Source organism: Flammeovirga yaeyamensis, from assembly GCF_018736045.1.
Classification (GTDB): Bacteria; Bacteroidota; Bacteroidia; order Cytophagales; family Flammeovirgaceae; genus Flammeovirga; species Flammeovirga yaeyamensis.
Genome location: NZ_CP076133.1, coordinates 2,140,001 through 2,242,543, shown reverse-complemented (window position 1 = coordinate 2,242,543; position 102,543 = coordinate 2,140,001). Strand labels below are relative to the sequence as shown.

Genomic DNA, 102,543 nt, shown 5'->3' with positions numbered 1-102,543 from the left:
ATTGAAGATAGTTTTGGGTTTATCATTCAATATACTCAATCTAAAGAACGGTTAAAACTACCCTATGAGAAATATTTTTTAATGATAAAGATCAGGAGTAGTTGGAGTTTTCATAATCAGAAAATGAATGATTCTCTTTTGTTTTAGAAAAGGTTACTGTATTTGATATGTGAACTACTAAAAAGGTGTAAATATTTTGATGTCATAAAAGATTATCAATCAAGAAAAGTGTGTTTCTAGCTTTTTATTACATCCGTGAACTAATAGTCTCCTAATATTCAGAGTTGTACTTAATATTGTTTTTCAATTATTATATAGTAATAATTCGGTAATTATACTTTAATTTTTTTTCTCAAAGAACTTTTTCACCCCAAAAATGGGTTTGTTGTCCGAACCGTTATTTAGATAACTGCTAATTTTATTACACTTATACCAGCAAGACCTAAAACGCTATGAAAAGAAGTCTACTATTAATAATAACCCTACTAATTACTGTAATTATTAACGCACAGCCTGTAACTACAGGACACTCTCGAGTAAATCCCGATCCTAACAATGATCAATCTTTATATACAAATGAATATATGGACTTAACAACGGGGAGTTACGATTATAATAATAATGGCAAAACCATCACTTTAGATAATAACAGTATTCTTATTGTTAGAGCAGGTGTAACTCTTGAAGTGAAAGACCTGTATTTAAAAGAAACATCAATTTTATATATCGAAAGAGGAGCTACAATTATCATTCAGGAAACATTTGAAGCAAAATCAACTGGTATGAACGAAATCCACTCTTTGTATTTTTATGTAAATGATAAACTTCAAAGTGATGATGCTAGTTATATCTTAGGAGGTAATGGTAGAATTACCTTTTCAGGGTCAAGTTTTGAGGTGGAAAACGGATCTACAGTTTGTATTGGTACAGAAGATCCAGAGTTTTACGACCCTGACCATGCGAATTTTGGTTTATCTCCTACAGAACCATGTAACAGAAATGGTGATTCAGATCGTTTCACAACAGATTTACCTGTAGAAATGATCTCTTTTGAATCTTCAATCGAAAATCATAATGTCATTTTAAATTGGGCGACAGCATCAGAAATTAATGCTTCACATTTTGTGGTTTTTAGATCAACGGATAAGGAAAATTGGGAAGAAATAGGTGAAGTAGAAGCGGGTGGTAATACTAATTTTAGACAAGATTATTCTTTTACAGATATTCCCAATGCATCATCAAATGTTGTTTATTATAAATTAGAACAATTTGATTATGATGGGAAAAGTGAAACATTTGGTCCTTTAGCAGTTAGCTTTAGATCGATTAATCTAATGTCAGCACAAGTTTATCCTAATCCTGTAAGGGATCAATTAAATCTTTCGATTACTGGATTACAATTGGGAAATGAAATGACTATCTCATTAATGGATAAAATGGGTAAGGTTATACATCAAGAATATAAAAAATTAAACGGTAGTAGTTTGATTTACAATGTGGATGAAACAGTTGATTTAGTGCCTGGCAACTATCTTTTGATTATTACTTCAGGATCAGAAAAAATTACGAAAAGGTTTATTAAACAGTAAACAAAAATGGCTGACACATTTAATTATTTTAATGTGACAGCCATCAATATTAAAGAGCTACTTTATAGATACTAAACTCTATTTCTTCCACATCCTCACCTGCTTCATTAATTCTAGAATTGGTATAATAGAGATGCTTATTGTAGATACTAAATGTATCGGCCCATTTCACTTGATTTCCTTTTACAAATGTAGACATTGCATGATTTTTTAAATTGATTTTCATAATCTTATCATGCTCTAAATCGGCTAAATATAATTGTCCTTTTTCGTCGATAATCATACCATCAGGAGCCGGTGTTTTCATCACAAATTCAACATCTGCTTCTATTTCTTCATTCGTTTTATTTATCAAAGAATTGGTAGGTATACGATATAAGCTGTATCCCGTTAAAGAATGGAAGTAGAGCATATCATTTTTGAGATCCAAAGCGATACCATCAGAATGCACTGTATTTTTCCATTCAGTCGCCCCAAAAGTTAAATGATCTGCCTCTGCTGTTGTAGAGAAGTGATTATCTAATACTCTTTTACAATTTCCCGATGCTAAATCAAGTACGATTAACCCTGCGTGGCCAGAATCTGTAAAGTAGGCTTTATTGTTTTTCTTATCTACCCTTAAATCGTTTACATAAGATTCTGGATGATAAGTACCCACTGAAAGAGGATAAGTTCTTTTTAACTCGTTGGTCGTTAAATCGAACACAAAGATTTTAGGAGCACCAATAACTCCTTGAAACAATGGGTTTCTAGTATCCAATACATATAATTCATTATCAAAAGCAACTACCGACTGCACTGCTATAAATAAAGAATCCGTCATGGGCATTCCTATTTTCCAATTATTCCACTCTTTAGAAGGGTAAGGAATTGAAGATCCATTTTCATCTACTTCTAACACAGAGTACATGACTCCTTTTCTCCAACGGGGAAAATTAGCAAAAACTCTTCCTTCATTAGAAACAGTAACACCTGTAACTTGTTGTCCCTTAAAGTTTGCAACTAAAGTGGGTATTTTATTTTGTTCTTCAGAACAACCAAAAAACAGAAAAGAAAAAAGGAAAAGAACTATTAATCGATTCATTGGATGTATTTTATGTTTTTTATTTTCAAATTCGTTCAATTTCAATATGATAATTCAGTGATTACCTAGAATAATCATGTATTAAAATATGTATTATTCTAACAATTTTATATGAAAATATTTATTTTAATCAATAAAGTCACACTGATGAACTGTTAATATAAATCTTTAACATAAGTTTACTGTATAACTTATTAATTACTGAATACAAATAAAACCCAAAAGAGAATTCTATACCTAACTGCAGAACTAAAAGTTTTTTTGTAAACAGCCTAAAAGTAAACAAATCTATTCATTAACATACATGTTATCTAAAAACTATTTCTATGAAAATCTTCTTACCCTTCGCCCTTATACTATTTTGTATAACTGTTTCTAATGCACAGCCAATTATTGGTCCTGACCATTCTGAAATATTTCCTGATGAGGAAATTGATCAAACAATTGGTGAAAATGAATACATGGACTTAACCACGGGGTCTTATAATTATAATGAGAATGGTGAAAAAAGTATCACCTTAGAAGAAAATAGTATACTATTTATTCGATCTGGTGTAACCTTAGAAGTGAGTAAATTGTCTGTTAAAAAGACCGCTGTTCTTTATGTTGAAAGGGGAGCAACGGTGATTATTAATAAAGATTTTATTTACGAATCAACAGGTGAAAGCGAAATACATTCGCTTTATTTTTATGCTAAATATAAGATACAAATTGATAAAGATGAGTATAAACTTGGAGGTACTGGAAGGATCACATACACCGGATCAGATTACACTGTTTCATCATCGGGAACATCAATATGTATTGGCACAGAAGATCCCGAATTTTATGATCCTGATCATGATGACTTTGGAGATAGTGGCGTTGAGGCATGTAACACCAATGGTAATACAGCCCAATATATTGCTGACTTACCGGTCGAAATGATCTTCTTCGAATCAGTAATCAATAATAATATAGTTACTCTAAATTGGGCAACAGCAGCAGAACAAGATGCCTCTCATTTTACCATTTTAAGATCAACAGATAAAATGAATTGGGAAGAAATTGGAGAAGTTGAAGCAGGAGGGAATACTAATTTTAGACAAGATTATTCGTTTGTTGATGCTCCAGAAACATCCTCAAGTGTCTTGTATTACAAATTACAACAGTTTGATTATGACGGAAAAAATGAATCGTTTGGTCCATTAACTGTAAATTTGATCGCAGTAAATACAATGTCAGCACAAGTTTTTCCTAACCCTACCAAAGATAAACTCAATCTTTCTGTAGGCGGATTAATATTGGGTGATCAATTGTCAATTTCTGTGATTGACAAATTAGGAAAGGCAGTGTATCAAGAACATCAAGATGTTAGTGGGAATAGTTTAATCTATAATGTACATCAGATTACAGATTTAAACCCGGGACATTATCTTTTAATATTGACATCAGGATCACAAAAAATTACGACTAGGTTTATTAAACAATAGAAAATAAAAATATTATCAAAAGGACAATTTCATACATATGAGATTGTCCTTTTCTTTGTAACTTTAAATCATATGAAATCAGATAGATATAGATAAATGATTGATTTATAGAAATATTCTAATGATCATTTTGACATAGCGAATAAAACTTAATAAGCCTAAAAAATTTAATCATGCGGAACTAGGAGATATATGACATGGTTATACAATTAGACGATCTATTCTACTTTTAATTTACTTGTTATATTTCTTACAATTCTATGAAGTACTATCTATCTATTGCACTAACCTTTCTGTGCCTAAGTTTTACGAATGCACAACCTTTACTTGTTGGGTATACTGAAATTACTCCAGATACAAATAATGATCAAACTCTGAATACCAATGAGTACATGGAGTTTACATCTGGAAGTTTTGATTATGGAGATAAAAGTATTACCCTTGATAATAATAGTATTGTTATCATACGTTCTGGAGTTACCTTAGATCTAAAAAACTTATCTGTAAAATCAACAGCAATTTTGTATGTCGAAAGAGGGGCTACAGTAACTGTCGATGAAGATTTTATTGTGACAGATACAGGTGAAGCCGAGGTGCACTCTCTTTATTTTATACTTAAATCCAAAATAGAAGCCAAAGATGGGGGAACTGTAACTGGTACTGGTAGGTTAACCTATCAAGGCAGTAGTTACGAAGTTGATGGAGGATCTTCTGTTTGTATAGGAACCGGAGATCCAGAATTTTACGATCCAGATCATGCTAGTTATGGTACAAGTGGTACTGTACCATGTGATCAAAATGGGAATTCAGCACAATTTATAGCTGATCTACCTGTTGAGATGATCTTTTTTGAATCCAATGTAAGCAATGGGAATGTAAATCTAAATTGGGCAACAGCGACAGAAGTTAACGCTTCACATTTCGTTGTTATGAGATCTACAGATAAAACCAATTGGGAAGAAATTGGATATGTTGAAGCTGGAGGCAATACAAACTTCAGACAAGATTATTCTTATACAGATTCACCTGTTTCATCTTCTGGTATTTATTATTATAAATTGCAACAATTTGATTATGATGGTCAAAGTGAGTTCTTTGGTCCGTTAACTGTAAGTTTGAATCTTAGTAATGGTTTTTCAGCACAAGTACATCCAAATCCTACAACTTCTAGTTTAAATTTATCTATTGAGGGATTACATGAAGGAAATCAATTATCGATAGCTGTAATTGATAAATTAGGGAAAGCTGTTTATCAAGAAAATAAAGAAGTAGGGGGGAATAGTTTGATCTATAATGTACATCAGATTACAGATTTAAACCCGGGACATTATCTTTTAATATTGACATCAGGATCACAAAAAATTACGACTAGGTTTATTAAACAATAAACTGATTTTCAAAATATAATTGAAGGACTATTTCATTGCTATGGAGTAGTCCTTTTTGTATTTCAAGATTAAAAATTTATGAAAATAGGGGTACTTTTTTTAAAAAAAGAAAATAAATCTATGTGTAATAATCTATTTCTGAAATAGTCTATAATTTGCATTATTCAATCTATATTTATTGTTTATTTTACAATTCTTAATAAACCCTATTTTAAACTGATATGGGAACGAGATGAGCTAATTACTAGTTTATAGCTACGGTTGACTTTATAACACATCTATTTAATTCACTTTTTATTTTATGACTAAATCTATGAAATTCTACTTGCCTTTTGTTGTTGCTTTGTTGTGCTTTGGCTTATCTAATGCTCAGCCTATAGTTGGAGGACACAGTGAAGTAACGCCGAATACAGGAGACGATCAAACATTGAATACAAATCAGTATATGGAACTAACTTCAGGTACATTTGATTATGGTGATAAAAGTATCACTTTAGATAATAATAGTATCCTAATTGTTAGAGCCGGTGTAACATTGGAGGTTAAGAACCTTTCAGTAAAAGGAACAGCTATTTTATATGTTGAAAGAGGAGCGCATGTTACTGTGGAAGAAGATTTTATTGTAACAGATACTGGCAATGCAGAAATCCACACTCTTTATTTTATTGCTGAATCCAAAATCGAAGCAAAAGATGGTGGTACTATAACAGGTACCGGAAGAGTAACTTATAAAGGGGGAGATGATTACGAAGTTGACGGAGGTTCTTCTGTTTGTATCGGTACAGAGGATCCGGAGTATTATGATCCAGCCCATGCGAATTATAATAAGAGTTCTGAACCTGCTTGCAATAAAAATGGAAATCCAGGGTTTAACCCCGATCTTCCAGTAGAAATGATTTTCTTTAATTCACTTGTTGAAAATGGTGAAGTATATTTATCATGGGCTACAGCTACAGAACAAAATGCATCTCATTTTATGGTGTTGAGATCTTTTGATAAAAATACATGGGAAGAAGTGGGTGAAGTAGAAGCTGGTGGAAATACTAATTTCCGTCAAGATTATTCTTATACAGATAAACCTAATGTGGTTTCAAATGTAGTTTATTATCAATTACTACAATACGATTTAGATGGAAAAACAGAGACTTTTGGTCCGCTAACAGTGAGTATGAATCCTTCTAACAATTTGGAGGCAGAAGTATTCCCTAATCCAACATCAGATCATTTAAATATTGCCATTGGAGGTTTAGTTATTGGTCACTCCTTAACAATATCAGTACTTGATAAATTAGGAAAAACAGTGTACCAAGAAACCAACGAAAATAGTGGGAATAGCCTTGTGTATAACATCAATGATATCTCCGACTTAGAATCTGGACATTATTTATTAATACTAACTTCTGGTTCACAAAAAGTGGTAAGAAGATTTATTAAGCAATAGATCCTCAAAAAAATAATTAGGTTGTTTATTATATCAAAAGCCCCGGGTTTTAATCCGGGGCTTTTGGTTATAAATTTATCCATTCTCCATCTTGAGGGATAAATACTTTATCTAATAATCCTTTTGATTGTAATTCTCTTTTTAAATCTGCACGTGTTGTAGGGCAGTGGTTCACCGCTTCCATATGATTGTGAAGTACTTTATTTGGAGCGTTTTGTGTGAACCTCACAATATCATCCATATGCATCAATAAAGGTTTAAAAATATCGAATTGTGCTGATCCAGAAGCACAAACACTTAAATCTGGATTATATTCTTTCAATACTTTATCAACATGTTCAGTATAAATAGTATCAGAACTTAAATATATTGATGGTTGATCTGGAAGTTCAATATAATAGCCCATCACATTTCCAGCTGGTTTCGCCACAAAACCATAACCATGTACGGCAGGGATGCCTTCAATTTTACCACCAAGAAAATCTACCCTTTTCCAATAATCAATAGTTTGAACTACATTCAATCCTCTTTTTCTTAATTCTTTTTCATCTAACACACTGCAAATTACTGGAGTGTTATTTTCGCGTAAAAATTGCTCTCCATCTTTATCTAAATGATCTGGATGAAGATGAGTAATTAAACAATGAGTCACTTTATCAAGAATTGGCAAACAAGCTGCAGGCAATTCGACTAAAGGATTTTTCTTTGCTTTAAAACGAATGAATGAGAAAGGAGGCATGGTAGATTTAGGACCTAACATCGGATCCACTAAAATCACTTTATCGTCGGCCTCAATCACCATAGTTGCGTTTCTGAAATGCTGAATTTTCATCTTACTGATCGTTTTATTTGAGATAATAGAACAAGATATTAATGAGTGATCAACTGTATCCTCATGAATATATTACAAAAGAAAGCGATGGGTGATAGAGATGCCTTGATTCAAATCAAGAAATTAATTTCGCTTTCGAATTCGGCTAAGCGTTTCGGGGGTCATTCTTAAATAGGTGGCTATATGATATAAAGGAATCTCCTGTAACCACTCCGGTTTATTTGATAATAAATCGAGGTATAACTCATCGGGAGTTAGGCTGAAATGTTTGAATTCTTCTTCTTCTTTTTTGGCAATAATATCTTTGAAGATTTCATCAACAAAATTCTTCCCACACTGATACCTTTCTAAGAAATCATGAAAGACATCAATACTTAATTCAAGAATGGTGACTTCAGTAAGCGTTTGAATATTTTTCTTGGTAGGTGTAGCATGCATTAAAGAGTAAAAGTCGTTGATGAATTGAGGTTTCACGAAAAAGTCAGTATTCATTTCCTTATCGTCTTTAGCAAAAAATTCTCTAAGTGAACCTGTTGAGAGGAACATTAGTTTTTTGACTATGCTTTCTTGTTGAATGATTAAAGTATTTTTAGGATAAGTCTTCGTCTCAAAAGAAGCAGCAAACTCTTTTAATCCTTCTTGATTAAAAGGAAATAATGAATTAAAGAAATGAAATATTTTTTCGTTGGTCATCGTCATTTTTTATTTAACTACTACCAATTAACGAAAGAATAGTTGTTGTGACAAGAGAAGTCTGTTAAGATCTTTAATAGCAAAAACGAGACTTCTAAATTAGAAGCCTCGTTATAACATGGAAATGCTAGTTTAAGTTGTATAATTGTGGTAGGGCGAACTGTCCATCAACAACTTCTTTATTGGGTTCATAGAATCGGAACTGTAACATAAAATCTCCATTAGGTGCCGGTAGCCAATTTTTCTTTTGCTTCTTGTCTTTAGGAGCTTCATGTGAGATGTAGATGGTTAACGACCCGTCTTTATTATATTTTAAGTCTTTCATCATACTACCCACTTTATATCTTTTGATCTCGTTTTCTACCATGAAACGATCTTCAGCATCATACATTGTCATCGACCAGAAACCACCAATCTCATAGTTAACAGGCATGTTAGCAGGAAGTGTGATTTCGTATGCATTTTTACCATTTAATACCTCACCGTTATTGTCGTGGTATCTTTTAGGGTACATCGCTCTTTCTGGAGAGTTCAAACCAATACTATTTAAGTTAATGGCAGATCTCTGCAAGTAGTCAGCACCATATTTACCTGCTTTGTATTCCCAGTTCCAACCGTTTACTGGAGTACTGCTATACTTTGCAGCATTTACGATCATTGCATACGCATCTTTGAATGCAGCAACTAATGCTTCTTTTTTATGAGGTGCTAAAGTATTTACACCACCTTTACCAAAACCGATGTATTCGAACTGCTCCGTTATTGGATGATCAGATTCCAAATAGTTCTCGTTTAAAGTTTTCTCGAAACGGTTGTACCAATCCAATCCCATTGGGAAGTTTACTTTTGGTGCACCCGACACTACTTTTGGAGCAGGTTGAACACCACCATTAGGGTAATCTGCTAATGGGAATAATCTAAATTGAGTTTGAAGATCTTGAGCAATTTTTTTATCGCTTTCCGATCCGTCTGTTCCTAAACGTCCTGCTAACCAAATATATCTTGTGTTAGAGTAGTATACAGGAAGGTTGTTCGGGTTTTTGAATTCATGACCTTTTTTGGCTAAGATGAAATACCCACCTTTGTCGCCTACAGTAGCATTACAAAGGTCCACTACAGACTCAGTATACATATCTAGAATCTGTTGGATCCAATATCTATTTTCTACTTCTGGAACAAACAATACTAAAGGTTGTTCTTCTAGATCACCCCATCCTTGGATATAATAAGTATCGTTGTTTGGAGTAGTATATGAACGGTCTCTGTAATCCCAAAGTCTTGTAATTGGTCCTAATTGATTAATAGGTGCCTGACCATTATTCGAAGGGGCATCAACGTTAGTTTGTAACTCTAAAGCGACATCCATCATTACTAAAGCCCAACCATAAATAGTGGCTTGCACACCTACATTGTAAGTAAAGTTGTATTCGTTTTGCTCTTTTTCGTTTAAAGTGTTTTGTTGAGCAACAGCACTAAAGTTTCCTAAAAGGAAAATACCTAAGATAAATAAGGCAATTTTTGATTGGAGTAGGTTCTTTTTCATATCGATTATTATCATCATCAGTAGTTTGTTCTACCAACAATTATATAAACGGTTCTCAATCGCTCATTTTTTACCTTTTAAGCTCAGATAATGTACTCCAAAGATCTTACTTCTGATATTTTAATGCGATAGATTTTGGAGTGACTCCAAATTGCTTTTTAAAGGCAAATGAAAACTTAGAAACAGTGGAATAACCGAATTTTCGGGCGATGTCTGTGATTTCGTAGTTTTTGGTGGTTAATAATAATTTAGCGTTTTCCAATCTTTGTTGTTGATAAAAATTGTGGGTACTAATACCAAACACACTCATAAAGTCCCTTTTTAATTTCGAACTCGAATAACCATAAACTTCAGCTAGTTCATCTAAGGTAGGTTTTTGATTTTCCAAATGATTCATCAAATACTCTTTTACTTTAAGAATCTGATCGAAATCCTCGGGATGAAGACTATGCTGAATGCTGTTTTGGGTCACACGTTCATAAAAAATACCAATACACTCTATCAGCCTAGATAAAATGATACTATTGTTCTTAGGTGAAGGAGAGGATAAATCGAGTTTAAAGATATCAGCCAATAATAAATGAACTTCAATTGGAGCGATGGAATACTTCACCCAAAGCTTGGAGGAAGGGAATATCGCATTTAAGATATTTTTAAATTCTGGGAAAGAATCGGCTATCTGATTTTTATGAAAACGAATGGATACCCACTGGTTTTTTTGATTAGATTTTAACTTTGATTTGAATGAATAGAAGGATTTATAAGCAATCATTGCCTCAGTAGATACACTGTTTTGTTGTATTTGATCTGTTGTATTGCGACCAATTTGTGCATCATACTCAAAGCGCATGATATAGTAATCATTTTGATTTTCCTCACTTTCAATAATTAATTGAACATCCTGTTTTGGCTTACAATAATAAATAGAGATATCCGCTCCATTGATTAGTGAATATAGTTTTATATCTAATTCAAAGGATTGATTATTAAGTGTTAAGGATTCTTTTGAGAGTTCCCCTCCAAGTTGTTGATGTAATTGCTCTAATAGTGAAAAAGCAGATCCTTCTTTGATTAAAATAGTATCCAAATCGATATCAATTTTTACTAAATGGGTGATTAAATATAGAACTCATTTAAGAGAAAATCATATTTATGCGTCGTAATCTCTGTAAGAATACAAAAAAGATTACCGTATTGAGAAAAGAATTACAAAAAATATTATTAATAAAACCTGCTTATATGTGGCGAATTAACAGTATTAAGAAATAAATTATAAAATATTTAAAAATATTTAGTCAAAATGTTGCAAAATTAAAATCAAGACTACATATTTGAAGTATGAATCGTTAAGCAGTGTGCCCCCTTCGGGGGGCATCACAGTATTTAGAATTCCTTGCATTGCAGTGGAATTCTTTTGTTAAAGGGGTTTGGTGTTATGCATCAAACCTCTTTTTTTTTCAGCCAACTTTTTCAACGTTTCAAACCTCAAAAATTCCTTTTCAGTAAATAGTTTAAACGCTAACAAAAAAAGCGGGGTTGATATAAAGGTATTATTATCAATTATCATCAACTACCAAATGAAATTTGCATTAACCGTTTTTACAATCTCATTACTTTGCTTTTCGTGTGCGAAAGAGGAAGTAAATAATAAAACTAAACCTCAAAAAGTAAAAATCACTAGCATTCACCCGAGTTCAGATCAACTGATGAAGGTGGTGACTGGTACGTCACACCCTAATAAGGAGGTGAATTTATCTTTTAGAGTACAAGGTCCTTTAATCGTTTTTGATGTAGAGGATGGACAATATTTTAGAAAAGGAGAAATCATTGGTCAGATCGACCAAAGAGATTACCTGATCGCATTCAACAATGCAAAAGCAAAGTTGAAGTGGTCGAAACAAGAATTTGATAGAGCCAAGCAGCTTATCGATCATCAGAACATTTCACAACAACAGTACGATCAGCTGGAAATGAATTTCATTACTGCTGAACATGACTTTAAAAATGCAGAAAACGCATTAAGAGATACCAAATTGGTTGCCCCTTTTAATGGGTATGTGAAGAACACATATACCGAAAAAGGGGAACACTTAAGAGTTTCTCAGAAGGTTGTGACTTTCCAAGATTACTCTAAAGTAAAAGTCAACTGCGTAGTAAACGAGGATATAGCACTTCACCCTGGTAAAATATCAAACATTCAAGTAGTTTTTGATGGTAAAAAAGAAGAAGTCTTCCAAGCTAAATTGGTGGAGATTTCTAGAGATACAGAGGGGCTTACAAACGCCTATCCGTGTATTGTTGAGGTGAAAGTAAAAGATCGCAACCTTATTGGAGGTATGACATCAGAAGTATATTTTGATTTGGCAAAGGCCGATAAAAATGATGTAATCGTACCTTCTACAGCGGTAATTAACAAAGCAAATGGTGAACAATTTGTATGGGCGGTTCAGTCCAAAGATCATACATTACATAGTTTGAAAGTGAAAGTCAATACTCTATTAAACGACGGACAAATGGAAGTAGAGTTATTGGAAAAAACAGACGCTAACATCATTGTAGCAGCAGGCGGTACCTACCTTTCGGAGGGACAAGAAGTGAGATATACGATAGACGAACCAATGATGACCGCTAAGAACTAAGTATGAATATCACGAAATTTACTTTAGAAAATAAACCGTTCTCATGGTTTGTCTTGCTATTGGTAATTCTTGGAGGTGTAGTTTCTTACGAGAAAGTAGGTAAACTAGAAGATGCTCCATTTACCATCAAACAAGCCGTAGTGTTAACGACTTATCCTGGTGCATCTGCAGAAGAGGTAGAACAACAGGTAACAGATAAACTGGAAGAAGCTATCCAAGCAATGGACGGTTTGGATTTCTTGGACTCTGATAGTAGAAATGGGGTATCAAGAATTCTGGTAGTACTTAAAAAGACAATTCCTGGTGATGAAATTCCACAAATGTGGGATATCCTGAGAAGAAAAGTAGGCGACGTTCAAGGTCAGCTTCCTGCGGGAGCATCAACGTCCATAGTAAATGATGATTTTGCCGATGTATTAGGTTTGTTCTATGGCATCTATGGTGAAGGATTTACTTACAGAGAATTAAACGATATCGCAGACGATTATAAAAAAGAATTACTTAAAGTCCCGAATGTGGCTAAAGTAGTGCTTTTTGGTAAACCTCAAGAAAGTGTCGATATCAAATTGACCTTTGGAAAAATGCACCAATTGGGAGTGTCTTTGGAAGAGGTAGTCAATGCTTTAAATCAACAAAACAAGTTAGTCAACTCTGGCTTTGTCAATACAGACAAACAACGTCTTAGAGTAAAAGTGGCAGGCGACTTTTCGATGGTTGATGAAATTGGACATTTATTCATCACCAATAGAAATGGCAAGCAGATTCAACTGAAAGATGTTGCAGAAATAGAAGAAAGTTACGCTTCTCCTTATACGACAAAAATGAAAATTCAAGGCCAATCGGCAGTGGGTTTTGCGATCTCAGCATCAGCAGGTGCCAATGTAGTAGAAGTGGGGGCAGCAGTAGATAAGAGACTTCAAGAATTAAAAGAGGATTTACCCGCAGGTATTCACCTGAAGAATATCTATAACCAAGGAATCGAGTCGAAAACAGCCAACGATGGTTTTGTATTCAACTTAATTGCTTCTGTTGGTACAGTAGTAATTATCCTTCTGTTCTTTATTGGTTTAAAGAATGGATTGTTGGTAGGATCTGGTTTGGTCTTCTCCATTTTAGGTACTTTGATATTCATGTTGGCATTTGGAATCAACATGGAAAGAGTAAGTTTAGCGGCCTTAATTATTGCTATGGGTATGTTGGTAGATAACGCCATCGTGGTCATAGAATCCATCTTGATGAAAATCAAGCAAGGAATCCCTAAGAAAGAAGCCATTTATCAGTCAGCACAATCGTCGTCATGGCCTTTATTGGGAGCAACAATTATTGCCATTCTAACCTTCCTTCCTATCCGTATTTCTCCGGATGCGACAGGTGAATACTTATCTTCTTTATTCTCCGTTTTGGCCATTTCATTGTTCTTAAGCTGGATTTTTGCCTTAACGCAATCGCCTCTAGCTTGTGATACCTTCTTGGAAGACAATACAGAAAATAGCGACGAAGAAGTAGATTTATATGGTGGTAAGTTCTATCAGAAGTTTAGAGCTTTCCTAACGCTATCAATTAAACATAAGTTTATTTCCCTAGCGGTGATATTGGGTATTTTCGGTACTTCATTATTGGTGAGTAAAAACCTGAAAGTAGTATTTATGCCGGAGTTGGAAAAGAACTTATTTAAGATCAATGCTTTCACTCCAGAGGGATCATTTATCTACTACACAGAAGAACAAGGCGATAAGATCTACAATTGGTTAAGCGAACAAGAAGAGGTAAAAGATGTAACGATGACGGTCGGTATGACTCCTCCAAGATACTTCTTGGCATCATCAAGTTATGGTCCACAAACCAACGTACTTAGCTTTATAGTTGAGTGCGAAGACTATGATAATGTAGAGAAAGTTTTCTCAAGATTAGAAGATCAGAAATACGACCTTTTCCCAGAACTTTTTGTTCGACCAGAACTTTATTCGGTAATGACTCCTTTAGACGGTAAAGTCGAAGCAAGATTTATGGGTAAAGATATAGAGGTACTAGACTCATTAAATAATATCGCTTTAGATATCATGAGGGAGTCGAAATTATCTCGTCATGTCCACAGTTCTTGGTTCAACATGTCGCCAGTTTGGGAATTGGAATATGCTGATGCGAAAGCGGCAAAATCAAATATTAGCAGAAAGAACATTGCCGAATCAGTAAGAGTGATGAGCGAAGGTATCACTGTTGGTACTTACAGAGAAGAAAACGAGTTGCTTCCTATCGTTTTAAAAACGAATGAAGGGGAAGTAGCTGATTTTAATAAACTTCAGAACATCAATATTGTAACGGCCAATAATTCGGTGCCATTACAACAAGTGATTAAGAAGATTAATATTGATTACGAATATCCATACATCCAAACTTACAACAGACACCGTGCTATCTCAGCACTATGTGATCCTATTGAAGGAGTAACTACAGGAGAACTACAAAAAGATGTTCAAGCCAAGATTGAAGCTATTGAGTTACCTGAGGGTTATTCTTTCATGTGGGACGCGGAGAAGAAAAATCAAGGAGAAGCAGTCGAAGCGATTGTGACTTTCTTCCCTTTGGCTTTCCTTCTTATTATCGCTATTCTGATTGCATTGTTTGGTAATTATAAACAAACCACCATCGTCTTATTATTACTTCCACTATCGTTAATTGGAGTGATATTCGGTTTGGTTGGTTTAGGTAAAGCCTTCGACTTTATGTCGTTTATCGGTTGGATTGGTCTACTCGGTATGATCATCAAGAACATTATCGTACTACTTGATGAAGTCAACATACAATTGAAACTTGGAGAGACTCAGTTAGAAAGTATCTTGAAAGCGACGATTTCCAGAACACGACCTGTATTAATGGCGGCCATTACGACCATGTTTGGTATGTTCCCATTATTACCTGATAGTGTCTTTGGTGCCATGTCAGTGACCATTATCTTCGGATTAGGCTTTGCAACACTACTTACATTGTGGGCAGTACCAGTAATTTATTCCATTTTCTATCAAATTAAAATCAAGAAATAGCTATGAAAAACTTAGGAGTATTGATAGGAGTGATGTGCCTTAGTTTATCATCACTTTATGGACAAATTGCCACGGACCCTTTCCTTCAAGAATACAGAAAGGATGCCGTAAACCACGAACAATTAGTGAAAATGGCAGAAGGAAATGTTGAAATTTCCTATCAACAATATAAAACAACAATTGCCGATATGATGCCAAAGCTTGATGCGAGTGCGGATTATTGGTATGTTCAAAATCCTATGACTTTCAGTCTTCCAGACGATGCAAGATTGGGAGAGTTATCAGGTGCTGAATTGGGTGGTTTAGCCAATCATCAATATGGTTTGTACACGAGTGTTACTCAGCCGATTTATCAAGGTGGAGTGTTGAAAGAGCGTAAGCAAAAAGCAGCTGTAGCCAATCAAATTAAAATGGATGAGTTATCGATCACTACTCAAGATGTGATTATGGCAACGGATCTTCAGTATTGGCAGACAGTGGCTCAAAAGGAAGTGGTGAAAGCCATGAAAGACTATGAGCACGACTTGATTAGAGTACAAGATTTGGTCTCACAAAAACTATCGTTCGGACAAGCAAATAAAAGTGATGTCTTGATGACGGAAGTGAGAGTGAAACGTGCCCAATTGGCCGTGGTGCAGTCAGAAAATACATACAAGTTGTTTTTGATGTCTTTGAACAGATTGATCGGAAAAGAGTTCGAAGAAGGTACTGTGGTATCCGATTCTATCTTGATTAATCACCCAGAATATTCTGAACTGCAGCACATTACTCGACCAGAATTATTGGTGAAAGAGAAAATGTTACAGTTGGAAGAGCACGACAAGAAGATTATTAGTGGTATGTATCGCCCTCAGTTATCAGGTGTGGGTACAGCTTCTTATGCTTCTCCAGGTTACAATATGTTACCGGGTGCAGTACCAAACGTTCAGGCAGGGTTAATGTTGAATATTCCGATTTATAATGCAGGGAAAAAGACACAATTAAAGACAGCTCAGCAGATAAAAATACAAAATGCAGCATTGTCTGTAGAAAGAGAAAATGAATTGCAACAATTGGAAATCGCTCAGAAACGAGTGGCTTACGAAAACGCAATGAAAGAAACCGAAATAGCGTATTCTTCACTAACAAAAGCAAGAGAGAATGCAGCGGTTCTTGAAGATAGATTTACAAAAGGGATGATCGAAATTCTAGAAGTAATCGATGCTCAGTTATATGTTGAGCAGGCGGTGGTAGAATACATCCAAAGTAAATTAAAGGCACAAATCCAGATGACTTATTATACTAGAGCAATAGGGCATCTAACTATCAACTAAAGAACAACTATATTATTAATTGCTATAAACCACCTCTAAGTTAGAGGTGGTTTTTTTATACTTTACATTAACGGTAAAGCATGAATATTCTTCACTTTTCGTTCAATTCTTTTATACTTTTCAATAATCAAACGATCGACCCCAAGTGATTCGATTTCTTCTTTTCCGATTTGAACCAGCGTATCGCCTTCAAAATACAATCGGAAAGTAAATTTGTGTCCTTCCCAAGGGCGATAACTACAATACTCTAAATTTTCGGTATACTGATCTCCAGCAAGACGATAGGTTCCTCCACCTGAAGCATAATATTCTGAGCTATCTTTTCCATGATGTACATCGTGATTAAAAAAGGCAAAGTGTTGCTGACTAAACATTTTAATCATTCTTCGATCGCTTAGATCCATAGTTTTTGATTCTTCGTTTTCCACACTCTCCGCAGAAATTAATTCCCATGTACCTTGAATATTGGGTATATTCGATTTTTTAATACACGAGGTAAAGGCAAGAAATATTAGAATACAAATAGTACGTTGCATAAGTGTTAGTGATGATGATTTAATTCCTAATTGAAACTGATTTATTTAATGAAGCTTTAAGTCCACATTTTCTTAGTTTCCATTTCACAAGTACTAATTTGATGTTTAATTGGGGAAATTACAGTTATTTTCGACTAACAACGCACATATATATTTAAACAGTATTTATCGATTACTGAAAGAAAGTAAACGACAAAAAAAGAGAGACAAACGAATGTCTCTCCATGAGTGAGTTAAGTTTTTATGTGGTTATGTGAGTTTATCTTAAAGGTTAAAGATTTTAGTGAATTAAGACTGAGTTTCTTTCTTAGACTTTTTTGTTGCTTTGTCCTTTTCAGCCTCTTTTTTCTTTTTATCCTCATTAAAAAGAATTTTTGATCCCCACTCAAGGGTACTTTCGCTCATTGTAAAAGAAGTGCTCATGATAGTAAAATTTATATATTCAAGGTTATTAAAATTCTTATTTAATCGTTGATACAAAACTAATTGAAAGTGAATAAAATACCTAATGCAACCGATTGAAATTTGATTTAATAACAATTTTTTTGTTCGATATTAAATTATATTTAACATTATTATTTAGAAATGAGATAATGATTTTTATAAAAAATACACTTTGAACTCGCATCAAGGAGCGTTTTATACTTTGTTTTTTAGTCGAATGACATTTATCTAAAGAATAATGAAATAACATATACATGCCTGAATTAATTTTTTTTTAACATCAGTTTCTCATCTATTATTTTAGGTTAGTAAGAAAATTACGATAAATTTGTTTTCGCTTATGTTAAAGGTGAACAATTACCTTACGAATAGCCTAAGTTCGATGAAAAATATTTTATTTCGAGTTTAGGTTCTTAAATCAATTTTTTATTTCACGAGTCATTAAGACTCAATGTATATAGTTAACAGAATGAAAGATATTATTACCCAATCGGGTTCGATTTCTTTAGAATTAACGGATGAACTTACAGATGATGTAGTGGATATGCTGGAAGAAACGCTTTGGGGAACCGAAGGCGGTCTGAGATATGTACATACAGAAACAAGAGAAAACTTAGAGAGAACCCCTAAAGCTTATTTTCTGAATCTTAGAAGAAATAATTCACTTCTAAGTACAATAACTTTAATTCATAAAAGCACTAAGCTGAAGGGGAATCCACTAGAAACATACCATATTCGTTATTTTGCTTTCTTGCCTTCAATGCAAAGTAAAAAGCAGAATGCGAATAAAAAGAAAAAGAAAAATAGTTTTCTAGATCAGCAATTGATCAATTTCTTTAATGACTATAGAATGCCTGAAAGTGCAGAAAATAACACACCACAATGTTTTCATGCACAGGTAGAAAACGATAACCTTCGATCAAAGATGTTTACTGAAAAGGTGGGTTTTGAAACGGTGGGTCGTATGACGACACTGACTTTTAGCCGTATCACACCAAAGAAAAGTGAGCATTTGGTAAAACTATCAGCCAACGAAAAATCTTTGATTACACAAAGAGCAGACGACTTTTACAAAGACTATGCTTTTTATTCTAACGAAACCATTGGCTTAACCGACGATAGCTATGTGCTTAATGAAGACGGTGAGGTAATCGTTGGAGGACAGGTGTACATCGGAAACTGGAAATTTAAACATCTTCCAGGAGTAGAGGGAATGATCGCAAAATACATGTTGCCTTATATTCCCTACGCCAATAGGTTATTCAACTTCAAACACCATACTTTTGTAACGGTAGAAGGATTGTTTTGGAAAAAAGGTTACGAACATAAGGTACAAGATTTCTTATCTTCAGTTTTGAAGGAAAAAGATAAAAATGTGGCCTTTATTTGGATGGATCCAGATTCAGAAGATTACAAAACAGTAAAAGATAAAGTAGATTGGGGAGTGTTGGAACACTTAAACAGCGGTTCCAAAACATCGGTGATACTTAGAACTGAGGAGGCCTTGCCTTCTGACTATGAAGCGTATCGACCGATGGATAAATACATTTCCGGCTTTTATATTTTATAATATCATTATTCACCATTGGAAGATTGCTAAAAAGTAATCTTCCAATGTCATTTTATAGCTTCCATTGACTCAGTATGACTTTCAATTTTGATCAATTTAAATCTGTAGAAAAACAGTTTGAAGGTGTCAATCAAACTACTCTCGATATTTATACAACCGTTCTCCTCACTGTTGGTTTCAGAGGGGAAGCACGCAGTATTGTCGAAGGAATTATTACACCTTATTTTTCAGATCAGACACGATCAGCACAAAAGAGGTCGGTGCAACAAGCCTGTGAAGAAATGGAAGTTTTGGGGATGATTACCCCTTTTCAGGTACAAAACGGCAAGTATTATCACGCCAATTCTTTAGAACATTTTCTATTTGCAGTTTATCATTTTTCTAAGAGAAAAGATGCACTGGTATCAGAGTGCCTAAGCATTTTGCAATCGACTCTCCCTCCATATGTAGAATCATGGGGTAGATCTGAGTTTAAATTGGAAAATGCTTTAAGGGATTTTATCCTTTCTGATGGTCAGCTTCAATATATTTTTACTCAGTATTTGAATTTTGATGGGGTAGGTTCAAACTATAAAATGAATCTGTTCTTTGGTTATCATACGCTAGTTCAGTTTGGTTATTTCGAGACCCAAAGATTCTTTGATTTAGATGCGGACATCAAGAATCGATTGCCATTTATTCTTTTAAAAGAGATTGAAAATGGAGATGCAGATCTAAATCTTATCGAACCATTAATTCCATCTGTCATTCATGATACTGTCTTACAAACCTATATCAAGGAGTACATATCAGTTTGTCGATTGGATATTGATGCTTCCACTCTAAAATTATCTGATGATATTGAAGTTGATCTTAGCCAACATAAAAGTGAAGCGCTCTTCTTATCAAAAAAATATAAAGAAGCTTTGGCCTTATATCTTTATGAGGCAGGGATTAAAGACGCATCAAAAGAAAAAACAAAGAAGAGTTCAAAAGGGTGGTCGTTCAATAGTGTAGATAAAGAAGCAACATTAGGAGTTCTTATTTTAAAACTACAAGCCGACGATATTCAAGTCCAAAGAAATAGATACAATTCTACCGCAGCCAAAAAAGAAAACTTCAATACTAAATTAGCTCATATTGTTCTGGATCTTCAGATGATCTACAGAAACAATAGTGCAATAGATTGTGAGCACGATCGCTATTCTTTAAAGAATTTAGCCATCGAATTAATCACGAATAGATCCATCAAATTACATCCTTTTATCTTAGCCAATGTTGCTTGGTTATTGGCTAAAGTATTTGGAAAGGAATTCAATTTATCGCCTTTAGATTTTAGTATCATTCCAGAACAGGTGTTGAAATTCTCTAAATACGGTTATGAATGGTATGCTTCGATTTTAGCCGAGGCACATCAGGCATTAAAGGAGGAAGGCTACGACGATGAGTTCGAACTGGAATATTTAATTAACGATGAATTTGTAAAGATTACCGAGTTCTTATCTGTCTCTGAAGAAGAAGAGTGGGAAGTGGTATTGAAGAAAATCAATACACTAGCGGAAGACTTTAAGAAGAATAAGAAACAAGCCTCAAAAGGAAAATCAGAATCTCGATTACTTTGGGTAGTGGCCGATCATCAATTGTATGTTCAGCCTATGGAACAAACCAAATTGAAATCAGGTAAATGGTCCAAACCCAAGAAAATATCTGATCGTAAATTGATGACCAAGCAGATCAAAGGCATGTTGGACATCGATCAGGATATTCTATCAAAAGCGGTAAAAACGTATGGTAGAGGATATGTAGATTATGATGTTTTGGAAGTATGGAAACTACTTCCTGGTCATCCCAATGTGGTTTTAGAAAGTGATGATAACGTTTCTGTGATTGTCGAAAAACGACCGATGGAATTGCACATCACAGAATATAAAGACACCTATAAATTATTTTTTGATAAAGACGTCAACATTGATTTCCCAGTAAAAAGGGAAACAGCCACCAGAGTAATTTATTATGATGTAGATAAAAACGTCAAGTCATGGTCGGTCAATTTTCCTACTGATGTGATCATTCCAAAATCGGCGAAAGAACAATTAAAAACGGTCGTGGCTTCTTTGGGGCACAGTATCAATGTGCATTCTCATGTAGAGGAAATCCAAGAGGAGTTACCAGAAGTGATGGCCGATAATACCATACATGCTTTATTGTCTCCAAGAGGGAATAACATCCTTTTAGAGATCTTTATGAAGCCTTATAAAACGCATCCTCCTTATGTAACTCCAGCAAAAGGAAAGGAGGTTTTAGTAGAGGAGATTGATAGAGAACGCACAAGATGCAAGCGTAATTTAAAGCAGGAAGAAGAAATAATTTCTCAGTTCTTCTATCATCGACCTCATTTGGAAATGACACACGATGGTCATTTTGCCTGGGAGTTGAGAGATAGAGAAGAGACATTAAACACCTTACTCGAATTGCAGAAAGGTGATGTTCAACCCGTAGTAGAGTGGCCAAAAGGAGCACGATTTAAGCTATTGGGTAATGTATCGGGGAGCAACATCAATATGCAAATCCAAAACAAGAAAAGAGATTGGTTTGCCATTGGTGGAGACGTTCAGATCAACGAGGAAGTGGTGGTTTCATTAACTGACTTAATGAAACAATTCCGTAACGATCCGAACAGTAAATATGTAGAGATCAAAGAAAATGAATTCGTAGCCCTTACCGATAATTTAAGAAAACAATTACAAGCCCTAACAAGTATTGGGGTCGAAGATAAATTAGAATTTAGAGTCCACCGAATGGCTTCTTATGGGGTGCTGAATGCATTATCAAAAGAAGCTTTGGTGAGAGCCGACGACTCTTGGACTACCCTTCAATCTAAAATTGAAGAGACCAACGGGAAAGTCTATCCACTACCAACTACTTTACAAGCCGATTTAAGAGATTACCAACAAGACGGTTATCAGTGGTTATCACGTTTAGCCACTTGGGGTGGAGGTGCTTGTTTGGCTGATGACATGGGTCTGGGTAAAACATTACAAGGTCTAGCACTAATGCTCGATAAAGCATCAGATGGTCCTTCTTTAGTGATCGCTCCAACTTCTGTAACGTTCAACTGGGTGAGTGAAATCAGAAAGTTTGCACCGACAATCACGCCTAAATTATTATCAGCTTCAGCGGATAGAGATCAACTGATTAAAGACGCTAAGGAGTATGATATCATCATTTGTAGTTATGGATTGCTTCAAACCAACTACAAGAAAATGGTAGAGAAAGATTGGAACATCGTACTACTTGATGAAGCCCAAGCCATTAAAAATAAAACTACGAAGCGTTCTCAAGTAGCCATGCAATTGAATGGTAAAATGAGAGTGATTACTACAGGTACGCCTATTGAAAATAACTTGGCCGAACTGTGGAATTTATTCGAATTCATCAATCCAGGCTTACTCGGAAATTGGGAATCGTTCAACAAGAACTTTATCTTAAGAATTACCGAATCAGGTGATGAACACCATGCAAAGTCAGCCAAAAAAGTACTTAGAAAACTAATTGCACCATTCATCCTTCGTCGTAAGAAAAGCGAAGTATTGGATGAACTTCCTCCAAAAACAGAATCGGTATTGTCTGTCGATTTCAACGACGATGAACTTACTTTATACGAAGCACATCGCCGAACTGCACTTGAAGAAATCGAAGGCATTCTGCAATCCAAAGAGCAAAAAGATGCCACACTTCAAGTATTGGCAGAACTCACAAAACTACGTCAATTATGTTGTCACCCTCAACTGATAGATCATACTTGGACGTTGCAAGGAAGTAAAATCAAACTCCTTTTAGAAACCCTCCACGAACTAAAGAAAGGCGGACACAGAGCCCTCATTTTTAGTCAGTTTGTAGGCTTTTTACAACTAATCAAAAATGCCATCGAAGACGAAGGTTTCACCTATCAATATTTAGACGGATCGACACCGCTTAAGAAAAGAGAAAAAGGCATCTCCGATTTCCAAAAAGGTTTAGGCGATGTTTACCTCATTTCACTCAAAGCCGGAGGCACAGGTCTAAACCTCACCGCAGCCGATTATGTTATCCATATGGACCCATGGTGGAACCCGGCAGTAGAAGATCAAGCCACCGACAGAGCCCACCGTATTGGCCAAGACCGACCAGTGACTGTTTACCGCATGATCACCAAAAACACCATCGAAGAAAAGATGATCGCCCTCCACTCCGACAAAAGAGAACTTGCCGACGACCTACTATCGGGAACGTCTAAGGCGTCGAAGCTCAATACGCAAGAGTTATTGAAGTTGTTGCAGGCGAATGAGACGTTGTTGAAACCGTAGGGGGAACTGAGGAACTAAGGAACTAAGAAACTAAGGGGGAGAGTCTTTTTTTTAAGGATGATTTATTAATAGAAGTAAGAGGTAAAAGGTAAGAAGTAAGGGGAGGAGTATCGAAAGCCCAGGATTTTAATTCTGTGGATTTTTTGTATTGGGAGTTAGGAAGACACTGGCGCTGATGTTAAGCGCAGCGTCATCAGTGCCTATTAACGTTAGAGATCTCCCGATCTCGTGTTCAAATGAAAAGTTAAAAATGAAGAATGAAAAACGTGAAATGTTATTTTAACGCTCGTTTTTTACTTCAATGTATTGAAATTTAATTTTGCTAATCAGAGACACAAAACCGTAACCCTAATAATTTTTGAAACAGAAATTAAATCATGAACGATATATGTGAAAAATAATGATCAAACGAGCGTTAGATCTACATTTCACGTTTTTCATTTTTAACTTTTCATTTTTAATTTCTACCCAAAAACAATTGTCTTAAACAAAATAAGCCACAAATAAGTTATCTGTTTTTCAACCATTAACTTCCTTCAACTATGAAAACGCTATCGCTCATTACACTCGTTTTACTATTTTTCTCGTGTTCTACCTCCAAAACTGTAGTCGTCATTCCCGCCCAGCAAACCCTTGATTATGATATTTCGAATTATGATATGTATTCCTGTTCAGTCGACAATCTGAGTGGGGAAGAACTAGGCGTTCAGGTGTTAAACAAATTTTCTGGGGAGAACATCAGAGGATTTGGATTAAATGCTCATCGAAAAGAGATTGTTCTCGTCGAGAAAGAAGGGATTTTACATTTAAGTAATTCATCTGATAAGCCTATGAGGGTGAAGATCTCTACCCAGGAAACTACTCGAGAAGCAGTGGCTATGAAAGAGCCTTTTGTAACTTTCACTTTAAGAAACAACACGTCTAAATCAATTCCTTTGATTATTCCGGGGGTGATGAATCCCAATTTATCTCCTTTTTCGAATAGTGGTGTTGATTTAAAAATCGGACAAGAAATATTATTTAAGGAAAAAGGGAAAACCTACCAATTGTTGGTGGTGGATAATACCATAGAAAAGAATTCTAAATTGGATGTAGCCCAGTTAATCAAAACTAGAAAATCTGAATTAGGGTTATAATCAAATAGGTTATATATTGATGAAATAACCATATAAGTTATATTTTAAATTTATAACATATATGGTTATTTTTTACGATTCATAAAACCAAAATTTCGATAATAATTTACTGATATAACTTAATAGGTTATAATTTCAATTCATAACTTATTTGGTAATATATTTTGATTATAACTCCTAAGGTTATATTTTTAGTCATGATTGCAATATTAACAGCAGACATTGTTTCTTCTACAAAGACAAGAGACAACGATCTTTGGTCGTCTTGCATTGAGGAGGTTATGAACCTTCCATTTTTTGAGGATATTCGTTGGGATATATTCCGTGGCGATAGTTTTCAGATAGAACTGACAGACCCGAGTAAAAGTCTTTATTTGGCGGTACTTTTGAGGGTTTTTATTAATGCCAAGAAGGAACTCTACGATTTAAAGATTGATGTTCGTATAAGTATAGGTATAGGAAAAGAAGGTTTCGAAGGAGATAATGTGATGAGTTCCGATGGACAAGCCTATAAATTGTCAGGTAGGAATTTTGATAAATTTCATCAATCTCAAAGACGACTTTCGATAGCCACTACCTGGGATTACGACCTTATTGGTTTCCAAGAATCCGTTCAACTCATCGAACATTTGATATCCAATTGGTCATTTAGTAGTTTTACAGTAGCAAAACACTACCTTTTAGGAGTAACAAAACAAAAAGAATTGGCAGAACTAGTCGGAGTTTCTCAGCCAGCAATCCATAAAAGAATACAGAAAGATAATTTGGAAGGCTTGGTGAATTACCTCAATTGGTTCTCTCAGAAAATAATTCTTCTTATCAACTAACTTATGAATATCCTCTTTTTTAAGCTCTTATTCGCACATTTTTTAGCAGACTTCATTTTTCAAACAGAGAAGATGGCTAAAGAAAAGGCTGAAACGTATTTCTCCCAAGCGTATTGGAATCATATTCTAATACATGGGGTTTGTTATACAGCCGTTTTTGCACATCAGTTTATGGTGGTGGAAGAAAGTGGGGTAGGGAAAGTGTTTTTTTCGACAATTTTACTGACATCCCTTCATGCTATTATTGATTTAACCAAGACGTTTGCATCAAAAAGATGGGAGAAATACAATACCTTATTTTTCTTACTGGATCAAGCCCTTCATATCATTACTTTAGGTTTCATCTCCTACAAACTCAATTATACAGCCATATTAAAAGACTTGTATGCTATTGAACTCCCTTGGAATATTCTAGCGGCTTATCTTTTTGTGACCGTTCCCGTGGGAATTATCATGAAAGTGTTATTGAAAAGATGGACTCCTCAGAGCTCGCAGATCATTCAAGATGCTTACGATAATACGATGGAAGTGGAGATTGATCTCAAAGAAAATGATCCCAAAAGGTTAGAAAAGAAGTTTAAATTTCAGAAGAATACCAAGTTCCAAAACGATCGTTCGGTATATGCTTCATTGGTCGATGCGGGGCAGTGGATTGGAATTTTAGAACGTATCTTGATTCTTACTTTTGTATTGAATGGCGACCTGCGATCTATTGGCTTTTTATTGACAGCGAAGTCAGTTTTCCGTTTTGGAGATTTAAAAGGTGGAAAAGATCGTCAGATGACGGAATATATATTGATTGGGACATTAATCAGTTTCTCCTTGGCGATTTTCACAGGTCTATTATGTTTGGGAGGGGATGCCTTAAAAGTATTCCAAGACTAATTGATGGAATACTCATCATATGTTTTCCACCAATCTTTCGCCATTTTTTGCGTCCAAGGATATTGATGTTGAAGTTGCTCCAATAAATCGATGAAATCGTCAATATGTTGCACCCTTTTTTCAGGATCAAATCGGATACACTCTAAAAGCATATCTTTTAATTCTTGTGGAACATCCTCACGGTCAATTAACTTGTCTCTAAAGTTACCTTGGATGGTTTCTTCTCCTGACATCACTTTTTGAGAAACCAATTCCACTAAAAAGCGACCACTCAATAGATATAAACCTAAGGCACCAATAGAATAAATATCGACTCTATGATCGTTATTGTAAGGATCTCTCATACGTTCTGGAGCCATAAACATAGGGGTGCCTCCAATTTTATGAAGCTGAGTGTTTTCCTGGCTCTCCAAGTCTTTTACCAAACCAAAGTCCAATAATTTCACTTGGTCAAATGCCCCTCCTTGTTGAGAAAGCATAATATTTAACGGTTTAATATCTCTATGAACAAGATGATTCTGATGTGCTTCTCTCAAACTGTAACACACCATTCTCAAGACATAAACGATACGTTCAATAGGTAATTTTTTCTCGATCTCAAGGATTTTAGATAAAGTGATGCCATTAATGTATTCCATTACATAGTAGAATTGTCCTTGAGGCGATCGTCCAAAATCATATACTTTAATGGTATTCGGATGTTTTAGAGAAGAGGTGATTTTAACTTCTTTCTCAAAACGTTGAATACTGTCCTCAGTACTCCCTTGTTTTAATAATTTGATCGCCACAGGCATCTTCAATAAACTGTGTTCAGCTTTGTATACCTCACCAAATCCACCTTCACCAATTTTATCAATTAAGTGATATTGACCCATTTCACCCAATTTCTTGATGCGTTTATTATACTGCAATAACGTAATGTTGGAGTGATAAAGTAAGAAAAGAGACACACAGATAATCACATATAGAATACCTAATAGGAAATCTATTTTAGGAAGTATACTCATGGCCTCTTCCTCGTCTACTTCCGAGATAATACCAATATTTAGTAAAGGAAGATATTCGTACGCCCCAATTACTTTTACTCCTCTGTAGTCATTATAGGCTTCAGGAATTTTTCCAGAAATAGGTCCGCCCTCAAATACATGATTTCCCAATGCTTTAGCAATTTTCGTTGGCTCACGTTCCATTTTATTTTGATCAGGAATGCCGCCATCCATAAGGTTTGCACCAGGATCTTCAACGAATAGATAATATATAGCTGTTGGACGATCAAGAGTATCCAGTTGATAGGGTCCTTTTATGTCATCTAAAAAGCGACTTTCAGAAGCCATTCGACCTTCTCCATCGATAGCATATGTTTTAGATGATTTTCCATAATGACTGTACTTGAAGATATCAGTAAACCCTTCTTGTGCAACTAATGCAAAGAATAGGAAAGCAGAGATTTTACCTTCTTCATCATAAATGGGTGTCATAAAACCACAATCAGATTCTTCATAAAAGACTATACCATCATATATGAGATTGTTATGATGCATAGGAGGGAAGAAAATGGTTTCACCATCCGTCAGTCTTAAGTAATAATCATAGAAGGCTTTACTTAATCGAATATTGTTCGATTCTGCTAAAGTAGAATCAGTAGCTAAAAATGTATTTAATAATATTCTTGGCGATTGTGCATCCAATATGCCTAGATCACCAGAATTGAGAATTCTTGTAATTTCTTTTAATCGATTGGAATAAGGTTGAAGGAGTCTATTTTTCTCCTTAGTAGTGAGGTCGAGGTTATCGATACTATCTACCGTTACTGCCAAACGTTTTATTATTTTGGCTGAGGCGTAACGCTGTATGGTTTCTTTTTTATGATTCACCCAATCGTTCAATATCAGTTTATTCGATTGAATGAGCGCATATCTTTCCTCTAAAACGTCATTAAAAATACTGTTATACACTTGCTTTCTGATGAAGAACCCTAGGAAAAGAAGTCCAATCATCAGTGAGAAAATAACAATCAAGCGACTTCCTTTTTTAGATAAAAGCTTGGAACGAAGGTTAGAGAAGAAGCCCGTATTTCCTTCAACAGATAATATATTAAAGTTGGGATTAGTCTTGGGTTTACTTTTTTCTTTTTTGGCAGGCATTACCGTAAACTCACTATACAACGATAAGACTTCATTCTTTAACGAATGATCGTCCCCGCATAGTTCATCTATGTGCTTTAAAGCCTCCTCTTTAGGTAAGTCCATGATCTTACCTAAGATTTCAGTAGCCCTTTCGTGTAAATTATTCCCTTCTCCCACTCTAACGTCTGTTGTATAATAGTATTAATTAGTACCGGAAAGTTTATTGTTCGGTCTTCATAAACTTCTTCAGCCAAGCTTTGGCTACTTTCCAATCCACCTCAATGGTTTTGATGGAAACACCTAATTCATCGGCAATTTCCTGCATTTTTAACCCACCAAAAAACTTCAGTTCTACAACTTGTGCCTGTCTAGGGTGTACTTTTTCCAAATGTTCCAAACCCTCATGGATATCTAAAACCATCCCTTCTTTTTCAGGAGTGAAAGCAATACCTTCTTCTAGTTCTAAATTATGTACGCCGCCCCCTCTTTTTTGAGCATTTTTCGTTCTTGCATGATGTACCAAAATACGACGAATAGCTTGTGCACCCACAGCAAAGAAATGTGTTCTGCCTTGCCAATTGATTTGATCTTGATCAACCAGATTCATATAGGCTTCATTAACCAAAAGCGTAGGTTGTAAGGTATGATCACTTCTCTCTCTACGAAAAAGCTTCTCCGCAATTTCATGGAGGTTATCATATACTAAGGGATATAGCTTTTCCTTAGCCTGAGAAAATTCAATTTGATTCAGTAACTGAGATATTTCTTTCTTATCCATTTTGATGAAGTTTAGTTTAAATCTAAATGATTTCAAATTATTACCCAAAGAATTATACACCCTTAATAGGGGAATCGATCAATAAAAACCCTATTAAAGAAAAAAGATGATAGAAAAATTTTATAAAAGAAGTGTAAATCATGAGCATCATAACGAAGATGCGATGTTTACTACTTCATTATCACAGAACATCTCATTAATTGCCGTGATGGATGGATGTTCGACAGGAGAGGAAAGTCATTTCGCTTCTGCACTATTTTCTAAACTACTAAAGAAGATTGCTAAAAATCTTCCTGATCAGACCGATATACATGGAGAAGAATTATTGAAATCATATAGTCTGTTTAGTTTAGGAATGCATATAACTCGTTCATTTTTTGTGCAATTACAAAATGTACAACAGCATTTAGATTTGTCTTATTCAGAGTTGGCTTCTACTCTTATCGTAGCTTTAATTAATACACGTACAAAACAAATATGGTATTTAATGGCAGGGGATGGTTGTATTATCACAGATAATAAAATTGAAGAATTCGATCAGAATAATTATCCCAATTTTATATGCTATCACTTGGGAGATTCCTATAAAGATTGGGTCAAGGATCAAGTGATCATTCAGGAAACTTATTTTAAAGAGTCTTTTGGTATAGCGACTGATGGTTTATTGAAGTGTATCTCCAAAGAGGAAGAAATAACTGAAATTTTAAAAGAAGAAAATTGGCAAGACCGTTTAAATTTATTAGAATTTTCTGATGATGTCAGCTTTTTTAAATTTACTAAAAAAGAGGAGCTAATTAGTGTATAATTTACAAATTTCATAACCCAACGAAAAGATTGATGTAGCCCATTTAAAATCACTGATAAATATCATGGTAATCAAGTGATATTGATTGATATTCTATTTTTTGCTTGTTAGACATATTGCCAATGAAAACGAAAGAGTTAAACCTAATCAATGGAATAAATTTCTCTTTTATTACTAAATATCGGTCAATAATCTAACTAACAAAATGAGACAATTAAATAATGGTTTGTTCGGAACCATCATATTCAGTATTCTGGGGTTGCTATTAATTCCACTTTTATTAATGCCATTGTTGAATCAAAAAAACGAACAAGGCGAAAAGAAACAAGATTTACAAAAGGAGATTTCAATCTCTAGAAAATAAAATTAAGGCTATTTTAGATCAAATAAAATGGCCTTTTTTTGTGTCAAATAAGAGTATTTTAAAAAATCTATTTATTTCGTATTAAACTTTAAATTGATAATTTTTTTATCCACTCTTATATTGTTATCTTTCGAGAGATAAACTATTATTTTTTTAATAGGTTTCAGATTTTTTTACTGAACCAGTATTGAATAAAAGCAACAGAATGTTCTTAAAGATTAACTACATACTTCTTCTTTTATCTATTTTTTGTGGCTCTGTATCAGCCAAAAATGCGAATAGCCCAACTAATATTAGTGTTGATGTCGATTATTATGTGGATGAAAAGCATGAAGTGGATATATCAAGTATAGAATTAACCAAATTTCATAACCATACAGATGATGTTCTAAACTTCGGAAATAACAAAGCGACCATTTGGTGTAGGTTTAAACTAGAAGATTTTAGACAAAATCAAGTATTACATCTTAAAACAGCATTAATCGAAAATGCTGAATTGTATATTCCAGTAGGTAAAATCGATTTTGATACAAAAGAAGCAGGATACAAAAAGTCCTTTTCATCATTAGAGTATCAAATTCCGAATATATACTTTAATATTCCAGATAATTTTAATCCGAATAGATATTTCTATTTAAAGATTGATGCCACTTATTTACAATTTTGGACGTATGTAGGGACCTCATCAAACTACTTGGAATACATTTACAGAACATCTATTGCAGATGGTATATACTATGGTATTATCATCATTATGATGTTGTATAACCTCATTATCTATTTAACAGCAAGAGATAAAAACTACCTGTATTATGTGTTATATGTGTTAGCTACAGGTTTAATGGTAGCCCACTTCCAAGGGCATGATGCCCACCTTTGGGGAGAACTGAAATTTATAGCTGATAGAGGACCAATCTGGCCTGCAATAGGGGGCTTCTTCTCGGTACTTTTTGCCTATAACTTCTTGAAAATAAAATCGTCTTTCCCGATTTTTAATAAAGTCTTTTACTTTCTATTTGCCCTTTGGGGAGGCAGTATAATTAGTGTTCTTTTAGGCTTCAACCTGGTAAGTTCACTGATGAATCAGACATCAGGATTACTTTGTATCATTACGTTTACTTATACTAGTATTCAATTGATGAGTAAGGGAATGAAGTCAGCTAAGCTATTCTTATTGGCTTGGGGATTTTATATGACAGCATCCGTTTACTTTGTATTATGTGGTGCCAACATCTTCGAATATACTCTATTAACTGATTATGCTTGGCAAATTGGATCCACACTAGAAATGTTGACTTTATCTTTTGCTGTGGGTCAGAAAATCAATGATTTAAAGAAAGATAAAGAAAATCTTTTGTTAGATCAGAATAAGATATTAGAATTTAAAGTAAACGAAAGAACAGAGGAGCTGAAGTCTTCCAATGAAGAGTTGAACACGATGATCGAGCAAGTTTATGAACAGCACAGTATCATCAAAAAGAAAAACTCAGACCTGAATGCTTCTATTTCTTATGCCAAAAGAATTCAAAATTCGATGTTGCCAACTGCTGACGATATCAACAAACATGTAAAAGATCATTTTGTGATATACAATCCAAAGGATGTTGTTTCTGGTGATATTTATTGGTTTACTCATTTTAAAGGAATGAACTTTATTGCTGCTATAGATTGTACAGGACATGGTGTTCCAGGTGCTTTTGTTTCTATGATGGCTGTTAATATAATAAGAGAGGTAATTACTCTAAAATACCTTTCAGATCCTGCCGATATTCTTGAAGCAATGAACAAAGAAGTGGAAACTATCTTAAATCAAGAATCATCGAAAAGCCGTGAGGGGATGGACATGAGTATTTGCATGTGGGCAGATGGAGGCGTTAAACTACATTATGCTGGGGCTAAAAACCCACTATATATTGCTAGAGATAATGGAATAATTGATGTGATTCCAGGAAATAAAAGAGCGATCGGAGGTGAGTTTGGTATTCGTAAAAAAGGAGATCCATTCATCACTCACGAAGTCGAAATAACTGATGACATCAAGAGTTTCTATATCATGTCTGATGGTATTCAAGATCAATTTGGAGGACCGAACGACAAGAAATTTACAAGAAAGAGATTACAGAATGTTATAAAAATGAGTGCCCATCATCGTTTGACTAATCAAAAAACAATTTTAGAAAAAGAGCTTAAAAACTGGCAAGGAGAACAACATCAAATTGACGATCAACTTTTAATTGGTTTCTTGCCGTAACCTAATTTAAATGAGAAAATACGCTGACTTACATATACATTTAGCACTAAAACATTTAGTCGATAAGGGGTTAGAAGGTAGAATGAATATTTGGGATAGAATCGTTTATAATCCTGAAATTCATAAGCCTGAAAGAGCTGCTTCGGATCAATATGATCAATCAGATCTAACTTCTTTAGTAGAGAACAATGTCAAGATTGCCGTAGTTGCACTTCATCCTGTGGAGATTGTAGCTACCAAATCTTGGAAAAATAGATTAATCGCGAAAATATTTTTCGGATTTGAAGTGGACCGCTTAAAAAAATGGTCAAAAAACGGGGTCAATGCTTTTACTATATTGAATAGAGAATTAGCAGTGATAACTCAAGAGGAAGGAGAAATTAATACAAAAAAGACCTTACAAAATATTCAAAAGAATGGGGATTTAGAGGCTAAAATTGCAGTCGATAGGGAAGATTTTGATAATGAAGAGATCACAAAAATTGTATTAAGTATTGAAGGAGCACACGCATTAACTGATTTGCCATACAATACAGAAGGAGAGAAACTTAAGCAGGAAGTACTAAAGAATTTACGTTTCCTACAATTCGAAAGAAATCTTCCAATTTTCTCTCTAACGCTTTGTCATTTTGCAAACAACAGAATGGTAAAACAATCTTGGGCTTTGCCACTACCTGGGGTTACAAAACTTATTCCAATACCAGTAAAACGTGAATTGGATGCACCAGATTTTACTTTTAATGACATTGGATTAGCTGTTTTAGATCAATGTTTAAATCAACCAAAAGAACATAGAATCTTAATTGATTTAAAACATACGCATGTCGATGCAAGAAAAGAGTTTTATGAAAAACATATTCGTAATTCTGATGGAAGCTTTAAAGCACCCATCTTGGCATCACATTGTGGAGTAAGTGGTATGCCTGACTTTGCTGCTGCAGCAAAAGTCAAGAATGTGAAAAGAGAAGGTAAGAAAAAGAAATATCAACGATTTAATCCTTGGGCAATTAATTTCTGTGATGAAGAATTAAAGATCATCATGGAATCTGAAGGTTTGTTTGGTGTTTCTTTGGATCAAAGAATACTTGGAGCTGCCAACGATGAATATTATCGTGCAGTTAGAGATCATCTCAAAGAACAATATGGGAAGTCGAAATGGGATGATTTTTATGACAAAGATAGGTTGGGACGAATCCATGCTGCTATGTTTTTAGATAATCTATTGTACACTGTGCATAAAATGGGTGATGAAAAAGCATGGTCATGTGTTTGTATAGGTTCCGATTTTGACGGAATTATCGATCCAATTGATTGTTGTCCAACAGTAAAATACTTCCCTGAATTTGAAGAATTATTATTTAAAGAATTTAATCACTTAAGATTTAGAAATGAAGAAAATATTTTTATACCAAAAGATAAAACTTTAGAGACTGTTTTAAGAGATGTTTTTTATAACAACATCAATAATTTTATGAAGAAACATATTCATTGGTACGCAATGGATAAGGTAGAACTATCCGTATAAATGTGAATATTTATTAATTTCACGTTATTCATTTCTCTTCTAACTCTTCATGATCTATTTTTGTTACTTACCCAAGTAGAGTTGCTGTAGTACATATTATCTCAATCTTCGGTAATTAACATTTTTTCTCTTTTTGAAAATTAGTTCAATTTTTAAAATGAAATACAATGTTTAAAATTTCACTATTAAGCGAACTTTTACCCTTATTAAAATGAAAAACTTTATTCTAACCCTTGCTTTTATTTGTTTGTTTTCAACAATCTATGCTCATACAGGAGAGGGACAAAAACTGACACACGATGCTTTAAGTAAATTGAATGGATCTGTAGCAGAAGGTAAAGCTGCTATTGAACTATTGAATGAATATTTAAAGGTGAATCAGGAAAACGATGTCGATTATTTGTATAATCCAGATAATGGAGAATTGGTTTTATACCTAAACTCTGGCGTAGAAAAAGTAGAAGTTAAAAGTTTCCACATTACTTCTCATGTAACGAATCTTGACTTTATGGTTAATGATAAGATTCTATTACACGTGAGTTATTACAAGGATTCTGGTAAAATACTTCTTACAAGATCAATGCAATACAGCGAATTTTGGCAAGAATCTATTCCTGTCATTACAGAATTATAATGACTTAGAAAAAGGTTGTCCCATGAGTATGAGACAACCTTTTTGTTTATTTAGAAATTGCTTTCGTAAAAGTGGTAGTTAATCTTTTATTTATCACTTGATGAGGCATGGCAGATGTGCCATAATGTAATTTGGCAAAAGCCTCTATATCATTAAATGCAATATGTATTTTTTGATCTTCTGCTTCATAGACCAATATTTTTTGGCAAAAAGCATCCAATCCTAATTTGGGAAACTTGTTCATTGCCTTACCTCCCGGTGCGGGACCACCAAACAATAACAAACCACTTTTTGGTAGTGCTACGCCATATTCCTCTGCTTCTTTCTTGTAATCAATATCAGAAAACCAACGGGTATCACCTTGTGAAAGTATAGCCTTTTTTAATCGGGCAATGGTTTCTTCATAGTTGTAATCAGATGTAATATCTATGATACCATAATGCTTGGTCAGACCTTCTGTATTTACTTTAGAAATATCTTCTTTTGGTAAATGTTTAATGGCTTTTTTATAATCATGCTCTAAAGTATTTAATGCATGATGATCAATTGAATATCTTTTTTGTAAATAGCTTTTATCGGCATAGGCAACAGTTGGACGATTCGCCTCCGGTTCAGCGTAAACTATTACTCGATAGGGTAAATCTAAACCAATAAGTATGTCTTCAGAAAGCAATTGACTATTCACTTTTGGATTGGAAAAAATATTTACAATAGAAGGGGGCATCTTAACTCCTTGTTCTTGTGCCAATCTTGAATGGTCGATGATCACAATTTGTTTAAAGTCTTTGGTATTTTCTTTTACTGCAATAGTGAAATCGTCTACAGAATTTTGAATATCTGAGTTTATCAAAATAAAACTTGATAAGAAACCTAGTAAAAGTAGTCCGGTAAGAATATTAAATTTTTTCATTTCTTTTTGATTGTTGATTCACCCTTCTCAACGCAATCATTCCGGAATCAGTTTCGAAATCCGATTTTTCTTAACATAGATCAATTTTTTGTGCAATATCAGATAGATATTTATTATAAAAACAAGAATCAGTATATTCGATGAATAAATAATAGTTTCTCATGATATCGAATAAATACCTAATTCTAGTCAGCCTTCTGATGATGTTTTCTTGTACTTCTAAGCAAGAAGAACAATTCAAAGAAAAAGATTACACCAAATATGTTAATCCATTTATTGGTACGGACGGAACGGGACATACTTTCCCAGGTCCAACCCGACCTTTCTCTATGGTACAACCAAGCCCTGACAATACTAGCCAAGGTTGGGATTACACCAGTGGATATCAATTAAAAGACAGTACAATATTAGGCTTTTCTCAGACACACATGAGCGGAACAGGTATTAGCGAATTTGGAGATGTTTTGTTACTACCCTTTGAAAATCAACTAAAGAGGAAAGCAAAACAAGTAGAAGAAACCGCCTCAGTAGGTTATTATAAAGTAGTACTTGATGATGATATTGAGGTAGAATTAACCTCCACAGATAGAGTTGCTTTTCATCAATATAGGTACAAGACAAATCATGGGAATGTCTTTTTAAATCTCCAACATGGGCTTCGATTTATTGTAGATAGTTTGGATTTAGTGATGGATGCGGAAGTGAGTTTTGATGAAAACAAAAGAACTATTTCTGGATACGCTCATACTCACAATTGGGTAGACAAAAAATATTTTTATGTCATCGAATTTGATCAACCATATCAAACAATTGATTTTATTGATGAACAAACCAAAGAAAAAGCAAAAAAGGTAGTTCTGCATTTCGATTTAAAAGATCATTTATTAAAAGCTAAAATTGCATTATCCTCAGTAAGTGAGAAAGGTGCAAAACAAAATATGATGAAAGAATTGCCTCATTGGAACTTTGATCAAGTGGTGGCAGATAGTAAATCAGAATGGAACAAATACCTTTCTTTGATAGAAATTGAAGGTGATATCAAACAGATGGAGAATTTCTATACTGGTATGTATCATCTCTTCATTCAGCCCTCAAATATTTGTGATGTAGATGGTCAATATAGAGGAGCTGATGATAAGATTCATCAATCAGATTTTAAGGAATATTACTCTACACTTTCACTTTGGGATACTTATAGAGCAGCACATCCGTTGTACACTATTCTTACACCCGAACGTGTAGATGGCTTTGTCAATACGATGTTACTTCATCATAAAGCTGCTGGATTTTTACCAATTTGGACGGCTTGGGGACACGATAATTATTGTATGATTGGTAATCACTCTATTCCGGTAATTGTTGATGCCTATAATAAAGGTTTTACCGGTTTCGATTCTAAAGAAGCCTTAGCAGCAATGGTAGAAACCTCTACTCAAAGTCATATCAATTCCAATTGGGAGATGTACAATAAATACGGATATTACCCATATGATTTATTGGATAATGAAGCAGTATCTAGAACATTAGAATCGGGTTTTGATGATTATTGCGTGAGCTTGATGGCAGAAAGTTTAGGAGAAGATGAGATAGCAAAAACGTTTAAAAAACGAGCCTCATACTATAAAAATCTATTTGATAAAGAAACAGGTTTAATGAGAGGTAAAGACATAAAAGGGAACTTCCGAACACCTTTTGAACCCCTTAAACCTACTTCACCTATGAATAATCCTGGAGATTACACAGAAGCTAATGCTTGGCAATACACTTGGACTCCCATGCAATATGATGTAAATGGATATTTGGAACTCTTAGGAGGAAAAAATGAATTTACGAAGCTTTTGGATACCTTTTTTACTTTAGAAGGACATGGAGATAATAAACATTTGGGACAAGAAGCCTTAATTGGTCAATACGCACATGGGAATGAGCCATCTCACCATATTGCTTATTTGTATGCCTATACAGATAAGGCAGAGAGAGGAGAACAACTTGTCGATCAGATCTATAAAGAATTTTATCATAATACTCCTGATGGAATAACAGGAAATGACGATTGTGGACAAATGAGTGCATGGTATATTTTTACCACTCTAGGATTTTATCCTGTCAACTCTGCCAATGCCACTTTCACATTGATGAAACCCCAAACTAATCATGTAATTGTGAATCTTCATGATAATAAAAAGTTAGAAATCGTTTCGAATGTTAAAGAAGGGGAAAGTGTTTCTAAGATTACATTAAATGGAGAAGAAATCAAAAAACGCGAAGTAAGCTATCATGCACTTATGAAAGGAGGGGTTTTAAAATTTGATTAGAACATTATTGAAAGAAGAAACCTTATAAATATATAATTACAAAATTCTAAAATATGCTATCTTGATTTTGGTCAATTATAATCTTAAAGCAGAGGTTTTCATGTCACAATAGTTGTCGAAACGAAAATTGTAACGAATAAAGTTGAGGGTGTGGTTAATGTTATAGTATTTTGATGAATTGTATAATTTAAAGGAGCAATCCTTGTCATATAAAAAGACTAAGCAACTTTTTTCGTATCTTGTAAGTTGCCTATTCATGATTACGAAAATGACAAGATCTATATTTTTTCTATTACTATTATTTACGACATATAGTTTCTCTCAAACAATAACTCCAAAAAGGAATAGTTGTTTAACAAAAAGTATAAATTCTCCATATTATAATGATGTGACTCACCCTGGAGATGAAGCTTTTGAAGCTAAAATGCGTCTGCTTACTAGTGAATACAATAACGCTAGAATAAAAGAAGATGTTATACAAATTCCTGTGGTCGTTCATGTGATTCACAACGGAACCGATGTCGGTGTGGGTGCTAATATTGCAAATGCCCAAATTTTATCTCAAATCAGAATTTTAAACGAAGATTTTCGAAGAACCGAAAATACGCCTGGTTTTAATGATCATCAAGCGGGAGCGGACACGAAAATCGAGTTTGTAATGGCTTTAAGAGATGAAGACGAAAACATTTTAACAGAGCCTGGTGTAGACCGAGTTTTGATCGAAGAGGATTTTTTTACAGCAGATGAGTTTCAGATGTCTGTAAAACCTCATACCATCTGGGATCCGACAAAGTATCTAAACATATGGACTTGTACTTTTGGAGGGGTAAATTCAGATCTTTTAGGGTATGCACAGTTTCCAAATGTTCCTTCTGATGTAGATGGATTAGATGGTTTAACTCCTATTGGAGGTATGGCTTCAACTGATGGGGTAGTGATTGGATATCAGTTTTTTGGAGATACATTAAATGTACATGCTCCTTATGATAAAGGCCGGACAACAACCCATGAAATTGGTCATTGGTTAGGTCTAATTCATATTTGGGGAGATGGAGATTGCGATGTGGACGATCATTGTGATGATACTCCAAATCAAGATGGACCGAATCAGGTGTGTATGACAAGAAATAGTTGTATAGACCCTGTGAATGATCAAAATGATATGATCGAGAATTACATGGACTATACTCCAGATGATTGTATGAATATTTTTACTCAGGATCAGAAAACAAGAATGCGTATAGTGCTTAATAATTCAATTCGTAGAAAGGAGTTATTACTGTCAGAAAAGCATATTCCTTTAAGTGTTCCACATGCTCATTTTGTTGCCGACTCGACTTCTTTAGACGTCAACACATACATTACGTTTACAGATTCAACTAGAAATAGTCCTCGAGAATGGTCTTGGTTTTTTGAAGGTGGTGCACCGTCCACTTCATCGGCACAACATCCTAGAGTGCAGTATAGAGAATATGGTGAGTTTGATGTGACTCTAATTGCCAGTAACGATGTTGGGGCAGACACGCTTCACATAGCAAATCATATTAGTGTGGCTAGGGTAACTTCATTAGAAGACGATTTATTTGAAGTATCAACTTATCCCAACCCAACCTTCCACTCGGTTAAATTAAATTTTGCTCATCCTTTTAAAAATATAGAAGTGGATGTCTTTAATTTAAAAGGGGCACACATGGATCATATCGAAAGCGATTATCAAGAATTAATTGTTGATATGCATCAATATCCTAAAGGATTGTATTTAATTAAAGTGAATTTAGGAGGGAATCAGAAAGTTGTAAAAGTGATGAAGCAATAAAAAAAGCGATCACAAAATCGGATAAACCTTTTTTGTAACCACTTTTGAATGTACAATTGCATCACAAATTTATTGATTTGTATACAGATAACAAATAGGAATGGCCATCAAAAAGCGGTTATTTTTATGATTGTGGAAATTTTTGAATCTTTTTAAATGTAATCTCCTCATTTCTAAAGCAATTATAAGAAATGTATTTTTTTCTTAATACTTAAAAAAAATGCATCATTTCATAAAATCTCACGTATAAATAGATATAACAATAAAGAAGGAGGTGGAAGATGTCTATACAAGCAAAATCATTAAGGATAATGAAAGCTTTACCTCAGAATAAAAAAGTATTGCTTGAAGATGTTTTGAAGGAATTACAAATCGAAACAAGCCATACTGAACTGAGTTGTATCGCGAATAGTTTACAAAGAAACGGTCTAGTAAATTTAGAAACTGATGACCAAAAAATATTAGTCGGATTAACCGACGAGGGAAAAGAAATAATTCTAAATATTTAACGATTCTTAGAATACAAGGTAGCCAAAGTGCTACCTTTCTTTTTGTCCAAAATTTAACAGACATAAACATCAATACAGTATTTTTTTTTAGATATTTACTAGATGAACTTCGAAGAAATTAAGATCAGTTCGAAAGAAGAAAGAGATCAATTTATCGAGCTTGTCATAGCAGATGATCTAATTGATGACCTGTACGAAAGCATTAAGAAATTTGATAATCCTCACGGTAATCGTTTAGCTTGGGTGATGACCTCTATTTCAGATAAAAATGATCAGATTTTATCGAAATATGTGGATGATTTAATTACTTGGTTACCCGGTATAAAAACTCAAGGTATAAAAAGATCGCTTTTAAGAGGTTTGATTCACTGCCCATTATCAATTGATAAAGAAGGAGAGTGGGTAGAATTTCTTTTTGATATTTTATCATCCTCTGAAACTGATATTGCAGTTAAGGTGCACAGTATGGAGTTACTTTCGAAGTATTGTGAAAAATACCCTGAATTATCGCAAGAACTGATCATAATTTTAGAAGATGCTTTACCTTATTATTCGGCAGCTGGAAAAGTGCGAGCAAAAAGAATATTAAAAAAGTTCAGTAACTAAAAGAAACTGATAAAAAATAAGATAAGTTGGGGTGTAAAGTTAAAGTATTGTGTAATCGAAATAGTATTTAAATCTGTTTGAATCACCATGAAAAGTGTTGAAATCTAAAATTAAAATAGATTAGAAATAATCGTCTTATACAATTAGAAAAGTTTATGTATAGAGGGGGCAGAACTTCCTTAAATACTTTTTTATTATATGAGATGTTCTAGATTTAAATACTTGCTTAGAGGTGGATAATCGTGGTTTAAGTATCTGATTATCAATATTTAAGTGGTTTGTTTTATGTCTTTTGTTTGATAAAAAGTATAAACTAATCAGACATAGAAATAAACATAAATCGTGGAGAAAAACCTTTGATTTGAAAATTTATAAAAAACGATTTTGGCAAATTTGCCGATTTCGAAAAATCATTTGATCAAGTTTAACTTGATACTCAATAATTTAAAATGTGTTTCAATTTTGACCAATTAAACTAAAATATAGTTTTTAAGATATATATTGATATGAATTCTGAGCCAACAAAATATAGTAAGTCACTAATAAAGACCCTTGAAAATAAATTAAAAGTAGGAAACCTTAGATCGATTCATTTAAATGCAACCGTTGGAAGATCTAGAAATCGCCTAGATGTTAAACAATTAGATGTATTAGAAGAAGGATTATCTAATCAGTTTCTTCAACAATTAACCTCCTCACAGAAATTTAGCTTTAATTTTGGTTCTTCATTTCAGGAGATTGATCTCTATGATGATGAAGTAGCACAGCAATGTTCCACTTTATTTAAAAAGCTAAAAAATATACATATCGATATCAATAACGATATACAGAACCACGGAGTCAATAGCTTTGGATTCGGTTACCCAATGCTAGTGTTTCGTAACCCTAACAATACTAAGCAATTAGCCTATGCACCACTTTTTATTTGGCATTTAGAATTAGACAAAGAAGCTAGAGGTACATCAAATTGGCGCATATTAAAAGGAGATGATTATCCAATACTTATCAACGCTCAATTAAGATCATACATTGAGTCCGTTTTTGATGGCGTTCAGCTTCAGGCAATATCTGAGGAAATGTTGGAAGACGGTATTATTGATAACGAAGAAATTTTAGAGGTAGTCAATGGAATTCTTCAACAATTGAACAGTCCTAGTTTAAATGAGATAGGTGAATTAGAAAAATCAACAGATAAAAAAGCCTTAGACCAAAAAACGCAAAGACAAGCTTGGGTGGCTTGGAGTGGAGTTTTTGGCTTATATAAAGCACAGAGAGAGAGTATAATAGCAGATCTTCAGTATATTCATGACAATAATGAAGACTTTACAGAAACGGTAGAAGATGTTGCTTATCAGGAATATACAACTTCTTCTGTAGCCGTCGATCCAAGTCAGGAAAGGTTACTTCACTTATTAAATGATGAAAGGAAATTAATCATTCAAGGCCCTCCTGGTACTGGGAAAAGTCAATCCCTAACTGCCATTATCACGAATGCTTTAGAAAATAATGCAAGGTGTTTAGTCGTTTGTGAAAAGAAAACAGCCCTTGAAGTATTAAAGCAAAACCTGGGAAAACTAGGATTAGACCATCTTTGTGCTGTAATAGACGATGTAAATAAAGACCGAAAACAAATTGTCGATACAGTAAGAGAAATTGTTGATGGGAAAAGTACTTTGCCAAAATCGGAAATTAATGTGAGTAAGTACAGAGCATTAAGAAGTAAATACGAGAACAACAAAGTAGAAGCACAAGAGAAATATAAGAACTCGGCAAGCCATGTTTTGGGTGATTATACTTGGAGAGATTCAATTTCTGAAATGATCTCCAATCAAGAAGAAGCACATCAACAGGTAATATCGGAGATGGGAGTGATTACTTCCTTATACTTTACAGAGGAGGAATATCAACAATTAACTCAGTTGATAGAAAATGGAGAAAGAACATATAAGAAAATTCAACATCTAAAACTAGATCTTGATGCATTCTCTGAACATTTTTTCCAAGAACCATTTACGCAAGAGTCTCGATTAAAAGTATCTGATTTCTTGAAGGATGTTGAGCAAAAGTCATCAGAAATTGAATTGAAACTGGAAGAATCTATCCAAAGTTTTGGTGATGATTTTTATGAAAAGGGGTTACAAGAAAATTGGTTCTTTTGGTTAAGAAAAGTTTTTAGTGGCAAGCTTAAACGTATGTCACAGTCTGCACATCAAATAGTAAGTCTGACAGAAAAATTACATCAGGACTTGGGGTTGCTTTATCAAAGTAAAACCTTAAACCTACAGATAAGCCATGAGCTAAATTCATTTATTAATGAAACGAAGAAAGAATTAGAGCAATTGTCTTCAAATATGGTCAAGTATAGAGATATACATGATTGGAAATATTTTAAAGGATCGATTGAAGAAGGATATGCCAATAAACTCATCGATTTCTTAACAGATGCAGAAGTAAACGAATGGTCAATTACCTTTAAATATTGGTACTTCAATGCCCTACTAATGCATTATGAAGCAAAGAATGTAGGGAAATACATTACGGATAATTATTTGTTAGAACAGTTAGATGCACTCACTTTAGATATACAAAAGCACCAGGCAGGTTTTATTGTGAACCAGCAATCCAAGGAAGTGGAGCAGTTGCTGAAATCCAAAAACAAGCAAAGTTTAAAGCTGTTATTTAATTACAGAAAGAATAAAACGTATGGTTCTAAGACATCCTTAAGAAAAATTATTCATCAAGAGTTTGATTTATTCTCTACGTTTTTCCCTGTTACAATGGTCAACCCTGTGGTCTGTAGTTCCATCTTACCTATGGAAACAGGTTTATATGATTTAGTGATTTTTGATGAAGCTTCTCAAGTGAGATTAGAAGATGCTTTTGCAGCAATGTTGAGAGGAAATCATCAAATCATATCTGGAGATGTTCATCAAATGCCACCTTCTTCTTATTTTGATAAAGGAGGTGATTTGGATTTAGATGAAGAATTAGAAGAAGCAGATGTAGCTTTAGCCGAAAGCGATTCTTTATTGACTTTCGCTAAAGATAGTACGTTTAAATTCTCTTATCTCGATTTCCATTATCGTTCACAGCATCCACATTTAATCGATTTTTCTAATGCGGCCTTTTATGGTTCTCGATTAATTCCTATGCCCAATGTAAAAGATTATCAACCTATTAAGTTGCATCAAGTAGATGGTTTGTATGCAGATCGATCTAACGCTAAGGAGGCAGAAGAAATCATTAATTTTATCAAAACTCTAGATGTAGATCAACTACCTACTTTAGGAATCGCTACTTTTAATATGGATCAAAGAAACCTTATTTGGGACCATATTTATGCAGAAATAGAAGCGTCAAGTAGTTTTAATAAATTGATGCAGGAGTTAATAAAGAACGGATTTTTCATCAAAAACTTAGAAAATATTCAAGGTGATGAAAGAGACGTGATATTGTTATCTACTACTTTTGGAAAGAACGATCAAGGGAGTTTCCGACAAAATTTTGGCCAATTAAACAATCAGGAGAAAGGATATAAATTGCTCAATGTAATTGTGACAAGAGCTAAAAAGGAATTGCACGTTTTTACTTCATTCCCAACTGAAGTTTATTCAAAATATGCCTCAGAGTTAAGCAATCAAGGAAATAACGGTAAGGCCATTTTGTATGCCTATTTAGCCTATGCAAGAGCTTGTTCAAATCAAAACGAAGAGGAGAGAATACATATCTTAAATACGCTAGCGGAATATGCCGCAGAATCAAGTACTACTTCCTTGAAAAAGTCTACTTCTGCAAGCTTTGAAAGTCAGATAATTGAATTCTTATCTAAAAAAATCCCTTCTCCATTCACCTTAGTTCCATCTTATAAGTTAGGAGGTTTGTATTTAGATATTGCTATAGTTGACGAAAACAATAAAGTGGTTTTAGCTATTGAATGCGATGGAAAAGAGGAACATCTCTCTAAGGAATCGTATAGATACGATATTCATAGAAAGAATATTATGGCAAGTCACAACATAGAAGTTTATCATTTATGGGTGACAAATTGTTGGCAAGATTTAGATACTGAAATCAATAATATTGTGGCAAAAATGGATACTATTATTAGTTGTTATGCAGAATGATAAACATCATAATTGAAAACAACGATTTTATGTAGAGTTGAAATTTTATGTAAGATGTAGTACTTTTATACTATCATGTACCCTTTTGCAAGCAAATTTATACTTTCATCAATAAAATAAAATGACGATTGAATTACTAAAAGGTGAACACTTTAATCTTGAATCTGGAGCACAAAAAAGCTTGAGCCACTTTTGCGTTGGTGTAAATTGGGGTGCAATTCAAAAACCTGTATTCTTAGGTTTGTATAAAAAAGTGATCAATGTAGATTTGGATTTAAGCGTTTTAATGCTTGATGATGAAAATAACATTGTTGATTATATATTCTCACCAAAATACAAAAACGTTCAAATTCATTCTAATACTATAGATGAAGGAAAACTGATTTCTTATGATAGTGCCTTAAGACATAGTGGTGATGATATAACAGGAGATACAGATGGAGATGATGGTTTAGATAATGAGGTAATCATCATTGATTTAAATAAAGTGGATTCAAAAATTAGTAATATCTATTTCTTTTTAAATCATGTGGGTGAAGGTGGTTTTTCTGAAGTTCCATTTGCCAAAATAAGAATGTATGATGGTACCCCTTACAAGATAAATTATACTTATGCTTCCTATGATGTCACTGACGTAGAAACATATGCTGATCAAAATGCATTGTTAATGGGAAGTTTAAATAAACAAAATAACCATTGGGGTTTTGAGGCAATTGGCGAAGCGTTTAAGGTGGAGAACTTTGGTGAAATTATTGAAAAAATACTAAAGAGATAGAAGTATAGTATACTATTGCGAATTGTGTTTTATAAAGAATTTTCTATAATCATCTCAAGTTCAGTGTGTTAGAATGGTGCTATTTTGAGTAGTAAGTCGTAGGTTTGTAGTGTTAACCTAAAAGAACTTTATGAATACTCTTACTAATCAATTTGAATTACTGGAAACTCAAGACTATACGCCCCAAGAAAAATTATGCATCTTACGATTCTCTAATATGATAGCCGCAGCCGACGGCAAAGTACATCAGGGCGAAATCAAATTTATGGTAGATCTTATTGAAAAATTAAATTTACCTATCTCATCCCCACTAGATGCGAATAGCTTGTCTTTTGAAGATGTAGCACAGACCATCAAGAGGATGACCATATCAAAAAAGAATAAAGCGTTTTTACTTTTTAGAAAAATGATTGAATCCGATGGAGAAGTTCACCAGAGGGAAGTGAAAATTTTTCATCGTTTGAAAAAAGTGGTCGATCCTAATAATTTGTTATCCTATAAATAGGGTTGAAAATTATTTTGATCATACATAAAACCTTTGTTATATAACCTAGCATTTTGGCTCAAAATTTCGTGTAAATACAATTTTCACAAATTATAATATATGTTTTAAAGAAATTTTTGTCAAAACACTCAAACTTTAATGATTGATTGTAGTTATTTGCATTTAATAGAAATTAGATATAATTATTCCGCAATAGTTTTTCTGATTTTATGCTTTGCATTATTTCATCCAATCGATTGAAATCTAACTCAACTTGATCAACTTCTTAGTTTTATGACTAACAAAGGATATAAGAAACTTAGTATACTACTGTCATCTCAAATCAATCATAAGATTGATATTAATGCCGATGAACCCATAATTAATCATGAATCTGATGATAATTTTTGGGACATGTTTATACGATATGCCGATAATTTTGAATTGGCAATTGTAAAAACAGATGGTAGTATTAACGAATTATTATCACATCTTGAAAAAAGTATTACACCCTACATTGTGGAATCAATGTTAGATGGTGTTGCTACTCCAGTTGTTTTTTGTCCGGATAGTCACGGAACAATAAAAGCTTTTTCTGTTGATAAATTAGGACAGGATAAGGAAATAAATATAGACTTAGCCATCGAAAAGCTTATTAGAAATGACGATGGTGAAGTGACTTATGCTATTCCGATTTCGAATAAGCCTCTTATTTCAGATGATGAAACAAAAAAGAAGAATACTTCGGTAGCAAGACTAAGTCGCTTATTGGGTGCAGAAAAGAAAGATATTAGTTATATCTATATCTACGCACTACTTATCTCATTATTTGGATTAGTATTACCTCTAGGTGTACAAACAGTAATCGAATTGATTGCAGGTGGTGTGGTCATCGATTCTATTACGGTTATGATTGGTTTAATCATCTTATTTACCATGTTTACCGGAATGCTTCAAATAATGCAGTTAAAAGTAGTGGAGACCTTGCAAAGGAGGGTATTCGTGAAAGCAGCATTTGAATTCACCTTCCGTCTGCCAAGAATTAAATTAGAATCACTATTAAGTGCGAATACTCCAGAACTTATGAACCGCTTTTTTGATGTAATTACTATTCAAAAAAGTTTGCCGAAATTCTTAATTGATCTCTCCGGTGCCGTTCTACAGATTTTGTTCGGTATGATCCTTCTTTCATTCTATCACCCATTATTTATTGTATTTGGTGTGGTGCTTATAAGTACACTAGTTATTTTATTCTGGTTTACTGGGCCTAAGGCACTTGCTGCCAATATGGTAGAATCAAAGTACAAGTATAAAGTAGTGCATTGGTTGGAAGAAATGGCTAGAACGTTACCATCATTTAAAATTGCTGGTAGAACGTTCTTACCAATGGAAAGAACAGAAAACTTAACGAACCACTACTTGCATTACAGAGAGAAGCAATTTAATGTGGTGATCAACCAGTTTATCTTTGTATATATCTTTAAAACATTGGTAACAGGTGGTCTTTTGATTATCGGTTCGTGGTTAGTGATTAACAGAGAAATGAACCTTGGTCAGTTTGTAGCATCAGAAATCGTTATTGTATTGGTACTTTCAGCGTCAGAGAAACTAGTACTTTCTATGGAAGTAGCTTACGATATGCTTACTGCTGTTGACAAAATTGCACACGTAACCGATCTACCTTTGGAAAGAAAAGGTGGAGTTTTCGTTAAGAAAGAAAAAGGTAGACAAGGTTTTGCTGTAAAGATGAAAGATGTGAAATATGATTATCATGGTCACAGAACAGCATTGAACGGAGTAAATATTGATATTAAATCTGGCGAAAGAATGTGTATTGGAGGTCATAATAACTCTGGTAAAGATACCATGGTTTATGCCTTAGCCTCTTTCCTAGAAGATTATAAAGGAGCAATCTCATACGATGGATTTAATCTTAGAGATGTAGACCTTATCGATTTAAGAAGTTCAATTGCTAAAAACCTTTCGGAAGAAGAACTTTTTGATGGTTCTCTTTATGAGAATATTAAAATGGGTCGTGAAAGTATTACCTACGAGGATATTATTTGGGCTTTAGAAAGTGTGGATCTTTTAGAATTTGTTCAAAAACAGCCTGAAGGTTTGAATACTGTTATTACAGGTTCTTCTCATGTATTTTCAGAGAGTGTTGCTATTCGTTTTATATTGGCAAGATGTATTGCCGATCATCCTCGTTTGCTCATATTTAACAGAACATTCCAAGAATTGGACAGTCAGATGAGATTTAAGATTCTGAATTTCCTAATCGATAAAGAAAATCCATGGACATTAATTTTTGTTGGTAACGATCCTATTTTATCTACATTATGTGACAGAGTTGCCATAATGGGTGATGGTAAAGTAGAGACTATCGGAACAATTGACGAAGTAAAAGGTCATGAAAGTTTTAGAAACTGTTTCTTAACTACTAACAACTAATTGATATTAAAATGCTGAATATAACACCTCATAATTCCAACGATAAAGACCAATACGATAAACGTTTTGGGACATTAAATACACTAAATACACCAAGTGAGGCAAAAAAAGTAGCAAGAATACTCATCATTATCATGGTACTTTTTTGTGTGGTTCTATTTTTACCATGGCAACAGAACATTAGAGCTAGAGGTGAAATAACTGCCTTGACGCCAAAAGATAGACCTCAGAAAATTCAAAGTCCAATTGATGGTACAATTGCACAATGGAATGTACAGGAAGGGCAACATGTAGATTCTGGTCAAGTGCTCCTTACTATTGCCGAGGTGAAAGATAAATACATTGACCCCGACATGATTCTTCGTTTAGAAGAAGGTATTAGAGCAAAAGGCAATGCAATTAGTGCAAAAGAAGATAAAGTATTAGCGAAGCAAAGACAATTAGAAGCCCTTAAAGCTGGATTAGTCATTAAACTTCAACAGTTTGATAACAAAATTGAGCAATCAATTTTAAAGATTGAGGGTGATAGTATTGCTTGGGAGGCTTCAAAAGTGGATCTAAAGAACGCTAGTCGTCAATATAAAGCAAATGAGGAACTTCATAACAAAGGTCTCATCTCTTTAACTAAATTAGAAACCTTTAGATCGAAGTATCAACAAAGTGTAAGTAAAGAAGTTTCTGCCAGAACAAAACTAGAGATGGCAAGAAATGAATATCAAAATGCTGTACTTGGAAAAAATGCAGCACGAAATGAAGCTTTAGATAAAATTGCAAAAACAGACTCTGAACTTTCCACCACATTATCTGATATCGCAGATAGTGATGCGGCACTAGCAAAAGCAAGAAACGAGTTGTCTAGTATGGAAATCCGTGCTGGTATGAGAGTAATTAGAGCGCCACAAAAAGGGGTAGTAGTACAAGCCTTAAACAGTGGTTTAGGAGAAAACATTAAAAGTGGACAAGCATTATTGACTTTAGTTCCAGATAAACCACAATTAGCAGCGGCTATTTATGTGAAAACGATGGATGTTCCTCTTATTGAAGAAGGAAGACATGTCCGTTTACGTTTTGATGGTTGGCCTTCAATTCAATTCTCAGGTTGGCCAAGTGTAAGTGTGGGTACTTTTGGTGGTAGAGTTGAAGTAGTTGACTTTATGAATCAAGCAGATGGTACATTTAGAGTCTTAATTATTCAAGATAAGAAAGAAAAAGATGATGATTGGCCACCTGAATTAAGAATGGGTACAGGTGTTTTCGGTTGGGTAATGCTAGAAGAAGTGCCAATATGGTACGAATTATGGCGTCAGATTAATGGTTTCCCTCCAAGTTTAAACGATTATAAAGGCAGTAAAAAAGATGCTAAGAAATAAGTTTAAAAAAATATCACTCTCATTATTATTCTTTTTCTCTGTGCTTTCTACTCATGCTCAAGAAGAAGTTAAAATAATCACTCTTGCAGATCTATATGATCTTGTGATGTTGTATCACCCGGTGTATCAACAAGCAGATCTTTTGTCTGAACAAGCTAGGATGCAAGTGCGTTTAGGTCGTGGTTCTTTTGATCCGAAATTAGAATCTAAATACGATCAAAAGGTATTTAAGAATAAAGAGTACTACCAAAAATGGAATAGTTACGCTAAAGTACCATTATGGGCAGGTAACTTGAATGTGGGGTACGAACGTAATCAAGGTAGTTACCTCAATCCAGAAAACGATACTGATAGCGGAAACGGCTTAATGTATATCGGACTGGAATTACCAGTATTAAAAGGCCTTTTGATGGACGAGAGACGTGCCTCTTTGAAAAAAGGTTTTGCCATGCAACAAATGACAGAGGCGGAACAAATAAAAGTAATCAACAAGTTGGTGCTTCAAATAGCCAAAGATTATTGGAGCTGGTATTTTGCTTATCATCAATTTAGATTAGCAGAAACTGGATTTGAATTGGCTACTTTCCGAAAGGAATCAGTTGATGAAAGAATTAAGCAAGGTGATTTGGCAGCTGTCGATGGAGTAGAAGCTCAAATTACAATTCAGCAAAGAGAAATCAACTTGAAAATGGCTGAATTGGACTTGCAAAAGGCTAAATTGATTCTTTCCAATCACCTTTGGAATGAAAATAATGAGCCATTAGAAATTATGGACGATATTCAGCCTGAGGAAATGGGTGTAGAAGCTCTTCCAAATTTAGAAGACCTAACCAATCAAGCTTTGGTTGGACACCCTGATTTAATCTCTCTACAAGCAAAAACAACCATGTTGAATTTAGATCAAAGATTGGCTAGAGAATCAGTAAAGCCAGAATTGAATCTTAAATACAACTATTTGGGGACAACGGCTTCTAGTTGGGAATATGGGTTGGAAGAAAATTATAAATTCGGTGCCACCTTCTCAATGCCTTTATTTTTAAGAAAAGAAAGAGCTAAACTTCAAATGTCTAAACTTAAGGTACAAGACATTGAGTTTAAAATGACAATGAAAAGGAGAGAGCTTTCTAACGATATCCAAAAAGCTTTCTTAATGGTAGAGAACTATGTCGAATTAACCGATATGCAACAAGAAATGTCGGAGAATTACGAAATTCTTTTGCAAGGTGAAACAGATAAGTTTAATGCCGGTGAAAGTTCTGTATTTTATATGAATGTCCGAGAAGGTAAGTTAATTGAAGCTCAGACAAAATTGTATAAAATGAAGTCAGAATATGCTAAATCTATGGCGGAATTAAATTGGACTGCAGGAGTTTCTCCAAACTTTATAATTAAATAATTTTTTTGGTGATATTACATAAGGTTTGATATAAGTAGATGTCAAACAAAAAATAATATCATAATGAAAAAATATTTCCCATTAATTTCTTTCGTATTCTTATTTCTTTTTTCCTGTTCTTCAAGCGAAGATGATGACTTCTTAGACTTTAAAGAAGCAGAAGGTGATTTATTAACTGTTACCCAAGATCAAACATGGTCAAACGACAGATATAAAGATTTAAGCAATGTAGAAATACATGTTTTAAATAATGCTGTTTTAAAAGTAGCTGTAAATGGTTTACAGTGGAAAGGTGTGAAAGTGACTGTAGAAGATCACTCTCAATTACTTTTCCTTAATACTGAAAGAGGAACTTTTGATAAAGATGAAGAAGATAATTACTTCTATATAAAAGATAATTCCTTATTGTCTTTTTATGAAAGTGAAATCAAACATACACACATTTATTTATCGGGCTGTTCTTATTTAGAGTTCGCTAATGGTAGTGAAATTCTTAAAGAGGACGAAATTGTCATGGATGATTGCTCTCAAATGATCATCAATACAGACATTTCGGAATGGGATCAAATAGATGATGATCAAATATCATGTTCAGGTACTTGTATTGGACCAAATGCATCCTTTTCAGATGCAGCAGAAGAAGATTTCCCTTGCGACGTTAATAACTCCACGGAAGAGTGTAATATAGATTTACCTGTTGAAATGATCTATTTTAACGCTGAAATTAATGGCGATAAAGTAGACTTAGCTTGGTCCACAGCCACCGAGCTAAATAACAAAGAATTTATCGTACAAAGATCATTTGATAATAGCAGCTGGGATGATTTAGGTAAGGTTGCTGGAGCGGGTAATAGTAATGTTCCTCTAAAATATAGTTATCAAGATGACCTTCCAGATTTTAATGGTGTAATTTATTACCGTCTACAACAAGTGGATTTTGATGGAAAATATGCTTTTCACGGTCCTATAACAATCCATAACGGGGAAAGTACAACCGCTTTAACTGTTTATCCAAACCCAGTAAATTCGGGTGAGTATCTAAATATTTCCAATAATGGGAATGAGATCATGAATATTAAGTTGTATACCTCTGCAGGTCAGACCTTATTAGATATACAGACAGAGGGGTATACCAAAATACCAATGATATACGGAACAGGGCTCATTCTCACCGAAATAAAGATAGGGAGCCAGACATTCACAGAAAAAGTAATAGTAAAATAATATTTCAGCCATAACATTAAGTTGTTATGGCTTTATTTTTGTTTTGATTTTTTAAGATACTGTAATAGTTTGAAAATTAGTCCAATAGACGTTTGGATTATATTTACCCCAAATACAAATCGCATCAATTCAACTAATTAAAGACCAATACAATTAACTTGAGCATTCAATTTGTGTTTATGTGTAATTAATTTTTTTTTAGACTTCTAGGGGATTTTATATAATAATTTTCACTATTAATCAGTTATTCTATTGTGTACTGATAAATAACTACTTTTAATCGACTGATCTTGATAATGAACAAGTCAACACTATTAACTATAATACTTTTTTTAACTTTTAATTGTTACGCTCAAATAAGAGAAGTGAGGGAAGAGGCAAAGTATGCTCCAAAATATGCTACGACTTCCGTTACTAAACTATCTTCTTATTTAACTGACAATGCACGTTCTGATCGTCAAAAAGCTTTAAATATTTATACTTGGATTACTCATAATATCGAATTGGATATTAAAGCATACAACGATAAAAAACAGATGTTTGAGTCTGCTGAAGATATCTTAAGAAAGAGAAAAGGAGTAAGTCACGATTTCGCTAATTTGTTTTTAAAATTATGCGAGAAAGCAAACATAGAAGCACATTTAATTACGGGGCATATTTTTACTGATAATAAAAGTATCACCACCAACTTTTACAAAGCAAACCATTCTTGGAACTCCGCTTATTTAGATGGAGAGTGGCATTTAATTGATGTAACATGGGGTAGTGGGATTATCTCTAAACAACAAGAGAAAAAGTCTTTCTTTAAAAAGAAGACTGATTTCTTTAAACCTCAGTTTATTAACAAGGTGGACTACAGTTATTTTTGTCCATCACCAAGAATTTTTATTGAAACACATTTGCCATCCAATCCAATTTGGCAATTATTGGAGTATGAAGTAACCGTACAAGATTTTATAGCGGGTAATTTCCCTATTGTAAATGAACCCATAAGAAACTCTCCGTTTTTGGATGAATATATCTTATTAGAGGATGCGGAGTCATTTTATATCGATGCAAAGAATGCCATTACTTATAATAAAAGAAACTTCTCTACTATGGGAGTTGCCTCTCTAAAAATGGCAGAGTCGATATTGAATAAAAAAGATTCAACCATTACAAAAGCAGAACTAGAAAAGGAACTGACGAAGTATTATGAGGAAGCGACAAGTTCTGCCTATTCTTATTTAAGATATATCGATATTTATTCATCTATTGAGATTGATGCCTTAAAACTCTGGGCAAGACATTACTTGCAACAACCCATTGAAAAAAGACAAAAGTTTATTGACAGAAATTGGATCAATAAGGAGGAGATAAAGACAAAAAATGAAGAAGTCAATAATGCGTATTCTTATTATCAAGAACTGAAGTATAAATTAGGCCAAAAGAATTACCCTGAATTAAGAAAGTCAAGAAGACAGGTAGATTACGATGAATATTATATCGGGGTTCAAGAAGCACGTTTAGTAGGTATAGATTCAGCCATTGCGATATCCGTTCAACACCTTGCAACACTTGAGGTAGAGAAAGACTCTATTGTCTCTAAATTGGACAAAGCAAGCCGAGATTTGAGAAATCTATCTGCCAGACAAATCAAGTTCTTGGGGAGATTGGAATATTTATTAACCGCGAATGTAAGTCTTAACATATTGGAACATCAGGCACATCAAGTGATGCATGTTGAAAACAATATCAAGATTCTATCTCAAAAAGTAAAAACATTAGAGAAGCTTAGAATTGATAATCATATGGTATTATCAAAAAGAACTTCTGTTTTAAAACGTCTATATAAAGACAAGCAAGAACTTCTTAAAGGTTTATATATAAAGAGCCAAAGTAACGATTCTTATAAGAAGGAATACGATATGATAACAATCAATACTAAGGCGATTTTTAATAAGCAGTTGGATGATAAATACCATCAATATGAGAAACTAAAAGAGCATGTTCAGACGCTTGAAGTGGTGATGGAAAATCTATCTAGACAAAAGGAACTAATTAAACGCCTAGATGATATTGTAGTTGCCTTTGTCGACCTTAAAACGGGTGATATCAAACGAGACGCTTTAGAAGCTAAGAATATATGTGATAATATCATTCAGACCAGTATGCAGCAAAAAAACAGCATCAAGAAAAACAAAATACTCTAATTCTAAGTTCATATTTCAAGTTGATGAATTTAAAATGCTATGTTTAGTTACATCTAATCATAGCATTTTTTATTGTTACTTCTTAATTCTTATTTATTACTCATAACATTGACTTTTATTAAGTTAAATGTCTAATGTCACCTTAAAATAATTTGAAAAATGTTTAATAATTATTAACTTTGAAGTGTAATATGACGATTACAAGAAATTATATAACTAATCTTATTTTTTATAAATAGACAAGTCTGATAAATCAACTCTATTTTATCAACGTTACTAACGCTAATATTTTTATCGAAAAAAAAAATGAAAAAATTACTATCAGCTTTATTCTTTGTACTTTTTGTCCAGCTTGTTAACGCAGAGAATGATAACCAGAGTAGAATGGCAGTAGATGAATATATCGATTGGCTTACAAGTGTTATTACTCTTTCTGATCAACAGGTAGCTGAGATTAGAGAATTAAGAAGAGACTACGTAAATGCAGTTTCTGGTATCGCAGAAAATAACTTTCAATTAAGAAACGAAAAACAAATTCAATTCTGGGAGAAAAGAAATAAGCAATTAGACAGAGAAAGTCTTATTACTTTAGGAATTATTCAGATCACGGAATACGAATTGGGTAAAGTAAAAGAAATGCTTGGCTTTGATGATGCTCAAGTAGCGGACTTAAAAGAAAAGCTTAATTCATATAATAAAGTATTAATGGGAGCGAAGTACATTTATGATACCAACTCTCAAGACTTTAAAGATGTGGAGCAAATGGTTTATCAAAGAACCTATGATGCCATCGAAGAAATTTGTTCAGAAAGCCAAAAGCAAAGATGTGGAGACATGAAAGGGGCTATTTTGACAAAAATCAATAACTATATTGATGGTTATATACATTATAACACCAACTCAACAATCAACTAATTTGTAGAATTATTAACTACTTAAATATGACTGAAATATTTTTTGGACTTATTAAGTTATTCGGACTCGGAATCATATTGTCAGGAATGATATATTCAAATCGAATTCTGAATAAATTGACTACAAAATTTAAAAAGTAATACTGTACGACGAAAAGAAAGGTGATTTCAAATAAAATTGGAATCACCTTTTTTTTGTGCACATTGGTTGCGCACTACTATAGTTATTTTGAATCAATAGCAGAAAGAGATTATTCTTTACACTTTTACCCATCATCAGATAATTAACATGTAGAACAGATCATTTGATATATATTAAATGGTCTGTTTTTTCTAATCATTAAAGATAAAAAAGCCAATTCCAGCGGGGTCTTTAATAATGATGTTATCAACTTCGTTTACTTTACTAAAGAATGTAATTTCCTCTGCTATATCAATATTTAATTTTCTGATTTTATCAATCACTACCGGGTTTCCCTCTTTTCCATTAAAGAAAGTAAGTGACGGATTAAAGAATTGATGAGGACACATCCCTGCTTTCATCAAGCTGATCATACTTCCTGAGGTGTGTGACATAGCCACCCATCCTTGGTTGATCTCACCCATAGCAATACTGAACCCTAAAGCCTCCCAAAATGCCACAGAATCTTCCATAGAAGGAGTTTCTAAAGAAATACCCATACAGTTACCTGCAACGAGAGAATTGTTGTTCTCTAAAGAAGGAACAGGAGTAGAGTGAATATATATTTTGACACCTGAAGGGGACAATACAAAATCATTGACGGAGTTGTTATACACTTTATATCCTTTATCAGATAGAAGTGATGAGGCTTGAGCATCAAATAATATTAGACCTAAACGATCTTGCTGATGTTCTCCGATTTTAATGATAGAAGAGATAGATACTGCCCATTTAGTGTTTTCGACTTCTTTAATATCATAACCTAGTGTTTGATAAAATTGAGGTGTTTGAAGAGCAGATGTAGTAATAGTTTGAATATATAAATGACTCATAGTAGGAAATAAAAAAAGCTGTCTTAAACAAGACAGCTTTGTGATTAATATTGTACTAAAGAATTAACTTGATATCCTTTTAGTTTATCAATTCCATTCAAGAAAGTTAGGTCAATGATAAAATCTAATTGAACCACTTCTCCACCTGCTGCTTCTACTAATTTTACCACAGCTTCTGCAGTACCGCCAGTAGCTAATACATCGTCGTGGATAAGTACTTTGTCGCCTTTCTGAATAGCATCTTTGTGTATTTCTAAGGTATCTGTACCATATTCCAAAGCATATTCTTGAGCAATCGTCTCAGCTGGTAATTTACCCGGCTTTCTTACCGGAATAAAACCTGCATTAATTTCTAGTGCGATCATAGGACCGAAAAAGAAACCTCTTGATTCCATTGAGACCACTTTTGTAATTCCCTTGCCTTTTGCTAAATCAACAAATTGATTTAAGGCTTCTTTCATCGCTTCAGGGTTGATTAATAAAGTAGTAATATCTTTAAAACCAATACCTGGCTTTGGGAAATCTTGAATATCTCTGATATGTTTTTTTAAATCCATTTATAATTGGTAATTAATGATGATTTAATGTTGAGCTTAAAATTACTAATTTTTTGATTCAAATGATTTTAAATATTCACTTGGACTCATACCAAACTGCTTTTTAAACACAGTCGAGAAATATTTAGGATCAGAATATCCGCTTTCGTAAGCAACATTACTGATACTTTCGTCTGATTCGAGTAGCAACTTTTTAGCGTGATTTAATCTCTTTGTTTGTATATATTCTTTAGGTGATAAGTCGGTTAATGCCTTGAGTTTCCTATACAAAACCGGACGACTCATTCCCACATCTTTACAGATCTCCATTACGTTGTAATTCGGGTCAGTTAGGTGATTATCAATAAGTTCGTCAATCTTTGTTAAGAACTGATCATCCAAACTATCCACCTTCTCGTTGATCTTTGGAATGACAACACCCTCTTGTATTTTACTTTGATACAAGCTTCTTAACGTCTTACGATTTTCTACCAAATTGATAATTCTGAACTTCAACATTCGAATATCAAAAGGCTTGATAACATAATGATCTGCACCATGCATATACCCTTCAGCTTTGTACATAGATGCATTTAGCGCTGTTAACAAGATAATTGGAAGATGGGAAGTTTCTATATTGCCTTTGATCTTGTCACAAAGTTCATATCCATTCATTTCTGGCATCATCACATCTGAAATAACGATGTCATAATCGTTTTCTAACAATGCATCGTAACAGACTTTGCCGTTTTCGAAAACATCTACCTCGAATGAATCAGTTAATGCGGATTGAATAAATGTTCTTAACTCTTTATTATCTTCTGCAACAGCAATTTTGAAATCATATTTTTCCTTATCTTTTTCAGAAAACTCTTCACCATAGTGTGAAATATCATTAGGAACAGTGTCGTTCTCTAAACCTTCCACTCTTAATGGTAGCTCTAAAAAGAAAGTGGTTTGTACATTTTCCTCACTCTTGAAATAGATTTTACCATTCATTAATGAAGCATATTTATACGAAAGCACAAGACCAATACCACTACCAATCTTTTGGTTTTTCATCACATTTTCAGCTCTGTAGAAGCGTTTGAAAATGTGTTTTTGATTTTCCTTCGGAATACCCATTCCATGATCTTCTACACTAAGTGAAAAATGTTCATCTTTTTGATCAATTTGAATGTTGATGACATCATTTTCTTTCGTGTATTTGATAGAATTGGAAATGAGATTATATATGATCTTTTCTACTTTATCAAAGTCTAATTTTACAGAAATAGTATCTGATGTTGATTGCACATTAATCTTCACCCCTTTCTTCTCTAGCATTGGTTCAAAATCTCGAGATAAAGTTTTCGTAAGATCAATAACATCAAATTCTTTTACTATTAACTCTTCATTTACCTGATTAATACGCTCATAATCCAATAGTTGAGAGATGCGTTTATTCAGTCTTACTAAATTACTTCGAATCATGCCCAATAGTCTAGAGGCAGTTTCATCTAAGTTGGTATCAGCTTCTAACTTTTGGAGTGGACCTTGCATTAAAGTTAATGGCGTTCTTAGTTCGTGTGCAATTTCAGCAAAAACAGCATTTCTTGCCTTTAGATTTTTTTGCTGTAGGTAATCATAGTAATTCTTATAAATCAACCATAAAATCACTATAAATAGGAAGAAATATATAGCCTTGGCCCAAGTGGTTTTCCAGAAAGGAGGAGCCACGATAATCGTTAAATTTCTATGATCCAATTCCTTTAATTTTCTCCCTGAGAACATACTTACCTTTAATTCATAAGTACCATAAGGAAGGTTCTGATATTTTACTTGTGACAAGATGGATCTCTTAGAATAATCTTCGTCAAACCCTTCTAATTTCCAATTGTATAGGATGGCATCATTTCTATAATCTGGACTGATTAAATCCAAAGCAAAGCCTCTATCTGGGTGATTTAAATAGATAGTGTCGCTTGCATTTACACTTTTAGTAAGGTTATTTTTATCATCAGGAACTATTAATTTACCATCGATATATAACTTATCAAAAGTGAGTTTATTGACATTATTATCCGTTGATTTAAAGTTGATAGGGAAGGAGTAAAAACCATCATATGTTCCAATAATCAATGAATTATTATTGATACATCCCGATCCTTGGTGCGTTTCTATTTTCTTAAGTAAGCGATGAACATTATTAATTTTACCCTCTTGGTAAGAGAAGCTATAAATACTATTGTCGCCTAACACATAATAATCTTGAAAACCAGATTTTATAATCTGATTGACATGATTTGGTAAACTGATACGCCCTTCTGTTACGACAGGAGTAATACTCGCGTTTTGAATATCAAATAGGAAAATTCCACTGGATTCTGTACCAATTAGAATCTTGGTATCATTGATAGCTTCAAAGCAAGTCACCGTATTTTTATCAAGCAAAGCAATTAGTTTTGTAGACTTTTTCGTTACCTCATGTATACCTTCATGATTGGCTAAAAATAGTTTACCTTGATGTGGACTATAAAATAGCTGAGATACACTGGAAATTGGGTGATACTTGAAATTATAAGTGTTGATATCCATCTCAAAAATAAACCCATTGACCAATTTGAAATAGATATTATCGCCATAAAGTAAAAGCTGAACAATAAACTTACTGCTATACTCTTTGTCGTTTGCGTTGAATGTTTTTATGGATTTGATGACTTTGAATGTCTTCCCATCTAAATAGAATAGACCAAATCCATAAGAAGAAACCCAAAAGTTTTGATGTCTATCTTCTACTATATTATTGATAACAAAGCTGTCGCTCTTCTTAAAGTTTTTGACAAAGTGATTCGGTCTCAAGAATCGTTTTTTAGCGTTTTTATCACGAATTACCAAACCTTTGTCAGTACCCAACAAGAGTCTTTTTTTAGAATCTCTAAACGAACAATACCCATGATTCGAATTCATATGGGCATCAGGATCTGTATTTATTTTTTTAAGATAAGGTTTATGAGGGTTGTGTAAATAAAAACCTTTACCATATGTAGAAACCCAAAGACGATTGTGTTCATCGACATTTAAATCATTTATGGCTAACCCGCTAAGGGATTTAATATTTGATTTATCAGATTCATGTCCATCCAAGTCAAATACCATTACACCATAGCCGTCTGTTGCAGCAATAACTTTATTATTAAAAGCAGAAAAGGCACTGATTTTATAATCAATGTTCTTTTTGATATGATGGATCTGATTATTTCTAATCAAGTAGATGCCTTTATTGTAGGTGCCTATCCAGACTGTATTGTCAGCACTTTTAAATAGGCTAGTAATGCCAGCCCCTTTTAAGTTGATGCCGTATAGTTGGAAGGGTTGAATTTCATCATTTTTTATAATCTGTAAACCGTTAGGACTAGCAATAAGCATCCCTTGTGTTCCATAGTCACAACTTGATGTAATTCGCTTGTTTAGATTAATTTTTTTGAAAGTATTCTTTTTAGGATTCCACTTTAAAATCATTTGCCATGATAAAAAGTAGTAGTTGCCTTGGTTTTCTGTAATACCATTGTATCCTCTATGCTGAGGCTGTCCTTTTAATTTAAAAACCTCGAAACGATCGGTATTTTCATCATAAAGGAACAAACCCTTACGACAATAAAACCATAACTGTTCTTTGGAGTCTAAATATAATCCTGAGTGGTTTTTAAAGAAGTGAATTTCTTGTTGGTCAGTACCAATGATTTTATAATTTCTAAACGATTTACCATCAAATCTTTGTACTGCATAAGGAGTGACAATCCATGTGAAATCGTTCTTATCGTTTACTGAAGTGTAAACAATATGACTAGATAATCCATTTTCTACACTGAAATGATCGAATTGTAAGTTTTCTTCAAACTGAGCGAAGATAGGTGAACCTCCTAAAAGGAATAAGAATGTAAGTAATAAATATTTCAAATATTATATGTTTAGAATGATCATCTTTCTAAGATAAGATTTTCTGAGTTTAAAAAAAGGGAAGAATAACTATTGTTTGCAATATTATTCTTCCCTCATTACATCACTTCTTCAAAAAAGAATGATTTACTCTACTTCCTCCACAAATTTTGTGTTTGCTTTAATTGTGATGTTCTTCACATGGAAGTTATGTGCTTTAGGTCCATTTGGATCAATTCCTGATGCATGAATTTCATCGTAATCTTTTTCGGCTTTCCAAACCATTGTAAGATGTTGATTATTGTCATTTAACCTCTCATTTGGAATCTGAATAGCATTTCCATCAGCATTTGATTTAGTCCAAACTTGTTTATCTCTTGCTATTATCGCTGAATTTTCTCGTGATAAAGTAGCATCATTTAGACCTTGATCATTATCTCTACCTCCAATATCAGGAACTATATTTTGAGTATAATTTGATAAATAACCAAATAGGAAGAAGTCTTCTCTATAAATTAAGTTATTTTGATCGTCTCTATATTCTTGTTGCTCATTATTCAAGTAGGTGAAGAACTCAATTTCAGCATTAATGATTTCAGAAGCATCAATAGACAAACCAAGGTAAGCTACTCTCCAATAATCTTTATTCCATCTTTGCATTTGGTTTCTATAACCATCATTTAAAAGGAAACCAGCTGATGCTCTATCATTTTCTACACCACCTGTTGTTTCATTTCTTTGTGCTTGGAAAATGGTATAAACGTCACCGATTAAGTCAGTTGACATATCATCTGTGAAAATAACTTCTTTCTCTCTTCTTTCAATAACGATTGTAGAAAGTGTACCAAGGTCAATTTCAGCACCGTCCGAAGTAATTACTGTTAAGTCAACAGGGTAGTTACCATTTTCTAAATTCAAATCTCCTTCAACTGCAATAGAACCATTTGAAGCATCAAATGACATACCAGTAGGAAGTGCTGTATTTAGACGAACTGTTGCTAAATATGGTAATGTAAATTCTGTTGGAATTAGATTGTATGCAGACCAAGGAGATAAAGTCACTTTAGAGAATTGATAAACAATACTTGGGTCAATACTTTCAACAACATTGATTGTCAAAGCATTCTCAAATTCAATAATGTTTTCTCCATCAGTTGCAATAACTGTTACATTATATGAGTCTTTATCACTATTGTGATTTACAGGAACTTCAATCTGACCATTTTCATCAATCGTTATACCATTTAAGCCCTCAATTCCTTCAAGTGTGAAAGTACATCCTTCTAAGTTTTGAAGAGTAATTGGAGTAACTGATAAATCTTGAACAGCTTCGATAGTAAACGTATTCGGTTGGTAAACAATGTTAGGCTCTCCAACAGTCAATTTGATATTTGCCATGTAAATATCCTCACCAGAGATACCTTCCACATCGAAAGTATATTCTCCTGCATCTAGGAAGTTTACTTTTTGAATGTTACCAGTTTCAGCGTCAACAGTAATCGCATTTAAGATAGTATCGTTATCAGAAACAATTTTAAATTCATCGAATGAGATTTCAGTATTGCTGCTGTTTCCATCTAAATTGAAGATGGTGGCATTCAAGAATGGTCCTACTTCAGGTTGTGCTTCAGAATAGTATAAAAGGTCTGTAATTCTGAATGCCCAAGCATCTGGATGAGGAGTAACACCACTTACAGTGTAAGCAATTACCGATACCTTGTAATCTTCATTTTTATCAAATAAAGCAGTTGATTTTACAGAAATAGCACCTGTATTTTTATCTACTGAAATATTTTCTTCTTGATCTTCAACTTCTTCACCATTCACGAATAATCCACCAAAATTAAAAGCAACACCATAAGTCACCTCAAATTCCGGAATGCTTGATTCTACCGATTGGTTAGGAGTAAAAATACTATCGTTATAATAAAGATCTTCTAAGTATTCCGAACCTACAGATCTGTCAATGTCATCTTTCTGACAACCAACTACAGTTAGTAAAGCTGTAGCGAATAGTATGTAAAGTAATTTTTTCATCTCTAAATCATTTAGTTGTTTAGTTCCGTAAGCTTAACTTTAATATTGTTTTTTGCATCTTTCACATCAATCAAACGAGAATACGTTTTCCCCTTGTGAGTGTAAGAAATTTTATATTGTCCTTTAAATCCTCTGAAGTTCACTTTCCCTGCTTCAGCATTGGCCGTCAGGGTAGTTGTCCACTTTTGAAGTTGCTCTTTCCAAACCTTTGCTTCCGGTCTTGGATTTAATTCCAGATCGTAAAAAGCTTTCTTCACATTACCGAAAGGAGTCCAAACATATAAACCTTCCACCTTAGGGTGAGAGAAGTAAATAGTCATCACTTCTTTAGTAATTTCTGCTCTATCTTTATCTGTAAATTTTTGATAACCAGAATCTACGATTTCAAATTCAGTACCCAACATAGGTAAGTTAAACTGAGCGAAAGTTTCTAAGCGATCATAAATATCTTGAGGAGCAATGTGCTGTTTCATTCTTGATTGAAAACCTAATGCTTCTATTGGAGCTCCTTCTGCAAGAATACCATTGATGACATCTAAGTGGAATTGTATGTTCTTTTGTGCAGTTTTGTAAGGTGATGATATCACTTTATTCTCATTTAAGAATAACCTAACATTATCATTTTTTCTTACTTTACCTCCATAGTGGAACCAATGTGCCCAGCTATTTTGTTTTGTCATGTCTTGAACTTCATGACATTCACGAGGCTCATTCAACAAATCCCATTCTGTTACATCATAGTTTTCAAGACCGTAATCCACATAACTTTCAAGACCTTTCATTAAAGCAGCTGTATCTTCTTTTGCTGCTAATTCTTGTAGATCTTTCGGCATGTTTTTGGTCTTTTCCCAAACTAAAGCATGACCACGAAGCGAAATATTATTTTCCTTTAGGAAAGGAATAATGGCTTCTTCATACTTGTCATACAGTTTTTTGTGCTTAATTTTTAAAGCATTTTCAAAACCAGCATGCTCAAACATATTGGCAAATTCATTTTGGTATTTTTCTTTATTGGCACCTCCTAAAAGACGAGAATCGATAATACCTCCCCAACGAAACTGATGGTTTACTTGTTCAATGAAAATCTCCCCATTAATTTCGTTTCCTTTTTTATCAAATACCGTTAGAGTAACATCTCCTTTACGGTACTTTTCTATTCTCTTGTTCGCTTCCGCTTCCCAGTTTCCTGCTGGAGTTTCTACCTTACCTACTTCAAAATCTTTATACTCTCTTTCATTATTAAAAAAGTCAAGGAATAAAGCTCTCATTGCTTCCAATGTTGCCTTATATTCTTTTTCATTGGCATGATTGACAGTTTCTAAAGGATCTTTTTCGTAATCGTAAAGCTCTTCAGCTACTCTTTTACATCCGTCTAAAGAATTTTTAAATCTTGGATTGTTGTTGTACCAAACAGTGTATCTGATATGACCACTTTTTAAAGAATAGCCATTCACAGGGCCTCTAGCTATTTGAGTAACTGCATAGTCTTTTACTCTATCTTTAGAGCCATCTAATACAGGTTGTAAAGATTTACCTGATAAATGAGTAGGTACTGGAAGTCCAGCCATATCTGCTAAAGTAGGGTAGATGTCAACAAACTCTGTTACGGAACTAACTTGTTTTACTGTTTTTTGAGTAGGATCTACAATAATCATAGGCGATTTTGCAGCTTGCTCAAAGTTGGAGTGTTTGTTCCAAAGTCTATGGTCTCCCAAGTGCCATCCGTGATCGCCCCAAAGGATAATAATTGTATTTTTTTCTAAACCACTTTCATGAAGTTGATCGATCAATTGTCCAATCAATTTGTCTACATAAGAAGTAGCCGCATAATAACCGTGGATTAATTGACGTTGACCTTTTTCTGATACAACTGCTAAACCATCTTCTTCACCAATCTCAAGGCCTTCTGTTTTGTAACCTCTCAATTCGCTTGATGTATGATACGCTTTGTCGTATCCACCTTTTACTTTGTGTTGGAATTTTGCTAATGGCACCTCGTCTTCGTTATACAAATCCCAATATTTAGTTGGGGCAGCAAACGGAAGGTGAGGACGTTTATAACCAACAGCCAAAAAGAAAGGTTGATCTTGTTGTGCCAATTCTTTGATGTATTCTACACCTTGATTAGTAATGGCTCCATCAATGTAGGCATCGTCTGGAACATCCGCTTTTTCAAATGCTGGTTTGAATTGCTTTTGCACCCATTTATTGATTTTCTTTTTCTCGATACCTTTTTCCATCGCCTCTTTTCTCAACTCTCTTACTCTTTTTACATTGTAAGGATCCTGATAATAGGAGAAAGCAGGTTCTGCATAACCCTCAGCATATTTTAAATCTTTAGGGTAAGTATATTCTGACCAAGATGGAGCATCTAGTTCAGCATCTACAGATCTTGGATCATAGATTTTACCTACACCATACGTTAAATAACCACTTTCTTTAAAGTATTGTGGTAAAGTAACAACGTCTGGACGTTTGTTACGAATCTTTGTTTTCAAATCCCAAACTTGAACTAAGTCAGGACGTAAGCCAGTTAATAAACTTGCTCTAGAAGGACCACAAACAGCCTGTTGGCAGTGGTTATTTAGAAAAACAGTCCCTTGATCCGCTAATTTATCCATATTTGGAGTGATAGCGTAATCATCACCATAGGCACCAATCGTAGGTTTAAGATCGTCTATAGCGATAAATAGAATGTTTTTCTTTTCTTGTGCATGGCTTGAAAACCATGCACAAGTGATAAATAATATGCTAAGAATATATTTCTTCATGATCAATGGATATATCTATTAGTAACCAGGGTTTTGGTGTTCACTACCAATAAGCTGGTTAGTATTGATTTCTGTTGCAGGAATAGGTAAAAGCATAGCTCTTTCAGCATTTTCATAGAAAATGTCAATACCTTTAACTTCTCCTTCTCCATCTGTTAGAACAAAGTCATTGTGGAAGTTGATGATGTTGTTTTGGAAAAACTCTAAACCTCTACGTCTGTTTCTAAACCAATCTCCTCCTTCACCAAGTAGTTCGTATCTGTACTCGTTCATGATTTTCGTTCTGAATTCATCTTGAGTAAGACCTGACCAATCGATAGGGTGAATACCGTCACCACCAGCGGAGTTTCTTGCTCTGTTTAAAACTTCGTTTACATAAGTTTCCCCTTCGCCCGTTTTACCTAACTCATTGCTGATTTCACCTAACATCAACAATAATTCAGCATAACGCATTACTGTGAAGTTGGCATCAGAATAAGGAGTAGTTTTTGTATGGTCGTTAATCCAATACTTAGCTACAAATGGGAAACCAGAGTTTTTATTATTTCTATTAGTAATAGGGTAGATCTTTTGTTCACCATTCTCTGTACCATCATTGTTGTATTTCATGTAGTTATACATGATCGTCGCTTCGAATCGAGGATCTTGTTGATCGAATGCCCCTAATGCAATTTTGTCTGTATCAGGATCAACATATTCAGGGTTGATTAAGATTCTACCCCAAGAGTTACCAGAGAATGCATTGGATGGCGTGTGTAAACGAATAACATTACCACTATTTGCCATACTGTATTGCATCTCAAAGATCGACTCCATGTTGTTGTTACGAGTACCTTCTATCCATAACTGATGGTAATCAGGCATCAACATGTATTGACCATATACTTTTAAGGCTTCCGTTTCAGCCATTTTCCAGTATTCTGAGTTGCTATCATTTCCTGCAAGTGTCATATAGATTTTTGCAAGTAGCATATTTGCGGCTGCTTTAGCTGGGCGACCTAATGTCTGTGCTTCTTTCTCATATAAAAGAGAATCAGCCATTTTCAAATCACTAATTGCTTGATTATATACTTCAGTCTCTGTAGATCTAGCTATGTGCAATTCGTTGATATCTAATTTACCAGTACGAATCGGTACACCACCATATAATCTCACCAAGTTATAGTACATTAAACCTCTTAAGAAGTAGGTTTGTCCCAACTCATTTAAAACAACATCAGAGGGATCTTCTTGGAATTTTTCAACACCTATAATTGTTTCATTAGCTCTATTGATAGATTGGTAAGAAGCATTCCAAACATTTTCCACAAAAGTTAGGTTAGGAAGTGGGTTTAGGGCAGCAATACCATTAAAGTCAACACTTCTACCAGACATAAATGATCCTGAGTGGTAAGCGGTAAGTTGAAAATAATCAGAACTATAGTAGTTAAATCCGGCTACTGAAGCATATATACCATTTACTGCAGTTTGTACACCCGCATCCGTTTCGAATAAGTTTTCATCACTTAAAAATGGAGGATCTTCTTTTAAACAACTCGTGGTTGCAAAAAGGACAAATGATAGAAATATGATTAATTTATTTTTCATGACGTTGAATTAGAAGGTAATGTTGGCACCAAGTGTAAATGATCTAGCATTAGGGAATGAGTTCCAATCAACATTCATGATTGTACCATCACCCATGAAAGTAGTCAACTCAGGATCGTAACCAGAGTAGTTTGTGATCGTAAATAAGTTTCTTGCAGCGAAGAAAATATTTAGACGTTCAACGCTTCTAGAACTAATCGGTACATCATATCCTACTGTTAAGTTAGATAACCTCAAATAATCACCTCTTTCAATAATTCTATCCGTAAAAAGAGATGCATCAGGATGTGCTAAACGAGGAGCTGTAGCATTTGTGCTACCTTCTCTCCAAGCATTATAATAAGCATCAGGTCTAATGTTTTTATTATTTTGATCTGCATCACTTTCGATCAATAAGTTTCCGTTAGCAATCTCTTGTCCAATAGCACCAGTAAATAAAGCACTTACTGTAAGATTTTTATAAGATACTTTCGCGTTGAAACCAAATGTAAACCAAGGGTTAGGGTTACCGATAATAGTTAAGTCATCATTATCGATGTTACCATCACCATTTTGATCTACGAAGCGAATATCACCTGCAGAAGGTGTTTGGCCATTTACTTTAGTACCATTAGCGGCCTCTTCAGCTGTTTGATAAACACCGTCCGTTTTATATCCCCAGAACATACCTACTTGTTGTCCCACCATAAAAATGTTTGAAGGTTGTTTGAAATAAGTACCAGACGAAACGTTATTTCCTAGGTAATAAGAAGCCATTTGTTGTTCTCCATTGATATATACTGGAGCTTCAGGAATACCTAAGTCCAACACGTTTGTTCTTACCACTGAGATATTACCTCCTAGAGTAATGTTCCAATCTTTCTTCGCATAAGCCACTGTTTCTAACATAAAGTCGATACCTTTATTTTCGATAGAACCTCTGTTAGTTAGGTAACTTTGGAAACCTGTAGAAGGAGGTAATTGAATGGCTTGAAGAAGGTCGTCTGTTCTTTTGTGGAATACGTCTACTGAACCGTAGATTTTACCTTGAAGGAAACCGAAGTCAAGACCTACGTTAGCTTGAGTAGTTGTTTCCCATCTTAAAAATTCATTACCTAAGTTATTAGGGCCAGCACCAATAATTTGATTATTGTTTGCATCAGTATAATAAACAACACCGAAATTGGTCATCGTTTGGTAAGGGTTAATGGCTTGATTACCCGTTAAACCCCAAGAAGCTCTTAGTTTCAGGTTGGATACTGCTTCAGATGTATTCAAGAAGCTTTCTTCTGAGATGTGCCATGCAGCTGCTGCAGAAGGGAAGTAACCAAATTGATTTTCGGCTCTAAATTTAGAAGAACCATCTGCTCTCATTGTAGCTGTTACTGTATATCTATTATCATATGTATAAGTGAAACGACCTAAACCTGATAATAAAAACTCTTCACTTTGTATTGAAGTATAAGGACGAACGATTGTCTGACCTAATTGTGGAGCTCTTGATTTTAAATTATGTACTGGGAAGTTTTCAGATTCCGAATTCGATTGAGTAGTCACCACACCATCAACAATAAAACCAACCACGGCGTCTATTCTATGTTTCTTATTGATCTTTTTATTGAACATCAATAAGTTATCGATCACATAACCTGTTCTATCCATACCTGCAATACCCAAAGCTCCATTAACTTGAGAACCTTTTTGCGTTTCTCTACCATACCAAATTGATCTTTCCTTTGTACGGTAGTTCGTATTAGCTCTTAATTGATATTTAAAACTCTTACTGATAGAGTAAGTAGCGTTAAATGCAGCAAATAATTTTAATTCATTTGATAAATCTTCATAGTCTTGCAAGAAAGCTACCGGAGATCCTAAACCAATATCAGATACATCGTCCTCTTGACCATAGATCGGTTGGAAGTTTACGACTGACTTAGTGAATGAACGGCTACTACCACCTTTCGAGCCACCTTGAGCAAACTGACCTTGAGAATAAAACATCGACATACGTGTATCGATCTTTAATTTATCTGTAACGTTAGTTTGGAAGTTCAAACGTAAATCACCAGTCTTCATATTTGAGTTTTGAACAATACCGTTTAGATCGTTAAAACTACCAGAGATATAGAATTTAGATTTATCCGTACCACCCGATGCTGAAAGTTGTGCTGTAGTACTCACACCTGGCTGATAAATTTCATCTTGCCAGTTGACTTGTACTAATGCTTCAGAGTCTACTATTCCATCTTTGATTTGATAAATTTGCCCATTGTCAATATGATACTGAGGAAAGAAACCTTTTCTCAATCTAACTTCGTTAGACATTTGAGCAAATTCCACAGAGTTTAAGACATCAACTTTATTTGATATCATAGCCATTTCTGTAGACAAATAAGCATTGATTTTAGTTTTACCTTTTGCACCTTGCTTTGTTGTAATCAAAACTACACCATTTGCACCTCTTGAACCATAAATGGCAGTTGCAGATGCATCTTTAAGCACTTCGATAGAGGCAATGTCTCTTGGGTTAATACCCGCAAGACCATTTTGTACACCTTGGTCTTCGTTACCATCAGAGAAAGCGTTGTTGGTATCCTCACCTGCTGAACTAATCACCATACCATCGACAATGTAAAGTGGTTCGTTGTTACCTCTTAAAGAGTTTACACCACGAATCTTCACACTCACACCACCACCAGGCTGACCACTGTTTGTAGTTACTTGTACACCAGCCATACGACCTTGAAGTACTTCATCTACATTAGTGTATTGTCTTGTGATATCTTCATTCTCTTTTAACTGACTTACAGAACCCGTCATGTCTGAAGCATTTTGGCTACCATAACCTACCACAACGATTTCGTCTAGCATTTCCAAATCTTCCTTTAAAGTGATTTGAAGATCGTTGTTTGTAATATCAGTTGGATGTACTTCAACTCTTTTTGTTTTCATACCAATGTATGAAAAGACCAAAGTGACATCACCTTGTAATTTCAATTTGAATTTACCCATGAAGTCGGTTTTTGCACCAACTTTTGTATCTCGATTGTAAACGTTTACACCGGGAAGCGTAATGCCGGACTCGTCGACAACTACACCTTCTACGGTATATTCTTCACCACTTTGAGCATAAAGAGAACTGCTAAAAAAAAGTAGTGATAATAATAAGAGTATTCTACACTTCATCATACTATTGTTGTTGATTCAGTTTTGTGGTTTTACCCACGTTGTTGGTTTAAATTTTCATTTAGTCCTAGCTGTAATTAAATTTAGCGCGTCAGTAGTCCAGCTAGTGAAATGTGTCGAACAATTATAATTATTTACAATCATTCATCAAGGTAGTGTTTTTTCATATTTTTTTTGTTTAACGTCTTTAAAAAATTCTTAACAAATAAATTTGACTTATGTCATGCACAAATGTATAAAGTGTACTTTGGACAATAGTTGTAAGAATTGTTCTAGCAGGTTTGAAAAACGTTCAAAGGTGAAGAATCGATCAAAAACCCCTTCAGAGTACTAAAAAACGCAATGTTTGAATTTTGTTCGCTTTGTTACTTGAACAATTATTCAGACTCATAGAATCATTTATCCACTGTTTTTATAAGGGTATTGGTGACATTTGTGAATGTAAATTTTAATTTTTTATAAGCGACATGAGAACGTTAATCAATGGAATTATTGCTTTACTAGTAGCCGTAGGAATTATCGGCTGTGAAACTAAAGCTAACAACGACCAACCTATTTATAAGAACCCTGCAGCTGCAGTTAATGATAGAGTGGCAGACCTAATGTCTAGAATGACATTGGAAGAAAAAGTAGCTCAAATGGCTCAATACGTTGGACCAGAGCACATGAAGCAAGCAGAGAAAGATTTATCTCCTGAAGAACTTCACAATAATGATGCATTAGGATTCTACCCTGGTTTGCATCATACAGACATCGAACAGATGGCGAAAGAAGGTAAAGTAGGATCTTTCCTTCATGTAATTTCAGGAGAAGAAGCAAACTACTTACAAGAATTAGCACAACAATCAAGATTAGGGATTCCTTTATTAATTGGTATTGATGCCATCCACGGTAATGGTTTGAACTATGGAGCTACAATTTATCCAACGCCAATTGGTTTGGCCTCTACTTGGGACGAAACATTGTCTTACCGTATGGGTGTTGAAACTGCTAAAGAAATGAGAGCAACGGGTTCTCACTGGGCATTTACACCAAACATCGACATCGCTAGAGATGCTCGTTGGGGTAGAGTAGGTGAAACTTTTGGTGAAGACCCTTACTTAGTAGGTAACATGGGTGTGGAAATGATCAAAGGTTTCCAACAAGACGATTTTACAGGTAACGAAAAAGTAATTGCTTGTGCAAAACACCTTATCGGTGGTGGTGAACCAATGAACGGTACAAACGCTTCTCCATTGGATATTTCAATGAGAACAATCAGAGAAGTTCACTTACCTCCATACAGAAGAGCAGTTCAAGAAGCAGATGTATTCTCTATTATGACTGCCCACAACGAAGTAAATGGTATTCCATGTCACAACAGCAAAGAATTAATGACTGATATTGTTAGAAACGAATATGGATTTAACGGGTTCTACGTATCAGATTGGATGGATATCGAAAGAATCCACTCGTTACATCATCAAACAGAAACAATGGATGAGGCATTCAGACAGTCTGTAAATAACGGTATGGATATGCACATGCACGGTCCTAAGTTTACTGAATCTATTGTAGAAGGTGTTAAATCAGGTATTGTTCCTCAAGAAAGAGTAGACGAAGCTTGTGCAAAAATCTTAGAAGTAAAATTCAGGTTGGGTCTTTTCGAAAATCCGTTTACGGATGAAAAGAAAGCAAAAGAGATTGTTTTCAACCAAGAGCATCAAGCAACTGCATTAGAAATCGCTAGAAAGTCAATTGTACTTTTGAAAAACGATGGTATACTTCCATTAAAGAAAAATGCCCATAAGAAAATTTTCTTAACAGGACCTAACGCAAACAATGAGACAATCCTTGGTGATTGGCATTGGTTACAACCTGCTGACAGAATCATTACTGTAAAAGAAGGATTAGAAGCGGTAGCTAAAGAAAAAGGTTTTGCTTTGGATTACTACAACTCTGGCGAGGTGATTGGTAAAACAACTGACAAAGCAATTAAAGAAGCAGCAGCAAGAGCAGCAAAATCTGATTTAGCTGTAGTTGTAGTTGGTGAGAACTCTTTAAGATACAAGTGGTCTGAGAAGACGTGTGGTGAAAATACAGATAGAGCACACATCAACCTTCCTGGTCGTCAGTTAGAATTAATAAAAGCAATTAAGAAAACAGGTACTCCTGTCATTGCAGTATTGGTGAACGGTCGTCCAATCGGTGAAGAGTGGTTAGAAAACAACATGAACGGTATTTTAGAAACTTGGGAGCCAGGTTCATTTGGTGGCCAAGCAATCACAGAAATCTTATTCGGTGATGTGAATCCTTCAGCTAAATTACCAGTAACAGTACCAAGAACAGCAGGTCAAATCAAGTTGTACTACAACCACAAGCCTTCGCACTACTTCCACAAATACAAGTTTACAAACAAGAATCCTTTGTATGCTTTTGGATTTGGATTGTCTTATACAAAATTCAAAACGTCTAATGTAGCGATCAACAAGACATCTATTAATGGCGAAGGTACATTTACGGTAACTGCAGATGTTCAAAACATTGGTAAAGTGGAGGGTGAAGAAATCGTACAAGTGTATATCAGAGATGATTACTCTTCGGTAACTCGTCCAGTAAAAGAATTAAAAGCATATGCTAAAGTGACGTTGAAAGCAGGTGAGAAAAAATCAGTATCATTTGATTTAACAACACAAGATTTAGCGTTCTTCAACCAATCTATGGATTGGGTAGTTGAAAAAGGTACTTTTACAATTATGGTAGGTTCTTCATCAATGGATAAGGACTTAACAAAATTATCTTTAGAAGTATCTGAGACTAAGAAACTAGATTTAAATAATTACAAGCCAAACTATCCAGCGGTAATGTAATTTAAATCACTCATGCACATAAAAAATTAAGGAAATGATGGAGGGCGAACTCCACGCTCTCCATCACTCTTAATTTATTGTTCATATTAAACTATCATTTCAATGAAATTGAATTTATTACTAGCAATATTCACTCTATGTTTTAGTCATCTGATTTTTGGTCAGGGAATTCAGCCTGATGAAAAAATCACTTACAAAACAGTTAATGATGTCAACTTAGAGTTGCACATTTTCAAACCAACAAAACAAGCTAAATCTAAAGGAGCAATTATCTTCTTTCATGGCGGAGGATGGAACCAAGGAAGCCCATCTGCATTTTACCGTCAAGCAAAACACTTTGCTGAAAGAGGTTTAGTGGTCATCTGTCCAACTTACAGACTTAGAAAAATTAATGGTACAACTGTCGTAGAAGCAGTAGAAGATGCACAATCTGCGGTAGCCTATGTACGAGAAAATGCCAAGAAATTTGGAATTAAACCAAATAAAATTGCTATCGGTGGTGGATCTGCCGGAGGGCATTTAGCCGCATCAACAGCATTTATTCCTTCATTAAACAAGGGAGTGAAGGAAGAAGAATATGCACCCAACCTTTTGGTTCTTTTCAATCCTGTTATCGATGCAAGTAAAGAAGGGTATGCACACCGCTTAGTAGATCAAGAAGTGAAAGCTGCAGGATTTAAAAGTTGGGAGGCATTTAGCCCAAGACAAAATATAAATAAGAATTTCCCTGCTACACTAATCGAAGTAGGAGATACAGATAAAGTATTACCTGAACATGTTGCTCGTAATTATCAAGAAATCTGCGAGAAAAATGGAGTAGAATGTAAGTTAGATGTTTACAAAGGAGCTGAACATTCATTCTTCAACATCGGATATGGTAAGAAGCAAGGCTATAAAAAAGGAATCATCAATAGATGGTATTTCGAAGCACTTCAGGAAGCGGATAACTTTTTAGTGGATCACAAATACTTGGAGGGTAATGTAACTATTGATATTCCAGAAGAGGCGATTTATCCTATCAGAAAATAATGAAAAGCGTACTTTATATAGCATTCTTTTTGATGTTCACTCAAATATCATTCGCACAAAAAAATGTGGTGGTGTTTGTAGTAGACGACTTGGGATATTTTGATATTGCCGCTCATGGATCAGAATTCTATGAGACACCCAATATTGATGCTCTAGCAAAAGAAGGAATCGATTTTACCAATGCTTATGTTTCACATCCTAGATGTGTGCCATCAAGATATGGTTTGCAAACGGGTAAATATCCTGCAAGAGCGGGTGTTCCAGGAGCACACGGTAAAGACGAATGTAATATCGAAGCTTCTGAAATTACTATTGGGCAAGCGTTCAAAAACAATGGTTATACCACAGCTTTTGTAGGCAAATGGCACTTAGGAAATACAGAGGAAGCATGGCCTCAAAACCGAGGATACGATGTGAATATTGCCGGATGCAGTGCTGGTGCACCTAAGTCATATTTTTATCCTTTTAATGTTCCACAAAACCCCAAAAGATCGGGAAATCATAGAACAATTGAAGGTTTAGATGAAGGAGTAAAGGGAGAATATTTAACCGATCGTTTAACTGACGAAACCGTAAAATTCTTAGATCAAGATCACAAAAGTCCTTTCTTTTTGATGTTGAACCACTATGGGGTGCATACTCCATTAGAAGCCAAGGCTTATTTAGTGAAAAAATACCAAAAGAAATTAGAAGGTATGTCCTTCGAAGGCCCAGCGTTTTTGATGAAGGATGGAGAAACCAAACAATATCAAAATGATGCCGTTTACGCAGCTATGATAGAATCGGTAGATCAGTCTTTGGGTAGAGTGGTGCAGTCGTTAAAATCAAATGGTTTGTATGAAAACACAATTATTGTATTGACATCAGATCATGGAGGATTGTCTAATAGAGGTGTGGGTAACAAACGTAAGATTGCGACATCAAACTTACCTTTAAGAGCAGGTAAAGGACATAATTATGAAGGGGGAACGAAAGTACCTTTCATTTTAGCCGGAAACCTTGGAGAGGTAAATGTCAATAAAGATCAGCTAACGACAAATACAGATATTTATCCTACTTTATTAGATTTATGTGAGTTACCTTTGGTGCCTCAACAACATTTAGATGGAATAAGTATTAAATTAGCAATACAAAAAAGTAAAACCATAAATAGACAAGTATTTTGGCATTCTCCAATGGCTAGACCAAAATCTACTGGAGATACGAATTGCACGGTGGTAAGGGAAGGAGACTTAAAGTTGTTTCACTTTTATGATGAGCAACGCTATGAGATGTACAATCTCAAAAACGATCCTTACGAGACCTATAATATATTTGATCCAAAAAATAAAAACTCTAAAAAATTGATGAAAGCAATACAATCTTGGCAGAAAGAAGTAAATGCAGTCATCCTTTAAATTAAATTGATAAAAATGAAAAACTTAAAACTTATCTTTTTAGTACTTCTTCTTTCTGTGGGAACACTATCGGCCCAAAATAAGAAGAATGTCATTATCTTTTTAGTAGATGATTTGGGATATTTTGATATCTCTCATCATGATTCGGATTTCTACGAGACGCCTAACATTGATAAATTAGCACAAGATGGTGTGGATTTTACTAACGCTTATGTGGCTCACCCAAGATGTTTGCCATCAAGATATGCTTTGCAGACAGGTCGTTACCCAGCAAGAGCGGGTATTCCTGCAAGAAATGAAAATACGATCAAAGGGAAAAAATTCTACGATAACGAAAAAACTATCGGACAAGCTTTTAAAGAACAAGGGTACCATACTTTCTTTACAGGAAAATGGCACTTAGGTCATGAAGAAGATGAGTGGCCTAATAACAAAGGATACGATATCAATATTGCTGGCGGTGCAGCAGGTGCTCCAAATTCTTATTTCTTCCCATATAATACACCTAAAAATCCAAAGAAAGTTAATAAAAAAGGACACGGTAAAATCTTAGGATTAGACGAAGGTGAAGAAGGGGAGTATTTAACAGATCGTTTGACTGATGAGACTTTGAAGTTCATCAACATGGATCATGAGGGTAAACCATTCTTCGCTGTTTTGTCTCACTATGGTGTACATACGCCTTTTGAAGCAAAACAAGACGATGTTAAAAAGTATAGAAAGAAGGCAAAAGGGATGACTTTTGAAGGTCCTGAATATACTGAGAAAGATGGTTGGACAAAGATGCACCAAAACAACCCAACGTATGCTGCCATGGTACAATCGGTAGACGAAAGTTTAGGTCGTCTTGTCAAAGAATTGAAGGATAAAGGAATGTATGACAATACAATTATTGTTTTCACTTCTGATCACGGTGGATTATCTAACAGAGGAAATGGAAACAATAGAGAATTAGCAACATCTAACCTTCCTTTAAGAGCAGGTAAAGGTCACTCTTTCGAAGGTGGTACAAAAGTTCCTTTGATTTTTGCAGGTGCACCTATCACTAAACATAAAGTGATTGATCAGGTAACAACAAATACAGATTTATACCCAACTTTATTGGAATTGTGTGATTTGAAAACTTTCCCAACAGAACACTTGGACGGAAAGAGTATCAAAAACAATATCGTTAAAGGTAAAACGGAAGATAGAGTGTTATTCTGGCATTCGTCAAGAGCAAGATTAAAAAGCACAGGCGATAATTATTGTACAGTAGTTAGAGATGGAGATTTAAAAATGTTCCACTTCTACAAAGAAGATGTATATGAAGTATATGATCTTAAGAAAGATCAATCAGAATCAAATAACATCTATGATGCTGAAAATAAGAAACACAAAGAGTTGAAAAAAGCGATCAACCTTTGGAGAAAAGAAGTTAAAGCCGCTCTCTAATGAAAAAACTATTAAAATCTATTGTAGCAGGAATACTATTCGTTCCTGCTACAGTTTTCGCTCAAGATAAACCGAATATTTTATTTATTACGGTAGACGATTTACGTCCGGAATTGGGTGCCTATGGTAATGAAACCATCAAAACACCTAACATTGATCAATTAAGCGAACATGCCACAACGTTTAACAATGCTTTCTGCCAAGTACCTGTTTGCGGTGCTTCGAGAGCATCCATGCATACGGGCGTTCGACCTACATTTACACGTTTTGTAGATGCAGGGGCAAAGATTGATAAAGACATGCCCAATGCGGTAACAATGGGTCAGCATTTTAAAGAAAATGGATATTATACGTTTTCAGCAGGTAAAGTGATTCATGGTAAAACAGATGCCAGTAAACGAACTTGGTCGGAATATCATCCAGCTGAAAATATGTTCGAGTATCACAATCCAGAATTGGTAGCTGATAACGAAAATCCAACAGCACCTTATAAAAAATCACTTCCTTACGAGATAGTTGAGAACAGTAAGGATACCGATTTCTTAGACGGTAGAACCATTGAGTTAGCAAAAGACCGTTTAAAGAAATTTAAAAAGATGGATCAGCCATTTTTTATGGCGGTTGGTTTAGCTAGACCTCACCTTCCTTTTGTCGCTCCAAAACGTTTTTGGGATGAGTACAAAGAAGATGAGATCGAGATGGCTAAAAATCCATTTTTACCTGAAGGAATTCCAGCCGTTGCAAAAACGAGTTACGGAGAATTAAGAGCCTACAGAACAGTTCCTAGAAAAGGGGATATAGATGCTGAAATGGCCAAGAAATTAAAACACGGTTATTATGCATCAGTGAGTTTCTCAGATTATCTTTTAGGAGAGTTAATTGATGAACTGAAAAAACAAGGTCTGTATGACAACACCATTATTGTCCTTTGGGGTGACCACGGTTGGCAATTAGGAGAGCATACATTCTGGGCAAAGCACACAGCATTTGATATTGCCATTAGAGTTCCATTTATTATTAAACCTCATTCTGGTAAGAATGCACAATCTGGAGCAACAGAAGGTTTTGCAGAAATGGTCGACGTCTTCCCAACTCTTTGTGATTTAGCCGGGTTAGAACAGCCAGATCAATTGCAAGGTCAGTCTTTAGTACCCACATTAATGAATGGTGATGTTTCTGTAAAAGAATACACTTTAAGCCGTTGGAAACAAGGTGATACAGTAAGAACAAAAGGGTTTAGATATACATTATTCAGAAACAAAGCCGGTAAAGAACTGGCAGAGATGATGTATGACTTAACAAAAGATCCTCAAGAGAATAAAAATATAGTAAATGATCCTGATTATGCCGATCAGGTCAAGAAGCACAGGGCGTTATTGAAAACTGCTCTGGCCCATTATCAATTGGATCATGCCAGATAGTTAGTAATAGAAAATTATAGTTTAGATGGTAAACCACTCGCCTTTTAGGTGGGTGGTTTTTTTATGATGTTTTATATTAAACATGAGTGTATATGTATATAAGTTAGAACGCAATCATTAATGAAACGAAGTTTTATGTTAAGGAGAAAACCGTCAGATATATCAAGAGATATTTTTCTACTTCTTTATTTATTTTTTAACTGATAATTGACTCAAAATCAACTTTAATTTACAAATACAGACATTTTACACCTTGTTATATTGAAGGTAGAACATTTATTCATCCCTACTGAACGGAAATTAAACTTGTATTTTTTACGGTTAAACGACCTTTGAAATGATTATTTAAGCAAAACATACAACTAAAATTTTTTACAAAATACAATCATCATAGTATGAAAGAATTAATTACTTCACTATTGTTATTATTGTCGTCAAATGCTCTCTTGGCGAACGATAACCTGATAAAAAATCCAGGGTTCGAAGACCCTATTGGAAATGAATGGGAGGTGACCATCAATAATTCGGTAGATCAAAATAACTTACCGACTTGGCAAGTGATCACTCACAAAGAAAATGGTACGAATGCTTTTGAAATTAGTATACCCCAATCACCAATCAATGAGGGATTATCGGTCTCAAATATTCAGTTAAAAGATGGAGGTTATACTAACCTTCCAGAAACTCTTGCTGAGGAAAAAGAATATATTTTATCTGCAGATATCTACGGTGGAGATGGCGATAAAATCAGGTATTTATTAAGATGGGACAATGGGGCAGAGAATGCCATTGCTTCAGAAGACTTTTTTATATCGACAAATACACAAAATTATGCTGCTCGTTTAAAAATGCCAGTAGGTGCTACAAAGTTTAGTGTATTCGTTCAAGTAGGTGGAAATATTGGAAGTATAGTGATCGATAATGTATCATTAGTTCAAGTAGAAAGTAAAACAGATGAAGAATTAGCACAAGAAGCAGCTGATAATTTAGGAATCACATTTAATGCTATTGATCCAGTAGATGGAAATGGTATTATGTATACCATTACTGATCTACCTTCTGAAGGTTTAAATGAAACAGTGGTTACATGGGAATCGACTAATGAGTCGGTGATATCAACTACTGGTAAAGTAGTAAGAGGTGAACAAACGGAGAACGTTACATTAAAAGCATCAGTAACTAAAAATACCACGACTGTAACTAAAGATTTTTCAATTACAGTACTTCCTTTAACAATAAGCGATAACTGGATTGTATTGAATAACGATTTTTCGACAGGTACTCAACATTGGGACACGAATTTTAATTCTTCTTTTGTGCAAGCAGAAGATTTTGATTTTACGACGACGACCCATAAGGAAAATGGGACGACAGCCGTAAGTTTAAATATTACAAATGGAGGTACTTCATTACCAAATTTAGCAGTAAGAAGTCAAATATTTCCTTTCAATACTTTAACTACAGAAAAGAAGTATTTTAAAATGGAAGCAGATGTTTACGGATCTACAGAAATGAATATCCGTTTTCAGTTCCAAGGCAAAGATGAAAATGATGCTAATGTAAATACAAACTCAACGAGCTTTTCGATTAACGAAACACCTGTAAAAGTAACAGATGTTATAGAAGTGCAAAGAGGTTTGTCTGCGTTTAGATTATTGATTCAGGCGGGAAATAATATAGGAGAATTAGTCATTGATAATACGTCAGTAGCAGAAGTGGAAGCAGGTGAAGCAGATGTGTTCTTTTCTAAAAATAATTTAGCACTTCAGTTAGCTGATGGCGATCAAGAATACAATGTGAATCAAAGCTTCCCACTTCAATCATCTGATGATACTTATGGAACGATAATCACTTGGTCAGTTCCAGAAAATGATGCCTTGATCATTAACGAAGGGATGGCAGAAGTACAAAAGATTGTAAGTAATACAGAAGTGGTACTTACTGCCACTATTCAAAAAGGGATATACTCGGAGACGAAATCTTTTAATTTAAGAATCAAATCAAATCCTGAAGCACAATTGGAAGAAGTAGTGAATGAATTAGCTATTGAATTTGCTGAAGGAGATGAAGCTACAATGGTTTCACAAAATGTTGGATTGGCCACTACTGGAAAATACACTTCTACAATCGTTTGGGCGTCAGAACATGCTCAAATTACAGATAATGGAGAAGTGACAATTACTACTCAAGAAGTAGAAGGGGATCTTACAGCAACGGTATCTATTGGAGAACTTTCGGCAACTAAAACTTTCACTTTAACCACAGTGATGAATGATGAGGGGAAATTAGCAAAAGCAAAAGAAAACCTTTTGATTGGTTTTGTTGTTGGAGATAATGCAAATGCGGTATCCAATAATATTGTTCTTGATAATGAGGGATTATATGAAACTCAAATTCAGTGGATATCAAATCACTCCAATATCACAAATGATGGCACTGTAACAATAACAAAACAAGCTGTAACCGGAAGCATTACTGCCAAAATTACTTTAGGCGATCTAGAAGATACAAAGGAATTTACTTTAACTACTGTAGGTGATGAAGAGGCTCAATTACAAGAAGCAGTAAATGCCTTAGAAATTGAATTCCAAGAAGGTGATAATGCAATGAGTGTCACTCAAGATCTTGGATTAACTCTAAATGGTTTACATAACACAACGGTAGTTTGGTCTTCTTCGAATAAGGATGTGATTTCTAACGATGGTGTAGTAAACCAACAAGCAGAAGATGTGCAAGTGACACTAACGGCAACGTTGAGTCTAGAAAATGCAACAGCTATCACAAAACAATTTGATGTTGTCGTCTTAAAAGTAGAACAACCTACTTCTGCAGAAGATAACAATATCATTTCCAGAATTTATCCTAATCCAACTACAGACAAATTACATGTAGTGAGTTCAAAAGGAATAAAGGAATTGAAGATTTTTGATTTGATGGGTCGTGAAGTATTATCTGTTAATCAGCTTTCGAATACATACAACATGGTAATTGATGTATCGAAATTGATGAAGGGACAGTATATTTTAAGAGCCGGAAATCAATCGATTAAGTTCATCAAAAAGTAATTTGATGACAAAAAATAGAGACAAATAGACCGAAAAGCTATCGTTATTTCGGTAACGATAGCTTCTATACTTTGTTATTTTTATTTACCAAAAAATAGGTAGTAATTATTTTGAATACTTGGTTTATTTGTTTTAAATTAAGTTAAGTAATCATAAAAACAATAATAGTTAAATTCAAAAATATTTATCCATAAATCTGTAGTTTTTTTATTCTTAAATTGATATAGTAATCATTTATTTTTCACTTATTAATTAATTTAATTTATCTGTACTTTATTAATTAATTTCACATGATGTGTGACTGTCTTTCATCAATGGAATTAGCGCTAACATTGATATTACTAACAATACTATATCATTTTATTCATAAATATTCGGAGTTATAATAAATGTTTGATATTAAAATTAATCTAAAATTTTAAGAATGCTCTCTCATAATCACTTAAAATGATTTATGAATTGCTTATCATATTGTAGTAAATTATTTCAACACCTATTTAAAAAAAGTATTGTATTCTACCTAAATGAAATGAAAATAATAAGAACAAATATTGAATATAATATACCTTTATTATTTACTGAATGTGATAAGATGATGTTATCAGAAATGATAATTAACCACGACTACTATCTACATCCAAGAAAGGATGTAAACTATACTTACATAATTAAATTGCTATGAAAGAATTATTATTTATACTATCAATGATCTTTTTTATAGGTCAAACTAACGCCCAAACACCTGCTCAAAGAATGGCCGACCGTTTGGGGACCGGATATAATTTCGGAAATGTAATGAGTGCTTACCAAGAAGGCAATTGGGGTGCTCCTATTCAGGAAGGTAATGTTGAAGATATTGCCAATGCTGGATTTAGACATATACGTCTTCCCGTTAGATGGGATGGATATACACAGGAGAATGCACCCTACACTATAGATCCTGCCTGGCTTGAAAGGGTAGAACAGGTGATCGATTGGGCAACTTCACGTGGACTTATAGTAATCTTAAATGCACATGGCGAACACTGGTTTTTGGATGAAGTTACTAAAGAGGACACTGTATATCCTGATCAAAACAAATGGAATAGAATGTTAGCCATGTGGAGGCAAATTGGTCATCATTTTAGAGATAAGAGCAATGATCAATTAATATTTGAATTGATCAATGAGCCTTATTTCAAAATGGGGCAATCTTTGGTAGACGAGCTGAATGTGGAGTTATTGGAGATTGTTAGAAACGAAAATCCGGATAGAATTGTAATGCTGACCGGTGGTGGAGATAATGCTATTCATTCTCCACAACAAATGAATCCGGCAACATTTAGAAATGACGATAAACTCATTGCTTGGTTCCACTATTATTGGCCAAATCAATTTACAAAGCACCCTGAAGTTAAAGACAGTCGTCCTACATGGGGTACGCCTGAAGACTATACCTATTTAGAAAATAACTTTCTAGAAGTAAAAACCTGGGCGAACAATAACAATATTCCTTTGTATTTAGGAGAGTTTGGTTCTAATAATAATTGCGAAGAGGCTTCTCGCTTATTATATCATAGAGCAGTAGTACAAACCGCTGAAAATTTAGGTATACCAAGAACGATTTGGTGTGCCGGAGAGCGAGCAAACAAAATGATCTACAATAGAGTAGAAAGAACATTTGTTCCTGGCCATACAGAAGCCCTAACACAATACACTCCTCGTGCTACAGTGCCATCAGGAAAAAGGAATGTACTATTTATCGTGGTGGATGATTTAAATACTGATTTGTTCTCTTTTGGTAATCAAGAAGTAATAACACCCAATTTTGATCGATTGGCTGATGAAGGGATACAATACCAAAACGCACAATGTTCTTACCCAGTATGTGGTCCATCTAGAGCATCGATGTTAACGGGAACATATCCTGAAAGAAATGGTGTCACTAACTTATCAACTTTATTGGAAGAAGCGTCTCCAGAATTAACAACGTTACCAGAGCTCTTGAAAGAAAATGGTTACAAGACAGCTGCAGTGGGTAAAGTTTTCGATCCGAGATCGGTAGATGATCATCACGATACAGATTCATGGACAGAAAGCTATAAAGATCCGAATACCTACGATTACCCTCAAGAATATGGCGATTTTGTTCAAGGTTCAAAATATAGAGTACAAAGTGGTGTCTCTGTTGAAGTAGGTCCTGTAAATGTAGGCGATGATGGCTACCAAGATGGTCAGTTTGCCAACCACGCCATGGATTATTTAGATTATTTCGGAACACAAGAACAGCCCTTTTTTCTTGCCGTGGGTTTCAAAAAGCCACATTTGCCATTTGTTGCTCCAAAAGAATATTTTGATCTATATGAAAATAGAACTTTATCATTAGCATCTTATCAAGGAGTACCTGAAGGGACAGCGTCTTTTATACAAAAAGATCCTTCAGAAATTAAAGGATATAGTGATATACCTCAGACTTGGAGTGCGGAATACAATGGTTTTACAAAGTTATTGGATCTTGAGAAGCAAAGAGAATTGATCAAAGGATACTATGCCTGTGCTTCTTATATCGATGCACAAATTGGTAAAGTGATTGACAAATTGGAAGAAACAGGTCAGAAAGATAATACATTAATTATCATCACCTCTGATCATGGTTTTAACTTAGGCGACCATAACCAATGGGGCAAGCATAATTTATTACAAAATGCAGCTCAAATACCTATGATTGTTATTGATCCTACAAACAATTTGAGAACATCAAATAGATCGGTGCAATTAATTGACTTGTATCCTACGATTTGTGATTATACTGCAGTAAATAAGCCGCAGTTCTTACAAGGTAACTCTTTGTTTCATCAAGAAAATGATGACACGTACTATCCAATGGATTTAGCGGTCACATATTACAAAACGGATGGTTCTAACGGATATTCTTTCAAAAGAGGAAACGAAAGATATACACTTTGGACTACTAAAAAAGATATGACACCAAAAGGAATGGAGTTCAATGCTGTTGATATTCGTCATGAAGAGTATTACAGATATTCTTCTGCTCAAGAATTAGAAACACGAAATCAAATTAACGATGCTAACTACCAAGATGACATTCAGGAACTAAGAGAATTAGCGACTGTTTGGTGGAATAAATATTACGGTCATGTTCAAGGTATAAATCAGGTAGAGCATCAAAATATAGATTTAGGAGGAAACGCGTCAGAAATAGTGACTGAAGTGTTAGACCCTAACAATTTCATTAGGTTAAACCCTGGTTTCGAGATAGGTATTCAGAATGGATGGACGTATTCTGCAAAAGAAAATATAGGAATTGTAGCTACAGCAACTTCGGGTATGTTCCCTGGTACAGATAGTAAAGCGGCTGCTTTTGAGATTGAAAATAATGGTGGAGCGTTTTCTAATATGTCATTAAAATCGAATCAGCATAGTTTGAACACTTCAATTGCACATGAGCTTTTTATTGCTTTTGATGTACACTCAACATCAAATACTGAGTTTAGAGTACAGATACAAGGAGACAATGGCGATAATATCAACACAGAAGCTTTTACAGTTACTGCAAATACGACTCAAAGAATTAAAACATCGATCACAACCACCAATGGAATGAATGCTTTTAAATTCTATTTCCAATTTGGTAAAACTGAAGGGGCAATTTATTTCGACAATGTGTATGTATCTGATGTGGAACAAGGAACTGTCGAAGAAGAGGAAAACGAAGAAGAGCTTATTCTGGCTAGCTTAAACCAGCTAAGAGATCAACTGGCAATTACCTTCAATGCCAACGATCCGCAAGATGGTAATGGTATTCAGTATGCTATCGAACATTTACCTCTAAGTATTGAAGATGCTACTGTGACATGGACTTCTTCTAACATGGATGTTATTAATACTACAGGTGAAGTAACACAAACGGAACAAGAAGAGACAGTCACTTTAACAGCTAGAATTGCAAAAGAGGGGTATGCACTCGATAAAGATTTCTTGATCACCGTATTGGCAAAAGAAGTTGAAGAGGAACCTGTCGAAGTGAGTAATTTAATTCTAACTAACCCTGGTTTTGAAGATGGGATGAATATAGGATGGAGTACCAATGTTAAAACCGGTGCGGGTATCAGTTACTCTGAACTGAATGGAAACTTCCCAACTACATCAAGCAGTGCGGCAGGGTATTCTATCCAGAGTAATGGAGGAAGTTTTTCAAATTTCAGTTTAAAATCTGATGTACATCCTCTACCAACATCTTCAACAACACAGACCCTATATATTTCCTTAGATGTGTATGCAGAATCTGATACGGAAATCAAATTGCAATTGAAAGGAAGTAATGATGAAAAGGTGTTGTCAGATGAAATCACAATTCCTAACGGAAGGCAAGAGCGTGTGAACACTTCATTAGAAGTTTCTTCAAATATGACAGATTTTCAACTGTTAATTCAGATGGGGAAAACGGTAGGTAACATTTACTTTGATAATGTAGTGGTATCAACAGAAGTAATTGAAACAGCAGTTGAAGAAGAAATTCCAGGGGAAGAGGAGACTCCTACAGAAGAAGAGGTGCCAAATGAGGAACCTATTGTGGATAATCATTCAAATCTTATTCTTTACAATTCTGATTTTAATAATGGATTGAATAATTGGTACATCAATGTGAATACAACGCATGTGCCTGAGAATCAAGTGGCATTTAAAACAACCACACATAAGGTTTCGAATAATACTGCATTAAGAGTGAATGTATCAGAAGGAGGAGTTTCTAAATCAAACATCATGGTGAGATCGGAAAAGTACCTTTTAGATCAAGTGCAGCCTTATCCTAGAAGATTCAAAGTGGTGACCAATGCGTATTCATCTAAACAATCTGAAATAAGATTCCAATTAGAGTCTACGGATCAGAATGGAATAACCAACACAATAAAGGGAGAGAATATCGCTTTAAATTCTACTGCTCAAGATATTGAAACATATGTAGAAGTAGATGCCAATGCAGAGTACTTCCAATTATTTGTTCAATTGGGACTAAATGTAGCCAACTTCACTTTTGATTATATCGAATTGTATGAGGTGACTGAAAGTTCTTCTAGCAGAACAACTTCTTTCGATAATCAAGAGGACTTGAAAACGAATTCCTTCTTAGTCTATCCAAATCCAGCAAATAATGTAATCAATATCAAATTGTCTCAAGAGGAGAAAGTAATTAAGATTTACGATTTGTTGGGTAGAGAGGTCCTCTCTGCTGAAGACAACTTTGGTAAACAAAATTGGAGCATCGATATCTCCAAGCTGTATAAAGGAAATTATATCATTAAAACATCAAATATATCATCAATGATCATAAAAAAATAAACTGATGAATTACCGGGTCGCCTGAAAAAGGGCGGCCCACTAATAATAGAACAAACATATGAAAAAAACACTACTTATAATTTTAACTATTCTGACAAACACAATAGTGTTTGCTCAATCTCCCGCTCACGAGATGAATACTAAGTTGGGCATTGGCTATAATTTCGGAAATGTAATGAGTGCCAATAACGAGGGAGACTGGGCGGCACCAATTGAAAAATACATGATAGATGATGTGGCTGCAGCAGGTTTTGACCACATTCGTCTTCCTGTAAGATGGGGTTCACATACATCTAACGATGCTCCTTATACCGTTGATGCTGCTTGGCTAACACGAGTGGAGGAAGTAGTGGATTGGGCCAACGAAGCAGGATTAATTGTTGTACTGAATGCACATGGAGAACACTGGTTTTTAGATGAGGTATCTAAAGATGATGAGGTGTATCCAATTCCTCAATATTGGGAAAGAATGTTATCGATTTGGACGCAGATATCTGATCATTTTAAAGATAAAAGTAACGACAAGTTGGTATTTGAATTGATTAATGAACCCTATTTTAAAATGGGGCAGGGATTGGTCGATAAACTGAATAAAGAGTTACTTCAGATTGTAAGACAAAACAATCCGGATAGAATCATTATGCTAACGGGTGGAGGTGATAATGCGATTAATTCTCCTCAAATGTTAGATCCAGAGGTATTTGCTGACGACAATAAATTGATTCCTTGGTTTCATTATTATTGGCCCAATACCTTTACTAAATATCCAGAAATAGAGGGCAGTAAACCATTTTGGGGATCGCCTGATGATTATCAAAATTTGAAAAGAGATTTTCAAGAGGTGAGAGATTGGGCAGATAAGCACAATGTCCCTGTATATTTGGGAGAATTCGGATCGAACAATTCATGTGATGAACAATCGAGAATCCGTTATCATAAAGCAGTGGCAGATGTATCAAGATCGATGGGTTTTTCGGCAGCATTATGGTGTGCAGGGCCAAAGGCCAATAAAATGATCTATACTCGAGAAGGAAGACAATGGTTACCTGGGCATGTGGATGCACTATTAAAAACAGATCAGAAAAAGAATGTACTATTTATCGTCATCGACGATCTGAATACGGATTTGTTTGCTTTTGGGAATGAAGAAGTAATTACTCCCACAATAGACAAGTTATCGGCCAATGGTATTCAATATACCAATGCACAATGTTCATACCCCGTATGTGGACCATCGAGAGCGTCTTTCTTAACAGGTACTTATCCTGAACGTAATGGAGTCACTAATTTGACTTTGCAATTATCTGAGACAGCACCCGATTTGACAACATTGCCTGAGTTATTATCAAGAAATGGTTATAGAACGGCAGCAGTAGGTAAAGTCTTTGATCCTCGTAATGTAGATGGTAATCATCACGATATTGCTTGGACCGATAATTACAAAGATCCTAATCATTATGAATACCCTGAAGAGTATGGTCCATTTGTAAAAGGAACATCTTACAGAGTAGAAGCGGATATGTCGACTGAAATAGGCCCTTCTCATGTAGACGACGATGGATATCAAGATGGTCAATTTGCAGATCATGCAATAGAATATATAGATCACTTTAGTAAAGTAGAGCAGCCATTTTTCTTAGCTGTAGGATTTAAAAAGCCCCACCTGCCATTTATTGCTCCTCAAAAATATCATGATTTATACAATGAGAATACGCTTACTTTGGCGCCTTTTCAAAAAATGCCAGAAGGTACAGATCCTTTTACTTACAAAGATCCTACAGAGTTATTGGGCTATAAAGATATTCCTCAGGAGTGGGAGACAGAATACAATGGTTTTCAAAATGTGCTCGAATTAGAAAAACAGAGAGAACTTTTGAGATCATATTATGCTTGTGCATCCTATATCGATGCACAGATTGGAAAAATTGTAACCAAATTGGAAGCAGTCGGGGAGGCAGAGAATACTTTAATTGTTATTACTTCTGATCATGGTTTCAACTTGGGTGATCATAATATGTGGGGGAAACATAATTTATTACAAAACGCCTCACAAGTACCACTGATCATTATCGATCCTACGGATATTTTAAAAGGAACGGATCGATCGGTTCAACTTATCGATTTATATCCTACCATTTGTGATTATACCAATACACCTAAGCCACAGTTTTTACAAGGTAACTCACTATACATAGCAGATCATCAAGAAACGGATTATCCTTTAGACTTGGCGGTGACCTATTATAAAAAAAGTGGATCGAATGGATACACATTTAAAAAGGGAAATGATAGATACACAATGTGGACGAACGATAGAAGTATGTCGCCAATAGAAACATCTTTCCAAAATGTAACATTACGTCATGAAGAGTTTTACTCGTACCAATCTATCCAAGAATTAGAAACTAAAAATGAAATAAACAATCCTTCTTACCAGAATAGAATTAACGATTTAAGAAGATTGGCAGAAGTGTGGTGGAACAGGTATTATGGACAAACTCATCAAAATGATACTGAAAATCTAATTTTGGTCAACCCAAATTTTGAAGAAGGAATTGAAAATGGATGGTCTACCACTCATAAAGTAGATGCTGAAATCCAATATGAATTAAGAAGTGGGCCTTTCCCATCGAATAATACGTTGGGCGCTACAATGGATATTCAGAGTAATGGAGGAGCCTTTTCGAATCTAACTTTAAGAACAGATCAATACCCAATAGGATATACGGTATCAGATCCTAAAGAGATGATTATAAGTTTTGATGTGTATTCATCTGTTGATACAGAAATAAGAGCTCAAATTCAAGGGGATAATGGAGATAGAATTAATGGAGCGACCCAATTGATTCAAAAAGATACGCCTCTGGAGGTGGTGACAAGAGTGAACTCAACGACAGGTATGAGTGCATTCCGATTGGCTATTCAGTTGGGTAAAACTGTGGGTGTGATTCACTTTGATAATGTAAAGGTGACGATTGAAGATGATGTGGAGCAGATGAATCAACTAAAAGAAGCCATCGAAGCGTTAAAAATTGGTTATGCGGAGGGAGATTCTAAAAATAATGTTAATAATAACTTATGGTTAGAACAAGAAGGCTTACATGGTACAAAAGTAGCTTGGATTTCTTCAGATGACAATGCTTTACAGGTTCAGAACGATTCTGGTATAGTAACCAAAGACTATTTTCCCCATGTAGTTGTTCTACAAGCGGAAGTGTCTTTAAATAATTTAAAAGAAACTAAAACCTTTGTTATCAAGGTGAATCAAATGTTCTCAAATGAAATGAATGGCATTTTAGAGGAGATTCAGTTGATTTATCAAGGTAACGATTCTAATGACGGCGTGACTCAGGACATATTAATTGATGCACCTTTAAGCAACGCAAATATTCAATGGTTCTCTTCAGATACTTCATATGCAAGTATTGAAAATGATTTAATTAAAATCACAAGGTTCGAAGAGGAAAGAGAAATTGATATTACTGCAGTGGTGACACTGGGAGATGAAGTAGCTGAAAAACAGTTTTTCTTTACTGTACTAGGTACAGAAACAGAACCTCCAACATCAATTCCTGATCAGAAAGGATATTTTAAAATCTATCCTAACCCGGTTCAAAATCAATTAGTAATTCAAAAACAGGACAATAACCCTATTCAATTATTGATGTATTCAGTAGAAGGGAAGGTAATTTCAAAACAAACTATTCAATTGCCAAAAGAAACTATAGACGTATCACATTTAAAACGTGGTATGTATATACTGAAAATTGGAAGTCATTCTCATCGAATAATTAAACATTAATCATCAACTAACTCTAAATTTTATGAAGTTATTATCAGCTTTTATTCTTTTTATTCTTTTTAGTTCTTCTGTTTTCTCTCAAAGTAAATTAGAGAAAGAAGCAAGACATTTTACATTTTGGATGGACAATATTGTAAATCTAAACGACCTGCAAAAACGTCAGATGCAAAAAGCAAGGTACAGTTATTTGGTCGTTAAAAAAGATCCCAAGAATGCCAACATGGGGCTTTCTGAAAAAATTGAGCTAGATCAGAGTTTTTGGGAAAAAAGAAACGAGATCTTAACAGAAGATCAGTTAGTCACGCTTGGTTCATTTCTGAAGACGAATAGCGATATCAAAGATTTGAGAAAGATCATTGATGTAAGAGAAGATCAAACGAAAGTAATTGAAGAGTATTTTATCCAAGTAAATAAGAATGTTGTCATTCAAAAAAATGAGCACGGAATATTAAGTGATCAATACGATGACGCTTTTCAAAGAGCAAAGACAAAAAAGGAGAAATTCTTATTGACCATTTTAGATTCTAATCAGCAAGATAGCTATAAAGCACATCTAAAAAGATTGGGAGGGTATAAAGAGCAAAAGACAAATGTGTTAGAAGATGCAGGTCCAAGCGAACTTACACTTCTTCCAATGGAGGAATAAAAAAAAAGAGGAACAGTTGATGTTCCTCTTTTTTTTGACCCAATTTTAAATTACTTATTTAAATCTGCTTCAATTAAGTTTCTGATGTAGTCAGAAACTTTTAGTTGCTTAGCAGATGCTTGTTGATCTAAAGCATCATACTCTTCTTTGGACATTCTGAAAGTAACAATCTTATTGGAACCGCCTTGCTTTCGAGGCTTCCTGCCTCTATGTTGAATAGCAATACGATATTCTTCTAGAAAATCTTTAGTTGATAATGCATAAGGTTTAACTCCATCCACGAAGATCATAGAGGTGGCTTCATCGCCTTTCCATGCTGCTTTTCTTTTGGATGTAAAACTCTGGAAAAATGCCTTCCTCGTTTCAAAATTTTTGACGTCTGCAGAAGGTAGACTTTTCACATAATCTTTCAGGGTCATTTTAGCCTTTTTGGCTAATTTTTCTACCTCAGTATAAGGTTTTTTATAATAGATATATTTTGCCATTTGAGATATATTCGTATTACGTTATATACAAATAATTAATTTTCAGAGACTTTTGCAACCTTTTAACAATAAAATTTTTTGATATACACATTAAAAATAAATATAAATACAATTGATAAACTATTTCCTTTATTTGTACAATTTCTTAGCTTCGTATTTAGGCCATTTGAATAGACCTTTAGTTTTTCCTTTTTTTTAATTTAGACGATTTTTTGGTATGAATCCAACTTCATTATTCTTTTACGATTACGAGACGTTCGGCAGGGATCCGAGGCAAGATAAAATTGCTCAATTTGCTGGGGTAAGAACCGATCTAGATTTGAATATTATTGAAGAGCCAATTATCAAATTTTGTCAGCCTTCTTTAGACTTTCTACCTGAGCCTGAGGCATGTCTGATTACTGGGATTACCCCACAGATCGCCAATAATAATGGTATTCCCGAATATCAATTTATGCGCATCATTAAAAATGAGTTAGGAAGAAAAGGAACATGTCATGTGGGGTACAATAATATTAGCTTCGACGACGAGTTTTCTCGTTTTGGCTTTTACAAGAATTTCATAGATCCTTATTCTCATGAGTGGGCAGACAATAATTCAAGAATGGATGCACTGGAAATTCTTCGTCTTACCTACGCATTACGACCTGAAGGAATCAATTGGCCAACAAATGATGAAGGAAAGCAATCTTTTAAATTAGAACACTTATCAGTAGCTAACGGAATTGAACATGAAAACGCACACGATGCCATGTCTGATGTGTACGCTACTATAGAGGTACTTAAGTTGGTAAAACAGCATCAACCCCGATTATTTGATTTTGCTTTAAAGATGAGAAATAAAAAAGTGGCCAAAGATGAAATCGAAAAGGCGATGAATTCGGGAGGTTATCTTTTGAAAATTTCACCATATGTACCTGTGGAAAATGGTCACTTATCATTTGTCTTTCCAATTTGTCAGGATGCTCAAAACACGAATGCCTTCTTAGGATACGATTTGCGTACATCACCTACTTGCCTTAAAGATTTGGATGTTGCACAGCTTCAAGAAAAGATGTTCAAGAAAAAAGACGATATGGAAGAAGGGGAGGAGAGACCTGGTGTTGTACAGTGCATTGTTAATAAATCGCATATTTACTGTGATCTAAGAACGCTTTCTCCTAAAAGAGCGGAAGAATTGGGTATCGATTTAAAAACGATTGAAGCTCATAAAAATCAGTTGATCGAATTGTTATCAGATAGCACGATTGAAAAGAAATTAAAAGAAGTGTTTAATAGAGAGTTTGCTCCAATCACAGATGTCGATGGACAATTATACGATCAGTTTATCAATAATTTCGATCGATCAATTGCTAATCGATTAACTACAGTTGATAATCCTGAACTCATCAATCATCAGAATTTTAAGTTTAGAGACGAACGTCTTATTGAACTTTTGTATAGATATAAAGGTAGAAATTTCTATAATCAACTACCTGATAACGAAAAAGAAGTATTCAAGTCTTTTTGTAGATCTAAAGTGATTTCGGAAAGTAATAATACGATGGGTATAGATAAGTATAGAGATAACTTATCAGAATTAATGGGCGAATATAAAGACGATCCACGAGCTCTAGGTATTCTTACCGCTCTAAAGCAATACACTGACCAAGTAGAAAAAAAATTAAACTAACATGAAGTTACTATATACTGTATTTCTTCTATTGGGACTTTGTGCCTTCACCGAAATACACGCTCAAGTCTTTAAATTTAAGAAGGCTGAGAAAAATTCTGGTGTAACGATAAAGACTTTATCGAATGGTAATACAAATAAACAATGGAAGAAAGTAATAGAGAGGAATTCTCGTAAACCCAAATCCAACGATTTAATTGCCGATGCATTATTTGTCGATTTTGGAAAAGTAACTCCTCAAAGTAAAGAAGCAAGCATTTTTGTAGGTAACGTCTACGAACCAACCACCGTAGAAGTATTTTATATAGGTGATAACGAATTTTTCTCTCTTGATATAGGTGATAAAACCAATTTCTGGTTCACTCAAGATACCATGAGCTTTGTCTTACCAGTGATGTTGGATGAAAAATTGGAGATTAAATTCAGAACCAATGCACTCAGTAAAGGGACCAAAAAGGCTTATTTGGCTTTTAAAATCGGAAAGCAATTGGTGAGGGTGGCCCTAAAATCAAATGTCACCGAAGCCTTACCTGAAGAACACGAAGAAATTGAAATCAACTTAGGACATGTGGAAGCCGATTCGGTTGAATTTACGGATTATATTTTCAGCAATTTAGAAGAGTATCCTTTGGAATTCAATTATCAGGGAGACACTTCTGCCTTTGTGTTTATGATTAATTACGATACAATTCCAGCCGACTCTGTTCGTCAAATTGTCTCTACAAGTGATACCACTATCTTATCGGTAGCAGCCCTAGCCAATAATTTGGGAGACCATTATGGTCAGATCACTTTTAAGAATATGTACTTGGAGCAAAAAGTACAGTTAACATCACGTGTTGTTAAGATAAGGGGTGACCTTATTTGGGCAGATACTTTAAATTACGATCAGAATATTCAACTTTTAAGTAAGGAATTGTATACACCTAATGACTCTGTTTTTTATCAGTTGAAAATTTTTAATGATAGTGATTACGATACTTTAATTGATATCAATAAGTTCGTGGAGTTGCAAACAGAAGAATGCTTGAGCTATCATTTCCCAGAAACTTTGATGAAGCCACGAGAGACGACTTTGGTGAGAATTCCTCTTTATCTCAATAAATCATGCGATTTAGGAAAGCCGCTAAATACGACAATGAATCTGATGATATTAAAAGATTCGTCGGTAGTGTCTCAAACTATTCAATACGATCCGATTTCAAAGATTAAGGAAGAATTACTATCAACTTTTCCAAAAGAGTTGACATTCACTTCAAATAAAGATACTGTAGAGATAAAGGTGCCTTACTTCAATTTAGGCAGAAATGCGAGGTACCCCGATCTAAAATCGTTTATTGATGAAATTGAAAAGCCAAGTAGTATTGACCTATTTTACTATCCGCCAAGAATAAAAGGGTATCATAAAGGTTATGTATCTATTTTCTTGACCCCTTTTGATTCCATCGCCTTCCATCAGGAGCATCACGAACAATACAAAGCCACTATTCATGGAGAAGAAGTGATCACAAAAGTTCATTTGGTTCAAAAACCTTGGACGGCAATTGTGGCCGACTATACTACCGAAATCATTATTAGTATCGTTGTCATTATTTTGATTGTTCTTGGGATATTGTCTCCAAAAATCATCAAAGTGTCTAAACAAAAATGGGCTTTATATCTGTTTAACCACAAGAAAAATGCAGATATTACTGCTATTCATCGATGTATCGAACTGACGGATAAGGAAAATATTCAATCAGAATTAAAACAAATACTGGAAGAAGTCGAAAACAGAGAAAGCTAAGATTTACTGATTTTCACCTTCCCATGAATCAGCTTCCCTTCATGATCCATCCCACTAAAGATGCCGTCATAAGGGGAGCTGTTTTCGTTTAAGAAAAAGCTTTTGAAAAAGATCTCCACATTCATCATCTTCGATAACCCCATTAATTGGAAGCTGAAATGCACAACTGATCCGTTTTGGATGATCTCAAATTCATCTTTCTGAAAAATACATCCATCTGTGGTTGATTTTATTTTGAAAGTGGTTGGATCGATGGAAAAACCTAAACTAGCCTTCTCATCTTCAGCATAATCAAATACTATTTGATATACTCCCGCAAGTTTATCGTACGTAGAAACAAACGGACTTCTTGATGATATCTCAAAAGCTGAATTGGGCACTTTACCCCGGTTCATTATCACTTGGTTTCTAATTTCCTGGATAATGTAACTTGGTGCTCTCCTTTCTAAAGACGCCTTTATCATCTCTTCTTTTGAATGATATTTTTCAAAAATCAGTTTTCCTGCAATCACTCTATTGTATATATCAAAAGCCGTATAAGTACCTATCAAATATGGATTGCTATTCGGATCCATGTGACCTGCATATAAAATATCCTCACCACTATCCACTAATTTGTTATCCATTAAAGTCTTGGTTTTAATGTGAAGAATGTCGGCTCTTCTAGAAATAAACCCTTGATAATTGAACTCCTTATACGATCCATCATCTTGGTGATAAATGTATTTATAGTTCACGTTTTTCCAATTATTGTAGATTTCTACCTGCCCTTTAATCACTTCTTTATTTTCCCCAAAGTGATAGGAGAGGTAGTAACCATTCTCTGTGGTGTCTTTATTCGATAACCAATCGAGTTGCTTTTGTTTGTCCGACTCTTCTAAAATGTCAGCATCTAAAAAGGAATAGATATCTTGATACCCTATATAGTTGAGCATTAACTGACTGTAGTAATGGGTAATCTTTATTTGTAAAGAACCTTTTTCGAGCAATCGCTTTTTATCATAAAGGTATTTTCCATTCACAAAATCAGAGGACTGCTTTTCGAAATCTTGTTTTAGGTTGGGTTTATCAGGATTGTAATTTCCGAAACCGAAAATCTGGGCCACCTTTTTAGGTAAAGCTTGATTATGTTTCTCTTGAAACTGAAACATCACTTCTTTCATCAAAGAGTCGAAACAAGTGGCTGTAAATTTTATTGTGGTTAAATCGTGTTTCTTATTATTTTCCATAGAATTCCTAATAATTATATCGGAATTATAAAATAAATAAAATGGAATCAGAAATAAAAAATAATCATAAGGAATAATTTATACTTACAACGTTAATTCGAAAATCACTTTTTGTACTAACATTTACTCATCACTTTCAATAGATCAACATGCTAAGGAAATTATTTATTCATCTTATACTTTTATTCTTTTCGTCCGTTTCCATTGTTTTGGGACAGAATAAAATCATATCAGGAAAAATCACATCGTCGGATCAGCAAGGATTAATTGGTGCAACAGTTCTTCAAAAAGGGACAATCAATGGTACCGTGACCGATTTTAATGGAAACTTCGAAATGGAGATTCCAGAACAATCTACTATTGTTATATCTTATACGGGTTACATTACAGTAGAATTTGATGTAGGCAATAAGACAAAGTTTTCTATTGTTTTAGAAGAAGATGCTCAACAATTGGAAGAGGTGAATGTGGTTGGATTTATGGGTGTTGTTGGTAAATCGAGAAGAAGAACAGAATCCATTCAGAATATTCCAGAATCAGTTCAAGCCTTAAACTTTGAGGGTATTAAAAATGCAGGAATCACCGATCTTAGCTCTTTTGCTACTTTGGTGCCTAACATGAAATTTAATACTTCTCAAGCAGTAGGTAATAATTTTATATCAGTAAGAGGAATTCCCCAACTCAGAGGAGGCGATGCTCCAGTTGCATTTGTTATTGACGGTGTAACTGTGGCTGACCCAAGTTTATTAAATCAAGAGTTATACGATTTGGCTTTAGTGGAAGTGGTGAAAGGTCCACAAGGTGCTTTGTATGGTAAAAACGCTATTGGCGGCGCTATAAACATCTACACTCAGGAGCCTACGAACACGATGAGTAATAAAGTGAAAGTGGGGTATGCCAACGGAAATGCAAAAACAGGTCAATTCGTTTCTTCAGGGGCGATTGTCAAAGACAAGTTATATTATAGATTCTCCACTCAGTATAGAGATTCAGATGGATTACTTAAAAACGACTATCTGAATGAGTTTGTTGATTTCAGAAAAGACATCAACCTAAGAGGACAACTTAAAGCAGACTTAACGGATCGTTTGAGCGTATCCGTAGCTTATCAACATTTTAATTTAGAAGGAGGGGCGACCTACTATTCTGTTAATCCTGAAGGTTATGAGTTCGAAGGAAATCTAGAACCGGGTGGTGTTTTGGACCCTAATCCAAAGGAAGGAAATAACACAATTGTAAGTGATGTATTGGGTATATCGAGTATGATCAACCACAATGGTAATTTAAAGGTGAATTACCGTACAAATCACTTTAACATTCAAAGTGTGACATCATTTAACCAAGTTGATCGTAAAACATATGGCGATTTAGACTTCTTGCCTTATGATGATTTTACACAGAACGAAGTGACTTCATCAACTACTTTTAACCAGGAAATACGATTTGATAATAAGAATAAGTCATCAAAATTGGATTGGAGTTTTGGTGGATTTTTCCAAACTGTTGAGGAACCTTTCTACCAAGACGGTTTAGTGAGAGATTACGATACTTGGGATCAATTCAACGTAGTAGCTGCTGATCTTACTAATTTCACTCAAACTTTAGCATTATTTGGGTTTGTAGATTATAAAATCACCAATAAGTTAACCGCATCCGTAGGTTTTAGATTTGACATTGACCGATTTGAACAAGATGATCGTTTGAATGATGTGAAGTCAGATAGAACGAATAATGTTTTTCAACCGAAGGCTTCATTGGCGTATCAAGCAAATAAGAACATCTTATTCTTTGCTAACTATGGTAAGGGTTATAGAACAGGGGGATTTAATCCAGCAGTCACCCAATTATTTGATAAAGACTTTAAGGATGAGTTGACAGATAACTATGAGATCGGTTTCAAAACATCAGCCTGGAAGGATAGAATTATCTTTAACGGATCTGCTTTCTATACAGACTTTACCAATCAGCAACAGTTTATCTTAGATTTAACCGATTTCTACGGTGGTATCTATAACTATGACAAGAGTAGAGTGATTGGTTTTGAGTTAGACACGAAATTTAGATTAAGTAAGTTTTTAGATCTTGGATTTAATTATGGCTTATCAGATTCTCAAATTATCGAAGGAGGAATGACAGGTGGAGAAAACGGAGACGCTACTGATAATAGTGTTTATAACGGAAACAAAACGCCTTTCGTACCAATCAATACATTTGGGGTGAACTTATCCTCTTCTATTCAAATATCAAAAGAGCTTAGATTTAACGGATTTATCAACCTAGATCATACAGGTAAAACCTACTGGCACGAAAGTAATTTGAAAGAACATACATCAGATGCTTATAAATTATTAAATGCTAGAGTATCGATGACATACAAGAAATTCGAATTCGAAGTATGGGGAAATAACCTCACAAATCAACAATATTATCAAGAGTTTTCACCAGGTCAATTTGTAGGCAGTCCAGACGATGTAGGTTGGAGAGGTCAACCACTAAGCGTTGGCACAGCATTGACAGTAAGATTCTAATATCACTACAGAACGCGATGATTATTAGATATAGTAATCATCGCGTCTACCTATCAATAAATAATTATTTTGGAAAATACTTATAAGGAATTTTGTCGTATCCTGATTCATGATATGTTCAAAGTTCAATCAGGAGAAACCATTGCATTTACTGCAGATTCAGGCTCAGATTTTACACTAATTAAATACCTTACCCAAGAAGTGGAGAAATGTGAAGCCAAACCGCTTACCCTCATCGTACCAAAAGCAAAATACGATGGTCAGGATGGTATGGCCTATTGGCCTCACGAAACATTGACTCCAGCACTTTGCCAAGTGGATGTGTGGATCGACCTTCAATCCATCGTAATGCTCTATTCTGATATTTGGGAGACTGCAATGGCAAAAAATAAAAAGCTCAGATATTTAATAATAGGGGATACCCCCATCGAATCATTGGTGAGAACCTTTGCTCATTTTGATATTCCAACCCTCAAAAAATTATTGATGCGTGTGTTGGAAATGGCGAAAAAATCAAAAAGAGTACATATCAAAAGTGCCAACGGTACGGATGTTTATTACGACATCGATCTAAATTATACATTTGATATTGATGATGGAGACTACTCTCAACCAATTTTTGGTACAGCCCCAGGCTATGTGAATATTGTTCCTAAACTAGAGAGTATGAATGGAAGAATCGTTTTTGATACTTTGATGAATGCAGACCTTACAGGTGATAATCATGTTGAGTTTATAGTTGAGGGTGGTAAAATCGTTAAAATTCTAGGGAATACAGAAGCAGAAAAGTTTATTAAGTTTTTAGCATCATTTGATGATGAAAACATGTATAAGATCTCCCATAACATGATTGGCCTTAATCCAGGAGTGAAGGAATTATCGGGAGACATAGTCGAAGACGAAAGAGTGTGGGGAGGAGTTGATTTTGGCTTTGGTTATACCAGCCCTATGGATATGCCTCCTTTTGGTCAGCAAGCCGTATCTCATTTTGATGGGGTTGTAGAGAAAGTAACCTTGTCATTCGACGATAAGGAGATCTTAACGAAAGGTGAGATTTCATTGGAAGAGTTATTACCTTTCGTGGAGCAATTAGAAAGAAAAGACAGAGAAACGCATGAGTGATAGTAATCAGTACACCAACTCAAAGGTTACATCAAATGATTTTATGAGTGGATGGGCCATTGCCTTAATCATCGCAGGGACAGGAGTGAGTTTACCTATTCTTTACTTAGGTGCTGAAATCACTTTAAAAGCAGGTTTTGAAACGGCCCTTTGTGCGTTCGGTATTTCGACTGTTGTATTATCAGTTTTATGTATTCTAACTACATTAATTGGTAACCGAAGTCGATTATCCACTTATATGATATTGAGTTTCCCTTTTGGTAAGCAAGGAGTGAAACTGATCAACTTAATGATCGGTATCTGTTTGTTGGGTTGGTTTGCGGTGGCATTAGAACTTTTATCAGAAGCTATTAACGATACATTACTATCCACCTTAAATTTTGATGTTCCTTTTTGGTTGATCAGTATAATTGGTAGTATAATAATTACATCAAGCACGATGTACGGCATTAAAAGCTTGGAAAAGCTTTCAAATATTTTTGTGCCAATACTACTATTGTTCCTCATTTTTGTGGTCTATCTCACTTTTGATGATCAAGTAAGTTGGGATGGAATTATTAATTATGTACCAACATCAATTACTCTTTCTACTTTTGAGGCCACCTCTATTCTAATAGGGTCATCCATATTATTGCCAGTATTGATGGCTGATTTTTCAAGGTTTGTATTTAATGATCGTCACAGTTTGATATCCATTTTGGGAGTGACTATTGGTTTCCCTTTAGTGTTAATCATAAGTGCTGTCCTTGCTGTAAACACCGGAGAAATTGATATCATGAAAATGATGGAGAAGATGGATTTAATTATACCTGCTTTTTTATTGTTGTTTATCACTACTTGGGTAACGAATGCCACGAACCTATATTCTGTAGTATTGACATTCTCTACTTTGTCATCAAAATCGAATTTCAAATACCTATGTATTATTAGTAGCATTCTAGGGACATTATTGGCCATAGGTCGTTTCTCCGAGCATTTATTCGATTTTCTATCATTATTAGGAGTATTCACCCCATCAGTGTCGGCCATTTATATCATCGACTTTTTTATTCTCAGGAAACAAGTCTATCATTTAGAAGAAAGAAAGAATTTTGGAATACCAGCTTTATTGTCTTGGTTGTTGAGTAGTATCATATCACTTTTTACTTATTACGAACAAATAACGATTACTTCTTTTTATTTTGTAGACTCTTTACTAATTGCAGGGTTGATGTATTTCTTATTATCAAAGGTTGAAATGAAACGTTCAATCCGCAAGAAATCATTTGATTCAAAAGTTGTATAGCCTTTCCAAAAGAATTATTCTGAAAAAAGAAGATGATTTATAAACTCATTAAAAGACTGAAGTATAAAGTGTTATAAGTATAAATGAATAATTAT

At 34.4% G+C, this 102,543-nt stretch carries 63 protein-coding genes; 44 read left to right on the top strand and 19 right to left on the bottom strand.

Going from position 1 to position 102,543, the window contains the following annotated elements:
* The first annotated feature begins 452 nt into the window (after window positions 1-452).
* Entirely contained in the window at window positions 453-1,589 is a 1,137-nt protein-coding gene (locus KMW28_RS28450) for a T9SS type A sorting domain-containing protein (protein ID WP_169662469.1), read from the top strand.
* Between the two features lie 49 nt (window positions 1,590-1,638).
* Here KMW28_RS28450 and KMW28_RS28445 read toward each other — a convergent pair whose 3' ends face one another.
* A complete protein-coding gene (locus KMW28_RS28445; protein ID WP_169662470.1) occupies window positions 1,639-2,673 on the bottom strand; it encodes an L-dopachrome tautomerase-related protein in 1,035 nt (344 codons plus the stop codon).
* 326 nt (window positions 2,674-2,999) lie between these two features.
* Here KMW28_RS28445 and KMW28_RS28440 point away from each other — a divergent pair, with 326 nt between their 5' ends.
* From KMW28_RS28440 to KMW28_RS28430, 3 genes are all read left to right on the top strand, one after another.
* A complete protein-coding gene (locus tag KMW28_RS28440; protein ID WP_169662471.1) occupies window positions 3,000-4,145 on the top strand; it encodes a T9SS type A sorting domain-containing protein in 1,146 nt (381 codons plus the stop codon).
* A gap of 260 nt (window positions 4,146-4,405) precedes the next feature.
* Window positions 4,406-5,533 carry a T9SS type A sorting domain-containing protein gene (locus tag KMW28_RS28435; protein WP_169662472.1) on the top strand — a complete coding sequence of 376 codons (1,128 nt, stop codon included), beginning with the start codon at window positions 4,406-4,408 and terminating at the stop codon, window positions 5,531-5,533.
* 313 nt (window positions 5,534-5,846) lie between these two features.
* Window positions 5,847-6,974, top strand: coding sequence for a T9SS type A sorting domain-containing protein (locus KMW28_RS28430; RefSeq protein ID WP_183363896.1), 1,128 nt, complete (start codon window positions 5,847-5,849; stop codon window positions 6,972-6,974).
* Window positions 6,975-7,041: 67 nt separating this feature from the next.
* Here KMW28_RS28430 and KMW28_RS28425 read toward each other — a convergent pair whose 3' ends face one another.
* The 4 genes from KMW28_RS28425 to KMW28_RS28410 all read right to left on the bottom strand — a co-directional run bounded on the left by KMW28_RS28425 (window position 7,042) and on the right by KMW28_RS28410 (window position 11,129).
* Window positions 7,042-7,806 (bottom strand): MBL fold metallo-hydrolase, encoded by a 765-nt coding sequence (locus KMW28_RS28425; RefSeq protein ID WP_169662474.1) that lies wholly within the window; start codon window positions 7,804-7,806, stop codon window positions 7,042-7,044.
* 123 nt (window positions 7,807-7,929) lie between these two features.
* Window positions 7,930-8,499 (bottom strand): Crp/Fnr family transcriptional regulator, encoded by a 570-nt coding sequence (locus tag KMW28_RS28420; RefSeq protein ID WP_169662475.1) that lies wholly within the window; start codon window positions 8,497-8,499, stop codon window positions 7,930-7,932.
* A gap of 127 nt (window positions 8,500-8,626) precedes the next feature.
* Window positions 8,627-10,060: a DUF1254 domain-containing protein gene (locus KMW28_RS28415; protein ID WP_169662476.1), complete on the bottom strand. Its 1,434-nt coding sequence runs from the start codon at window positions 10,058-10,060 to the stop codon at window positions 8,627-8,629.
* A gap of 88 nt (window positions 10,061-10,148) precedes the next feature.
* A complete protein-coding gene (locus KMW28_RS28410; protein WP_169662477.1) occupies window positions 10,149-11,129 on the bottom strand; it encodes an AraC family transcriptional regulator in 981 nt (326 codons plus the stop codon).
* A gap of 490 nt (window positions 11,130-11,619) precedes the next feature.
* Between KMW28_RS28410 and KMW28_RS28405 the strand changes: the two genes are divergently transcribed.
* The 3 genes from KMW28_RS28405 to KMW28_RS28395 are packed head-to-tail and all read left to right on the top strand — an operon-like array spanning window position 11,620 to window position 17,035.
* Window positions 11,620-12,681, top strand: coding sequence for an efflux RND transporter periplasmic adaptor subunit (locus KMW28_RS28405; protein ID WP_169662478.1), 1,062 nt, complete (start codon window positions 11,620-11,622; stop codon window positions 12,679-12,681).
* A gap of 2 nt (window positions 12,682-12,683) precedes the next feature.
* Window positions 12,684-15,722 carry an efflux RND transporter permease subunit gene (locus KMW28_RS28400; protein ID WP_169662479.1) on the top strand — a complete coding sequence of 1,013 codons (3,039 nt, stop codon included), beginning with the start codon at window positions 12,684-12,686 and terminating at the stop codon, window positions 15,720-15,722.
* Between the two features lie 2 nt (window positions 15,723-15,724).
* Entirely contained in the window at window positions 15,725-17,035 is a 1,311-nt protein-coding gene (locus KMW28_RS28395; RefSeq protein WP_169662480.1) for a TolC family protein, read from the top strand.
* 62 nt (window positions 17,036-17,097) lie between these two features.
* Here KMW28_RS28395 and KMW28_RS28390 read toward each other — a convergent pair whose 3' ends face one another.
* Together KMW28_RS28390 and KMW28_RS28640 are read right to left on the bottom strand one after the other, a co-directional pair.
* Window positions 17,098-17,571, bottom strand: coding sequence for a hypothetical protein (locus KMW28_RS28390; RefSeq protein WP_169662481.1), 474 nt, complete (start codon window positions 17,569-17,571; stop codon window positions 17,098-17,100).
* Window positions 17,572-17,859: 288 nt separating this feature from the next.
* Entirely contained in the window at window positions 17,860-17,994 is a 135-nt protein-coding gene (locus KMW28_RS28640) for a hypothetical protein (RefSeq protein ID WP_260157716.1), read from the bottom strand.
* A gap of 490 nt (window positions 17,995-18,484) precedes the next feature.
* On the opposite strand from KMW28_RS28640, the gene KMW28_RS28385 reads away from it, so the two are divergent.
* From KMW28_RS28385 to KMW28_RS28365, 5 genes are all read left to right on the top strand, one after another.
* A complete protein-coding gene (locus tag KMW28_RS28385; protein WP_169662482.1) occupies window positions 18,485-19,585 on the top strand; it encodes a hypothetical protein in 1,101 nt (366 codons plus the stop codon).
* Between the two features lie 74 nt (window positions 19,586-19,659).
* Window positions 19,660-23,910, top strand: a complete 4,251-nt coding sequence (locus tag KMW28_RS28380; RefSeq protein WP_169662483.1) for a DEAD/DEAH box helicase — start codon at window positions 19,660-19,662, stop codon at window positions 23,908-23,910.
* A 542-nt stretch (window positions 23,911-24,452) separates the two neighbouring features.
* Window positions 24,453-25,046 carry a hypothetical protein gene (locus KMW28_RS28375; RefSeq protein WP_169662484.1) on the top strand — a complete coding sequence of 198 codons (594 nt, stop codon included), beginning with the start codon at window positions 24,453-24,455 and terminating at the stop codon, window positions 25,044-25,046.
* A 197-nt stretch (window positions 25,047-25,243) separates the two neighbouring features.
* A complete protein-coding gene (locus KMW28_RS28370) occupies window positions 25,244-25,873 on the top strand; it encodes an AsnC family protein (protein ID WP_066215842.1) in 630 nt (209 codons plus the stop codon).
* Between the two features lie 72 nt (window positions 25,874-25,945).
* On the top strand, window positions 25,946-26,758 hold the full coding sequence (locus KMW28_RS28365) for a DUF3307 domain-containing protein (protein WP_244994576.1): 813 nt from the start codon (window positions 25,946-25,948) through the stop codon (window positions 26,756-26,758).
* On the opposite strand, the gene KMW28_RS28360 is transcribed toward KMW28_RS28365, so the two are convergent.
* Together KMW28_RS28360 and KMW28_RS28355 are read right to left on the bottom strand one after the other, a co-directional pair.
* The gene (locus tag KMW28_RS28360) at window positions 26,755-29,061 is read right to left on the bottom strand and encodes a serine/threonine protein kinase (protein WP_169662486.1); all 2,307 of its coding nucleotides are present in this window, start codon (window positions 29,059-29,061) and stop codon (window positions 26,755-26,757) included. The two genes, KMW28_RS28365 and KMW28_RS28360, sit on opposite strands and share 4 nt — an antisense overlap.
* Window positions 29,062-29,104: 43 nt before the next feature.
* Window positions 29,105-29,662 (bottom strand): sigma-70 family RNA polymerase sigma factor, encoded by a 558-nt coding sequence (locus tag KMW28_RS28355; RefSeq protein ID WP_066215837.1) that lies wholly within the window; start codon window positions 29,660-29,662, stop codon window positions 29,105-29,107.
* 106 nt (window positions 29,663-29,768) lie between these two features.
* Here KMW28_RS28355 and KMW28_RS28350 point away from each other — a divergent pair, with 106 nt between their 5' ends.
* The 5 genes from KMW28_RS28350 to KMW28_RS28330 all read left to right on the top strand — a co-directional run bounded on the left by KMW28_RS28350 (window position 29,769) and on the right by KMW28_RS28330 (window position 35,241).
* A complete protein-coding gene (locus KMW28_RS28350; RefSeq protein WP_169662488.1) occupies window positions 29,769-30,467 on the top strand; it encodes a protein phosphatase 2C domain-containing protein in 699 nt (232 codons plus the stop codon).
* 205 nt (window positions 30,468-30,672) lie between these two features.
* Window positions 30,673-30,831 carry a hypothetical protein gene (locus KMW28_RS28345; protein ID WP_169662489.1) on the top strand — a complete coding sequence of 53 codons (159 nt, stop codon included), beginning with the start codon at window positions 30,673-30,675 and terminating at the stop codon, window positions 30,829-30,831.
* A gap of 205 nt (window positions 30,832-31,036) precedes the next feature.
* Window positions 31,037-33,082: a 7TM diverse intracellular signaling domain-containing protein gene (locus KMW28_RS28340; RefSeq protein WP_169662490.1), complete on the top strand. Its 2,046-nt coding sequence runs from the start codon at window positions 31,037-31,039 to the stop codon at window positions 33,080-33,082.
* Window positions 33,083-33,092: 10 nt separating this feature from the next.
* Entirely contained in the window at window positions 33,093-34,607 is a 1,515-nt protein-coding gene (locus KMW28_RS28335; protein ID WP_169662491.1) for an amidohydrolase family protein, read from the top strand.
* A 211-nt stretch (window positions 34,608-34,818) separates the two neighbouring features.
* Window positions 34,819-35,241 carry a hypothetical protein gene (locus KMW28_RS28330; RefSeq protein ID WP_169662492.1) on the top strand — a complete coding sequence of 141 codons (423 nt, stop codon included), beginning with the start codon at window positions 34,819-34,821 and terminating at the stop codon, window positions 35,239-35,241.
* A gap of 46 nt (window positions 35,242-35,287) precedes the next feature.
* Here the strand turns inward: KMW28_RS28330 and KMW28_RS28325 are convergent, their stop codons facing one another.
* Window positions 35,288-36,151 (bottom strand): DUF302 domain-containing protein, encoded by an 864-nt coding sequence (locus tag KMW28_RS28325; RefSeq protein WP_169662493.1) that lies wholly within the window; start codon window positions 36,149-36,151, stop codon window positions 35,288-35,290.
* Between the two features lie 161 nt (window positions 36,152-36,312).
* On the opposite strand from KMW28_RS28325, the gene KMW28_RS28320 reads away from it, so the two are divergent.
* From KMW28_RS28320 to KMW28_RS28260, 13 genes are all read left to right on the top strand, one after another.
* On the top strand, window positions 36,313-38,466 hold the full coding sequence (locus KMW28_RS28320) for a GH92 family glycosyl hydrolase (protein WP_169662494.1): 2,154 nt from the start codon (window positions 36,313-36,315) through the stop codon (window positions 38,464-38,466).
* Window positions 38,467-38,734: 268 nt separating this feature from the next.
* Entirely contained in the window at window positions 38,735-40,282 is a 1,548-nt protein-coding gene (locus tag KMW28_RS28315; protein WP_169662495.1) for a M43 family zinc metalloprotease, read from the top strand.
* A gap of 281 nt (window positions 40,283-40,563) precedes the next feature.
* Window positions 40,564-40,791 (top strand): hypothetical protein, encoded by a 228-nt coding sequence (locus tag KMW28_RS28310; RefSeq protein ID WP_066215824.1) that lies wholly within the window; start codon window positions 40,564-40,566, stop codon window positions 40,789-40,791.
* A 102-nt stretch (window positions 40,792-40,893) separates the two neighbouring features.
* Window positions 40,894-41,397 carry a hypothetical protein gene (locus tag KMW28_RS28305; RefSeq protein ID WP_169662496.1) on the top strand — a complete coding sequence of 168 codons (504 nt, stop codon included), beginning with the start codon at window positions 40,894-40,896 and terminating at the stop codon, window positions 41,395-41,397.
* A gap of 506 nt (window positions 41,398-41,903) precedes the next feature.
* Window positions 41,904-45,521, top strand: coding sequence for an AAA domain-containing protein (locus KMW28_RS28300; protein ID WP_169662497.1), 3,618 nt, complete (start codon window positions 41,904-41,906; stop codon window positions 45,519-45,521).
* A 121-nt stretch (window positions 45,522-45,642) separates the two neighbouring features.
* A complete protein-coding gene (locus tag KMW28_RS28295) occupies window positions 45,643-46,296 on the top strand; it encodes a TerD family protein (RefSeq protein WP_169662498.1) in 654 nt (217 codons plus the stop codon).
* Window positions 46,297-46,426: 130 nt separating this feature from the next.
* On the top strand, window positions 46,427-46,801 hold the full coding sequence (locus KMW28_RS28290; RefSeq protein ID WP_169662499.1) for a tellurite resistance TerB family protein: 375 nt from the start codon (window positions 46,427-46,429) through the stop codon (window positions 46,799-46,801).
* A 273-nt stretch (window positions 46,802-47,074) separates the two neighbouring features.
* The gene (locus tag KMW28_RS28285) at window positions 47,075-49,234 is read left to right on the top strand and encodes a peptidase domain-containing ABC transporter (protein ID WP_169662500.1); all 2,160 of its coding nucleotides are present in this window, start codon (window positions 47,075-47,077) and stop codon (window positions 49,232-49,234) included.
* Window positions 49,235-49,245: 11 nt separating this feature from the next.
* Window positions 49,246-50,604 (top strand): HlyD family secretion protein, encoded by a 1,359-nt coding sequence (locus tag KMW28_RS28280; RefSeq protein ID WP_169662501.1) that lies wholly within the window; start codon window positions 49,246-49,248, stop codon window positions 50,602-50,604.
* Window positions 50,591-52,000 carry a TolC family protein gene (locus KMW28_RS28275; protein ID WP_169662502.1) on the top strand — a complete coding sequence of 470 codons (1,410 nt, stop codon included), beginning with the start codon at window positions 50,591-50,593 and terminating at the stop codon, window positions 51,998-52,000. Before KMW28_RS28280 ends, KMW28_RS28275 begins: the two co-directional genes overlap by 14 nt.
* 63 nt (window positions 52,001-52,063) lie before the next feature.
* Entirely contained in the window at window positions 52,064-53,224 is a 1,161-nt protein-coding gene (locus KMW28_RS28270; RefSeq protein ID WP_169662503.1) for a T9SS type A sorting domain-containing protein, read from the top strand.
* Window positions 53,225-53,520: 296 nt separating this feature from the next.
* Window positions 53,521-55,416, top strand: a complete 1,896-nt coding sequence (locus KMW28_RS28265; protein ID WP_169662504.1) for a transglutaminase domain-containing protein — start codon at window positions 53,521-53,523, stop codon at window positions 55,414-55,416.
* 306 nt (window positions 55,417-55,722) lie between these two features.
* The gene (locus KMW28_RS28260; protein ID WP_169662505.1) at window positions 55,723-56,331 is read left to right on the top strand and encodes a hypothetical protein; all 609 of its coding nucleotides are present in this window, start codon (window positions 55,723-55,725) and stop codon (window positions 56,329-56,331) included.
* 332 nt (window positions 56,332-56,663) lie between these two features.
* Here the strand turns inward: KMW28_RS28260 and KMW28_RS28255 are convergent, their stop codons facing one another.
* The 7 genes from KMW28_RS28255 to KMW28_RS28225 form a co-directional block, all read right to left on the bottom strand.
* Window positions 56,664-57,344 carry a hypothetical protein gene (locus KMW28_RS28255; RefSeq protein WP_169662506.1) on the bottom strand — a complete coding sequence of 227 codons (681 nt, stop codon included), beginning with the start codon at window positions 57,342-57,344 and terminating at the stop codon, window positions 56,664-56,666.
* 44 nt (window positions 57,345-57,388) lie between these two features.
* On the bottom strand, window positions 57,389-57,901 hold the full coding sequence (locus KMW28_RS28250; RefSeq protein WP_169662507.1) for an adenine phosphoribosyltransferase: 513 nt from the start codon (window positions 57,899-57,901) through the stop codon (window positions 57,389-57,391).
* A gap of 45 nt (window positions 57,902-57,946) precedes the next feature.
* Window positions 57,947-61,819 (bottom strand): hybrid sensor histidine kinase/response regulator transcription factor, encoded by a 3,873-nt coding sequence (locus tag KMW28_RS28245; RefSeq protein WP_169662508.1) that lies wholly within the window; start codon window positions 61,817-61,819, stop codon window positions 57,947-57,949.
* Between the two features lie 126 nt (window positions 61,820-61,945).
* Entirely contained in the window at window positions 61,946-63,835 is a 1,890-nt protein-coding gene (locus KMW28_RS28240) for a putative Ig domain-containing protein (RefSeq protein WP_169662509.1), read from the bottom strand.
* A gap of 11 nt (window positions 63,836-63,846) precedes the next feature.
* A complete protein-coding gene (locus tag KMW28_RS28235; protein ID WP_169662510.1) occupies window positions 63,847-66,606 on the bottom strand; it encodes a sulfatase-like hydrolase/transferase in 2,760 nt (919 codons plus the stop codon).
* Between the two features lie 18 nt (window positions 66,607-66,624).
* Complete coding sequence (locus KMW28_RS28230; protein WP_169662511.1) at window positions 66,625-68,193, bottom strand: RagB/SusD family nutrient uptake outer membrane protein; 1,569 nt, start codon at window positions 68,191-68,193, stop codon at window positions 66,625-66,627.
* A 9-nt stretch (window positions 68,194-68,202) separates the two neighbouring features.
* Window positions 68,203-71,361: a SusC/RagA family TonB-linked outer membrane protein gene (locus tag KMW28_RS28225; protein ID WP_169662512.1), complete on the bottom strand. Its 3,159-nt coding sequence runs from the start codon at window positions 71,359-71,361 to the stop codon at window positions 68,203-68,205.
* Between the two features lie 464 nt (window positions 71,362-71,825).
* Between KMW28_RS28225 and KMW28_RS28220 the strand changes: the two genes are divergently transcribed.
* The 9 genes from KMW28_RS28220 (at window position 71,826) to KMW28_RS28180 (ending at window position 92,341) form a co-directional block, all read left to right on the top strand.
* Entirely contained in the window at window positions 71,826-74,207 is a 2,382-nt protein-coding gene (locus tag KMW28_RS28220) for a glycoside hydrolase family 3 N-terminal domain-containing protein (protein ID WP_169662513.1), read from the top strand.
* A 102-nt stretch (window positions 74,208-74,309) separates the two neighbouring features.
* Window positions 74,310-75,236, top strand: coding sequence for an alpha/beta hydrolase (locus tag KMW28_RS28215; RefSeq protein ID WP_169662514.1), 927 nt, complete (start codon window positions 74,310-74,312; stop codon window positions 75,234-75,236).
* Window positions 75,236-76,633 (top strand): sulfatase, encoded by a 1,398-nt coding sequence (locus KMW28_RS28210; RefSeq protein WP_169662515.1) that lies wholly within the window; start codon window positions 75,236-75,238, stop codon window positions 76,631-76,633. Before KMW28_RS28215 ends, KMW28_RS28210 begins: the two co-directional genes overlap by 1 nt.
* Before the next feature lie 15 nt (window positions 76,634-76,648).
* Window positions 76,649-78,067 carry a sulfatase gene (locus KMW28_RS28205; protein WP_169662516.1) on the top strand — a complete coding sequence of 473 codons (1,419 nt, stop codon included), beginning with the start codon at window positions 76,649-76,651 and terminating at the stop codon, window positions 78,065-78,067.
* On the top strand, window positions 78,067-79,488 hold the full coding sequence (locus tag KMW28_RS28200) for a sulfatase (RefSeq protein WP_169662517.1): 1,422 nt from the start codon (window positions 78,067-78,069) through the stop codon (window positions 79,486-79,488). Before KMW28_RS28205 ends, KMW28_RS28200 begins: the two co-directional genes overlap by 1 nt.
* Before the next feature lie 395 nt (window positions 79,489-79,883).
* A complete protein-coding gene (locus KMW28_RS28195) occupies window positions 79,884-82,553 on the top strand; it encodes a T9SS type A sorting domain-containing protein (RefSeq protein ID WP_169662518.1) in 2,670 nt (889 codons plus the stop codon).
* Window positions 82,554-83,231: 678 nt separating this feature from the next.
* Entirely contained in the window at window positions 83,232-87,893 is a 4,662-nt protein-coding gene (locus tag KMW28_RS28190; RefSeq protein ID WP_169662519.1) for a sulfatase-like hydrolase/transferase, read from the top strand.
* Window positions 87,894-87,951: 58 nt separating this feature from the next.
* The gene (locus KMW28_RS28185; RefSeq protein ID WP_169662520.1) at window positions 87,952-91,695 is read left to right on the top strand and encodes a sulfatase-like hydrolase/transferase; all 3,744 of its coding nucleotides are present in this window, start codon (window positions 87,952-87,954) and stop codon (window positions 91,693-91,695) included.
* 22 nt (window positions 91,696-91,717) lie between these two features.
* The gene (locus KMW28_RS28180) at window positions 91,718-92,341 is read left to right on the top strand and encodes a hypothetical protein (RefSeq protein WP_169662521.1); all 624 of its coding nucleotides are present in this window, start codon (window positions 91,718-91,720) and stop codon (window positions 92,339-92,341) included.
* Window positions 92,342-92,391: 50 nt separating this feature from the next.
* Here the strand turns inward: KMW28_RS28180 and KMW28_RS28175 are convergent, their stop codons facing one another.
* Window positions 92,392-92,826: a plasmid mobilization protein gene (locus tag KMW28_RS28175; protein WP_066215770.1), complete on the bottom strand. Its 435-nt coding sequence runs from the start codon at window positions 92,824-92,826 to the stop codon at window positions 92,392-92,394.
* 217 nt (window positions 92,827-93,043) lie between these two features.
* On the opposite strand from KMW28_RS28175, the gene sbcB reads away from it, so the two are divergent.
* Both sbcB and KMW28_RS28165 read left to right on the top strand, forming a co-directional pair.
* Window positions 93,044-94,498, top strand: a complete 1,455-nt coding sequence (gene sbcB, locus KMW28_RS28170) for an exodeoxyribonuclease I (RefSeq protein WP_169662522.1) — start codon at window positions 93,044-93,046, stop codon at window positions 94,496-94,498.
* Between the two features lies 1 nt (window position 94,499).
* Window positions 94,500-96,284 carry a hypothetical protein gene (locus KMW28_RS28165; RefSeq protein ID WP_169662523.1) on the top strand — a complete coding sequence of 595 codons (1,785 nt, stop codon included), beginning with the start codon at window positions 94,500-94,502 and terminating at the stop codon, window positions 96,282-96,284.
* On the opposite strand, the gene KMW28_RS28160 is transcribed toward KMW28_RS28165, so the two are convergent.
* Window positions 96,281-97,513 carry a hypothetical protein gene (locus KMW28_RS28160; RefSeq protein ID WP_169662524.1) on the bottom strand — a complete coding sequence of 411 codons (1,233 nt, stop codon included), beginning with the start codon at window positions 97,511-97,513 and terminating at the stop codon, window positions 96,281-96,283. The two genes, KMW28_RS28165 and KMW28_RS28160, sit on opposite strands and share 4 nt — an antisense overlap.
* Window positions 97,514-97,662: 149 nt before the next feature.
* Here KMW28_RS28160 and KMW28_RS28155 point away from each other — a divergent pair, with 149 nt between their 5' ends.
* From KMW28_RS28155 to KMW28_RS28145, 3 genes are all read left to right on the top strand, one after another.
* Window positions 97,663-100,041: a TonB-dependent receptor gene (locus tag KMW28_RS28155; RefSeq protein ID WP_169662525.1), complete on the top strand. Its 2,379-nt coding sequence runs from the start codon at window positions 97,663-97,665 to the stop codon at window positions 100,039-100,041.
* A gap of 69 nt (window positions 100,042-100,110) precedes the next feature.
* Window positions 100,111-101,163, top strand: coding sequence for a M29 family metallopeptidase (locus KMW28_RS28150; protein WP_169662526.1), 1,053 nt, complete (start codon window positions 100,111-100,113; stop codon window positions 101,161-101,163).
* Window positions 101,156-102,448, top strand: a complete 1,293-nt coding sequence (locus tag KMW28_RS28145) for a purine-cytosine permease family protein (RefSeq protein WP_169662527.1) — start codon at window positions 101,156-101,158, stop codon at window positions 102,446-102,448. Before KMW28_RS28150 ends, KMW28_RS28145 begins: the two co-directional genes overlap by 8 nt.
* Window positions 102,449-102,543 lie beyond the last annotated feature (95 nt).

Coding starts and splice junctions, on each gene's coding strand:
- KMW28_RS28415 (WP_169662476.1), bottom strand. CDS start 10,060: ATGATGATAATAATCGATATGAAAAAGAACCTACTCCAATCAAAAATT.
- KMW28_RS28370 (WP_066215842.1), top strand. CDS start 25,244: ATGATTGCAATATTAACAGCAGACATTGTTTCTTCTACAAAGACAAGA.
- KMW28_RS28175 (WP_066215770.1), bottom strand. CDS start 92,826: ATGGCAAAATATATCTATTATAAAAAACCTTATACTGAGGTAGAAAAA.
- KMW28_RS28420 (WP_169662475.1), bottom strand. CDS start 8,499: ATGACCAACGAAAAAATATTTCATTTCTTTAATTCATTATTTCCTTTT.
- KMW28_RS28305 (WP_169662496.1), top strand. CDS start 40,894: ATGAACTTCGAAGAAATTAAGATCAGTTCGAAAGAAGAAAGAGATCAA.
- KMW28_RS28210 (WP_169662515.1), top strand. CDS start 75,236: ATGAAAAGCGTACTTTATATAGCATTCTTTTTGATGTTCACTCAAATA.
- KMW28_RS28200 (WP_169662517.1), top strand. CDS start 78,067: ATGAAAAAACTATTAAAATCTATTGTAGCAGGAATACTATTCGTTCCT.
- KMW28_RS28340 (WP_169662490.1), top strand. CDS start 31,037: ATGTTCTTAAAGATTAACTACATACTTCTTCTTTTATCTATTTTTTGT.
- KMW28_RS28310 (WP_066215824.1), top strand. CDS start 40,564: ATGTCTATACAAGCAAAATCATTAAGGATAATGAAAGCTTTACCTCAG.
- KMW28_RS28450 (WP_169662469.1), top strand. CDS start 453: ATGAAAAGAAGTCTACTATTAATAATAACCCTACTAATTACTGTAATT.
- KMW28_RS28185 (WP_169662520.1), top strand. CDS start 87,952: ATGAAAAAAACACTACTTATAATTTTAACTATTCTGACAAACACAATA.
- KMW28_RS28395 (WP_169662480.1), top strand. CDS start 15,725: ATGAAAAACTTAGGAGTATTGATAGGAGTGATGTGCCTTAGTTTATCA.
- KMW28_RS28325 (WP_169662493.1), bottom strand. CDS start 36,151: ATGAAAAAATTTAATATTCTTACCGGACTACTTTTACTAGGTTTCTTA.
- KMW28_RS28400 (WP_169662479.1), top strand. CDS start 12,684: ATGAATATCACGAAATTTACTTTAGAAAATAAACCGTTCTCATGGTTT.
- KMW28_RS28320 (WP_169662494.1), top strand. CDS start 36,313: ATGATATCGAATAAATACCTAATTCTAGTCAGCCTTCTGATGATGTTT.
- KMW28_RS28375 (WP_169662484.1), top strand. CDS start 24,453: ATGAAAACGCTATCGCTCATTACACTCGTTTTACTATTTTTCTCGTGT.
- KMW28_RS28265 (WP_169662504.1), top strand. CDS start 53,521: ATGAACAAGTCAACACTATTAACTATAATACTTTTTTTAACTTTTAAT.
- KMW28_RS28215 (WP_169662514.1), top strand. CDS start 74,310: ATGAAATTGAATTTATTACTAGCAATATTCACTCTATGTTTTAGTCAT.
- KMW28_RS28425 (WP_169662474.1), bottom strand. CDS start 7,806: ATGAAAATTCAGCATTTCAGAAACGCAACTATGGTGATTGAGGCCGAC.
- KMW28_RS28315 (WP_169662495.1), top strand. CDS start 38,735: ATGACAAGATCTATATTTTTTCTATTACTATTATTTACGACATATAGT.
- KMW28_RS28165 (WP_169662523.1), top strand. CDS start 94,500: ATGAAGTTACTATATACTGTATTTCTTCTATTGGGACTTTGTGCCTTC.
- KMW28_RS28405 (WP_169662478.1), top strand. CDS start 11,620: ATGAAATTTGCATTAACCGTTTTTACAATCTCATTACTTTGCTTTTCG.
- KMW28_RS28385 (WP_169662482.1), top strand. CDS start 18,485: ATGAAAGATATTATTACCCAATCGGGTTCGATTTCTTTAGAATTAACG.
- KMW28_RS28345 (WP_169662489.1), top strand. CDS start 30,673: ATGAGACAATTAAATAATGGTTTGTTCGGAACCATCATATTCAGTATT.
- KMW28_RS28205 (WP_169662516.1), top strand. CDS start 76,649: ATGAAAAACTTAAAACTTATCTTTTTAGTACTTCTTCTTTCTGTGGGA.
- KMW28_RS28365 (WP_244994576.1), top strand. CDS start 25,946: ATGGCTAAAGAAAAGGCTGAAACGTATTTCTCCCAAGCGTATTGGAAT.
- KMW28_RS28240 (WP_169662509.1), bottom strand. CDS start 63,835: ATGAAAAAATTACTTTACATACTATTCGCTACAGCTTTACTAACTGTA.
- KMW28_RS28445 (WP_169662470.1), bottom strand. CDS start 2,673: ATGAATCGATTAATAGTTCTTTTCCTTTTTTCTTTTCTGTTTTTTGGT.
- KMW28_RS28440 (WP_169662471.1), top strand. CDS start 3,000: ATGAAAATCTTCTTACCCTTCGCCCTTATACTATTTTGTATAACTGTT.
- KMW28_RS28640 (WP_260157716.1), bottom strand. CDS start 17,994: ATGAGCACTTCTTTTACAATGAGCGAAAGTACCCTTGAGTGGGGATCA.
- KMW28_RS28295 (WP_169662498.1), top strand. CDS start 45,643: ATGACGATTGAATTACTAAAAGGTGAACACTTTAATCTTGAATCTGGA.
- sbcB (WP_169662522.1), top strand. CDS start 93,044: ATGAATCCAACTTCATTATTCTTTTACGATTACGAGACGTTCGGCAGG.
- KMW28_RS28255 (WP_169662506.1), bottom strand. CDS start 57,344: ATGAGTCATTTATATATTCAAACTATTACTACATCTGCTCTTCAAACA.
- KMW28_RS28250 (WP_169662507.1), bottom strand. CDS start 57,901: ATGGATTTAAAAAAACATATCAGAGATATTCAAGATTTCCCAAAGCCA.
- KMW28_RS28430 (WP_183363896.1), top strand. CDS start 5,847: ATGAAATTCTACTTGCCTTTTGTTGTTGCTTTGTTGTGCTTTGGCTTA.
- KMW28_RS28285 (WP_169662500.1), top strand. CDS start 47,075: ATGACTAACAAAGGATATAAGAAACTTAGTATACTACTGTCATCTCAA.
- KMW28_RS28380 (WP_169662483.1), top strand. CDS start 19,660: ATGACTTTCAATTTTGATCAATTTAAATCTGTAGAAAAACAGTTTGAA.
- KMW28_RS28330 (WP_169662492.1), top strand. CDS start 34,819: ATGAAAAACTTTATTCTAACCCTTGCTTTTATTTGTTTGTTTTCAACA.
- KMW28_RS28300 (WP_169662497.1), top strand. CDS start 41,904: ATGAATTCTGAGCCAACAAAATATAGTAAGTCACTAATAAAGACCCTT.
- KMW28_RS28235 (WP_169662510.1), bottom strand. CDS start 66,606: ATGAAGAAATATATTCTTAGCATATTATTTATCACTTGTGCATGGTTT.
- KMW28_RS28225 (WP_169662512.1), bottom strand. CDS start 71,361: ATGATGAAGTGTAGAATACTCTTATTATTATCACTACTTTTTTTTAGC.
- KMW28_RS28335 (WP_169662491.1), top strand. CDS start 33,093: ATGAGAAAATACGCTGACTTACATATACATTTAGCACTAAAACATTTA.
- KMW28_RS28435 (WP_169662472.1), top strand. CDS start 4,406: ATGAAGTACTATCTATCTATTGCACTAACCTTTCTGTGCCTAAGTTTT.
- KMW28_RS28280 (WP_169662501.1), top strand. CDS start 49,246: ATGCTGAATATAACACCTCATAATTCCAACGATAAAGACCAATACGAT.
- KMW28_RS28275 (WP_169662502.1), top strand. CDS start 50,591: ATGCTAAGAAATAAGTTTAAAAAAATATCACTCTCATTATTATTCTTT.
- KMW28_RS28145 (WP_169662527.1), top strand. CDS start 101,156: ATGAGTGATAGTAATCAGTACACCAACTCAAAGGTTACATCAAATGAT.
- KMW28_RS28290 (WP_169662499.1), top strand. CDS start 46,427: ATGAATACTCTTACTAATCAATTTGAATTACTGGAAACTCAAGACTAT.
- KMW28_RS28195 (WP_169662518.1), top strand. CDS start 79,884: ATGAAAGAATTAATTACTTCACTATTGTTATTATTGTCGTCAAATGCT.
- KMW28_RS28155 (WP_169662525.1), top strand. CDS start 97,663: ATGCTAAGGAAATTATTTATTCATCTTATACTTTTATTCTTTTCGTCC.
- KMW28_RS28260 (WP_169662505.1), top strand. CDS start 55,723: ATGAAAAAATTACTATCAGCTTTATTCTTTGTACTTTTTGTCCAGCTT.
- KMW28_RS28180 (WP_169662521.1), top strand. CDS start 91,718: ATGAAGTTATTATCAGCTTTTATTCTTTTTATTCTTTTTAGTTCTTCT.
- KMW28_RS28230 (WP_169662511.1), bottom strand. CDS start 68,193: ATGAAAAATAAATTAATCATATTTCTATCATTTGTCCTTTTTGCAACC.
- KMW28_RS28270 (WP_169662503.1), top strand. CDS start 52,064: ATGAAAAAATATTTCCCATTAATTTCTTTCGTATTCTTATTTCTTTTT.
- KMW28_RS28350 (WP_169662488.1), top strand. CDS start 29,769: ATGATAGAAAAATTTTATAAAAGAAGTGTAAATCATGAGCATCATAAC.
- KMW28_RS28160 (WP_169662524.1), bottom strand. CDS start 97,513: ATGGAAAATAATAAGAAACACGATTTAACCACAATAAAATTTACAGCC.
- KMW28_RS28190 (WP_169662519.1), top strand. CDS start 83,232: ATGAAAGAATTATTATTTATACTATCAATGATCTTTTTTATAGGTCAA.
- KMW28_RS28355 (WP_066215837.1), bottom strand. CDS start 29,662: ATGGATAAGAAAGAAATATCTCAGTTACTGAATCAAATTGAATTTTCT.
- KMW28_RS28220 (WP_169662513.1), top strand. CDS start 71,826: ATGAGAACGTTAATCAATGGAATTATTGCTTTACTAGTAGCCGTAGGA.
- KMW28_RS28390 (WP_169662481.1), bottom strand. CDS start 17,571: ATGCAACGTACTATTTGTATTCTAATATTTCTTGCCTTTACCTCGTGT.